This window comes from Serratia sp. JSRIV002 (assembly GCF_019968725.1).
In the GTDB taxonomy this organism is placed as follows: Bacteria; Pseudomonadota; Gammaproteobacteria; order Enterobacterales; family Enterobacteriaceae; genus Chania; species Chania fonticola_B.
This window is the reverse complement of sequence record NZ_CP074143.1, coordinates 5,116,386-5,231,728: the sequence shown is the minus strand read 5'-3', so window position 1 is coordinate 5,231,728 and position 115,343 is coordinate 5,116,386. Positions and strand designations below refer to the sequence as shown.

90 protein-coding genes and 1 riboswitch (2 of these 91 cut by a window edge) are annotated in these 115,343 nt (G+C 54.1%); of the genes, 54 read left to right on the top strand and 36 right to left on the bottom strand.

The window, feature by feature from the left end:
• From glnE to yjeH, 3 genes are all read left to right on the top strand, one after another.
• Positions 1 to 2,635 carry the 3' portion of a bifunctional [glutamate--ammonia ligase]-adenylyl-L-tyrosine phosphorylase/[glutamate--ammonia-ligase] adenylyltransferase gene (gene glnE, locus KGP26_RS24505; RefSeq protein ID WP_223664688.1) on the top strand. The gene continues 203 nt to the left of window position 1, outside the view, so only the last 2,635 of its 2,838 coding nucleotides appear in the window; its start codon lies beyond the left edge, outside the window; the stop codon is at positions 2,633 to 2,635.
• A gap of 114 nt (positions 2,636 to 2,749) precedes the next feature.
• Positions 2,750 to 4,180: a bifunctional D-glycero-beta-D-manno-heptose-7-phosphate kinase/D-glycero-beta-D-manno-heptose 1-phosphate adenylyltransferase HldE gene (hldE, locus tag KGP26_RS24500; RefSeq protein WP_021179499.1), complete on the top strand. Its 1,431-nt coding sequence runs from the start codon at positions 2,750 to 2,752 to the stop codon at positions 4,178 to 4,180.
• Between the two features lie 69 nt (positions 4,181 to 4,249).
• Positions 4,250 to 5,503, top strand: coding sequence for an L-methionine/branched-chain amino acid transporter (gene yjeH, locus KGP26_RS24495; RefSeq protein WP_059201850.1), 1,254 nt, complete (start codon positions 4,250 to 4,252; stop codon positions 5,501 to 5,503).
• A gap of 29 nt (positions 5,504 to 5,532) precedes the next feature.
• Here yjeH and KGP26_RS24490 read toward each other — a convergent pair whose 3' ends face one another.
• Positions 5,533 to 5,808, bottom strand: coding sequence for an accessory factor UbiK family protein (locus KGP26_RS24490; protein WP_021806869.1), 276 nt, complete (start codon positions 5,806 to 5,808; stop codon positions 5,533 to 5,535).
• A 415-nt stretch (positions 5,809 to 6,223) separates the two neighbouring features.
• Positions 6,224 to 6,385, top strand: a riboswitch (FMN riboswitch).
• Between the two features lie 111 nt (positions 6,386 to 6,496).
• Here KGP26_RS24490 and ribB point away from each other — a divergent pair.
• On the top strand, positions 6,497 to 7,150 hold the full coding sequence (ribB, locus tag KGP26_RS24485; protein WP_021179502.1) for a 3,4-dihydroxy-2-butanone-4-phosphate synthase: 654 nt from the start codon (positions 6,497 to 6,499) through the stop codon (positions 7,148 to 7,150).
• A 120-nt stretch (positions 7,151 to 7,270) separates the two neighbouring features.
• Here the strand turns inward: ribB and tnpA are convergent, their stop codons facing one another.
• Both tnpA and zupT read right to left on the bottom strand, forming a co-directional pair.
• On the bottom strand, positions 7,271 to 7,729 hold the full coding sequence (tnpA, locus tag KGP26_RS24480; RefSeq protein ID WP_032908551.1) for an IS200/IS605-like element IS1541C family transposase: 459 nt from the start codon (positions 7,727 to 7,729) through the stop codon (positions 7,271 to 7,273).
• A 189-nt stretch (positions 7,730 to 7,918) separates the two neighbouring features.
• The gene (zupT, locus tag KGP26_RS24475) at positions 7,919 to 8,686 is read right to left on the bottom strand and encodes a zinc transporter ZupT (RefSeq protein WP_218520276.1); all 768 of its coding nucleotides are present in this window, start codon (positions 8,684 to 8,686) and stop codon (positions 7,919 to 7,921) included.
• A 208-nt stretch (positions 8,687 to 8,894) separates the two neighbouring features.
• Here zupT and ygiD point away from each other — a divergent pair, with 208 nt between their 5' ends.
• On the top strand, positions 8,895 to 9,677 hold the full coding sequence (gene ygiD / locus KGP26_RS24470) for a 4,5-DOPA dioxygenase extradiol (RefSeq protein ID WP_059201847.1): 783 nt from the start codon (positions 8,895 to 8,897) through the stop codon (positions 9,675 to 9,677).
• A gap of 57 nt (positions 9,678 to 9,734) precedes the next feature.
• Here ygiD and KGP26_RS24465 read toward each other — a convergent pair whose 3' ends face one another.
• On the bottom strand, positions 9,735 to 10,895 hold the full coding sequence (locus KGP26_RS24465) for a glutathionylspermidine synthase family protein (protein WP_021806865.1): 1,161 nt from the start codon (positions 10,893 to 10,895) through the stop codon (positions 9,735 to 9,737).
• 3 nt (positions 10,896 to 10,898) lie between these two features.
• Positions 10,899 to 11,558: a DUF1190 family protein gene (locus KGP26_RS24460; RefSeq protein WP_021179506.1), complete on the bottom strand. Its 660-nt coding sequence runs from the start codon at positions 11,556 to 11,558 to the stop codon at positions 10,899 to 10,901.
• Between the two features lie 339 nt (positions 11,559 to 11,897).
• Here KGP26_RS24460 and KGP26_RS24455 point away from each other — a divergent pair, with 339 nt between their 5' ends.
• Genes KGP26_RS24455 through dhaM form a run of 4 tightly spaced genes read left to right on the top strand, consistent with a single transcriptional unit; the run spans position 11,898 to position 16,191 of the window.
• Positions 11,898 to 12,998 (top strand): glycerol dehydrogenase, encoded by a 1,101-nt coding sequence (locus KGP26_RS24455; RefSeq protein WP_059201837.1) that lies wholly within the window; start codon positions 11,898 to 11,900, stop codon positions 12,996 to 12,998.
• 50 nt (positions 12,999 to 13,048) lie between these two features.
• Entirely contained in the window at positions 13,049 to 14,116 is a 1,068-nt protein-coding gene (dhaK, locus tag KGP26_RS24450; protein ID WP_223664687.1) for a dihydroxyacetone kinase subunit DhaK, read from the top strand.
• A gap of 9 nt (positions 14,117 to 14,125) precedes the next feature.
• Positions 14,126 to 14,764 (top strand): dihydroxyacetone kinase subunit DhaL, encoded by a 639-nt coding sequence (gene dhaL / locus KGP26_RS24445; RefSeq protein WP_223664686.1) that lies wholly within the window; start codon positions 14,126 to 14,128, stop codon positions 14,762 to 14,764.
• Positions 14,761 to 16,191, top strand: a complete 1,431-nt coding sequence (dhaM, locus tag KGP26_RS24440) for a dihydroxyacetone kinase phosphoryl donor subunit DhaM (RefSeq protein WP_223664685.1) — start codon at positions 14,761 to 14,763, stop codon at positions 16,189 to 16,191. The genes dhaL and dhaM overlap by 4 nt, the downstream gene beginning before the upstream one ends.
• Here dhaM and dhaR read toward each other — a convergent pair.
• Positions 16,188 to 18,137 carry a dihydroxyacetone kinase operon transcriptional regulator DhaR gene (gene dhaR / locus KGP26_RS24435; RefSeq protein ID WP_223664684.1) on the bottom strand — a complete coding sequence of 650 codons (1,950 nt, stop codon included), beginning with the start codon at positions 18,135 to 18,137 and terminating at the stop codon, positions 16,188 to 16,190. The genes dhaM and dhaR overlap by 4 nt on opposite strands.
• A gap of 161 nt (positions 18,138 to 18,298) precedes the next feature.
• Positions 18,299 to 19,720 (bottom strand): outer membrane channel protein TolC, encoded by a 1,422-nt coding sequence (gene tolC, locus KGP26_RS24430; protein ID WP_037376203.1) that lies wholly within the window; start codon positions 19,718 to 19,720, stop codon positions 18,299 to 18,301.
• Positions 19,721 to 20,003: 283 nt separating this feature from the next.
• On the opposite strand from tolC, the gene nudF reads away from it, so the two are divergent.
• From nudF to KGP26_RS24400, 6 genes are all read left to right on the top strand, one after another.
• Positions 20,004 to 20,636, top strand: coding sequence for an ADP-ribose diphosphatase (gene nudF, locus KGP26_RS24425; protein WP_021806860.1), 633 nt, complete (start codon positions 20,004 to 20,006; stop codon positions 20,634 to 20,636).
• The gene (locus KGP26_RS24420) at positions 20,637 to 21,062 is read left to right on the top strand and encodes a DUF1249 family protein (protein WP_021179514.1); all 426 of its coding nucleotides are present in this window, start codon (positions 20,637 to 20,639) and stop codon (positions 21,060 to 21,062) included. It abuts the gene before it with no gap.
• A 27-nt stretch (positions 21,063 to 21,089) separates the two neighbouring features.
• Entirely contained in the window at positions 21,090 to 21,917 is an 828-nt protein-coding gene (cpdA, locus tag KGP26_RS24415; protein WP_021806859.1) for a 3',5'-cyclic-AMP phosphodiesterase, read from the top strand.
• A complete protein-coding gene (yqiA, locus tag KGP26_RS24410; protein ID WP_021806858.1) occupies positions 21,917 to 22,492 on the top strand; it encodes an esterase YqiA in 576 nt (191 codons plus the stop codon). The genes cpdA and yqiA overlap by 1 nt, the downstream gene beginning before the upstream one ends.
• A gap of 89 nt (positions 22,493 to 22,581) precedes the next feature.
• The gene (gene parE, locus KGP26_RS24405; RefSeq protein ID WP_021179517.1) at positions 22,582 to 24,477 is read left to right on the top strand and encodes a DNA topoisomerase IV subunit B; all 1,896 of its coding nucleotides are present in this window, start codon (positions 22,582 to 22,584) and stop codon (positions 24,475 to 24,477) included.
• Positions 24,478 to 24,569: 92 nt separating this feature from the next.
• Complete coding sequence (locus KGP26_RS24400; RefSeq protein ID WP_166733410.1) at positions 24,570 to 25,466, top strand: LysR family transcriptional regulator; 897 nt, start codon at positions 24,570 to 24,572, stop codon at positions 25,464 to 25,466.
• A 1-nt stretch (position 25,467) separates the two neighbouring features.
• Here the strand turns inward: KGP26_RS24400 and KGP26_RS24395 are convergent, their stop codons facing one another.
• Both KGP26_RS24395 and KGP26_RS24390 read right to left on the bottom strand, forming a co-directional pair.
• Positions 25,468 to 25,773 (bottom strand): putative quinol monooxygenase, encoded by a 306-nt coding sequence (locus KGP26_RS24395; RefSeq protein WP_218520278.1) that lies wholly within the window; start codon positions 25,771 to 25,773, stop codon positions 25,468 to 25,470.
• Positions 25,774 to 25,818: 45 nt separating this feature from the next.
• Positions 25,819 to 26,400 carry an NAD(P)H-dependent oxidoreductase gene (locus KGP26_RS24390; RefSeq protein WP_179250512.1) on the bottom strand — a complete coding sequence of 194 codons (582 nt, stop codon included), beginning with the start codon at positions 26,398 to 26,400 and terminating at the stop codon, positions 25,819 to 25,821.
• A 278-nt stretch (positions 26,401 to 26,678) separates the two neighbouring features.
• Here KGP26_RS24390 and parC point away from each other — a divergent pair, with 278 nt between their 5' ends.
• From parC to ftsP, 3 genes are all read left to right on the top strand, one after another.
• The gene (gene parC, locus KGP26_RS24385) at positions 26,679 to 28,952 is read left to right on the top strand and encodes a DNA topoisomerase IV subunit A (protein ID WP_059201832.1); all 2,274 of its coding nucleotides are present in this window, start codon (positions 26,679 to 26,681) and stop codon (positions 28,950 to 28,952) included.
• Positions 28,953 to 29,243: 291 nt separating this feature from the next.
• On the top strand, positions 29,244 to 29,975 hold the full coding sequence (locus KGP26_RS24380; RefSeq protein ID WP_021806853.1) for a 1-acylglycerol-3-phosphate O-acyltransferase: 732 nt from the start codon (positions 29,244 to 29,246) through the stop codon (positions 29,973 to 29,975).
• 98 nt (positions 29,976 to 30,073) lie between these two features.
• A complete protein-coding gene (ftsP, locus tag KGP26_RS24375; protein ID WP_021179523.1) occupies positions 30,074 to 31,489 on the top strand; it encodes a cell division protein FtsP in 1,416 nt (471 codons plus the stop codon).
• On the opposite strand, the gene KGP26_RS24370 is transcribed toward ftsP, so the two are convergent.
• On the bottom strand, positions 31,486 to 32,400 hold the full coding sequence (locus tag KGP26_RS24370) for a LysR family transcriptional regulator (RefSeq protein ID WP_021179524.1): 915 nt from the start codon (positions 32,398 to 32,400) through the stop codon (positions 31,486 to 31,488). The two genes, ftsP and KGP26_RS24370, sit on opposite strands and share 4 nt — an antisense overlap.
• A 133-nt stretch (positions 32,401 to 32,533) precedes the next feature.
• On the opposite strand from KGP26_RS24370, the gene xapA reads away from it, so the two are divergent.
• Both xapA and KGP26_RS24360 read left to right on the top strand, forming a co-directional pair.
• A complete protein-coding gene (gene xapA / locus KGP26_RS24365) occupies positions 32,534 to 33,355 on the top strand; it encodes a xanthosine phosphorylase (RefSeq protein WP_024529143.1) in 822 nt (273 codons plus the stop codon).
• Positions 33,356 to 33,427: 72 nt separating this feature from the next.
• A complete protein-coding gene (locus KGP26_RS24360; RefSeq protein WP_223664683.1) occupies positions 33,428 to 34,687 on the top strand; it encodes a nucleoside permease in 1,260 nt (419 codons plus the stop codon).
• A 36-nt stretch (positions 34,688 to 34,723) separates the two neighbouring features.
• Here the strand turns inward: KGP26_RS24360 and KGP26_RS24355 are convergent, their stop codons facing one another.
• Genes KGP26_RS24355 through KGP26_RS24345 form a run of 3 tightly spaced genes read right to left on the bottom strand, consistent with a single transcriptional unit; the run spans position 34,724 to position 38,072 of the window.
• On the bottom strand, positions 34,724 to 35,653 hold the full coding sequence (locus tag KGP26_RS24355) for a PfkB family carbohydrate kinase (RefSeq protein WP_021806849.1): 930 nt from the start codon (positions 35,651 to 35,653) through the stop codon (positions 34,724 to 34,726).
• Positions 35,650 to 37,047, bottom strand: coding sequence for a cytosine permease (locus KGP26_RS24350; protein WP_021806848.1), 1,398 nt, complete (start codon positions 37,045 to 37,047; stop codon positions 35,650 to 35,652). Before KGP26_RS24350 ends, KGP26_RS24355 begins: the two co-directional genes overlap by 4 nt.
• Before the next feature lie 8 nt (positions 37,048 to 37,055).
• Positions 37,056 to 38,072, bottom strand: coding sequence for an ADP-ribosylglycohydrolase family protein (locus tag KGP26_RS24345; protein ID WP_223664682.1), 1,017 nt, complete (start codon positions 38,070 to 38,072; stop codon positions 37,056 to 37,058).
• A gap of 215 nt (positions 38,073 to 38,287) precedes the next feature.
• Here KGP26_RS24345 and KGP26_RS24340 point away from each other — a divergent pair, with 215 nt between their 5' ends.
• A complete protein-coding gene (locus KGP26_RS24340; RefSeq protein ID WP_021179530.1) occupies positions 38,288 to 39,022 on the top strand; it encodes a GntR family transcriptional regulator in 735 nt (244 codons plus the stop codon).
• Between the two features lie 87 nt (positions 39,023 to 39,109).
• Positions 39,110 to 41,275, top strand: a complete 2,166-nt coding sequence (locus KGP26_RS24335; RefSeq protein ID WP_021179531.1) for a YgiQ family radical SAM protein — start codon at positions 39,110 to 39,112, stop codon at positions 41,273 to 41,275.
• A gap of 131 nt (positions 41,276 to 41,406) precedes the next feature.
• Here KGP26_RS24335 and KGP26_RS24330 read toward each other — a convergent pair whose 3' ends face one another.
• The 4 genes from KGP26_RS24330 to yqhD form a co-directional block, all read right to left on the bottom strand.
• Positions 41,407 to 42,012 carry a transglycosylase SLT domain-containing protein gene (locus KGP26_RS24330; protein WP_223664681.1) on the bottom strand — a complete coding sequence of 202 codons (606 nt, stop codon included), beginning with the start codon at positions 42,010 to 42,012 and terminating at the stop codon, positions 41,407 to 41,409.
• A 139-nt stretch (positions 42,013 to 42,151) separates the two neighbouring features.
• On the bottom strand, positions 42,152 to 42,967 hold the full coding sequence (dkgA, locus tag KGP26_RS24325; protein ID WP_021806845.1) for a 2,5-didehydrogluconate reductase DkgA: 816 nt from the start codon (positions 42,965 to 42,967) through the stop codon (positions 42,152 to 42,154).
• An 87-nt stretch (positions 42,968 to 43,054) separates the two neighbouring features.
• The gene (locus KGP26_RS24320) at positions 43,055 to 44,101 is read right to left on the bottom strand and encodes an NAD(P)-dependent alcohol dehydrogenase (protein WP_094983148.1); all 1,047 of its coding nucleotides are present in this window, start codon (positions 44,099 to 44,101) and stop codon (positions 43,055 to 43,057) included.
• 156 nt (positions 44,102 to 44,257) lie between these two features.
• Positions 44,258 to 45,421, bottom strand: a complete 1,164-nt coding sequence (yqhD, locus tag KGP26_RS24315) for an alcohol dehydrogenase (RefSeq protein ID WP_094983147.1) — start codon at positions 45,419 to 45,421, stop codon at positions 44,258 to 44,260.
• Between the two features lie 221 nt (positions 45,422 to 45,642).
• Here yqhD and KGP26_RS24310 point away from each other — a divergent pair, with 221 nt between their 5' ends.
• Positions 45,643 to 46,527, top strand: a complete 885-nt coding sequence (locus KGP26_RS24310; RefSeq protein WP_223501563.1) for an AraC family transcriptional regulator — start codon at positions 45,643 to 45,645, stop codon at positions 46,525 to 46,527.
• On the opposite strand, the gene KGP26_RS24305 is transcribed toward KGP26_RS24310, so the two are convergent.
• Entirely contained in the window at positions 46,524 to 47,546 is a 1,023-nt protein-coding gene (locus KGP26_RS24305; protein WP_094983146.1) for an NAD(P)-dependent alcohol dehydrogenase, read from the bottom strand. The genes KGP26_RS24310 and KGP26_RS24305 overlap by 4 nt on opposite strands.
• Before the next feature lie 105 nt (positions 47,547 to 47,651).
• Here KGP26_RS24305 and KGP26_RS24300 point away from each other — a divergent pair, with 105 nt between their 5' ends.
• The gene (locus KGP26_RS24300; protein ID WP_179248494.1) at positions 47,652 to 48,557 is read left to right on the top strand and encodes a LysR family transcriptional regulator; all 906 of its coding nucleotides are present in this window, start codon (positions 47,652 to 47,654) and stop codon (positions 48,555 to 48,557) included.
• 14 nt (positions 48,558 to 48,571) lie between these two features.
• On the opposite strand, the gene KGP26_RS24295 is transcribed toward KGP26_RS24300, so the two are convergent.
• Entirely contained in the window at positions 48,572 to 49,228 is a 657-nt protein-coding gene (locus KGP26_RS24295; protein ID WP_021806837.1) for a DedA family protein, read from the bottom strand.
• 569 nt (positions 49,229 to 49,797) lie between these two features.
• Between KGP26_RS24295 and exbB the strand changes: the two genes are divergently transcribed.
• From exbB to cui, 3 genes are all read left to right on the top strand, one after another.
• Complete coding sequence (exbB, locus tag KGP26_RS24290) at positions 49,798 to 50,790, top strand: tol-pal system-associated acyl-CoA thioesterase (protein ID WP_021806836.1); 993 nt, start codon at positions 49,798 to 49,800, stop codon at positions 50,788 to 50,790.
• 3 nt (positions 50,791 to 50,793) lie between these two features.
• Positions 50,794 to 51,216 carry a TonB system transport protein ExbD gene (gene exbD, locus KGP26_RS24285; protein WP_021179543.1) on the top strand — a complete coding sequence of 141 codons (423 nt, stop codon included), beginning with the start codon at positions 50,794 to 50,796 and terminating at the stop codon, positions 51,214 to 51,216.
• 144 nt (positions 51,217 to 51,360) lie between these two features.
• A complete protein-coding gene (gene cui / locus KGP26_RS24280) occupies positions 51,361 to 52,035 on the top strand; it encodes a colicin immunity protein Cui (RefSeq protein WP_223664680.1) in 675 nt (224 codons plus the stop codon).
• Between the two features lie 16 nt (positions 52,036 to 52,051).
• On the opposite strand, the gene KGP26_RS24275 is transcribed toward cui, so the two are convergent.
• A complete protein-coding gene (locus KGP26_RS24275; protein ID WP_223664679.1) occupies positions 52,052 to 52,999 on the bottom strand; it encodes a colicin-like pore-forming protein in 948 nt (315 codons plus the stop codon).
• A 409-nt stretch (positions 53,000 to 53,408) separates the two neighbouring features.
• Here KGP26_RS24275 and KGP26_RS24270 point away from each other — a divergent pair, with 409 nt between their 5' ends.
• Positions 53,409 to 55,598: a TonB-dependent siderophore receptor gene (locus tag KGP26_RS24270; protein ID WP_223664678.1), complete on the top strand. Its 2,190-nt coding sequence runs from the start codon at positions 53,409 to 53,411 to the stop codon at positions 55,596 to 55,598.
• A gap of 42 nt (positions 55,599 to 55,640) precedes the next feature.
• Here KGP26_RS24270 and KGP26_RS24265 read toward each other — a convergent pair whose 3' ends face one another.
• The 4 genes from KGP26_RS24265 to KGP26_RS24250 all read right to left on the bottom strand — a co-directional run bounded on the left by KGP26_RS24265 (position 55,641) and on the right by KGP26_RS24250 (position 60,961).
• Positions 55,641 to 56,459: a shikimate 5-dehydrogenase gene (locus KGP26_RS24265; protein WP_223664677.1), complete on the bottom strand. Its 819-nt coding sequence runs from the start codon at positions 56,457 to 56,459 to the stop codon at positions 55,641 to 55,643.
• A 119-nt stretch (positions 56,460 to 56,578) separates the two neighbouring features.
• Positions 56,579 to 58,105, bottom strand: a complete 1,527-nt coding sequence (abgT, locus tag KGP26_RS24260) for a p-aminobenzoyl-glutamate transporter (protein ID WP_021806831.1) — start codon at positions 58,103 to 58,105, stop codon at positions 56,579 to 56,581.
• Between the two features lie 91 nt (positions 58,106 to 58,196).
• The gene (locus KGP26_RS24255) at positions 58,197 to 59,648 is read right to left on the bottom strand and encodes a M20 family metallopeptidase (protein WP_209523699.1); all 1,452 of its coding nucleotides are present in this window, start codon (positions 59,646 to 59,648) and stop codon (positions 58,197 to 58,199) included.
• On the bottom strand, positions 59,645 to 60,961 hold the full coding sequence (locus tag KGP26_RS24250) for a M20 family metallo-hydrolase (protein WP_021179548.1): 1,317 nt from the start codon (positions 60,959 to 60,961) through the stop codon (positions 59,645 to 59,647). Before KGP26_RS24250 ends, KGP26_RS24255 begins: the two co-directional genes overlap by 4 nt.
• A gap of 272 nt (positions 60,962 to 61,233) precedes the next feature.
• Between KGP26_RS24250 and KGP26_RS24245 the strand changes: the two genes are divergently transcribed.
• Positions 61,234 to 62,130 (top strand): LysR family transcriptional regulator, encoded by an 897-nt coding sequence (locus KGP26_RS24245; RefSeq protein WP_021806828.1) that lies wholly within the window; start codon positions 61,234 to 61,236, stop codon positions 62,128 to 62,130.
• Between the two features lie 18 nt (positions 62,131 to 62,148).
• On the opposite strand, the gene KGP26_RS24240 is transcribed toward KGP26_RS24245, so the two are convergent.
• A complete protein-coding gene (locus KGP26_RS24240; protein WP_037376198.1) occupies positions 62,149 to 62,625 on the bottom strand; it encodes a hypothetical protein in 477 nt (158 codons plus the stop codon).
• Positions 62,626 to 62,629: 4 nt separating this feature from the next.
• Positions 62,630 to 63,445: a winged helix-turn-helix domain-containing protein gene (locus KGP26_RS24235; RefSeq protein WP_021806827.1), complete on the bottom strand. Its 816-nt coding sequence runs from the start codon at positions 63,443 to 63,445 to the stop codon at positions 62,630 to 62,632.
• A gap of 778 nt (positions 63,446 to 64,223) precedes the next feature.
• Here KGP26_RS24235 and KGP26_RS24230 point away from each other — a divergent pair.
• The 9 genes from KGP26_RS24230 (at position 64,224) to KGP26_RS24190 (ending at position 73,074) form a co-directional block, all read left to right on the top strand.
• A complete protein-coding gene (locus tag KGP26_RS24230; protein WP_021806826.1) occupies positions 64,224 to 64,823 on the top strand; it encodes a LuxR C-terminal-related transcriptional regulator in 600 nt (199 codons plus the stop codon).
• Positions 64,824 to 65,041: 218 nt separating this feature from the next.
• Complete coding sequence (locus tag KGP26_RS24225) at positions 65,042 to 67,216, top strand: hypothetical protein (RefSeq protein WP_223664676.1); 2,175 nt, start codon at positions 65,042 to 65,044, stop codon at positions 67,214 to 67,216.
• Positions 67,186 to 67,962, top strand: coding sequence for a DUF3142 domain-containing protein (locus KGP26_RS24220; protein ID WP_223500393.1), 777 nt, complete (start codon positions 67,186 to 67,188; stop codon positions 67,960 to 67,962). The genes KGP26_RS24225 and KGP26_RS24220 overlap by 31 nt, the downstream gene beginning before the upstream one ends.
• Positions 67,955 to 68,209: a type II toxin-antitoxin system Phd/YefM family antitoxin gene (locus KGP26_RS24215; RefSeq protein ID WP_071682075.1), complete on the top strand. Its 255-nt coding sequence runs from the start codon at positions 67,955 to 67,957 to the stop codon at positions 68,207 to 68,209. The genes KGP26_RS24220 and KGP26_RS24215 overlap by 8 nt, the downstream gene beginning before the upstream one ends.
• A gap of 367 nt (positions 68,210 to 68,576) precedes the next feature.
• Positions 68,577 to 69,623 carry a LacI family DNA-binding transcriptional regulator gene (locus KGP26_RS24210; protein ID WP_021806804.1) on the top strand — a complete coding sequence of 349 codons (1,047 nt, stop codon included), beginning with the start codon at positions 68,577 to 68,579 and terminating at the stop codon, positions 69,621 to 69,623.
• A 123-nt stretch (positions 69,624 to 69,746) separates the two neighbouring features.
• On the top strand, positions 69,747 to 71,054 hold the full coding sequence (locus KGP26_RS24205) for an MFS transporter (RefSeq protein WP_223664675.1): 1,308 nt from the start codon (positions 69,747 to 69,749) through the stop codon (positions 71,052 to 71,054).
• A 35-nt stretch (positions 71,055 to 71,089) separates the two neighbouring features.
• Entirely contained in the window at positions 71,090 to 71,854 is a 765-nt protein-coding gene (locus KGP26_RS24200; protein WP_223664674.1) for an SDR family NAD(P)-dependent oxidoreductase, read from the top strand.
• Between the two features lie 91 nt (positions 71,855 to 71,945).
• A complete protein-coding gene (locus KGP26_RS24195; protein ID WP_021806801.1) occupies positions 71,946 to 72,371 on the top strand; it encodes an RbsD/FucU domain-containing protein in 426 nt (141 codons plus the stop codon).
• A 130-nt stretch (positions 72,372 to 72,501) separates the two neighbouring features.
• Positions 72,502 to 73,074, top strand: a complete 573-nt coding sequence (locus tag KGP26_RS24190; RefSeq protein ID WP_098929790.1) for a type 1 glutamine amidotransferase family protein — start codon at positions 72,502 to 72,504, stop codon at positions 73,072 to 73,074.
• Between the two features lie 32 nt (positions 73,075 to 73,106).
• On the opposite strand, the gene KGP26_RS24185 is transcribed toward KGP26_RS24190, so the two are convergent.
• Both KGP26_RS24185 and KGP26_RS24180 read right to left on the bottom strand, forming a co-directional pair.
• Positions 73,107 to 73,886 carry a helix-turn-helix transcriptional regulator gene (locus KGP26_RS24185; RefSeq protein WP_223664673.1) on the bottom strand — a complete coding sequence of 260 codons (780 nt, stop codon included), beginning with the start codon at positions 73,884 to 73,886 and terminating at the stop codon, positions 73,107 to 73,109.
• Between the two features lie 115 nt (positions 73,887 to 74,001).
• A complete protein-coding gene (locus KGP26_RS24180) occupies positions 74,002 to 74,322 on the bottom strand; it encodes a FaeA/PapI family transcriptional regulator (protein WP_024529112.1) in 321 nt (106 codons plus the stop codon).
• Positions 74,323 to 75,084: 762 nt separating this feature from the next.
• On the opposite strand from KGP26_RS24180, the gene KGP26_RS24175 reads away from it, so the two are divergent.
• From KGP26_RS24175 to KGP26_RS24120, 12 genes are all read left to right on the top strand, one after another.
• The gene (locus KGP26_RS24175; protein ID WP_021179563.1) at positions 75,085 to 75,624 is read left to right on the top strand and encodes a fimbrial protein; all 540 of its coding nucleotides are present in this window, start codon (positions 75,085 to 75,087) and stop codon (positions 75,622 to 75,624) included.
• Between the two features lie 69 nt (positions 75,625 to 75,693).
• Positions 75,694 to 76,230, top strand: coding sequence for a fimbrial protein (locus tag KGP26_RS24170; protein WP_021179564.1), 537 nt, complete (start codon positions 75,694 to 75,696; stop codon positions 76,228 to 76,230).
• A gap of 122 nt (positions 76,231 to 76,352) precedes the next feature.
• Positions 76,353 to 78,929, top strand: a complete 2,577-nt coding sequence (locus KGP26_RS24165) for an outer membrane usher protein (RefSeq protein WP_371822647.1) — start codon at positions 76,353 to 76,355, stop codon at positions 78,927 to 78,929.
• An 8-nt stretch (positions 78,930 to 78,937) separates the two neighbouring features.
• Positions 78,938 to 79,687 (top strand): fimbria/pilus periplasmic chaperone, encoded by a 750-nt coding sequence (locus KGP26_RS24160; protein ID WP_021179566.1) that lies wholly within the window; start codon positions 78,938 to 78,940, stop codon positions 79,685 to 79,687.
• 64 nt (positions 79,688 to 79,751) lie between these two features.
• Positions 79,752 to 80,288, top strand: a complete 537-nt coding sequence (locus KGP26_RS24155) for a fimbrial protein (protein ID WP_223500389.1) — start codon at positions 79,752 to 79,754, stop codon at positions 80,286 to 80,288.
• Positions 80,289 to 80,301: 13 nt separating this feature from the next.
• Positions 80,302 to 80,790, top strand: coding sequence for a fimbrial protein (locus KGP26_RS24150; RefSeq protein WP_021806797.1), 489 nt, complete (start codon positions 80,302 to 80,304; stop codon positions 80,788 to 80,790).
• Positions 80,791 to 80,804: 14 nt separating this feature from the next.
• The gene (locus KGP26_RS24145) at positions 80,805 to 81,335 is read left to right on the top strand and encodes a fimbrial protein (RefSeq protein WP_209522841.1); all 531 of its coding nucleotides are present in this window, start codon (positions 80,805 to 80,807) and stop codon (positions 81,333 to 81,335) included.
• Positions 81,336 to 81,414: 79 nt separating this feature from the next.
• Positions 81,415 to 82,242, top strand: coding sequence for an adhesin (locus tag KGP26_RS24140; RefSeq protein ID WP_179248393.1), 828 nt, complete (start codon positions 81,415 to 81,417; stop codon positions 82,240 to 82,242).
• An 848-nt stretch (positions 82,243 to 83,090) separates the two neighbouring features.
• Complete coding sequence (gene macA / locus KGP26_RS24135) at positions 83,091 to 84,200, top strand: macrolide transporter subunit MacA (protein ID WP_223500384.1); 1,110 nt, start codon at positions 83,091 to 83,093, stop codon at positions 84,198 to 84,200.
• Entirely contained in the window at positions 84,200 to 86,146 is a 1,947-nt protein-coding gene (gene macB / locus KGP26_RS24130) for a macrolide ABC transporter ATP-binding protein/permease MacB (RefSeq protein WP_021806787.1), read from the top strand. The genes macA and macB overlap by 1 nt, the downstream gene beginning before the upstream one ends.
• A 169-nt stretch (positions 86,147 to 86,315) precedes the next feature.
• Positions 86,316 to 105,677, top strand: a complete 19,362-nt coding sequence (locus KGP26_RS24125) for a non-ribosomal peptide synthetase (protein WP_223664672.1) — start codon at positions 86,316 to 86,318, stop codon at positions 105,675 to 105,677.
• Between the two features lie 69 nt (positions 105,678 to 105,746).
• Positions 105,747 to 106,406, top strand: coding sequence for a 4'-phosphopantetheinyl transferase superfamily protein (locus KGP26_RS24120; RefSeq protein ID WP_223664671.1), 660 nt, complete (start codon positions 105,747 to 105,749; stop codon positions 106,404 to 106,406).
• A gap of 44 nt (positions 106,407 to 106,450) precedes the next feature.
• On the opposite strand, the gene KGP26_RS24115 is transcribed toward KGP26_RS24120, so the two are convergent.
• Positions 106,451 to 107,842, bottom strand: a complete 1,392-nt coding sequence (locus KGP26_RS24115; protein WP_223664670.1) for a Xaa-Pro peptidase family protein — start codon at positions 107,840 to 107,842, stop codon at positions 106,451 to 106,453.
• A 420-nt stretch (positions 107,843 to 108,262) separates the two neighbouring features.
• Between KGP26_RS24115 and KGP26_RS24110 the strand changes: the two genes are divergently transcribed.
• From KGP26_RS24110 to KGP26_RS24095, 4 genes are all read left to right on the top strand, one after another.
• Positions 108,263 to 109,066 carry a histidine phosphatase family protein gene (locus KGP26_RS24110; protein ID WP_223664669.1) on the top strand — a complete coding sequence of 268 codons (804 nt, stop codon included), beginning with the start codon at positions 108,263 to 108,265 and terminating at the stop codon, positions 109,064 to 109,066.
• Positions 109,067 to 109,597: 531 nt separating this feature from the next.
• Positions 109,598 to 110,332 (top strand): nucleoside recognition domain-containing protein, encoded by a 735-nt coding sequence (locus tag KGP26_RS24105; protein ID WP_094981419.1) that lies wholly within the window; start codon positions 109,598 to 109,600, stop codon positions 110,330 to 110,332.
• 16 nt (positions 110,333 to 110,348) lie between these two features.
• On the top strand, positions 110,349 to 110,810 hold the full coding sequence (locus tag KGP26_RS24100; RefSeq protein WP_037434993.1) for a YjiG family protein: 462 nt from the start codon (positions 110,349 to 110,351) through the stop codon (positions 110,808 to 110,810).
• A 96-nt stretch (positions 110,811 to 110,906) separates the two neighbouring features.
• Complete coding sequence (locus KGP26_RS24095) at positions 110,907 to 112,019, top strand: M20 family metallopeptidase (protein ID WP_094981420.1); 1,113 nt, start codon at positions 110,907 to 110,909, stop codon at positions 112,017 to 112,019.
• Between the two features lie 290 nt (positions 112,020 to 112,309).
• Here KGP26_RS24095 and KGP26_RS30275 read toward each other — a convergent pair whose 3' ends face one another.
• The 7 genes from KGP26_RS30275 to KGP26_RS24060 all read right to left on the bottom strand — a co-directional run.
• Positions 112,310 to 112,444, bottom strand: coding sequence for a type II toxin-antitoxin system RelE/ParE family toxin (locus KGP26_RS30275; protein WP_245398320.1), 135 nt, complete (start codon positions 112,442 to 112,444; stop codon positions 112,310 to 112,312).
• A 139-nt stretch (positions 112,445 to 112,583) separates the two neighbouring features.
• Positions 112,584 to 112,865 (bottom strand): CopG family ribbon-helix-helix protein, encoded by a 282-nt coding sequence (locus KGP26_RS24085; RefSeq protein WP_223498456.1) that lies wholly within the window; start codon positions 112,863 to 112,865, stop codon positions 112,584 to 112,586.
• Between the two features lie 116 nt (positions 112,866 to 112,981).
• Complete coding sequence (locus tag KGP26_RS24080) at positions 112,982 to 113,839, bottom strand: DUF4942 domain-containing protein (protein WP_223498455.1); 858 nt, start codon at positions 113,837 to 113,839, stop codon at positions 112,982 to 112,984.
• A 78-nt stretch (positions 113,840 to 113,917) separates the two neighbouring features.
• Positions 113,918 to 114,295, bottom strand: coding sequence for a type IV toxin-antitoxin system YeeU family antitoxin (locus KGP26_RS24075; RefSeq protein WP_223498454.1), 378 nt, complete (start codon positions 114,293 to 114,295; stop codon positions 113,918 to 113,920).
• A 77-nt stretch (positions 114,296 to 114,372) separates the two neighbouring features.
• Positions 114,373 to 114,708 carry a TA system toxin CbtA family protein gene (locus tag KGP26_RS24070; protein ID WP_223498453.1) on the bottom strand — a complete coding sequence of 112 codons (336 nt, stop codon included), beginning with the start codon at positions 114,706 to 114,708 and terminating at the stop codon, positions 114,373 to 114,375.
• A gap of 12 nt (positions 114,709 to 114,720) precedes the next feature.
• Complete coding sequence (locus KGP26_RS24065) at positions 114,721 to 115,203, bottom strand: hypothetical protein (RefSeq protein WP_223498452.1); 483 nt, start codon at positions 115,201 to 115,203, stop codon at positions 114,721 to 114,723.
• 63 nt (positions 115,204 to 115,266) lie between these two features.
• Positions 115,267 to 115,343, bottom strand: the end of a protein-coding gene (locus KGP26_RS24060; protein ID WP_223498451.1) for a DUF5983 family protein. It continues 244 nt past the right edge of the window; only the last 77 of its 321 coding nucleotides appear in the window; the start codon falls outside the window, past its right edge; the stop codon is at positions 115,267 to 115,269.

The following is a 115,343-nucleotide window of genomic DNA, read 5'->3' as shown; positions in this document are numbered from 1 at the left end:
GCACTATGCCGCCTGGTTGCAGGATGAGCTTGAAGAGGTGCAGGACGAAGCGCAGCTAATGCGCGTGCTGCGCCTGTTTCGCCGTGAGAGCCTGGTGCGTATTGCCTGGGCGCAGGCTCAGCAGCTATGTACCACGCAAGAAACGCTACAACAGCTGAGTGCTCTGGCAGAAACGCTGATCGTCAGCGCTCGTGACTGGCTCTATCAAACCTGTTGCCGCGAGTGGGGCACGCCTTGCAATGCCGATGGCGTGCCGCAGCCTTTGCTGATCCTGGGGATGGGCAAACTCGGCGGTGGTGAACTGAACTTCTCCTCTGATATCGATCTGATCTTTGCCTATCCGGAAAACGGCCACACCCAAGGCGGGCGGCGTGAGCTGGATAACGCCCAATTCTTTACCCGCCTGGGGCAACGGCTGATCAAAGCGTTGGATCAGCAAACCATCGACGGCTTTGTCTACCGCGTCGATATGCGTCTGCGGCCGTTTGGCGATAGCGGCCCGCTGGTGATGAGCTTTGCCGCGCTGGAAGATTATTATCAGGAGCAGGGGCGCGATTGGGAACGCTACGCGATGGTCAAGGCGCGCCTGATGGGGGGGCATGAAGATGCCTACAGCCAGGAGCTGCGTAAGACATTGCGGCCATTCGTGTTCCGTCGCTATATCGATTTCAGCGTGATCCAGTCGCTGCGTAATATGAAGGGCATGATTGCCCGCGAAGTGCGGCGGCGGGGGCTGAAGGACAACATCAAGCTGGGTGCCGGTGGCATCCGCGAAATCGAATTTATCACCCAGGTCTTCCAACTGATCCGTGGTGGGCGTGAGCCCAGTTTGCAGGGGCGATCACTGCTGCCGACGTTGCAGGCGGTGGGTGAACTGGGGTTGTTGACCGCGCAGCAGGTCGCAGAGCTGAGTGACGGCTATCTGTTCCTGCGGCGGCTGGAGAATCTGTTGCAGGCGATTGCCGACCAGCAGACCCAGACCCTGCCGCAGGACGAGCTGGATCAGGCGCGACTGGCCTGGGGAATGGACCAGCCGGACTGGCCGTCGTTGATGATGGTGCTGGACGAGCACATGCGCCAGGTCCGTACGGTATTTGATGACCTGATCGGCGACGATAGCCCAGACGTAGGCGAAGATCCCAACTACCAGCATTACCACAGCCTGTGGCAGGATGCGTTGGATGAGAGCGAGCTAGAGCCACTGACGCCCCATCTGGACGAAGAGGCGCGGCGGCAGATGCTGCGTTCCATCGCCGACTTCCGCCACGACGTGGACAAACGCACCATTGGCCCGCGTGGCCGTGACGTGCTGGATCAACTGATGCCACGCTTGCTGGCCGAAGTGTGTTCGCGCGTGGACGCGGCCACGGCTCTGACGCGCCTGACCCAGCTGTTGCTAAGCATCGTGACCCGCACCACCTACCTCGAGCTGCTGGTGGAATACCATGCCGCTCTCAGCCACCTGATCCGCCTTTGTGCCGCATCCCCGATGGTGGCCAGCCAACTGGCGCGTTACCCACTGTTGCTCGACGAGCTGTTGGATCCGGCCACGCTGTACCAACCGGTGGCTCCGGATGCCTATCGTAGCGAACTGCGCCAATACCGCCTGCGGGTGCCGGAAGACGATGAAGAACAGCAGTTGGAAGCGTTGCGGCAGTTCAAGCAGGCACAACACTTGCGCATTGCCGCTGCGGATATCGCCGAGGTGCTGCCGGTGATGAAAGTGAGCGATCACTTAACCTATCTGGCCGAGGCGATCATTGATGCGGTGGTGCAGCAGGCGTGGAAAGACATGGTCGCGCGCTACGGTCAGCCGACTCATCTACATGAGCGGGAGGGGTTAGGGTTCGCGGTGATCGGCTACGGTAAGCTGGGAGGCTGGGAGCTGGGCTATAGCTCGGATCTAGACCTGGTGTTCCTGCTGGATTGTCCACCAGACGTCATGACGGATGGCGATCGCTGCATCGATGGCCGTCAGTTCTATCTGCGCCTGGCGCAGCGGGTGATGCATTTGTTCAGCACCCGCACCTCTTCCGGCATTCTCTATGAGGTGGATGCCCGTCTGCGTCCTTCCGGAGCTGCCGGGATGCTGGTCAGCACCGTCGAAGCCTTTGCCGATTATCAGCGTAACGAAGCCTGGACCTGGGAGCATCAGGCCCTGGTGCGGGCGCGCATCGTGTATGGCGATTCGGCGCTGCATCAGCAGTTCGATGCGATCCGCCGCGAAATTTTGTGCAAACCGCGTGAAGTGAACAAGCTGCAGCAGGAGGTGCGTGAAATGCGCGAGAAAATGCGCAACCATCTGGGCAGCAAACAGCGCGATCTGTTTGATATCAAAGCGGACGAAGGCGGGATCACCGATATCGAATTTATTGCCCAATACCTGGTCTTAGGTTATGCCGCGGGCGAACCGCGCCTGACGCGTTGGTCGGATAACGTGCGTATCTTTGAGCTGATGGCTAATTACGACATCATGCCTGAAGACGAGGCCCAGGCGTTGACCCAGGCTTATGTCACCATGCGTGATGAGATCCACCATCTGGCGTTACAGGAACACTCCAGCAAAGTCAGCAGCGAGCTGTTTGCTGCCGAGCGTGAGCAGGTGCGCGCCAGTTGGAGCAAATGGCTGGGCTGAGGGAGACGTATTGTTTGCCTAAGCATTGAGCTGGTAGGCAGTTTTTACGGGTATTGCGGGCTATTATGCTAATATCTGCCGAATTTATTTTTATGACTTGTTTGGAGTTATCGGATGAAAGTTACACTACCTGATTTTCGCCGCGCCGGTGTGTTGGTGGTTGGTGACGTCATGTTGGATCGCTATTGGTATGGGCCGACCAGCCGTATTTCACCGGAAGCGCCGGTGCCGGTGGTCAAGGTTGAAACCATCGAAGAGCGTCCCGGTGGTGCGGCTAACGTCGCGATGAACATCGCCTCGTTGGGTGCCAATTCGCGCCTGGTGGGTCTGACGGGGATCGACGACGCGGCGCGTGCGCTGAGCGCCAAGCTCAACGAAGTTAACGTGCGCTGTGACTTTGTCTCGGTCCCTACGCACCCAACTATCACCAAGCTGCGCGTACTTTCCCGTAACCAACAGCTGATCCGCCTGGACTTCGAGGAGGGTTTCTCCAACGTCGATCCGCAGCCGATCATGGAGCGTATCCAGCAGGCATTGCCGCAGATTGGCGCACTGGTACTGTCGGATTACGCCAAGGGCGCGCTGAGCAAGGTGCAAGGCATGATCGCATTGGCGCGTGCGGCGAAGGTTCCGGTACTGATCGACCCGAAAGGCACCGATTTTGAACGTTACCGTGGCGCTACGCTGCTGACCCCAAACCTGTCCGAATTTGAAGCCGTGGTCGGTCATTGTCAAAGTGAAGAAGAGCTGGTGACGCGTGGGATGAAGCTGGTAGCGGACTTTGAACTGTCTGCACTGCTGATCACCCGTTCCGAGCAGGGGATGACGTTGCTGCAACCGGGCCGTGAGCCGTTGCATCTGCCAACCCAGGCGCAGGAAGTGTTCGACGTGACCGGTGCTGGTGATACGGTGATCGGTGTGCTGGCCACCGCCCTGGCGGCGGGTAATACTCTGGAAGAGTCCTGCTTCTTGGCTAACGCCGCCGCCGGTGTGGTGGTGGGTAAGTTGGGCACCTCGACCGTCTCGCCAGTCGAGCTGGAAAACGCCATTCGTGGCCGCGCCGAAACCGGCTTTGGTGTAATGACAGAAGCCGAGCTGAAAAAAGCGGTAGCGCAGGCGCGCCAACGCGGCGAGAAAGTGGTGATGACCAACGGCATCTTCGACATTCTGCACGCAGGCCATGTCTCGTACCTGGCGAATGCGCGCAAATTGGGCGATCGCCTGATCGTGGCGGTGAACAGCGATGCGTCAACCAAACGCCTGAAAGGGGAAACCCGCCCGGTTAACCTGTTGGAAAACCGTATGGTGGTGTTGGGCGCGCTGGGAGCCGTGGATTGGGTAGTGCCGTTTGAAGAAGATACGCCGCAACGCCTGATCGCCGAAGTTCTGCCAGATCTACTGGTGAAGGGCGGTGACTACCAGCCGCATGAGATTGCTGGCAGTGCTGAAGTCTGGGCCAACGGTGGCGATGTGCGGGTACTGAACTTTGAAGATGGGTTATCCACCACCAACATCATCAAGGCCATCAAGGATGGGCGCGGTTAATATTTTTTGACTGTAGGGGCGCTGAGCACTGCGCCCGAAAAAGACGACGGGTAAACAGGGTGGTTTGCAGTGAGTGGACTTAAGCAGGAGCTGAGTTTAGCGCAGGGCGTTGGGCTATTGTCCACTTCACTGCTGGGTACCGGGGTCTTTGCCGTTCCGGCATTGGCGGCGCAGGTGGCGGGTGGCGACAGCCTGTGGGCCTGGCCAATACTGATTGTGCTGGTATTCCCGATCGCCATCGCTTTTGCGGCGTTGGGCCGCCATTTCCCCAGTGCCGGTGGTGCCGCGCATTTTGTCGGTCTGGCTTTTGGGCCACGCATGGCAAAGGTAACCGCTTGGCTGTTCCTCTCTGTGATCCCCGTTGGCTTGCCTGCCGCATTACAAATCGCCGCAGGATTCTGGCAGGCCACCTTTGGTTGGGATGCCAACGGCCTGTTGCTGGTGCAAATTGTCACGCTAGTGGTGATTTGGCTGCTTGGCACACGCAGCGCCGGTTCCAGTGCCAATATTCAGACCTTGATTGCCCTTCTGGTGATAGCTCTGGTGGGGGCTATCTGGTGGCAAGGCGGCATTACCCCATCCCAAATCCCATGGCCTGCGGTCAGCGATATTTCTCCTCCTAATATGTTCCACGCGTTGGCGGTGATGTTCTGGTGCTTTGTCGGGCTGGAGGCTTTTGCTCATCTGGCGACCGAGTTTCGCCATCCAGAGCGGGACTTTCCGCGCGCGTTAATGCTCGGGCTGTTGGTGGCGGGGGCGGTCTATTGGGGCTGTACCGTAGCGGTGCTGCACTTCCATGCTTACGGCGAACATCAGGCGGCGGCCGCTTCGTTGCCGGGGATCGTGGTGCAACTGTTTGGCGAACATGCGCTGTGGATCGCCTGCATCATCGGCTATCTGGCCTGTTTTGCCAGCGTGAATATCTACACCCAGAGCTTTGCCCGCCTGGTCTGGTCACAGGCCCAGGAAAAGCCTGCTAGCGGCTTAGCCAAACTCTCTGCGGGTCAGGTGCCGGTCAATGCATTGAGCGCAGTGGTAGGTTGCTGCCTGCTGTTCACTTTGCTGATCTATACCCTGAAGCTGCCGCTGGATACGTTGCTGGTGTATGCCAATGGTATTTTTGTGCTGATTTATCTGCTGTGTATGTTGGCGGGTTGGCGGATCTTACAGGGGCGTTCGCGGCTGATGGCGATCGTCGGCTCCGCGCTGTGCTTATTACTGTTGGTGATTATCGGCTGGAAAAGTCTGTATGCGTTGGCGATGTTGGTGCTGATTTGGCTGGTGCTGCCGCGTAAAACGCCGGCGGTGGTCTCCAAGCAATAAGGGCGCATTGATGCGCCCCTTACAATAACTTATTCGTCTGCTGGCTTGGCTACCGGTGCGGTATCCAGCTTGCCTTCCAATTCAGTCAGGCGCTGTTCCAGCAATGCCAGCTTCTCGCGGGTGCGCAGCAGGACTTGAGTCTGCACGTCAAATTCTTCGCGGTTAACCAGATCCAGACGGGTCAACTGCGCTTGCAGTACCTGGCGGATTTTTTTCTCAACGTCTTCCCCGAATTCACGTACGCCTTTAGGCATCGACTCTTGGACCTGGCGTGCGATCTGTTCAATTTTTTTCGGGTCAATCATGGCGTTTCCCTTTCTGATATTTGGTGGCAGGATTTAGGCTGTGTCCCTCAATTGCACGTGAGCGCCGCTGGAGGTCATTTGGACGCGTAGCAAGGCACGAGCCGTGCAGTTTGGTGGGCCCAAATAAGCGGGGAGAAACGCAGATACGCGTTCAAATGGCCCCAGCCCGAAGGGTCGCGCCCCAAAAGCCCGTACTCTGCGTTGTCGGGTTTGAACTTAGACCCACTAGGCCCTGCACCCTTCGCCTTGATTACGGGCTTTTGTGTCTGCGACGGCGCCACGGTCAATTGAGGGACACAGCCTTAGTGTAATGCGAGTTGCTCGCCGGATAAACCATTACCGTGTTTGCTGCGCGATCCCTCATTACGCGACCGGATGGCTTGAAACGCTAAAGCGATGGGGTTATAGTCGAGATGCTTATTCTCAGGGCGGGGTGCAAGTCCCCACCGGCGGTAAATCACCATTCACGGTGAAAGCCCGCGAGCGCTCAGCCTATCTCTCAGGAGTGGGTTAGAGGTCAGCAGATCCGGTGTAATTCCGGGGCCGACGGTTATAGTCCGGATGGGAGAGAGTAACGACACCTGTCGGGCGTATGCCCCGCTTGCGTTATTTTTTTGGCTATTGGCATAGCCACTCCTCAAGATCGCCCTGGTTCTGGTAATCCATAATTTTAATGAGGTTTTTTACCATGAATCAGACTCTACTTTCAGATTTCGGCACGCCGGAAGAACGCGTTGAACGCGCTCTTGATGCACTGCGCAACGGGCGCGGTGTGATGGTGCTTGATGATGAAAACCGTGAAAACGAAGGTGACATGATCTTCGCCGCAGAAACCATGACCGTTGAACAGATGGCGCTGACCATTCGCCACGGTAGCGGCATTGTTTGCCTGTGTATCACTGAAGATCGTCGCCAGCAGCTTGAGCTGCCGATGATGGTCACCAACAACTCCAGCCAGTTCCAGACTGCCTTTACCGTGACGATTGAAGCGGCGCAGGGCGTGACCACTGGCGTATCGGCTAGCGATCGCCTGACGACCATCCGTGCGGCCATTGCAGACGGTGCCAAGCCGAGCGATTTGAACCGCCCAGGCCACGTGTTCCCGCTGCGTGCTCAGCCTGGTGGCGTATTGAACCGCCGTGGCCACACCGAAGCGACCATCGATCTGGTCTCAATGGCCGGTTTCAAACCCGCTGGCGTGCTGTGCGAGCTGACTAACGATGACGGCAGCATGGCGCATGCGCCAGAAGTGATCACCTTTGCCAAGCAGCATGACATGGTGGTGCTGACTATCGAAGATCTGGTGGCCTATCGCCAGTCGCACGAAAAGAAAGCCAGCTGAGTCGCTGACTGAAATAAATATCCTCCGGCATAGCCGGAGGTTTTTCATATGCGCCTATAAGGCTCTCTTGCCAGCCGCGCCCTAACAGGCGCATTGCGATCTGACATTTGCATTTATGGGTTACTTACGGCCCGTAAACGGGCTACCTGGATACGGGATCGACAACTGCTCACCCATCTTATCCTCTTCCAACTGGTGCTTTATGTATTCTTGTATCCTGGCTGTGTTTTTCCCCACCGTATCAACGTAATACCCTCGGCACCAGAACTCCCTGTTACGGTATTTGAACTTCAAATCGCCAAACTGCTCATAAAGCATCAGGCTGCTCTTTCCCTTCAAGTATCCCATAAAGCCCGATACACTCATTTTGGGCGGGATTTCCAGAAGCATATGGATGTGATCCACACAGCATTCTGCTTCCAGAATATTCACGTTTTTCCATTCGCACAGCTTTCTTAAGATACTCCCTATCGCTTTGCGCTTTTCCCCGTAGAACACCTTTCTTCGGTACTTCGGCGCAAAAACTATGTGATATTTACAGTTCCATCGCGTGTGCGCTAAGCTCTTTTCGTCCCCCATAGGGACCCCCTTTTGATTTCTTGTTGAACGTTTGCAGTTGCCAGACCGCAAACTGTTTTAACAAATCAAAAGGGGTTTTTATAACTGGCTCAAAGCTGAAAGCTTTACGGAACCTCCAGCCTAGCTGGAGGTTTTCTGTGTACAATGAAAAAGCCGCTGATGAAGCGGCTTTTTTGTGCTTAAAATTCTTTATCCGATGCCGCCGCTTTGCAACAGCGTCAGGCTAAATCCCATCACCGCCATGCCGCACAGCACGCCATAGCTTGGATTATTATGTGGATCGATCTCTTTGGCCAACGGCATTAATTCATCTACCGACAGCGCCACCATAATCCCGGCCACCGCAGCCATAATCGACGCCATCACCACCGGTGAAACCATCGGGCCGAGCATCAGGAAGGCCAGTACGCCCCCCAGAATTTCTGCCATGCCGGAAATACCAGACCACAGCAGCGCCTTGGTTTTGGAGCCGGTTGCCGCATACACCGGCCCGGCGACCGCCAATCCTTCTGGAATATTGTGGATGGCGACCGCGAGCGCAATGCCCATCCCCAGTTCCAGATCGGCGCTGGCGGTGACAAAGGTAGCAATCCCTTCCGGGAAGTTGTGCAGGCTGATGCCGAGCGTCAGCAGCATTGCGGTGCGTTTCAGGTTATGGGGCTTGATGGGCTTTTGCACCAGATCTTGCGGATGCTGGTGTGGCAGCATGCGATCCAGCGCAAAGTAACCTAACAGCCCGAGCATAAACATGCCGTAGCCAAGCATGGGCGACATGCCGACGGTGTGCAGCGCAGCGGGCAGCATTTCCATCAATGAAATTAACAGCATAATCCCTGCGGCAAAGCCGAGCGCAAACGCCAGCAGGCGGTTGGAGGGCTTCTGGCCAATAATGCCGAGCAGGGCACCGACAAAGGTTGCGCCCCCGGCTAACAAGGTCAGGATCAGCGGTACAGACATGCATTCTCCTTGTATGCTAATGAAAATATACCCATTTCCGATACTAACAGAGCCAAAGCATAAATCGAGTGGATTTGGCTGATGGTTTCAATCGCTCCAGCCATTCAAATTTCTTGAAGATCACCATCAGGGTTATCCGGCTGCCTTGGTAGGACAAACAGCGTAATGTAGTCAGCAGAACGATTTTCACGCTAACCAAGGATTTTTTATGACCACCTCTCGTATGCCTGCACTCTTTCTTGGCCACGGAAGCCCGATGAACGTGCTGGAAGATAACCGCTATACCCAGGCCTGGCGTGCGTTGGGTGAGCAATTGCCACGGCCAAAGGCGATCGTTGCTGTGTCTGCCCACTGGTACACTCGTGGGACGGCAGTGACGGCGATGGAACATCCAAAAACCATTCACGACTTTGGCGGCTTCCCGCAGGCGCTGTTTGATACGCAGTACCCGGCACCGGGTTCACCGGAGCTGGCGGCAGAGCTGCAAAGCCTGTTGGCCCCGGCGCAGGTGATGGCCGATACCAGTGAGTGGGGGTTGGATCACGGTAGCTGGGGCGTGCTGATCAAGATGTATCCGCAAGCCGATATCCCGGTGGTGCAGCTGAGCATCGATGGGACTCAGCCAGCGGAATACCATTTTGAGCTGGGCCGTAAGCTGGCGGCGCTGCGCGATCGGGGGATCATGATCGTGGCCAGCGGCAACGTAGTGCATAACCTGCGCATGGTGAAATGGCAGGGTGACACCAGCCCGTATCCTTGGGCGGAGTCATTCAACCAGTACGTACGTGATAACCTGGACTATCAGGGCGAACATCACCCGTTGGTGAATTTTATGCAGCATGAAGGCGCAGCGTTGTCGAACCCGACGCCAGAGCATTATCTGCCGTTGCTGTATGTATTGGGCGGCTGGGATGGTAAAGAGCCGATTTCGGTGCCAATCGATGGGATTGAAATGGCCGCGTTGAGTATGCTTTCGGTGCAGGTTGGTTGAATAAAAAAGGCGCGAAAAATTCGCGCCTCTACGATCGAATAGGTTCGATCCTACGGATTAACCAAGAATAATATGCGGATAGAAGCGCGACAGATCCTGGGTGATCAACTCGCGATCTTCACGCAGGCCAATACCGCAAGGCTGATCGTTGACCAGCCAGCTGCCGATCAGCGTATAGCTGCCTTCAAACTGTGGCAACGGATGGAACTGCTGCACAATCATGCCTTCTTCGCCATATGGCCCATCTACGCGCGCCACTTCCTGACCGTTCTGGACGATCTGGATGTTGGCACCCTCGCGTGAGAACAGCGGCTTGGTGACGTAATGATCCATCTGCGGGTGATCGTCCTCGGCAAAGTAGGCTGGCAGCAGGTTTGGATGATCCGGGAACATTTCCCACAACAGCGGCAGCAGAGCCTTGTTGGAGATAATGCTCTTCCAGGCTGGTTCCAGCCAGCGTACGCCAGCGTCTTCCAGCTTGGTGGAGAACATCTCGCGCAGCATAAATTCCCACGGATAGAGCTTGAACAGGTTACCGATCACCTGATTTTGCAGATCGGTGAACTGGCCTTTCTCGCCCAGCCCAATCTCTTCCATATACAGGAATTCGGTCGGCAGGCCCGCTTCCAGCGCGCAATCTTGCAGATATTGCACCGTACCGCGATCTTCCTCGCTGTCTTGGCAGCAGGCCAGATGCAGCAGGCCAAAGCCGTGGTTGGCTTGCAGATCGGCGAAACGCTCAATCAGTTTTTCTTGCAGGCTGTTGTACTGGTCCGCGGCGGGATCCAGCTTGCCGGCGTTGATCTGATCTTCCAGCCACAGCCATTGGAAGAACGCGGCCTCATACAGTGAGGTTGGCGTATCGGCGTTATTTTCCAACAGTTTGGGCGGGTTGATGCCGTCATAGGCCAGATCGAGGCGTGAATACAGCGAAGGCTGATTAGTGCGCCAGGAGCTGCGAACAAATTCCCAGGTGTGCTTGGGGATGCAGAATTTGGTCATCAGTTGATCGCTGTTGACCACCTTATCTACCACCTTCAGGCACATCTGGTGCAGCTCGGCGGTGGCATCTTCAATTTCTTCGATCTGCGCTAACGTGAATTGGTAATAGGCATCTTCGCACCAGTAGGGTTCGCCGTACATGGTGTGAAAGGCGAAACCAAATTCGGTGGCTTTTTCGCGCCAGTCTGGGCGCTCGCTAATCGCAACGCGTTTCATGTCTTAACCGCCCATGCTGCGTGAGCTGCTGGAGGTGGCGCTGCTGCGCTGCATGCTGGTCTGTTTGGCCACGGATTCACCGAAGCCACCACGGGTAACGGTATTGGTCACCGCTGGTTTAGGTGCCATGGCGGTTTTAGGTACCGTCATGGAGCGGCCGCCTGCGGTTGCCGGGCCATAGCTTTTACCACTTGCGTCAACAAACTTGCCGTTTGCCGGGCTGGCGGCGTTTTTAGAGGTAAACAGCGGCTGTTGAGCGTAGCCCCCGCCACCCATCATACGGCCCATCATGTAGCCCGCCATCAGCGGCATCCACATGCTGCCGCTGCTTTGTGATTCTGCGGCCATGCCAGCCTGTGCTGGAGCCTGAGTACATTGCGCTTCACCGAATTCGGCGACGCAGTCTTCACGAGTGGCGTATTTAGGCGCGGTTTTTTCCGCTTCCTTCAGCGCGTTGTTATACGCGGTGGTGCACTGCTCGCTCATCGACGGGTTGGAGGTTGAACAATCGTCGGCATTTTTATACAGGGAAACCGTCTCATCCGCCTGTTCGCAGCCGGCCAGCATAAACACTGCGCTGATCGCCAAAGCTACGGGAGCAACACGGTAGCTGCGCCAGGATTTGCGGAAGGTGTCTTTGTTGATGTTTTTGGTCCGTTTCATCGATATCTATCCCATCATGCGGGCTGTATTCGCCCTTGCCCAGTAGTGGTCGATAGGATAGGGGAAAGATGCTCAAAATTAAAGCTGAAACACCCGCAGGATCCACTCTTTACGCACTTATACGTTACGGTGTGCGCCAGTTCGCTTTACGGAGCATAACTGCAGCAAAAGCGTTACATAATGGAACGTTTTGTCCGAAGCTACGTTCCATTATGTAACGTTTTTTTCCTTACTCGCCAAGCAGTCGGCAGGTCGTATAGTCAGCAACAGAATAATACGTCGATATCATCCTCTGAAATCTGAACGTTACTGGGTTAACGTCCCTACAAGGAGTCAGTTATGTTGAGAATCATTCAATCCCCAAGCAAATACATCCAAGGTGCCAATGCGTCGGCCTCCGTGGGCGAATATGCCAAAGCCCTTGCCGATCATTACTTCGTGATCGCCGACGATTTCGTGATGAAACTGACAGGCGATACTGTGATGGGCAGCCTGCATCAGCACGGAGTGAAGTATCACGCTGGTACGTTTAATGGCGAATGCTGCCGCAAGGAAATTGACCGCCTTGGTCAGGAACTGAAAAGCCACGGCTGCAAAGGCGTGATCGGTATCGGTGGTGGTAAAACGCTGGATACCGCCAAGGCGATCGCCTATTACCAGCATGTGCCGGTGGTGTTGATGCCGACCATTGCTTCGACGGATGCGCCTACCAGCGCGTTGTCGGTGATCTACAGCGAAAGCGGTGAGTTCGAAGAATACCTGATCTATCCGGCCAACCCGAACATGGTGGTGATGGACAGCGCCATTATAGCCAAAGCACCGGTACGCCTGCTGGTGGCGGGCATGGGTGACGCGCTCTCCACCTATTTTGAAGCTCAGGCCTGTTTCGATGCCCAGGCCACCAGCATGGCGGGCGGCAAGTCTACGCTGGCGGCGCTCAATCTGGCACGTCTATGCTATGAAACGCTATTGGCTGAAGGGGTTAAGGCCAAGCTGGCGGCGGAGTCTGGTGTGGTTACCGAAGCGGTGGAGCGCATCATTGAAGCTAACACCTATTTGAGCGGTATCGGTTTTGAAAGCAGCGGCCTGGCGGCGGCGCACGCCATACACAACGGTTTTACCGTGCTGGAAGAGTGCCATCATCTGTATCACGGGGAAAAAGTGGCGTTCGGCACCCTGTCTCAACTGGTGCTGCAAAACAGCCCAATGGCGCAGATTGAAACGGTGTTGAACTTCTGCCAGCAGGTCGGGCTGCCGATTACCCTGGCCCAAATGGGCATCACCGGTGAACTGACAGAAAAAATCGGCAAGGTGGCAGAGGCCAGCTGTGCCAAGGGTGAAACCATCCACAACATGCCGTTTAGCGTGACGCCGGAAAGCGTACAGGCGGCCATCCTGACGGCGGATAAACTGGGCAGCGCCTGGTTGCAACGCGTATAAATCATCGGGCGCGGTTAACGCGCCCACTGTTCCCTACAGAGGAATTAACCGTGAAAAAGCTAATCAATCAGGTCGATTCGGTACTTAACGAACAGTTACTCGGCATGGCTGCCGCTCACCCGGAGCTGCGGGTGCATCAGGATCCGGTGTTTGTGACCCGCACGGCGGGGCCGATCCCAGACAAAGTGGCGATCCTGTCAGGCGGTGGTAGCGGCCATGAGCCGATGCACTGTGGTTTCGTGGGCGAGGGAATGCTGGATGGTGCCTGCCCAGGGGAGATTTTCACCTCGCCGACGCCGGATAAAATGTACGACTGCGGCCAGGCCATCGACGGCGGTGCCGGGGTATTGCTGATTATCAAGAACTACACCGGTGACATCCTCAACTTTGAAACGGCGACCGAATTGCTGCATGACAGCGGCGTGCCAGTGGCAACGGTGCTGGTGGATGATGACGTGGCGGTGAAAGACAGCCTGTTTACCGCGGGCCGACGTGGGGTTGCCAACACGGTGCTGATGGAAAAACTGCTCGGCGCGGCAGCAGTACGGGGCTTTGATCTGGACGCTCTGGTCACGCTGGGGCACAAAATCAACAACCAAGGCCACTCGCTAGGGATTGCTCTGGGCGCTTGCACCGTGCCTGCGGCAGGTAAACCGTCGTTTACTTTGGCGGATAACGAGATGGAGTTCGGCGTTGGCATCCACGGCGAACCGGGGATCGAACGGCGGACGTTTACCACCCTCGATCAAACGGTAGATGACATGTTCCATATCCTGATCGATAACGGCGATTACCAGCGATCGATCCGCGTTTGGGATCGTCAGCAGGGGGAATGGCGTGAGGAGATCCAGGGCAAGCGAGCTTTGGCGCAGGGCGATAGGGTGATTGCGCTGGTTAATAACCTTGGGGCGACGCCGCTTTCCGAACTGTATGGGGTTTACCACCGTTTGGCGCAGCGTTGCGCCGCAGCCGGGATCGTGATCGAGCGTAACCTGGTGGGATCATACTGCACCGCATTGGATATGCAGGGGGTTTCCATCACCTTGCTGCAAGTGGATGACGAGTTGTTATCGCTGTGGGATGCGCCGGTGAACACGCCAGCGCTGCGTTGGGGCTGAGGAGGGATCATGACATTAAGCAAACAGCAGGTCGTTGAGTGGTTGATGCGTTGTGGTGAGGTCTTTACCCGCGAACGCGATTTCTTGACTCAGTTGGATAGCGATATTGGCGATGGCGACCACGGCCTGAATATGAACCGTGGCTTTAGCAAGGTGGTAGAAAAGCTGCCCTCGGTAGCGGACAAGGACATCGGATTTATTCTCAAGAACACCGGTATGACGCTACTTTCCAGCGTTGGTGGTGCCAGTGGTCCGCTGTTTGGCACCTTCTTCATCCGTGCGGCTCAGGCGGCCAATGCCAAGCAAAGCCTGGATCTGGTGGAATTGAAGCAGGTGATCCAGGAAGGCGCGGAAGGCGTAGCGATGCGCGGCAAGGCAGAACTGGGCGATAAAACCATGTGTGATGTCTGGGGGCCGGTCGTTGCAAGCCTGGGCGAGTCGCTACATCAGCAGCTCAGCGTGACCCAAGCGCTACAACAGGCCGCCGTGCGGGCGGAGCAGGCCGCACAGGCCACCATCGTCATGCAGGCCCGTAAAGGGCGCGCCAGCTATTTGGGCGAACGCAGCATCGGCCACCAGGATCCGGGCGCAACCTCCGTCATGCTGATGATACAAACGCTGGCCCAAGTGGTCGAGGAGGCAGGATGATCAACATCGTTGTGGTTTCGCACAGTGCACAACTGGCGCAGGGTGTTGAGCAACTCGCCCGCCAGATGATGCGCGGCGAGGGGTGCAAACTGGTGCTGGCGGCGGGGGTCGATGATGAGCTCCACCCGATCGGCACCGATGCGGTGAAAGTGATGGAAGCGATCGAATCCGTGGCGGACGGAGCGGGGATCGTGGTGCTGATGGATCTCGGTAGCGCATTATTGAGTGCGGAAACCGCGCTTGAGCTGCTCGACCCAGAGGTGGCGGCCAAGGTGGTGCTGTGTGCGGCACCGTTGGTGGAAGGCACGCTGGCCGCGGTCGTAGCGGCTAACGCGGGCGGTAGCCTGGAGCAGGTACTGGCAGAGGCGCAAGGAGCCTTGCAGGTCAAGCAGGCACAGCTTGGTGAGGAGATACCCGCCAGCAAGCCACTGAATTTACCGCTGAGCCAGGGGAAAAGCCTGAGTTGGACGGTACAGAATCCGCACGGGTTGCACGCTCGCCCGGCGGCGCGTCTGGCAGAGGCTCTGGCTCCTTTTGCAGCGGAACTGGTGCTGGAAAAGCATGGCCAATGTGCCAATCCGCGCAGCCTGAATCAGCTTGCTTTGTTGCAGGTTCGCCACGGTGACACTATCCGCCTGATTGCCGATGGTGCGCAGGCCGATGAGGCCCTGGCAGCTTTCAAGGCGTTGGCAGAACAGCACTTTGGCGAAACCGTATCTGAGCAGCAATTGCCTTCACTGCACGGTATCCCCGTGGAGGAAAGCGTCAGCAGTGGTCCGATATTCCAGGTGTCGAGCTTCTGGCCGAAAACGGAAGAGCGCCAGCTAGGGGCCGATGACGTGCTCAATGAACAGCAGCGCCTGCGTATCGCATTGCAGCAGACGTTAGACGATCTGAACAAGCTGGCGGATCGCACAGGCAATCTGATCGGTAAACCGCAGGCGGCGATCTTCGGGGCGCACAGCATGTTGCTAGACGATCCCGACCTGCAACAGGCCGCCTTTACCCGTATCGCACAACAGCAATGCAGCGCGGAACAGGCGTGGCGGCAGGAACTGGAGCAGATTGCCGCCGATTATCGGGCGCTGGATGATGAGTATTTGCAGGCGCGGGAACTGGACGTACGTGACATGCTGCGCCGTACGCTGAGCCATCTGGCACGGCAGCCTATCCCGGCGATCGTGCTCAATGAGCCAGCGATCCTGGTGATGGATGAGCTGATGCCTTCCGACGTCGTGATGCTCGATCGGCGCATGGTACTCGGTATTTGCCTGAGCGGCGGCAATGCCTTGTCACACACCGCGATCCTGGCCAAAGCGATGGGGATCCCGATGGTGGTCGGCATGAGCGAATGTATGAGCAAGACCCGCAGCGGTCAGAAAGCGATGCTGGATGCGGCGCGCGGCACCTTACAACTCAGCCATTAACCCCGCAGCTTGAACTGGCTGATATCGATATTCATCTGTTTGACTTTACGCCACAGCGTGGTGCGGCTGATACCCAGCAGCTGCGCCATCTCGTTAAGCTGCCCGTGGCTGACGTTGGCCACGCGGATAATCGCCTGCACCTCCATTTCCGCCAGCGTCAGCAGCGGCATGGCTGGTTGAGTGTCGCTTTCCACTAGCGGCTGATGACTGAGCAAGTGAGAGGGCAGATCGGCCAGTTGAATATGATGGCCGTGGCAAATCATCGCGGCGCGCTCTATCACTCCTTTCAGTTCCAGATCGTTACCCGGCCACAGGTACAGGCCAAGCTGGGTCATTACCTCGTCGTCTACCCGGAAGCGGCACTGGAAGTGTTGCTCCAGAGCGCGCAGATGGTGCTGAACCAGCAAAGGGATGTCACTGAGGCGCTGGCGTAGCGGCGGAATTTGGATCTCGAAGGCCTGCAGGCTATAGAACAACTGGCGACGAAAACGATTCTGTTGCACCAGCAGTGCCAGGTTGGCGGCGCTGGTAGCGATCACCCGCACGTTCACCGGGATCACGCGGCTGGAATTCATACGCATTACCACGCCGGTTTTTAGCACCTGCAACAGGGCGGACTGCATGGCCAGCGGCAGGTATTCGACCTGTTCAAGATGCAGCGTACCGCCGTTGGCCAGTTCGAACTTGCTGAGCTGGCCCGCCTGTTCTTCGTTGGCATCACTGCCGAGTAACTCCTTCAACCCTTGTGCCTCGGGCAGCAACTGGCAGTTCAAGGCGATATAAGGCCCGGCGGCACGTTCGCTGGCATTGTGGATGGCCTGGCTGAGCAGCTCTTTCCCCACCCCTTCTTCACCGCACAGCAAAATCGGGTGATGGCCCTTCGCCGCCTGCTGGCCATAGCGGATCAGGCGACGCATTTCCTGGGTGCCTGAAGGCATCTGTTCGAAGGTGTGGCTGACCCGGCCGATCTGGCTACTGACGTATTGATGCAGCCTTTCCAAGGGATGCAGCAAGGCGATGAAGCTACAGTGCTCACCGTCCAATATCGGTTTGAGGGTGAGCAGCGCGGCGATAAACTGGCCCTGGCTTTCAAAGGTGACTTCCACATGCTGTAACGGCTGGCGTTGGCTGATGGCGCGGTTAAGCAAGGCCGGTAACGTCAGCAACTGTGCCAGTGGTTTGCCTTGGCTCTGCTGTTCATGAAGCTTGAGCATAGTGGCGGCGCGCGGGTTGATATATTGCAGATAACCCCGGTGATCCCAGGCCATAACGCCGTCGTCTACGCTGTCCAGTAGCCCGTTGAGCTGATTGAGATGGCGATTGGATTCGGCCAGCAAGCCGTCGGCGTTCAGGGCATTGCCGATCTCTCGGGCGATCGCCAGGATCAGGGAAAGATCGCCCGCATTGCAATCGGCCAACTGGCAACCCAAAGCCAACATACCACGCTGGCGGCCGCTATTGTCATGTACCGGTGCGGCGCAGAATGACCAGCCATGCAGCGCCTGGCGCACGTGTTCATCGCTATGGATCTGTACCGGATGGCCCTCGGATGCGGCCAGGGAAGGGGCATTGGTGCCGATATCGCCTTCTGCCCAATAAGCACCGGGCGCAAAACCCAGTTCGAGCAGCTGTTCGCCGGTCGCCTTGTCGCCGCATTGCCACAGCGTGCAGCCGCTTTCGTCGAGGATCAGCAACACGCATTGGCGCTGCTCCATATATTCCCAGGCATCTTCCAACGCCGCCTGGCCGAGCGTAATGAAATCATCCTTACGCCGGCAGATAGAGTCGAAGGTAGTGCCCAGGGCGCGATGTGGGGCTTTCCACACGGCGGGTTGCATCAGATGGCTGCAGCGTAGCCAGGAGGCATAAATGGCCGGGGAGGGGCGCAGCTGTGGCGGTAACGCGCCTTCGGTGATCAACCGTTGCCAGAGTGAAGCGTTGTCCATCAGATCCCGTTCAGCAGATAAACCCCAATAGGGAGCCAATCATAACATTAACCTGTTTAGAGAGGCTGTGAGGTGAGGGGCAGATGCGGGATTATTGGATAAAAAAACGGAGCGCGGCAAATGCCGGGCCCCGCTATTCGGTAGCTCAAAGCTGGAGCAGGTTATCTGCTAGCCGTTGGCCGAGTGGTGCTGGAACCGTCAACATAGGCATCTTGCGCCGCTGTTGGGGGGGCTACCACATCTGGCGCGGTGGAGATTGGCTTGCCTAGTGTTCCGTTAAGCATCATCAGATCGTTTTCGTTCAGCGTGCCGAGCGCCGATTTGATGTTCAGCTGGTTGATCAGGTAAGAATAACGCGCATTGGAAAGCTGTTGCTTGGCGTTATACAGCGTGGTTGTCGCATCCAACACGTCAACGATGGTACGGGTACCCACTTCGTAACCGGCTTCGGTCGCATCCAGAGAACTCTGGGCAGAAACCACCGCTTGTTTATAAGCGCTGATGCTGCTGATGGACGCAGAAACGTTGTTGAAGGAGGAACGCACGGTTTGCACCACGCTGCGGTGGGCGCTTTCCAACTGCTCACTGGCTCCGACGAAGTTGTACTGCGCCTGTTCTACCCGCGAGTTGGTTACGCCGCCGTTGTACAGCGGCACGCTAACGCTGATGCCGACCTGGTTCTGGCCATTAATCGAGTCGTTGCCACTGGTCCCTGTGTTAGCTCTGGAACCGCTGTATTTGGAATTGGTGATCCCGGTAGAAGCATTTAAATCAACCGTTGGCATATAGCCGGTTTGTGCCGATTTGATCTGCTCACGGGCCAGATCCTGGTTCAGGCGGGCAGACAGCAGGCTCAGGTTGCGGCTTTCCGCTTCTTTCAACAGGCTGTTGACGGCATCCGGGCGCTTGGTGCTGAACTTGTTGGTATCCAGCGAGGCCAGTTCCGGGTAGAAGGTGCCGGTAATTTGGCGTAACGATTCTACCGCGTTATCCAGGTTGTTACGGGCAGTCACTTCGTTGGCCAATACGGTATCGTAGTTGGCACGGGCGTTCTGCACGTCGGTAATGGCAACCAGGCCCACGTTAAAACGTTGGGTGGTCTGATCCAGGGTACGGTAGACCGCTTGTTTATTCGCCTGGGTATAGGACAGGGCGTCGATCGCCTGCAGTACGTTGAAATAGGCGGTGGCCGTATCCAGGATCAATTTCTGGGATGACGTCTGGAAAGTGACATCGGTAATACCGGCGGTCTTTTCCTGCAGCGTCAGCGCGCGCCATTTGGACATATCAAAGATAGTCTGGGTCAGCGCGAGCGAGCCTTGGGTGGTATTGCTGTTAAGCCCATTGGCATCGCGGAAGCCGTTGTTATAGGTATAACCAGCAGATAAGCCAAGCTGCGGCAGCAACGGGCTGCGTGCTTCGTTGATTTTTTCAAACGCCGCATCACGATCGGCAGCGGTTTTACGCAGATCCGGGTTACTTTCCCTGGCCTGTTTGTAAACCTGCAACAGGTTCTCTGCCTGGCTCATGGTGCTGAAGCCAGCGAGGCTCAGACCAATAAGAAGGGGGAGCAGTTTCTTCATTTGCATTCCTTGTTGTGCAGCAATATTGCTATGTTAGCGCTGACGATAGACGAATAGTTGCCAATTCTAGCAGAGTCTGCCGAGCGCTGAGGGTGGCTTAATGTGCCATCTCACAGAACTTTTACCTTGGTGTACGCTACGTTTACTGACACTGGGCTATTTGCATCGGCGCTACCTGATATCATGGTTCACAATCTAACACAAAGCGGGTGAAGATAATCCCGCCGTTTCTGTCATCAAATCCCTTTATTTTGCCGGCATAATCACACAGGAGAATTCGTAGATGAACCGCTCGCAACCTTCACCCGTTACTTTCGACAAAAATGATGTAGAAATTATTGCACGAGAGACGCGATACCGTGGTTTTTTTTCACTCGACTTATATCGCTTTCGCCATCGTCTGTTCAACGGTGAGATGAGCGGTGAGGTCACTCGCGAGGTTTTTGAGCGCGGTCATGCGGCGGTGTTGCTACCCTATGATCCCATCAGGGACGAAGTGGTGCTGGTTGAACAACTGCGGATCCCGGCCATCGATAGCTCAGCTTCCCCTTGGCTGCTGGAAATGGTTGCGGGTATGATCGAAACGGGAGAAAGCGTTGAGGACGTGTGCCGCCGCGAAGCATTGGAAGAGGCTGGCGTGGTGGTCGGGCGCTGCAAGCCGGTGCTGAGCTATCTGGCCAGCCCTGGTGGCACCAGCGAACGTCTGTCTATTATGGTCGGTGAGGTTGACGCCCTGACGGCCGAAGGGATCCACGGATTGCCCGAAGAGCATGAAGATATCCGTGTCCACGTGGTCAGCCGCGAACAGGCTTACCGCTGGGTTGAAGAAGGCGCGATTGATAATGCCGCATCAGTGATTGCATTGCAGTGGCTGGCGTTGCACCATGAATCGCTTAAAGCAGAATGGGCCAACTAAATGCAAAAGCGCTATACCCCTGACTTCCCCGAAATGATGAGATTGTGTGAAACCAACTTCGCGCAATTGCGGCGTTTGATGCCGCGCAACGACGAAGTTGATGAAACCGTCACTTATCAGGTGAATGGCGCCCATTATCGTCTGACTATTGTTGAATCTACCCGTTACACCACGCTGGTGCAGATTGAGCAGACTGCGCCTGCGGTCAGCTACTGGAGCCTGCCTGCGATGACGGTACGGCTGTACCACGACGCGATGGTTGCGGAAGTGTGTTCCAGTCAGCAGATCTATCGGTTTAAAGCGCGTTATGATTATCCGAACAAAAAGTTGCATCAACGCGACGAAAAGCATCAAATTAACCAGTTTCTTGCTGATTGGTTGCGCTACTGTTTAGCGCATGGAGCAATGGCGGTTCCGGCTTGTTAGGTCGACGGAGATAACAAAGGACACCATTTGGAAAGCCTGTTTAGACTGCCCGTGGCGAGTGGGGCCAAGGTCAGGATCTTACAAATAACAGATACCCACCTGTTTGCTGGCAAGAGTGAGACCTTGCTCGGCATCAATACCTATGCCAGCTATCACGCGGTGCTGGATGCGGTGATCGCGCAGCAGCGTGAGTGCGACCTGATCGTGGCAACTGGCGATCTGGCGCAGGATCACTCCCAGGCGGCATACCGGCACTTTGCCGATGGCATCACCCGTTTACCCGCGCCCTGTGTCTGGCTGCCGGGGAACCACGATTTTCAGCCTGCGATGGTAGATGCGCTGGCCGCAGCCGGTATCTCACCTTCCAAGCAGGTGCTGCTGGGGGACAACTGGCAGGTGTTATTGCTGGATAGCCAGGTGTTTGGCGTGCCGCACGGCGAGCTGAGTGAATACCAGCTGGAGTGGATGGAACGTTGTCTGGAAGCTCATCCAGAGCGCTACACGCTGCTGTTACTGCATCACCATCCGTTGCCTTCCGGCTGCACCTGGCTGGATCAACACAGTCTGCGTAACCCGCATACGCTGGCGGCCGTGCTGTGGCGCTATCCGAAAGTGAATACCCTGCTGTGCGGGCATATCCACCAGGAATTGGATCTGGGCTGGCACGGGCGTCGGCTGTTGGCTACGCCGTCCACCTGCGTACAATTCAAGCCGCACTGCACCAATTTTACCATCGACGACGTTTCCCCAGGTTGGCGCTATCTTGACCTGTTGCCGGATGGCCGGGTGGAAACCCAGGTATTCCGGCTGGAAAACGATGACTTCCGCCCCGACATGGATTCGGACGGCTACTGATGCCTTCAACCTTACTTTACCTGCACGGTTTCAACAGCTCGCCGCTTTCGGCCAAGGCCACGGCTTTCAAAGCCTGGCTGGCGGAACATCATCCCCATATCGACATGCTGGTACCGCAGTTGCCGCCTTACCCGGCGGAGGCGGCGGAAATGCTGGAAGATTTGGTGATGGCGCGGGCAGGCCAGACGATGGGCGTGGTAGGCTCCTCGTTGGGCGGTTATTATGCCACCTGGTTATCGCAGTGTTTTGCGTTGCCAGCGGTAGTGGTAAACCCTGCGGTGAAGCCGTATGAGCTGCTGATCGACTATCTGGGAAGCAACGAGAACCCCTACACCGGGCAGCAATATGTGTTAGAGTCACGCCACGTTTATGATCTGAAAGTGATGCAGGTCGATCCCTTGGAGTCGCCGGATTTAATCTGGTTGCTACAGCAAACGGGCGATGAAATTCTCGATTACGGTCAGGCAGTGGCTTATTACACCGCCTGCCGGCAAACGGTGGAGTCGGGCGGAAACCACGCTTTCGTCGGTTTCGAGCACTACTTCCCCCAGATTGTGGATTTTTTAGGGCTATGACGCCGCAGCAACTTCAGCTATCACAGATATACTGAACAGGCAGCGGGCGATTTCGGCACCTTCCCTCAACCACGAAAAAATAATCAACGATGACTCAATCCAGCTATAACGCTGATGCCATTGAAGTACTCAGCGGTCTAGAACCAGTGCGCCGTCGTCCCGGTATGTATACCGACACGACGCGTCCGAACCACCTCGGTCAAGAGGTGATAGATAACAGCGTCGATGAAGCGTTGGCGGGCCATGCCAAGCGTATCGACGTGATCCTGCACGCCGATCAGTCGCTGGAAGTGATCGACGACGGCCGCGGTATGCCAGTGGATATCCACCCTGAAGAAGGCGTACCGGCGGTTGAGTTGATCATGTGTCGTCTGCACGCGGGCGGTAAATTCTCCAACAAGAACTACCAGTTCTCCGGCGGCCTGCACGGCGTGGGGATTTCGGTGGTTAACGCCCTGTCCAAACGGGTGGAAGTCAACGTCAAGCGCGACGGTAACGTCTATAGCATCGCTTTTGAGAACGGCGACAAGGTGCAGGATTTGGCGGTGACCGGTAGCTGCGGCAAACGCAACACCGGCACCAGCATTCATTTCTGGCCTGACGAGCAGTTCTTCGACAGCCCGCGCTTCTCGGTTTCCCGCCTGTCGCACCTGCTGAAAGCCAAAGCGGTGCTGTGCCCCGGCGTTGAAATCTACTTTATTGACAAGCTGAACAATACCGAGCAGCGCTGGTGCTATCAGGACGGCCTGACCGACTACCTGATGGAAGCGGTGAACGGCCTGATCACTCTGCCGGAAAAGGCGTTTGTCGGCAATTTTGCCGGTGATACCGAAGCGGTGGACTGGGCGCTGCTGTGGCTGCCGGAGGGCGGGGAACTGCTGACGGAGAGCTACGTCAACCTGATCCCCACCATGCAGGGCGGCACGCACGTCAACGGCCTGCGCCAAGGGCTGCTGGATGCGATGCGCGAGTTCTGTGAATTCCGCAATATCCTGCCGCGCGGCGTGAAGCTGTCTGCGGAAGATATCTGGGATCGCTGTGCCTACGTGCTGTCGGTGAAAATGCAGGATCCGCAATTCGCGGGCCAGACCAAAGAGCGGCTCTCTTCTCGCCAGTGCGCGGCGTTTGTTTCCGGCGTGGTGAAAGATGCCTTCAGCCTGTGGCTGAATCAGAACGTCCAGGCGGCCGAGCAACTGGCCGAACTGGCGATCTCCAGCGCTCAACGTCGCCTGCGTGCGGCGAAGAAGGTGGTACGTAAGAAGCTGACCAGCGGGCCTGCGTTACCGGGTAAGCTGGCGGACTGCACCTCGCAGGATCTGAGCATGACCGAGCTGTTCCTGGTGGAAGGGGACTCGGCGGGCGGCTCGGCCAAGCAGGCGCGCGATCGCGAATATCAGGCGATCATGCCGCTGAAGGGCAAGATCCTCAACACCTGGGAAGTTTCCTCAGACGAAGTGTTGGCTTCGCAGGAAGTGCATGATATCTCGGTAGCGATCGGCATCGATCCCGACAGCGAAGATCTCAGCCAACTGCGCTACGGCAAAATCTGTATCCTGGCGGATGCGGACTCCGACGGCCTGCACATCGCCACGCTGCTGTGTGCGCTGTTTGTTCGCCACTTCCGTTCGTTGGTGAAAGGCGGCCATGTGCACGTTGCGATGCCACCGCTATACCGTATCGACCTGGGTAAAGAAGTCTATTACGCCCTCGACGAGGAAGAGAAAGCCGGCGTGCTGGAGCAGTTGAAGCGTAAGAAGGGCAAGCCGAACGTACAGCGCTTTAAAGGGCTGGGTGAGATGAACCCGCTGCAACTGCGTGAAACGACGCTCGATCCAAACACTCGCCGTCTGGTGCAATTGACCATCGATGACGAGAATACCGATCAGACCATGGCCATTATGGACATGCTGTTGGCGAAGAAGCGTTCGGAAGACCGCCGCAACTGGCTGCAAGACAAGGGCGATACCGCCGAGCTTTCCGTCTGATGCCTGTGGGGCCGCAACTGCGGCCCCACGTTTTTACATTGTGCCATCCCTGGCGCACTGCGTGCTGCGCCCGATAACCCAGGGCGGAATGCATGAAAATCACCCTCGAAGAACTCTTGGCTTATACCTCCGTGATCGACAGCGGTTCGATTACCGCCGCCGCCGAGCAGCTTGGCCAAACCACCTCTGGCATCAGCCGGGCGCTGAGCCGTCTGGAAAAAAAACTCGATACCACGTTACTGCGCCGCACCACACGTCGTCTGGAATTGACCGAAGAGGGGCAGAGCTTTTTGGCCCATGCGCGGGAAATTATCAACTCTGTGGAACATGCCGAAGAGCAGATGGCGCTGCGTCGTCTGAACCCGGCGGGCAGGCTGCGGGTTAACGCTGCCGCGCCCTTTATGGAGCATGTGATCGTGCCGCTGGTCGCCGGTTTCCGCCAACGTTTCCCACAGATTGAGCTGGAGCTGAACACTGATAACCTGATTATCGATCTGTTGGAGAAGCGCACCGATATCGCCATTCGTATTGGTGCATTGCGAGACTCCACTATCCACGCGCGCCTGCTGGGGGCCAGCCGGTTACGTATTCTTGCCAGCCCGGACTATATTGCCCGCTTTGGAGCACCGCAGAGTGTCGAAGAGCTTAACCACCATAGCCTGCTGGGCTTTACGCAGCCCGAGTCGCTCAATCTGTGGCCGCTGCGCCATCGGCAGGCGGAGCGCTTTGCCATTACCCCGACGCTATCGGCCTCCAGCGGCGAAACGCTGCGGCAACTGGCGCTACGCGGGGAAGGGATTGCCCAATTGGCCGATTTTATGACGCGGGAAGATCAGCGGGAAGGGCGTCTGGTTCAGCTGCTGGCGGTCGAAACGTTGGATGTCCGCCAGCCGATTAACGCGGTGTATTATCGCAATGCCCAGTTGGCCGCACGGATCACCTGTTTTCTGGACTATGTCAGCGCGCATATCACCGATGCACAGATGTGAGTCAGGCGTTATCCAGCACGTAAATGGTTGTGTCCAGCACGCTGTCCTTGATGGTTTCACGGTGCTTGAGCATGTGATCCATCTGCAGGTGCTGTTCCAGATGCGCCTGGCTCTGCCACTTCTCAAGCATAAAGATGGAATCCGGCGAAAGCTTCTGCCACGGTGCCTGGGTGTCGGCGTCGATCATTGGCTGATAGCCGCCACAGCCTTCTTCCGCCAACACCGCTGGCAACAGCTTTTCAATCGCTTGTAATACGCTTTCACGATGACCCGGTCTGGTTCTGATTTCTGCAATTACGGTGATCATAATGGCCTCACTGGCTAACGGTATGATTTATAAAACCCATCACAGTTAAGCAAACACTTCGCCCAGATGTGCGCGCAAACGTGCGATATCGCTGGCGATATCCGGTTGTTTAATCACATCGTTACAGATAAAGGTCGGCAGTGCTTCCATTCCAAGGAATTGGTTGGCTTTGTGGAAGTGTAGATAAACGCCGTCTACGCCTACGCCGTGGAAGAACTGCTCGGGATCGGTAAAGGCTTCGAGCGGGGCATTCCAGGTCAGGCTCAGCATGTAGGTCTTGCCTTGGATCAGCCCGCCGGAACCGTATTTTTTGCTGGCATCGGAACGGGTGCGGCCATCGCTGGCATACAGGCTGCCGTGGCCAGCGGTGAACACTTCGTCGAGGTATTTTTTCAGGATCCAGGGCTCGCCCATCCACCAGCCTGGCATCTGGTAAATCACCGTATCGGCCCACAGGTATTTCTGCACTTCGGCTTCGATATCATAGCCGTCATCGACTACGGTGACCTGCACATCGTGCTTGGCATCGCGCAGGAAACTTTCCGCTACGTCGCTCAGGGTCTGGTTCAGCTCACCGTTGGAGTGGCCGAATTGCTTCTTGGCGTTAATAATCAGGATATTGCTCATGGGTGCTGGGTTCCTGTCAGAATGTAGAATGTAATGGCCGTAAGGCATATCGTTGAAACGGAGTGTAATCCTTCTTGCAGCAGGGAAAAATGCGATCTAGCGCACAACAGTGTTGACTGTGAGTCAAGAAAGGCGGCCACTGATGGCAAAATTTCGCATAAACCGGGGAGATCGCTAGCATCAATGGCCGATCCACGCAGCATCTGTGACAGCCACCCCGCAGATGAGTTACTATCGCGGGCAGAATCGACCCTTTGTCGTCTGAGGATATCTGAGTAATGAGCGAACTGACTCATGACGGTGTTGAGCGTCTACCGCTGCACACATTCACTGAAAACGCCTATCTGAACTATTCCATGTACGTCATCATGGATCGGGCGCTGCCGTATATCGGCGATGGTTTAAAGCCGGTACAGCGCCGCATTATCTATGCCATGTCGGAGCTGGGGCTTAGCAACAACGCCAAATTCAAAAAATCTGCCCGTACCGTCGGTGACGTATTGGGTAAATATCATCCGCATGGCGATAGCGCCTGTTATGAAGCTATGGTGCTGATGGCGCAACCCTTCTCTTACCGCTACCCGCTGGTAGATGGCCAAGGGAACTGGGGGGCACCGGATGACCCTAAATCTTTCGCCGCGATGCGTTATACCGAATCGCGCCTGTCGAAATACGCCGAAGTGCTGCTGGGCGAGCTGGGCCAGGGCACCACGGATTGGGTGCCCAACTTCGACGGCACCATGCAAGAACCGAAGATGCTGCCTGCACGCCTGCCGAACATCCTGCTCAACGGGACAACCGGTATCGCGGTAGGGATGGCAACGGATATTCCACCGCATAACGTGCGTGAAATTGCCGCCGCGGCAGTAGCCCTGATCGACAAACCAGGCTCATCGCTCGACGATTTGCTGGAGTTTGTGCAGGGGCCGGACTTCCCGACGGAAGCGGAAATTATTACCCCGCGTGAAGAGATCCGCAAAATTTACCAGAATGGCCGTGGCTCGGTACGCATGCGTGCCATCTGGAAGAAAGAAGACGGCAGCGCGGTGATCACCGCCTTGCCGCACCAGGTTTCCGGTGCCAAAGTGCTGGAGCAAATCGCCAGTCAGATGCGTGCTAAAAAGCTGCCGATGGTGGAAGACCTGCGCGATGAGTCCGACCACGAGAACCCGACCCGTCTGGTGATCGTACCGCGCTCGAACCGTATCGATCTGGAACAGGTGATGAACCATCTGTTTGCGACCACCGATCTGGAACGCAGCTACCGCATCAACATGAACATGATCGGTCTGGACAACCGCCCGCAGGTCAAAGGGCTGGTGGAGATCCTTGCCGAATGGCTGGTTTTCCGCCGGGATACGGTGCGCCGCCGCCTGAATTATCGCCTGGAAAAAGTGCTCAAACGGCTGCACATTCTGGAAGGTTTGCTGGTTGCGTTCCTCAATATCGACGAAGTGATCCACATCATTCGCAGCGAAGATGAGCCGAAGCCGGTGTTGATGCAGCGGTTTGGCCTCTCCGATACCCAGGCCGAAGCGATCCTCGAGCTGAAGCTGCGCCATTTGGCCAAGCTGGAAGAAGTGAAGATCCGTGGCGAGCAGGATGAGCTGGCAAAAGAGCGCGATCATCTGCAGGCGCTGCTGGCTTCCGAGCGCAAGCTGAACAACCTGATCAAGAAAGAGATCCAGGCCGATGCGCAGGCTTATGGCGACGATCGTCGTTCGCCGTTGACCGAACGTGAAGAAGCCAAGGCCATGAGCGAGCACGATTTTGTGCCTTCCGAGCCGGTGACGATTGTGCTGTCGCAAATGGGCTGGGTGCGTAGCGCCAAGGGCCACGATATCGATCCGAGCGGCCTGAGCTACAAGGCCGGAGATAGCTTCCTTGCCGCCGCGCGCGGTAAGACTAACCAGCCGGTGGTGTTCATCGACTCAACTGGCCGCAGCTATGCGCTCGATCCGCTGACGTTGCCTTCGGCACGTGGCCAGGGTGAACCGTTAACCGGTAAGCTGACGCCACCGCCAGGTGCCACCATCGAGCAGGTGCTGATGGCTGCGGACGATCAGAAACTGCTGATGGCTTCCGATGCTGGCTACGGCTTCGTGTGTACCTTTAACGATCTGGTTGCACGTAACCGCGCCGGTAAGGTGATGATCACCCTGCCGGACAACGCCAAGGCACTGCCGCCGATGGAAATTCACGGCAGCGACGATATGCTGCTGTCTATCAGCACCGCTGGCCGCATGCTGATGTTCCCGGTCGCCGATCTGCCACAGCTGTCGAAGGGCAAGGGCAACAAGATTATCTCGATACCGTCGGCGCAGGCTGCCAGTGGGGAAGATAAACTGGCCTGGCTGTTCGTACTGCCGCCGCAGACCTCGATCACCCTGCACGTAGGCAAGCGCAAGCTGAAACTGCGCCCGGAAGATCTGCAGAAATTCCGCGCCGAGCGTGGCCGTAAGGGCACGTTGTTGCCACGTGGCCTGCAGCGTATCGATCGGGTTGAGGTGGATATGCCAGAGCGCGAATCGTTGGGTGATAGCGAAGAGTAAAGCGGTGATATACCCTGCTTGGGCGCAATAAACTGCGCCCAAGCGATCGCAGGTATTCTTACGTAGGGGCGCTGCATGCTGCGCCCGTACCCGTTCAGGGCTTTTTTATCCTGATCTTTTTTTTTAAGTGAGTTAATTTTTCCGGCTATAAATTTATTGTGCCGATCGCTGGCTGGCGGGAAAATAGAGAACTTAGAAGCGCCGCGCGTTCTTCAGCCTGCGCTCCTCATACAAAAAGAAATCTTCCCTGCCGTTCGGCGGCCGGGTTGGCAGTGTGCTAATGAGGTTGTTATGTTATTGATATTACGTGCGATCATTGTCACGGTCTATTGCCTGTTGGTGAGTTTTTTCGGTTCGCTTTACTGCTTGTTCAGCCCGCGTAACCCCCGCCATGTAGCGACCTTTGGCCATCTGTTCGGCCGCCTGTCGACAGTGTTCGGCATCAAGGTTGAACTCCGTAAGCCTACTGGCGCGGACAACAACGGCAAATGTATTTACATTGCCAACCATCAGAACAACTACGACATGGTGACGGTTTCTAATGCGGTACAGCCACGCACCGTGACCGTGGGCAAAAAAAGCCTGGTGTGGATCCCGTTTTTCGGCCAGCTTTACTGGTTGACCGGTAACCTGCTGATCGACCGGGATAACCGCGCTAAAGCCCATGGCACCATTGCTCAGGTAGTAGATGCCTTCAAGAAACAGGACATCTCGATCTGGATGTTCCCGGAAGGAACCCGCAGCCGTGGCCGTGGTTTACTGCCGTTTAAAACCGGTGCGTTCCACGCGGCGATCGCTGCCGGTGTGCCGATTGTGCCGATCTGTGTTTCTTCTACCGACAAGATCAAGCTGAACCGTTGGAACAACGGCCATGTGATTGTGGAGATGCTGGAACCTGTCGATACCAGTCATTACAGTAAAGAACAGGTGCGTGAGCTGGCGGCCCATTGCCGCGAGCTGATGAAGGCGAAGATTGACCAGTTGGATGCGGAAGTCGCCAAGCTAGACGCCGCCAAAAAATAATAGAACGCAGTTAGCTATTTTCATACGGCCTCATGCCGTTTATGCCCCGCTTTAGCGGGGCTTTGCACACGGTTCAGCTTTGTTTTCATGGAGAAGATATGTCACTCAGTCGACGTCAGTTTATTCAGGCATCGGGCTTGGCGCTATGCGCAGGAACCGTGCCGCTGAGGGCCGAAGCGAGCGGGATGCCAACTCCGTTACCGATCCCGCCACTGCTGGAATCCCGCCGTGGCCAGCCGCTGTTTTTAACCCTGCAACGTGCCCATTGGGCCTTTATGGACAACCGTAAAGCATCCGTCTGGGGCGTCAACGGCATGTATCTGGGGCCGACGGTGCGGGTCTACAACGGCGACGATGTCAAACTGATCTACAGCAACCGCCTGCCCGAGCCGGTATCGATGACCATCAGCGGGTTGCAGGTGCCAGGTACCCTGATGGGCGGTGCGCCGCGCATGATGTCGCCCAACGTTGACTGGTCGCCGGTGATCCCTATTCGTCAGGCGGCGGCCACCTGCTGGTATCACGCCAACACGCCGAACCGTATGGCACCACACGTTTACAACGGCCTGGCTGGCCTATGGCTGGTCGAGGATGAAATCAGTAAGAACCTGCCGCTGCCGAACCATTACGGCGTCGATGATTTCCCGCTGATCATTCAGGACAAGCGCCTGGATAACTTCGGTACGCCGGAATACGATCCTCCGGCGCAGGGGGGCTTTATTGGCGATACGCTGTTGGTCAACGGCGTGCAGAACCCGTTTATCGAAGTCTCACGTGGCTGGGTTCGCCTGCGCCTGCTGAACGCCTCGAACTCACGGCGCTATTCGTTGCAGTTGAGCGACGGGCGGCCGATCAACGTGATCGCCAGCGATCAGGGATTCTTGCCTGCACCGGTTGCGGTACAACAACTTTCTCTGGCTCCAGGTGAGCGCCGCGAAGTGCTGATCGACATGTCGCAGGGGGCCGAAGTGACCCTCACCGCCGGTGAAGCAGCAGGGATCATGGATCGTTTGCGCGGTCTGTTTGAACCTTCCAGCATGCTGGTTTCCACCCAGGTACTGACGTTGAAACCGACGGGCCTGTTGCCGTTGGTCACCGACAATCTGCCAATGCGCCTGCTGGCGGATCAACTGCTGGATGGTAACGTCAGCCGCTCGCGTGAATTCCGTCTGGGAGACAAGATGGCTGGCATCAACGGGGCCATCTGGGATATGAACCGCATCGACGTACAAACGATGCAGGGCACCTGGGAGCGTTGGACCATTCATGCCGATACGCCGCAGGCGTTCCACATTCAGGGCGTGCAGTTCCTGGTGAAACGCGTCAATGGCGCGCAGCCGATGGCGGAAGATCGCGGCTGGAAGGATACCGTCTGGGTCGACGGTGACGTGGAGCTGCTGGTGTACTTCAACCAGGTTTCCTCGGAGCACTTCCCGTTCCTGTTCTACAGCCAGACGTTGGAAATGGCCGATCGCGGTTCGACCGGCCAGTTTGTGGTCCAGGCTTCCGCTTAAACAGCCCCGGGCGTTCGCAGCATTTTCAGGAACGCCTTCACCACCGGTGTGGCACTTTCGGCGTGGTAGATCGCATACAGATCCGCCGAAGGGGCCGCCTGCAACGGGCAGAAACGCACGCCGGGCCACGGTATGCGCCCGTAGCTATCCGGCAGTAACGTAATGCCAAAGCCTTCCGCCACCAGCGCCATCAAGGTTTGCGGTTCATTGACCTGATGGACGATGTCTGGCGCAAAGCCATGTTGCAGACACAGGTTGTGCAGATACAGCCCCAGGCTGGCCTCGTTGGGCGGCAGCACGATAAATTTGTCATGCTTCAGGGCGGGGAGTTGGATTTCCTCCCCCGTTGCCAGTGGATGCCCCTCCGGCAGCACCACCGAGATCTTCTCCCGCGCCAATAATTGACAGGCCAGCCCCGGCAGGGCCTGTTGTTTTGCCTCACGCCAGACCCCGATATCGATATGTCGCTTCTGCAATGAGACGATCTGCTGGCTAGGCGTTTGCTCATTTAACGTCCAGGTGACCTTCTCTTCCTGCCCGGTAAAGCGTTTCAGTGCCGGGATCAAACCGCCCCAGACCGAAGTGCCTACCATGCCAATCACCATATGGCCGGCCTCGCCACGGCCCAGTTGCTGTACCTGATTGAGTGCATTGCCCGCCTGATCCAGCAACGTTTCGACGTTATGGAACAGCGTGCGTCCAGCCTGCGTCAGCGCCATGGAGCGGGTGGTGCGTTTGAACAGTTCCACCCCCAACTGGTTTTCCAGCTCTTTGATATGTTTGCTGAGCGGCGGTTGGGACATGTTCAGCCGCTGTGCGGCCTGGGTAAAGTTCATCTCCTCTGCCACTACGCGGAAATAGTGCAGCAGGCGAAAGTTGATCCGGCTAGGGTCGGGTAGTGGCTTTTTCATGGTTGTTCGGGCCTCCCGATGCGGGGTATTTATAGGTAAACGGAATAAATCAGCGGGCAACAATGTATTGGTCGTCACCCGCTGTCGCTCTCTACTATGGGAATTAAATTATCCCCCTACAGAAGAGAATACTATGTTTAATCAAGACGATGCTTTTTCTTGTGCCGATGTGCTGCGGACCAGACTACCAGGCTTTCAACCCCGCGCCGCACTGATTCTGGGATCGGGACTGGGGGCGCTGGCAGACGTAATGACCGACGCCGTAACCATCGACTATACCGAATTACCAGGTTTCCCGGTGAGCGGCGTAGTGGGCCACGCAGGGCAATTGGTGGCGGGCTGGCTGGAAGGCGTGCCGGTACTGTGCATGAAAGGGCGCGGGCATTTCTATGAGGGCCGTGGCATGCAGGTGATGACCACTGCCGTGCGCACCTTCAAACTGCTGGGCTGCGAATTCCTGTTGGCGACCAATGCTGCTGGCTCACTGCGTAAATCGGTCGCCCCGGGTAGCCTGGTGGCGCTGACCGACCACATCAACTTTATGCCGGAATCCCCGCTGGTGGGGGCCAACGACGAGCGTTTTGGCCCACGCTTCTTCAGCCTGGCTAACGCCTACGATCGTGACCTGCGTGCGCAGCTGGCGGCGGTAGCGGCCAAGGCCGGTATCCCACTGGCTGAAGGGGTGTTTGCCGCCTACACCGGCCCGAACTTTGAAACCCCGGCCGAGATCCGCATGATGCAGACGCTGGGCTGCGACGTGGTGGGGATGTCGATCGTGCCAGAAGTGCTTTCGGCCCGGCACTGCGGCCTGAAGGTGCTGGTGGTCTCGGCGATGACCAACTATGCCGAAGGGTTATCCGATACGCCGCTTTCCCATGAGCAGACGCTGAGCTGCGCTGCGCTGGCGGCAGACGACTTTATGCGCCTGATCCGTGAGTTCTTCAAAACGCTGTAATTCTTATTTCCATCCGACTACCCCGCGGCAAGCCCTACCTTGCCGCGTAAATCACAACAATAGGTGATGGTAATGGCAATAAAAACACGATTGAAGGTGATGATTTTTCTCCAGTTCTTTATCTGGGGCGCCTGGTTGGTGACGTTGGGATCCTACATGATCAACACCCTGCACTTCAGCGGGGCGCAGGTAGGCATGGTGTACAGTTCGAAAGGGATCGCTGCGCTGATCATGCCAAGCCTGGCAGGGATCATTGCCGATCGCTGGATCAAGGCCAACCGTCTGTATGGCCTTTGTCATCTGCTGGGGGCGGTGGCGTTGTACTACGCCGCACAGGTCGATCAGCCGATGGTGATGTTCTGGGTCATGCTGTTCAACGCGATGGTCTATATGCCCACCATGGCGCTTTCCAACGCCATTTCTTACTTCTGTCTGGAAAAGCACGGTTTTGATACGGTCAAGGATTTCCCGCCGGTGCGGGTTTATGGCACCGTGGGCTTTATTCTGGCGATGTGGTTGATCAGCTTTAGCCGCATTGAATTGAGCAATATGCAACTGTATCTGGCTTCCGCGGTGTCGCTGCTATTGGCCGTCTACTCCCTGACGCTGCCAAATTGCCCGACCAACAAGGTGAAACGCTCGCAAAGTTGGGTCAGTATGTTGGGGCTGGATGCGTTCGTGCTGTTCAAGCAAAAGCGCATGGCGGTGTTCTTCCTGTTTGCCATGTTGCTGGGGGCGGCGCTGCAAATCACCAATACCTTCGGCAACCCGTTCCTGCACGATTTCTCTCTTAACCCGCTGTATCAGGACAGCCTCAGCGTGCGCTATCCTTCGGTGCTGCTCTCCCTGTCGCAAATCTCTGAGGTGTTTTTCATCCTCACCATCCCGTTCTTCCTGCGTAGATACGGCATCAAGCAGGTGATGCTGATCAGCATGGCGGCCTGGACGCTGCGTTTCCTGTTCCTGGCCTATGGTACGCCTGCCGGGTTCGGCTTCCTGCTGCTCCTGCTTTCAATGATCGTTTACGGCTGCGCGTTTGATTTCTTCAATATTTCCGGTGCCATCTTTGTGGAGAAAGAGACCGACCACCGCATTCGTGCCAGCGCTCAGGGGCTGTTTATGACCATGGTTAACGGTGCAGGGGCTTACGCTGGTGCCATTGCCAGCGGCGAGGTCGTGGACTTCTTCACCCATAACGGGGTGAAAGATTGGCAGAGTATCTGGCTGGTGTTTGCCGCCTATACGTTGGTGCTGGGGGTGATTTTTGCCCTGTCTTTCAACTACCAGCATCGGCCGGAAGAGATGAGCGGCGAGCTGCAGAAGGCACATTAAGGTAAAACACAGGGGCTGAGTTCAGCCCCTGTGATATCAGGCAGGAAAACGCTGTTGCAGCTGTTGCCAGTCTGGTGCTCCGGCGGCACCACGGCTGGCCACCACGCAGGCGGCCACGCGGTTGGCAAGATCGACCGCTTGCACCAGCGGCAGGCCAGCGGAAAGCCCGGCTAGCACACCCGCGCAGTGGGCATCCCCCGCACCGATGGTATCGACGACGTCAACCGGGTAAACGGGCACATGCTGCGGCTCATTGCGGCCATCACAGACCCAGGCACCGTCACGATCCAACCGGCAAATCAGGGTAATGTTATGCGCTGTGGCATAACGTTGCGCAGCGCTGACAGCATCACCTTCCCCACACAAGATCGCAACTTCGTCGCGGTTGAGGGTGAGCAAGGTGTGGCTGTCGCTAAGCATGGCGAAAAACTCTTCACCCAGTTGGCCGACACGCGGGCCGGGATCCAGTAACCGCCATTGATCGAACGGCAAGCGGGTAAGCCAGTCGCGCAGTGCTTCACCAGGTTCCCCCACCAGTTCATAGCCGTTGGCATAGACCACCGTTTCCGGCGTTAGCGGCAGGGTAGCCAGCTGCGCCTTATTCCAATGGGCTTCACAACCGGTCACGGTAACAAAAGTACGTTCACCGTTGGGTTCCACCAATGCCAGACACCACCCATTATCCAACTGGCCATGGCGTAACAGCACCGGCAAATCCAGCTCCTGCATGGCGGCTTCGATGGCCGCTCCCCAGTCTCCGTTGCCCACCGGCATACCGTTAATCACGGGGACATCCAGGCGGCGTAGTGCCCGCGCTACGTTGAAGGCACAACCGCCAATCTGACGCTCTTGCGGCTGCGCTTCGATATCTTCACCGCTGACCGGCAGCTTTGGCAGCGTGAGGACCACGTCTCCCACGGCTCCGCCTACCACCAGAATAGGTTTTACTGCGACAAATTCACTCATTGATGTCCTTTGTTGCTTGCCAGATAGAGGCCATAGGCAACCAGGCTGACCAGGAAGGAAACGAACAGCCCCAGGCTGGAATCAGCGAACAGGCCTTTTGCCAATGGGCCATCGATAAAGCCGGTTTTGGTCACCAGCAGCCCGCACAAGGCGCCGAGGAACCAGCAGAATAGTGGCACCTTACGCACGCCGCGGTTCTGGCCGTTCAGGCCGTACAGGGCATTACCGTCGTAACCATGATGACGGCGCACTTTAGCATAATCGAGAATGAAAATGGCTTCCCAGGCGGCAAGGAATACCCCGCAGAACACCAGGAAAGAGATAAATGGCCCCATAAAGTCGCCAGAGATAAACAGCACATAGATGGCGATGCCAAGGATGACCACGGCGTCAATGGAGACGGCCAGAGACTGTTTCACCTTCACGCCTAGCGTTAGCAGGTTAAGGCTGGCGGAGTAGAGACTGAGCACGGCAATAGTGACGATACCGGCGGTCGCAGCCAGCAGATAAGGGATAGCCATCCACTTTGGCAGCACCGAACCGATTAACGCAATCGGGTTGGCGGCGCTGGCCAGATCCGGCAGCTGTACCGAAAGCAGAATGCCGGTGAACATTAGCAGGATCAGGGGCAGGCAGGCACCGCCCACCACGGCGGCAAAGATGCTTTTATCTGAAGATTCTGGGCTTTGATAACGGCTGTAATCGGCCCCGGCAATGGCCCAACTGATCCCGGTACCGGCGGCGATCACCGAAACGGCGGGCAGGAAGCCGGTCAACCAACTGCCGGAAGGCAGTGACAGCACTTTGCCCCATTCGGTGGTGAAGACGATATATAGCACCACAATCAGCGTCATGGTGCCGAATATCCGGCTGAACCAGCTCTGCATCCAGACTACCGTGTTCTGGCCCAGCAGGCTGACTACGATGGTCAAGCCACCAAACAGCAACAGGCTGAAAGCGGTAAGGGAGTGGCTTTCACTCAGGCCTATGGCCTGGAACAGCGCGGCCAGGGTGAGCGTGCCGGTGATGACGTTCACCGCTTCCCAACCCATCAGGTTGATCCAACTGAAGGTGGTGGGCGCGATGTTGCCCTTCAGACCAAAAATCACCCGCGATAAGGTCAAAGTAGAGGTGCGGCCACGTTTCCCGGCGAAGCTGGTGTAGCCTACCAAAGCAAAACTGGCTACGCCGACCAATGCGGCCAGGATTGACTGGATAAAGGACAGGCCGAACGCGACAATAATTGCCCCGTACACCACGCCGAGAATACCGATGTTGGCGGCAGACCATATCCAGAACAGCTCGAGCGGTTTACCGGTCTGCTCTGCATCCGGCACGCGATCGATCCCCGTGCTTTCTACTTTCCATGTCTCACTGCGGTTGATTTCACTCATGGTGCGATTTATTCCTGTTTGCGCAGCCTGAGGAGAGCGGCCGCGTAGGGCTCAAAATCTATTTGATTGGCGCTATTGATCGTGGCAATCCACTCCGCCGGGAAGGCGGCTATGCCGCGTAAGGCTCCGCAGATCGCCGTTGCCATGGCGCCAATGGTATCGGTATCTCCACCCAGATTGGCGGCCAGGATCGCACAACGTTGCGGATCGGTGTCTGCCAGTTCAACCAGCGCCAATGCCATTGGGATCGACTCGATAGTGTCCATCCCGGCACCGACGGTATGGTAAAGCTCCGCCAATGCTTCGCTATCCGGCAGATGGCCCAGGTTAGCGGTGAACTCCAGCGCCCAAACCAGACGGCGACTGAGCGAAGGGCTGAAGGTGGTGATATGTTGCTGTTGCACCTGCTCCACATGTGCAGGCAGTTCTTGCTTGATGGTGGCCCAATCCGCGCCTTCGACAGCCCGGCTAACGGCCCAGGCAATGGCAAAAGCGCCAGCCACGGCGATATCCGACTTGTGGGTCGGGCTGCAAGACAGCCTTACCGCTGTGATAAAGGCTGGCAAATCGCTACTTGGCAGCAGGCAACCTAACGGAGCGACACGCATGGCTGCTCCATTGGTCACGCCGTTAGCGGCGATCTCTGCCACCGGTGTACCGGCGCGGAACGCCAACAGCGCGGCTTTGGAGCTGGGGCCGAGGATATTTTTCTCAAAGGCTCCGATCCGTTCTGCCCACAGCATGATGTGGTGAGCAATACGTTCCGGCTCGACCCGGCCCTCGGCGGCCAAGAGCGCATCCATCAAGGCCACGGCCTGCTGGGTGTCGTCCGTGTATTCCCCGGCGATAAAGCCGTTTGCTGCAATATTTTCTGCCGGGCCAGGCAGGAAGCTGGCGATCCAACCAAAATAATCACTAACCTGTTGTAAAGGCCACAGTTCTGACGGCATCCCCATCGCATCGCCTACGGCTTGCCCATAGAGCGCCCCGAGTATGGCGTGGTGAGGATTTTTTATATTTTTCATTTATATGGGTGTTCCCTGGTGTTGGTGCTAACCGATGTAAAACATCAGTGTTGCTAATGTTAGTCGTAAAATGGATCCAATTAAAGTCCAATAGTCGAAAAATGTGACTCCAATCTAAGTCCAATGCAAGTGCGCATGGTGTAATTACCCTGAATGTGACAAATATGGTAAAAACGAGGCGGTTGAGGAATGCGAACAAATCAGAGGTGGGTCCGATGAATGATTTTATTGCCTGGCTGCGTCAGCAGCTTTCACAGGCAGCGGCGGCACCACGTTACATCCAACTGGCGAATTCCCTGGAAATTGCCATCAAGCAGCGTGTGCTGGGCGTCGGCGATTTTTTACCGCCGGAACGCGTGTTGGCTGAAGCATTGGATTTGTCACGCGTTACGGTCAGTAAGGCGATGAGGTTGCTGGAGGAACAAGCGCTGGTCTCACGCCAACAGGGCATTGGTACTCGAGTGGCCATGCACATCGGTTATTCCCTCAATCAGGATAGCGGCTTTACCGCGCAGGTTTTGCGCAGTGGCAGCAGCGTCAGCAACCAATGGCTGTTGCGTTCCTGCATAAAGGCACCCAGTGAGGTAGCCAAGGCGCTGGAGTTGGCAAGCGACAGTATCGTGGTCAAGTTACGCCGCCTGCGGTTGATGGATGGCAATCCGGTATCGTTGGAGACCACCTATATCCCGACCCGTTTTTTGCCCGATCCCGAAGAGCTGGAACACTCGCTGTATGCACTATGGAAGTCGCGAGGGATTGTGCCAGAGGGCAGGCATTTTTTATTGAAAGCGGTTGCCAGCAATGATGAAAACGCCAGCTTGCTCAATGTGCAAAGCGGCACGCCGCTGTTACGCATTGTCCAGATCAGCCGCAACGTTCAGGGCGAAGTGCTGGAGTTCAGCGAAACGCTGTGCCGCAGCGATGTGTACGAGTTTGAGGTCAAAAGCTGAGTAATCTGAGAAATAACCATGCTCTTTTGGCGGCGAGTGCGTATAATCGCCGCCCGGCGATAAATTAACCTGCACAAGAGCACCCGAATGAGCACTACCAGCCTGATCCAACCCGAACGTGAATTGTTCTCCTATGAGCCTTATTGGGCCGAATGTTTTGGCCCCGCGCCGTTTTTACCGATGTCGCGTGAGGAGATGGACCAATTAGGCTGGGATAGCTGCGATGTGATTGTGATCAGCGGGGATGCTTACGTCGATCACCCAAGCTTTGGCATGGCGATTGTGGGCCGCATGCTGGAGGCTCAGGGCTTCCGCGTGGGGATCATTGCCCAGCCGGACTGGAGCAACAAAGAAGACTTTATGCGTTTGGGCAAACCGAACCTGTTCTTTGGTGTGACCGCCGGCAATATGGATTCGATGATCAACCGCTATACCGCCGATCGTAAACTGCGTCATGACGATGCCTACACCGCCGGTAACGTGGGTGGCAAACGCCCGGATCGCGCGACGCTGGTCTATAGCCAACGCTGTAGAGAAGCCTATAAAGATGTTCCGGTCATCCTGGGCGGTATCGAAGCCAGCCTGCGCCGTATTGCCCATTATGATTACTGGTCGGATACCGTGCGCCGTTCGGTGCTGGTGGATTCCAAGGCCGATATGCTGATCTACGGCAACGGCGAACGCCCGCTGGTGGAGTTGGCGCATCGCCTGGCGGCGGGTGAAAAAATTCAGGACATCCACGATATCCGTAACACCGCCGTGATGCGTAAAGGGGCCATGCCGGGCTGGAGCGGGGTGGATTCTACTCGCCTGGACAAACCGGGCCGCATCGAGCCAATCCCTAATCCTTACGGTGAAGATTTGCCCTGTGCCGATGGCAGCACGCCAGAGCCAGAGGCCAAACCCGTCACCGTGCGTGCCGCCAAACCCAAACCGTGGGAAAAAACCTATGTGTTGCTGCCTTCCTTTGAGAAGGTAAAGGCGGACAAGGTGCTGTATGCCCATACTTCGCGCATCCTGCACCATGAAACCAACCCGGGCTGCGCGCGTGCGTTGATGCAAAAACATGGCGACCGCTACGTGTGGATCAACCCACCGGCGATCCCGCTCACCACGCCGGAAATGGACAGCGTGTTTGCCCTGCCGTACCAACGTGTGCCGCACCCATCCTATGGCGAAGAGCGTATCCCGGCCTACGATATGATCCGCTTCTCGGTGAACATTATGCGTGGCTGCTACGGCGGCTGTTCGTTCTGTTCAATCACCGAGCATGAAGGGCGCATTATCCAGAGCCGTTCGGAAGACTCGATCGTGCGTGAAATCGAAGAGATCCGCGACAAGGTGCCGGGCTTTACCGGGGTGATCTCCGATCTGGGTGGTCCAACGGCCAACATGTATATGTTGCGCTGTACCAACCCGCGTGCCGAGCAAACCTGCCGTCGCGCCTCCTGTGTGTATCCGGAAATCTGTACCTATATGGATACCAACCATGAGCCGACCATCAAACTTTACCGCCGCGCCCGTGAGCTGGAAGGGATCAAGAAGATCCTGATCGCCTCCGGGGTGCGTTACGATCTGGCGGTTGAAGATCCGCGCTATATCAAGGAACTGGCGACCCATCACGTGGGCGGCTATCTGAAGATCGCGCCGGAGCATACCGAAACCGGGCCATTGTCCAAGATGATGAAGCCGGGGATGGGCAGCTACGATCGCTTCAAGCAGCTGTTCGACCAGTATTCCAAACAGGCAGGTAAAGAGCAGTATCTGATCCCTTATTTCATCTCCTCGCATCCGGGTACCCGCGATGAGGACATGGTGAATCTGGCCCTGTGGCTGAAGAAAAACCGTTTCCGTCTCGATCAGGTACAGAACTTCTACCCGTCGCCAATGGCGAACTCCACCACCATGTATTACAGCGGCAAGAACCCGTTGGGTAAGGTGGGGTATAAGAGCGAAGACGTGTTTATTCCGAAGGGCGATCGCCAGCGCCGCCTGCATAAGGCATTGTTGCGCTATCACGATCCGCTCAACTGGCCGCTGATCCGCACCGCGTTGGAAGAGATGGGGATGAAGCACCTGATTGGTGGCCGTCGCGAATGCCTGGTGCCAGCACCGAGCATTGACGAGCAGCGCGAGGCCAAGCGCTTACAGCGGCATACCCGCCCGGCGTTGACCAAGCACACGGACATTACCCGCCAGCGCACGCCGTCCAACAAGCCACCGCGCAAGCCTATCCGCAACGGTAAGGCCTGATAGAGCAGGGAGCCCAAGTGGCTCCCTTTCTTTTATCCCCTAGAGGGGATATTCCATAAATTATCCCTTGGTGAGGATATTATTTTGTTATCCCTTTCAGGAAAGACGCTATGGAGCTAGCTATTGCCAGGCTAGAAACTGTTATACGCCGCCTCGACCTTCAGCATATAGCGCGGTGCCTGCGGTGAGGGATGGTACTGGCGCACATGCCAGTGAAAGGCCTCGGGTGACAGGTTGTTGATCATTCTGATGGCTTTTTTGCGATCGCTGGAGAAGGTACGTAGCAAGGCTCCTGCGCCGTTGGCATAGGCCACTTCAGTGGCATAGCGGCGGGTCACCGGATCGTCAATCCACTTCAATTGCTGCTGTTGCAGCGCACCGATATAGGCTGCCCCCAGATCGATATTGGTTTCTGGATCCAACAGATCGTCATCATCCGGGCAGCCGCGTTTGCCTTTAAAGCGGTAGGCATCACAACCGGCGGTATTCGCCTTGAGCTGCATCAGGCCGATGGCGTTGGAAGGGCTGACAGCCTTGGGGTTAAAGCCGGACTCTACCTGAATAATGGCGGCGATCAGCTTTTCATCGACATCATATTCGTCGGCCGCGTCTTCGATTTCATCGTCATAGGCGTGAGGATCGTGGCTAGTACGCTGGTGCTTACTGGAACAGCCCGCCAGCACCAACAGCATTAACACCATGGTCAGGCGCGGCAAAGATGAGAAAGAGAAGGTCATGAAACTCCAAGCTGCTGTGATCGGATCGCTGCGCCATATCATAGCGCCAGTGACCGATAAGATCTTGGGTTAAAAGCCAATTAACGCGAGAGGCTGCCAACAATAAAGCAACGGGGCCGACAGTGCGACCCCGTGATGTTTACAGAGAGTCTGGATCCGGCCCCAGGCGGTTACCGATATCCAGCTTGGTGATTTCGCCCAGTTCGTCCTTATCCAGTTTGAAATCAAACACCTCAAAGTTTTCACGAATGCGCGCGGGCGTCACCGATTTCGGGATCACGATCAGGCCGCTGTCCAGATGCCAGCGCACGACGATCTGTGCTGGCGTCTTGTTGTACTTCTCCGCCAGCTTCTTGATCAGCGGTTGATCGAAGACGCCTTCACCCCCTTGCGCCAATGGGCTCCAGGATTCGGTGGCGATGTGATGAGTCGCGTTCCAGGCGCGCAGCTGGCGCTGTTGCAGCAGCGGGTGCAGTTCGATCTGGTTGATCACCGGCGCGACGCTGGTTTCATCCAACAGGCGTTGCAGATGTGGCGTGTGGAAGTTACAGACGCCGATGCTTTTCACCAGCCCTTGCTCACGCAGTTTGATCAAGCCGCGCCAGGCTTCGACATAGCGATCCTGTGCCGGTTTCGGCCAGTGGATCAGGTAGAGATCGACGTAATCCAGCTTCAGCTTTTTCAGGCTGGTTTCCAGTGCTGCCTGCGGATCGCCCTGATCGTCGTTCCACAGCTTGGTGGTGATAAACAGCTCTTCACGTGGGATCGCGGTGGCTTGCAGCGCGGCACCCACCCCTTCCTCGTTTTTGTAAATCGCGGCGGTGTCGATGGAGCGATAGCCGACTTCCAGCGCCTTGGTGACGGCCTGCGTAGTTTCTTCAATGCTGGCTTGCCATACGCCGAGTCCCAACTGCGGCATCAGATTACCATCGTGGAGTTTGATGATGGGTTGCATGCGCTATCTCCTTATGACTGCTTTCAGGCCAAAGCCTGCTTACATGAATTTTAGTTCGCCACCTCAGCGCTTGCCGAGTTTGCGAGCTCAAGCGTGCATATCCAGTACGATACGATAACGGGCCTTGCCCGCTTCAAGATGCGCGATGGCATCGTTGACCTTGCTCAATGGGAAATGCTCCACCTGCGGCTCAATGCCATGCCGGGCGCAGAACGCCAGCATATCGGCCAGGCGTGAAGGGGCACCGGTAGGTGAAGCGGAAAGTTCAGCCTGTTTGCTGATAAACGAGAATACCTGAACCGGCACCGGGTCGGGGATCGCCCCAACGAAGTGCAGGCGGCCTTTCGGGGCCAAGGTGCCGATAAAGGCATCCCAATCTAAAGAGGCGCTGGCGGTGACCAGAATAAAGTCGAGCTGATTGGCGATGGCCTGTAATGCGGCGCCGTCATTGCTGGCCACCACGCGGTGTGCACCCAACGAAAGCGCTTCGTCACGTTTGCTGTTGGACGAGGTGAAGGCGGTGACTTCACAGCCCCAGGCATGCATAAAGCGGATCGCCATGTGGCCCAGGCCGCCGATACCGACCACGCCAACGCGCTGTGTCGGGCGGACATCGTACTGCAATAGCGGGTTGAACACCGTGATCCCGCCGCAGAACAGCGGCCCGGCGCTGGTCACGTCAACGCCTTCCGGCAGTGGGATCGCCCAGGCCCAGTGGCTGCGGATGCGATCGGCAAAACCGCCGTGGCGACCAATGATGGTAGGTTGTACCTCGTTGCACAGATGCTGATCGCCAGACATACAGGGGTGGCAGTGCATACAACTGCCGCGGTTCCAGCCAACGCCCACCACCTGGCCAATCTTCAGCCCTTTGTTCTGCGCATGGGCACCGAGCTTGGTGACTTTGCCCACCACCTCATGGCCGGGCACGAACGGATAGTGGGTCATGCCCCATTCATTATTGAGCATGGAGAGGTCGGAGTGGCAGACGCCACAGTAGTCGATAGCAACTTCAATTTCTTCGTCGCCTAATGCACCGGCGTCGAAGGTAAAGGGTTCAAGCGGCTGTCCCTGGCCGGGCGCGGCCCAGGCACGAATGCTATTGTCAGATACGGAGCTGGATTGGTTCGCCATAAAATTCTCCCATGAGTTAACGAGACGATGTTATGCGATGCGATCGAAAGCGCGGACAAGGCGCACAACCGTGCCCGATGATCGGTCGGGCACGGTAAGTAGAAACTAAAGCCTAGCAGGAAACTGTGATGTTGCGATGAAATCGTGCGCCAGCAATTAGCGTGCCGCTTGATAAATGCGTTGGCTGACTTCCAGCGTAATGTCCCCATGCTCGCCCAGAGCGGTCATGCCGTGCTGGTGCAACTTGTCGAGCAGCGCAGGGATGGAGCTACCGTCGAGTTGATAATCAGACAAGCGGGTTGGCACGCCCATTTGCTCAAAGAAGGCACGGGTGGCGGCAATCGCGCCGTCGATACGGCTTTCTTCGGAACCCTCACGCAGACCCCAGACGCGATCGGCGTACTGCAGCAGTTTTTCGCGCTTCTGGGCTTTTTTCTCTACCAGCAAGGCAGGCAGGACGACGGCCAGGGTTTGCGCATGATCCAGACCGTGCATGGCGGTCAGCTCATGGCCGAGCATATGCGTTGCCCAGTCTTGCGGCACACCGGCACCGATCAGGCCGTTCAGCGCCATGGTGGCACTCCACATCACGTTGGCACGTACCGCATAGTTTTCCGGTTCGGCCAGCGCACGTGGGCCATCTTCCAGCAGCGTTAACAGCAGGCCTTCGGCAAAGCGATCCTGCACCTTGGCATCGACCGGGTAAGTCAGGTATTGCTCAATGGTGTGGACAAAGGCGTCCACTACGCCGTTGGCGATCTGGCGCGGTGGTAACGAATAAGTCACCACCGGATCGAGCACGGCGAACAGAGGCTGCACCAGCGGGGAGAAGAAGTGCTGTTTGTCGCCGCTGCTCTTACGGGTGATCACCGCGCCGCTGTTGGACTCGGAGCCGGTCGCTGGCAAGGTCAGTACGCAACCCATCGGTACTGCGCTGACGATCTCGCTGCCCACGGTTTTCAGGATATGCCAAGGATCGCGATCGGCCTGGTAGTCGGCCGCTGCCGCGATGAATTTGGTGCCATCAACCACTGAACCGCCGCCGACCGCCAGCAGGAAGTCGATCTTTTCTGCCCGCACGACTTCCACCGCTTTCATCAGGGTTTCATAGGTCGGGTTAGGCTCGATACCGGAGAACTCCTGCACGTTGCGGCCAGCCAGCGCGGCATAGACCTGATCCAGCACGCCGTTGTTCTTCACGCTGCCACCGCCGTAGGTGATCAGGATGCGGGCGTCTGCCGGGATTTGTTTGCCTAATTCGGCAATCTGGTTTTTACCGAACAGGATTTTGGTTGGGGTATGGAGGATGAAGTTTTGCATTATCGTATTCTCTTTTCGGGTCAGGGAAGCGCCAACGGCGCAAAATAACTGGGGTCTATTGTCGGCAACCTGGCACGATCGCACAATGCACATTCCTGTCGGTGTCTTGCCTATTCCTACACTACACTGTAGAAAATGCATGTTTATGGTTATTATCCGTGTCGAATTATTCAGACGACCAGAGGGGCTTGCTGATGGAGAACGTTGAACTACGTAGCCGTATGGCGCGCCAGGCGATGCGCTTTGCCACTGCCAAAGGCTATAGCCCAACGCCCGTACCCATGGTGAAGGTGCTGTATTCCGACGAATATTACCCGCGTCAGCCGGTGATGTATGAGCCAGGCATTGTCATCATCTTTCAGGGTCATAAGGTGGGCTACTGTGGCAGCAAGGTGTTTCAGTACGATCCGCGCAATTACCTGCTGATGACGGTGTCGCTGCCGTTTGAGTGTGAAACCTTTGCCAGCCCGGAACAGCCGCTGGTGGGGCTGGCGGTCAATATCGACACCCAGATGCTTCAGGATCTGCTGATCGATATCGGTGATGACGATTACCTGATGCAGCCTAGGGGTGAAAGCTGCGGCGTTAACCTCTCGGTGCTTAGCGATGAAATGCTGTGCGCCACCGAACGTCTGTTGGACGTGATGGAGAAACCGTTGGATGCGCGGGTGCTGGGGCCACAAATCGTGCGTGAGCTGCTTTATTACGTGCTGCGTGGCAGCTGCGGTGCTTCGTTGCAGGAGCTGGTTAACCGGCATACCCATTTCAGCCAGATCGCCAAGGCGTTACGGCGGATTGAGAACCAGTATGCCGAGAACCTCAACGTCGAACAGTTGGCGTATGAAGTGAACATGAGCGTGTCGGCGTTTCACCATAACTTTAAGGCGGTGACCAACACCTCGCCGCTGCAATATGTGAAGTCGTATCGTCTGCACAAGGCGCGTTTGCTGATGCTGCATGACGGTCTTAAGGCCAGCACGGCGGCGATCCGCGTGGGCTACGAGAGCGCTTCGCAGTTCAGCCGCGAGTTTAAGCGGCTGTTTGGCATTACGCCGAGCGATGAAATCGCCCGGCTGCGGGACAATAGCGCCATCATGCAGGGTTAGCGCGTCAGGACGATTTTGCCGAACGGACCGCGATCTAGGTGATCGAGCGCCGCGTGTAGCTGATCGAAACGGTAACGCTGGTCGATGACGGGCTTGATGCCGTTGGCGTCGACGGCGCGAACCAGATCTTCCAATGCGCGGCGATGGCCGACGGCAATCCCCTGGATCTGTGGCGACTTCAGCAACAGCAGGCCTGCGGGGATGGCGATCTCCGCGCCTTCCAGCATGCCGATCACGGAAATACGCCCGTGGATCGCCACCGCACGTAGGGAGTTGAGCAGATTGCTGCCACCCACGGTTTCGACAATATGATCGATACCGCGATCCTGCGTCAGTTGATAGATCGACTCCACCCAATCCCCTTGCAGGCGATGAATGCCGTGATCGGCCCCTAACGCCTTGGCACGTAGCAGTTTCTCTTCGCTGCCGGAGGTGATAAAGACCTGCGCTCCGTGGGCTTTGGCAATCTGTAGCGCGAACAGGGCAACACCACCGGTGCCTTGCACCAATACCGATTCACCAGCACGCAAATGGCCGCGTTCTACCAAGGCGAACCAGGCCGTCAGCCCGGCGCAGGGCAGGGTACTGGCTTGGGCATCGTCTAATGTAGTAGGTGACGCACTCAGCCAGCTCTCATCAACCACCACGTATTCCGCCAGCATCCCTTGATAAGTACCGCCTGATGCACGATAAGGCGGAGTGCGGGCATCACCGTCAGGTTTTCCGTCGATCCAGTCTGGGCTAAAGGTAGAGATCACCCGATCGCCAGGGCGAAAACGCGTGCTGCCGCTTCCCACCGCGTCTACCACGCCAGCCATATCCGAGGCAGGGGTAAACGGCAGCGGCAGATCCAACGGCATGGTGCCTTCTATCACCATCTTATCGCGGTAGTTCAGCGCCACGGCGTTCACTTTTACCCGTACCTGATGTGGGCCCGGCTGTGGAATAGCGCTTTCGGTTAATTGCAGATGCTCACGCCCTACGGCGTTCATCGTCCAACGTTGCATGGTATCGGCCATGTGGTGCTCCTGATGGGTTGAGGATATTCACAGATAATAACGTTGATTTAAAATCACCAGTGGCGATAATTTTTCCCAAGATTGTTTCCTAAAAGGCTACAAAAAATGAGCGACCGATTAAGCGGTATCTCGGTATTGGTCAGCGTGGTGGAGGCGGGCAGCTTTGCGCTGGCGGCCAACAGGCTGCATCTTTCCCGTTCGGCGGTGGGTAAAACTATCGCCCGGCTGGAACAACGGCTGGGCGTGCGGTTGTTTCACCGCACCACCCGCAGCCTGAATCTGACTGACGATGGCGCGCTGTTCTATGAGCGTTGTTTACGGGCGTTGGAGGAGATCCGCGTCGCAGAGAACCTGCTGGAAAGCGGTAAGCGGCAGGTCAGTGGTCGGTTGCGGGTCTCGATGCCAGTGCTGATTGGCCGCCTGTGTATCGCGCCGGTGCTTACCGCATTGGCGCGTGAGCATCCAGGATTGGAACTAGATCTGTCATTCAGCGATCGGGTGGTGGATGTGGCCGAGGAAGGATTCGATCTGGCGGTGCGTAACGGCCCATTGCCAGACAGTGCCGGGCTGGTGGCTAGAAGGCTAGGGGATAACCGTATGACCCTATGCGCCTCGCCGGATTATCTGGCTCGCTGTGGTGCCCCAGACAGCATTGAGGAACTGCCCCAGCACGATGCCATCGCTTATCGCTACGCCGCAATGATACGTAGCTGGTTGATCCCGCAGGCAGACGGAACAATGCGAGAAGTGATGCCTAAACCCCGTTTGTTGATGGACGATCTGCAGGCGATTGCCGACGCGGCGGTGGCCGGGTTTGGCATTGCCTGGCTGCCATGCTGGCTAATCCGTGATGCCTTGCTGGAAGGCCGATTGCAGCAGGTATTGGGGGAGGTACCAGGGAAAGACTTTGAGGTGCATGCCGTCTGGCCGCTTACGCCGCATTTACCCTTGAAAGTGCGGCTGGCGGTGGATGCGCTGGTCAGCCACCTGCCCGCGAGGATGGCGCTATAGCCGCGCCACCCGATTCAGGAAGCGCGTTTTTTACGCCAAACGACCAGCATCACGCCCAGCAGCCCAACGACCAACAGCACCATCGGCAGGATCATCAGCCCGGCCATCACCTGATCTTCGTGGCGTTTCACCAGTGGGATTTGGCTAAAGGCATAGCCTAGCGTGACTACCGAGCCTACCCACAGCAAGCCGCTGAGCCAGTTAAAGATTTGAAAACGGGCGCTATTGAGGCCCGAGATACCGGCCATGGTAGGCAACAGGGTGCGTACAAACGCCAGGAAACGGCCAATCAGCAAAGCGACCAGGCCGTGGCGGTTAAACAGCATGTGCGCGCGCTGGTGGTATTGCGCTGGTAGCTGTAGCAACCAGCCTTTCACCACCGAGGTATGGCCAAGCCATCGCCCTTGCAGATAGCTGAGCCAACAGCCAAGGCTGGCGGCGACCGTCAGAATAATCAGCGTGGGGATAAAGTTCATCACGCCTTTGGCGATCAAGGCACCGGCCAACAGCAGTAAGCTATCTCCGGGCAGGAAGGAAGCGGGCAACAAACCGTTTTCCAAAAACAAGGTGGTAAAAAGGACGGCATAAACCACCCAAATCACGCTGGGATCGGCAAGTGCAGTAAAGTCTTGCGTCCACAGTGCGTGAACAATTTCTCTTAATACATCCATTCTTTATCCTGGGGTGCCTGGGCTGACTTTCTATAGGCTACCGTGCTGTTATAGCCATGCTCACCGGTAAATATAGGCCACACACGGCGGTGAGGCCCTTGAGCACCATATAGTGTACCGCTATTAGCTTAAGCGGACATTAAACAGAGCATAGAAAATGTGGTAAAGGCCGTAAAACTCGGAAAAAGTACAGGCGACCGTCGGTATGGCCAAGTAAAAACGCCGTAAAACCTTGTACCTTGCTGTGTGATTTTATCTAGCCCTTATGTAGGGGGATGCATGCCTCGCTTGCAGACGTTTTCCCGCAGTGATGGCTGAGCTATTCACACCGTTTGTGGCCTGTTGGGGTAAAAAGCAGCATTTTGAGTGATGATTTTGTTAGCATTATGGGGGGGCAATGTTATGCCAAACGACGCGCAAACCCTGATAGTGACTGGGGTTGTATCATTTTTTGCTCGTCGATGCGTAATTCTTCAAATAATAATGATAACTACTATCAATCCCTGATTGGTTTGATATGATCGCACGCTGAATTCTTCCTTCAATGTTGAAATGGGTGGAGGCACAGCGTGAAAACGGCTGGCAAAATGACAAATCAAAGTGCTCAGGGCGCAGGCCGTGGGCAATGGGGCGCATTGGGGCGCAGTGTGATCGCCTCACTGGTATTGGTGGTGGGGTTGGCGGGCAACGCTCAGGCGGCACCGGCCACTGCACCAGCAGTCGCTGAAAGCGTTGCCGCGGCAACGACACCGGCCACACCAACAGCGGTAACCCCAGTGGCGGGTACCCCGGAAAATATCACCCCGGTTAATCCTGAACCGACCATCCAACCGCCTGAAACGCGCGGCATGGACCTTTCCGTCTGGGGCATGTATCAGCACGCCGACATCGTGGTGAAAATCGTGATGATTGGCCTGGTGCTGGCGTCTATTGTCACCTGGACCATTCTGTTTGCCAAAGGCAGCGAGCTGTTTCGTTCCAAGCGCCGTCTGCGCCGTGAGCAGTTGGCGCTGGCCGACGTGCGTTCGCTGGACGATGCCTCCGAACTGGCGCAAGATTTCTCACAAGAGAGCATCACTGCGGTGCTGCTGCAAGACGCGCAGAACGAACTGGAACTGTCGGCGGCCTCTAACGACAATAACGGTATTAAAGAGCGTACCGGTTTCCGTCTGGAACGCCGTGTAGCGGCCTACGGGCGTCAGTTGGGGCGCGGCAATGGCTTCCTGGCCACCATCGGCGCCATTTCACCGTTTGTCGGCCTGTTTGGTACCGTATGGGGCATCATGAACAGCTTTATCGGCATTGCCCATTCGCAAACCACTAACCTGGCGGTCGTTGCCCCGGGGATTGCGGAAGCCTTGCTGGCCACTGCGCTCGGTCTGGTTGCAGCAATCCCTGCGGTAGTGATCTACAACATCTTTGCTCGTGTCATCGGCGGCCACCGTGCTCAGGTGGGCGATGTGGCGGCACAGGTGCTGCTGCTGTTGGGCCGCGATCTGGATCTGGCGGCCTCGGCCGATGCCAAACGTTCGCAGCATGCGCACCAACTGCGGGTGGGGTGAGTTATGGCGATGCGCTTAAATGAAGATCTGGACGACAGCGGCGAACTGCATGAAATCAACGTGACGCCGTTTATCGACGTCATGCTGGTGCTGTTGATCATCTTTATGGTGGCTGCGCCGCTGGCAACGGTAGATATTCGTGTCGATCTGCCCGCTTCTTCCGCCAAACCGCAGCCGCGCCCGGAAAAACCGGTGTTCCTGTCGGTGAAGGCAGACAAGCAGCTATACGTGGGCGATGAGCCGGTGACGGCGGAACAGCTGACGGCGGTGCTGGATCAACGTACGCAGGCGAATAAAGAAACCACCATCTTTTTCCAGGCGGACAAGACCGTAGATTATGAAACGCTGATGAGCGTGATGGATACGCTACGCAAAGCCGGCTACCTGAAAGTGGGGCTGGTGGGAATGGAAGGTGTGGCCAAGTAACGCTTAACACCGCGGTTAAAAACATTCGAAGGGGCTAATTATCAGCCCCTTCGTCTTATCTAAGTTTCAACCTTAAAATCCTCACGACTTGTGTTGTCGTAATCACAGTACCTGCTTTTATTCAACGCCAGTAGTGGTTATAAAATGCACTGCAGGCTGAGAGGTTCTGGGTGTCGCGTTTTTTTGCTGAAAGACTGGCATACATCAATTGATAATGATAATCTTTATCAATTGATGTCGTTCTTTGACGAGATAGAGACGACAAAGTATTTACAGCAAGGTGCAGGAGGAATGATGCAAGAGGAAGAAGGAAGTTTTGCTTCGAGAAAGCTGTTTAAGGTATTAGCTGTTGGGCTATGTCCCTTGTTTTTACTTTTTTGTTACTTTAAATTAAACCCAACTTCCCAACTATTTGAACTGGGCGTTGAAATAGCCAAAATTCACCCGGTAAATATATCCTCTGATAATATGTTATTAAGTCCAGCCTTAGGGTTGTATTGCAAGCTAGCACTATTATTTGCTGTTTACTTTGTCATTAAATACAAAAACCATCTAAAGCTTAAGCTTAGTGGTGTCGGTTTGTATTCGATAATAGTCAGGTTTGTTCTCTTCTCTATCGTTTATGCTATATATATTTATATGTTTATTTTCTGCTCTCTTGATGTATCTCATGGGAATCGGTTGCTTAAATTTTTATCCTCTAATGATTATTTACTTTTTATCTATTACGTAATGATTTTCACCCTGTTGTATTTTTTTACTTCACTTTTTCTATGGTTTTTAGTGAGGTTTCCATCAGAGTATAAAACCCGACGATAAGTTCGTCGGGTTTATGTTAATTCAACAGATTAATGAGTTTGTTGTTCAATGCTTCAGCAAGTGAAGCATCAATATAAGATGAGACAATGCTAATTCCTATGGTTACGCTTATGATTAACGCGGTTGATAGCAATGCGGGTATTGTAAAAATAGAAAATAATCCAGCAACTATTGCCAAGGCAACACTAGACGCAACTCCACTCAACACCATAGCTTCCACCTCTAACATCAGTGGCTTCCAATTCCCAGATTCGTAGCCCTCTATACTTTTTTCGCGTATTTTCTCAGCCTTAATCACCAGATCTGCGACTTTAAATAATCGGCCAAAATTACTGAGCTTGTTTGCCATGTCGTTAACATTCGTATACCTCCAGGCATGAATAATAGCATCTCTGTCTCCTTTGTTGATTTTCATACCAGGGGTTGACATAATTTTATTTAAAGATGCCATTGCATCATTAAAGTTTCTTATTCTCTTTCCTTGGAAATTTTTAATGTTATTGGCAATTTCATCAGCAGCAAGTTGGTAATTTTTACCCAAACGTTTACTGATCCCTTCTGCTGAGCTGGAAACAATGGTAGAAATGTTTAGCAAAAACGCTTTTTCTGCTTTGGCCTTTGCCTCCTTTTGTTTTTTAAGTGCCTCTTTAAATGTGCCCTTATTCATTCCACCAAATTGAGCAAATCGAGTCATGTATACTTTTTTGGCTAAAGGCATATTACCTTTGCTCAATGCACTTCTGAGCTCTTTATAATCTTTTCCATTCTTTATATAGGGACAGTTTTTCTGTCCGCAGCGCAGGCAAATATTATTGTCTAATAACTCCTTGGTTTGGTCAGATACTGAGTTATCTCCTGCAGGCCAAACAATCATTAGATCGCCAGAGTCAATACCTGTTGTAGGCCAACCCCAAGCGCCACCGTCCCATGCTAGCCCCGGTTCTGGAGCTACTCCATTATCCAACTGTAGGGATCGTAGCCAACAATTTCATCAATCATATGAGTTCCTCTTCTTGTTCACAATTAGGTTGAGCTCTGTATATGTGTTTATATACAGTATTGAGAATGATATTCGTTTCCAGTGAGCAACTTAGTGAATGATAATGATTCTCAGTTGTGCCGTAACTGACACAAAACTGACAAGTGTTGGCTTTGCAAGCTATCCTCGCTGCTCCCTGATGTGCCGCCTGTTGCATAACCCTCGATAGCCATATTCGCCATTCTTCCGCTTAAAAAATAACCCGCCAGAAGTATGGAGAAATTGTGAATTTACGCTTTTCTGCGTTTAAGTGGTAATAATTATCATTACAATTCGCAATTACAAAAATGGTTACAATTATTATTATCTACTTTAAATAAAAGGGATTATTACGATGGTTATACCTAACAACAGCAGACTGCGACCTTGTGCGATCTTGTTGGCGGGGCTTTTCAGTAGCGGTGGGATGGCGGCAGAGGAGGTACCAGCAGAAGACAGCGAGACCATGGTGGTGCGTGCCACTGCGGCGGAAGAACTGAAACAACAGCCCGGGGTTTCGATTATCACCGCCGAGGATATACGCAAAACGCCACCGGTCAACGACCTCTCCGACATTATCCGCAGAATGCCAGGCGTCAACCTTACCGGCAACAGCGCTAGCGGTAGCCGAGGTAATAATCGGCAGATTGATATAAGGGGAATGGGGCCGGAAAACACCTTGATCCTGATCGACGGTGTCCCGGCAACCTCACGTGATTCAGTGCGTTATAGTTGGCGTGGCGAAAGGGATACTCGTGGCGATACCAACTGGGTACCCGCAGAAATGGTTGAACGCATTGAGGTGTTACGTGGCCCGGCTGCAGCCCGCTATGGTTCGGGTGCAGCTGGCGGGGTAGTTAATATCATTACCAAACGCCCAACCAAAGATTGGCATGGCACGCTTTCGCTGTTTACCAACCAGCCCGAAAACAGCAAGGAAGGGGCGACCAACCGCGCCAACTTCAGTTTAAGCGGCCCGCTGGTCAGTGACGTGCTGACCATGCGCCTGTTCGGTAACCTCAATAAAACCGATGCCGATGCCTATGACATCAACACCCAGCAGAACGGTTCCTATGCCGCAGGGCGTGAAGGCGTCAGAAACAAAGATATCAATGCCTCACTCTCCTGGAGAATAGACCCGCAGCAGATCCTCGACTTTGACTATGCCTACAGCCGCCAAGGCAATATCTACGCGGGCGATACCCAATACAGCAATGGCAATCTCAGCCCAGGCGGTCTGGTGGCTTCGCTGTACGGCCAGGAAACTAACCGCCTGTATCGCCAGAGCTACGGCATTACCCATAATGGCATCTGGGATTGGGGCCAATCCCGGCTGAACTTTAACTATGAGAAAACCAACAATACCCGTCTGGCGGAGGGCACAACTGGCCGCATCGAGGGGATGATCAACGACGATACTTACAACACCAGCCGGCTGGAGAATTATCGCACCGGCGGTGAGCTGAATATCCCGCTGGATCTGCTGTTTGAGCAGAACGTCACGCTGGGTGCCGAGTGGAACCGTGAAAAGCTCAACGATCCGGCATCCATGCAGATGACCGACTCCAGTGGCATCATCATCGGCGGCGTCTCTGGCGATCCCTCCGAGCGCAGCGCTAAAAATAGCGCCGACACCAGTTCACTTTATTTTGAGGATAACATCGAGCCGCTGGCGGGAACCTTTGTGATCCCTGGGTTGCGCTTCGACTATCACAATAAATATGGCGCTAACTGGAGCCCAAGCCTGAACATTTCGCAGGAGCTTGGCGAGTATTTCAAACTGAAGGCCGGTATTGCCCGAGCCTTTAAAGCGCCAAACCTATACCAGTCCAGCGAAGGCTATCTGTTATCCACCCGTGGTAACGGGTGCCCGAAGGACATAGTTTCAGGCAGCTGCTATCTGCTGGGGAATAACGATCTGGATCCGGAAACCAGCGTTAACAAAGAGATCGGCCTGGAATTTACCTGGGCAGGTTACGATGCAGGCATCACCTATTTCCGCAACGACTATAAAAACAAGATCGTGGCGGGCACCGAGATTGTTGGCTATGCCTCTAACGGTTACAACATCTTGCGTTGGGAAAACGGCGGTAAAGCGCTGGTCGAAGGGTTGGAGGGTAACCTGGTGGTGCCATTGGTTGAGGATATGCTCACCTGGCGCACCAACGCGACCTATATGATCACCTCCGAAAACAAGGATACCGGTAATCCTCTGTCGGTGATCCCCAAGTATACGGTGAATACCCTGCTGGATTATCAGGTCACCGATAAGCTCTCCACCAACCTGAATTGGACGATGTATGGTCGGCAAAAGCCGCGCGAATATGCGGAGATCCGTAACGAAGCCGGCACGCTTGCCACTCAGGAAGTTGGGGCTTATTCGGTGGTGGGCATTGGCGTCAATTACGATCTGATGAAGGATCTGAGCCTGAAAACCGGCGTCACCAACCTGTTCGACAAGCAGATCTACCGTGAAAATGAAGGGGCTTCGACCTACAATGAACCGGGCCGGGCCTATTACGCGGGCCTGACCCTGTCGTTCTAATCGCTGCTGGTATGACGTATCCCCTCTGGTGAGGGGATACCATTAGCCACGAGCATGTGCCGCAGCGCGAGAGATTTGCTCATCGGAAGGACGCACGCCGGTGTACAACACAAACTGCTCCAAAGCCTGTAAAGCGATCACTTCTGCACCGGTCACCACCTGCAAACCCTGCTCCCGTGCATAGCGGATCAGCGGGGTTTCTGCTGGCAGTGCAACCACGTCGAAAGCGATCTTGGCAGCCTTGATGGTGGCTGGTTCAAAGGCCAACTGCTCGGCTTCGCTACCGCCCGCCATGCCGATCGGCGTGACGTTAATCACCATCTCAACCTGTAAATCGCCCACTTCTGGCTGCCACTGATAACCATACTGCGCTGCCAGCGCCTGGCCCGCCTGTGGGTTGCGCGCAATGATATGGCCGTTCTTGAACCCTGCATCGCGCAGGGCGGCGGTCACCGCTTTGGCCATACCGCCGCTACCACGCAGGGCAAACGAGGTGGCCGGGGGGATCTGGTATTTCGCCAGCAGTTTGGCGATGGCGATATAGTCGGTGTTATAGGCCCGCAGGAAGCCGTCGTCGTTGACGATGGTATTGACTGACTCAATGGCTGTGGCCGACGCATCCAGCTCATCAAGGAACGGAATACAGCTCTCCTTGAACGGCATGGAAACCGCACAGCCGCGAATACCCAAAGCGCGCACGCCGCCGACCGCTGCCTGAATATCTTTGGTGGTGAACGCCTTGTAGATGAAGTTCAGATCCAGTTCCTGATACAGATAGTTGTGGAAACGGGTGCCGAAATTGCCTGGCCGACCGGCCAGTGACATACACAGCTGCGTATCTTTGTTGATTTCACGACTCATAGCAGGCCCTTAGCGCATTGAAATAAGTGTCCCCACCGGCTGGCAAGCATCCGGCGGGGATAATCGGTTCAGCTTACGCCAAAAGACGGGGTATTGAGCACAATTTTTTCGGCATTGGTTTACCCCATTTTCGGGTAGACCCCAGGCCCGATAGGCAGCCCCAGCATGTACCACACCACCAGCAGCAGGGTCCAGACGGCGAAGAACACCAGCGGATAGGGCATGATCAGCACGTAGTAGGTGCCGAGTTTGGCGTCTTTCAGGTAGCGTTGCAGAAAGCCAAGGAATAGCGGCAGGAATGGCGACATCGGTGCCAGTGGCAGCACGGATGAGTCTGCGATGCGGAAAATCATCTGGGCGAAGGCCGGGTGAAAGCCCAACAGCATAAACATCGGCACGAAGATCGGGGCCAGGATCGACCAGATGGCGGAGCCGCTGGCAATAAACATGCACAGGAAGGCAGACAGGAACATCAGGCCGAGGAACGCAGGAGCACCGCTCATTCCGGCCGCCTCCAGCAGATCCGTCAGGCCGATGGCCATAAACTTGCCCATGTTGCTCCAGTTGAAGAACGCTACAAACTGCGACAGTGGAAACACCATGACGATAAAGCCCGCCATGTTCTTCATCGGCTCCACCAGCTGGTTGGGGATATCGTCCGGGCGGCGGATGGTCTTGGTGACGACGCCGTAAGTGATGGCGACGGTGAAGAAGAACAGGATGATGATCGGCACAATGCCTTTAATAAAGGGCGAGGGGATCACCGAGCCGGTTTGCGGATCGCGCAGCGGGGCACCCTCCGGCACCACCAGCGCTGCCATCACGGCGATAAATACCAGCGCGGCGATCCCGCTCATCATCAGGCCACGGTTTTGTAATGGAGTGAGCACCTCTAGCTTGTCTTCGGCGGTGCCTTGCCATTTTGGTAGCCGTGGCTCGATAAACTTATCCGTTAGCAACGCGCCGGTAATGGTCAGGACGATCACCGAGGTGGCCATAAAGTACCAGTTGTCGATCACGCTGACGTGGATTGCGCCGTCAACCGCTTTGGCCGCTTCGGTACTGATGCCGGAAAGCAGCACATCGGTGGTGACAATCAGCAGGTTGGCGGTAAAACCCGAGCCGACACCGGCGATCGCCGCCAGTAGCCCGGCAATGGGATTACGCCCGACGGCCAGGAAGATCAACGCCCCCAGCGGCGGCATTACCACCAGTGCGGCATCGGAGGAAATATGGCTGAAGAAGGCGATAAACAGCACCATATAGCTGGCGTAGCCGGCGCTGACGTGTGAGGCCATTTTGTACATCAGCGCCTGCAACAGGCCGACCTTTTCCGCCAGACCGGCACCGATCACCAGCGCCAGGATCGCCCCCAATGGCGCAAATCCGCTGAAGTTGTGGATGATGTTGGGGAGGATCCATTGTATTCCCTCCACGCTCAGCAGATTTTTTACCTGGATCATCTCCCCGGTAGCCGGGTTTTTCACCACCAGACCCAACCAGGAAATGAGCGCGGTGGCGAGCATTAACACCACGATTAAATAAACGAATAACAGGAAGGGATTGGGGATTTTATTACCGATACGTTCTACCCAGTAAAAAATACGCCCGGGGCTTTTATTGGCGGATGATGCTATCTCACTCATGATATTACCCTCTTGTCCGTCATCAGATTTTTATAGTTTTATGGGTCGCTATGGTGGTCTGGCTCGGAACGGGAGCCAGAACGGTCGGGATTTACTTCAGTGGGGAAGGTTTCACCCCCGCAGGGATGGGGCATTGATAAGGCTGTTCGGCACGTTGCTGGCGGAACTCCTCGCGGCAGGCGTTCAGCAAAGCGTTATCGCTCAGTAAGGCGACGGCGGTAGCGGCCATCACTTTACCTGCCAGACACATGCCCTTATGGGCTATTGAAGTGCGGCCCTGGGCGACCAACTGCCAGGTATGCAGCGGCGTGCCCAGAGCAAAGCAGGGGCTGAAGCACTGAGCCGTTGGCGTGACCCAACTAACGTCGCCGACGTCGGTAGAGCCGTACAGGATTTCTTGTGACTCCACGTAGGGGGCGACCTCGTCCATCAACACCTTATCGCCCAACTGCTTTACCCATTCCTGCCCAGCGACCCCACCGGTGCGTGAAATATTCAGTTTGGCATTGCGCAGGTCGTCCTTGCTGAGCGTTTGGCGGATCTCCGTGGCAAACCGCCGCTCTTCGTCGCTGTAATCCGGTAAGCCGAAATCGCACACGTATTGATACATCGCCTTTTCCAAGCGGCGATTGGGGATGTAGTTGGAGCAGGCTTTTTCAAAGTGCACCGTCATCTGTGTGTCGGTCATCAGCGCTGCACCTTTGGCAACGTTGACCAGGCGCTGGTAAATATCCTGCACCTGATCGAGTTGTGGAGCTCGCACCAGGTAAAGCACTTCGGCATCGGCCTGCACCACGTTGGGGGAGCTGCCGCCGGTATTGGTGACCGCATAATGCAGCCGGGCTTCCTGCACGATATGTTCACGCAAGAAGTTGGCTCCGGTGTTCATCAGCGTCACGGCATCCAGCGCGCTGCGGCCGAGATGCGGCGAGTTGGCCGCGTGAGCGGCGACGCCCTTGAAGCGGAACGCGGCCTGAATATTGGCCAGGCTGCTGGTATTGAACATGCCGCTGAAGCCTTCCGGGTGCCAGGTGAGGGCGGCATCCACATCGGCGAACAGCCCTTCACGCACCATAAAGGTTTTACCAGAGCCGCCTTCTTCTCCTGGACAGCCGTAAAAGCGTATCGTGCCGGTTAACTGTTGTTGTTCCATCCAGGCTTTAACCGCAAAGGCCCCGGCCAGTGCTGCGGTGCCGAGCAGGTTATGCCCACAGCCGTGACCATTGCCGTTTTCCACCAGCGGAGACGGGGTGGCACAGCCCGCCTGCTGGCTCAGACCGGCCAATGCATCGTATTCACCCAATAAGGCGATCACCGGATGGCCGCTACCGAAGCTGGCGATAAACGCCGTTTCAATGCCGCCAACGCCGCGTTCAACTGCAAAACCCTCTTGTTCCAAGGCGTTTGCCAGTAGTTCGGCGGAGTGGGTTTCGGTAAAGCGAGTTTCTGGGTGATCCCAGATCTCATCGCTTAAGGCACTGAAGTGGGCCTGATGGCTATCGATGTAATGATGAATAAAAGAGACCAGTTCCGGCTGTTTCATACTGCGCTCCCAAAAGTCGGTAGGTTCAGTGCCAGGGTAGCCAGCGTTTTTACCGCCACGGTGAGTACTTGCTCGTCAAAATCGAATTTCTCGTTGTGATGCCCGGCGCTGAGTTCGCAACCGAAAATCACATAGGATGCTTGCCCACCGTGAGATTTCACCCGTTCCATCATGTAGGTGGCATCCTCTGAGCCCGCAGCCTGCTCGCGGCGATCGACTACTGAAGCAAGCTCGCCGATGCTGAGTGCCTGGCGGTGGATGTAATCCACCCAAGGTTGCGTCGGCTGGCTGCTTTGCGCCGCGCCCATCAGGGCGATGTCGTATTCCACCCCCTGCATGGTGGCGGCTCCTTGGATGACGTTGAGCGCCTGTTGATAGACAAACTCGTTGATCTCATTGGTGGCACCGCGTGTCTCTACCTTCATAAAGGCGCTGTCTGCGATCACGTTACGGCCGGTGCCTGCTTGCAACACGCCAACGTTTATACGTGAGCTGCCTTCGCTGTGACGAGGGATGGCATACAGCCCAATGCTGGCTTGCGCCGCTGCCAGCAGGGCATTGCGGCCATCCTCCGGTTTGGCACCGGCATGGGATGCCACGCCACGGAAAGTGACGTCCAGCTTGGTGGTAGCCATAAAACTGTCGCTGCCGCACACCAGTTCCCCGGCCGGTACGCCGGTGCCGATATGCACGGCGGTAAAGAAATCGACGTCATCGACCACGCCAGCTGCCACCATCGATTTGGCCCCGCGGGTACCTTCCTCGGCCGGTTGGAATATCAGCTTGATGCGGCCATGCAGTTGTGGCTCCAGGCTCTTGAATACCCGCGCCAACCCCAGGCCGATGGTGGTATGCCCATCGTGCCCGCAGGCGTGCATCATGCCGCTATTGCAGGAGGCGAAACCTTCACGGAACGGCAGATGGTCGGGATGCAGTAGTTCATTGAGATCGAGTGCGTCCATATCGACGCGAAAGGCGATGGTGGGGCCAGGGCGGCCGGTATCCAGCGTGGCGACAATGCCGGTAAAACCACCGGAAAAGAAGGGGAGCCACTTCGCCAGGGCACCTTGTTCGATGGCTCGTTGTTCTTGCGCCGCCAGGATTTGTGCCGAGGGTAGCCCCATGCGGGCTTCGGCGTTAATCACCTCGCGGCCGAGTTGCAACTGATAACCTAATCGATCCAACTCTTCCGCCACCAGCGAAGCGGTACGGAATTCAAGCCAGCCAGATTCGGCATGGTGGTGGAAGTCACGGCGCCAGGCTTGCAGCTGCGGATACAGTTCGGTCACTAACGTTGAAAGCGGAGTGTTCATAGCAGTTTTCCATTAGTTATCACGCCTTGAATAAAATTCAGGCAGATGTGGTGCACTGACGAGGATCAGGCAATTAAATTAAAATTGAATATTTATGTAATTAGTTGCTAAGAAGCCGTGAAAGGCGCCTATTGAGCGCAATACTGCGTGTAAATAAGCGAAATGATGATTGGGTTATTTATTTTGTTTTTTTCGAATGTACACAATGGTATCGGGTTAAATAAGATGCCAATATCTTGCTACTGATAAACAACGGTTATCGCAAATCGCCTATGCCAGCCTCGATAAAATTGCACCAGTTACGCGCCTTTGTGGAAGTCAGCCGCCAGGGCAGTATCCGCGCCGCCAGTCGTACCTGTAACCTTTCCCAGCCTGCGTTGACCAAGTCGATTCAGGAGTTGGAAGAGGTGCTCGGCGCCAAGCTGTTTGTCCGCCGCAGCAAAGGGGTGGTATTAACCGACTGCGGCGATAACTTTTTTCAGCATGCCAGCCTGATCCTCGAAGAGCTGCGGGTAGCGCAGGAAGATATTCAGCAGCGGTTGGGGCTAGCGGGCGGCTCGGTCAATATCGGCGTTGGTGGCAGCGTTGCTCGCACGGTAATGCCGAAAGTGATCACCCAGTTTCACCGCGAATATCCCAATGTGAAGGTGCGCATCGTGGAGGGGCAACTGGTCTCGATGATCCCGGAGCTACGCCAGGGGGAGTTGGATTTTACCATTAATACCTACTACCCCAGCAGCATGGACAATGAGTTGAGCTTTGAGCGGCTGATGGAAAGAGAATACAAGGTGGTGGTACGCAAAGGGCACCCTTGTGAGAACGCCCGCACGCTCAAAGAGCTGCAACATTGCGATTGGACTATGCCAACCCCTAATGGCAGCTACTACCGCCTGCTACATGAACTGTTTGGTGATATGGGGATGGCACCGGCGATCAGCGTCACCTGCGAAACCTTTATGGCCTGTACCAGCCTGGTGGCGCAGAGTGACTTTGTCAGCATTCTGTCGGTTGATGTGATTTCCGATCCTATCCTGGGCCGCCATCTGGTCGCGTTGGAATTGGACGAAGCCTTACCAAAAGCGACCTTTTACCTGATCCAACGCAAGGATACGACGCTCACGCCGATGGGCGCCTACCTGGCCCGCCTGTTCAGGCAGCATTGCCGGTAGCAGCTTCTCCGGGGGGCGTTAGCGGCGAATGCAGACGATCAGAGGATTAGTAAACCCTTTGATAATAATGGCATCTCTATCTAAATCCCTGATCTTTGAGTAAAACCCGATGCCAGGGGTTTGCGGTAACACTCTGTTTTGCCAAAGGTCTGCTGGCGTATTATCCGTAGGGTGGCTCTCTGTACGGGTAAAGACGATTTCGTTCACGTTTTCCAGCTCCGACGGGGCGACGGTAAAGTAGACGGTCCTTCTCAGGATATAGTCATGGCCCTTATTCTTGATTGAGCCGGAAAATTTCAAAATCCCGTCATAGGCCGACCTAAAAATGACGTCGACATGGGTGTTGACCTCAACTGCGTCAGCTTCATTGATTCTGAGGTGCGCGAACAGCTGAGCATCACAATGGAACGGCTTGCGGGACTGCACCTGATAAATATAAAAAAGGGTTGAACATAAACTAATAATCAACAGCAGGGCTACGACGATTTTTTTCATGTTATTACTCTACTGTTTTGTAATTTAGACAATTTTTATAGCTGGTTGCGTCAATTTTACTGCAGGCAGCGAGCAGCCGGACTCTGAAACGGTCGTTATTAGGGTGTGCTTCTGCATAAAAAACATCCAGATCTTCCCGCGAACAGTCTATGCCTTCCGCTGCTATCTCCTGGACGATTTTAGCCGTAAACTCTTTATTTGGCTTGTCGTCATTTAAGTTATAGATACTGCATTTTTCATGAGTCACCACGAAGTTCACGCTCTCTTTTTTGCTGTGTCTCAGCATGGTCGTGCCCGTTACCGTGGTCAGTAACAGTAAAAGAGCAAGTATGTAGATTATCATCTTGTGTTTTTTTAACGATAAATAGATAGATTGATGCTCTCCTTCCTCGGTCATTGTCGGTGGTAGGGTTTCTGAAGAGGTATTGGACTCCTCAGTGACAGGAACCCCGGTTACCGGTGCTTCTTCTGTTATTCCCTGCTCCGATTTTTGTATCGGATGGATTTCTGCATCCATTCTAAAACCGACGCGGGGAACGGTGGAAATGATATCCTTACTCACGCCGAGATTAGTGAAAGCTTTGCGTAACTCACTAATATGGTTGTTCAGGCTGGCATTCGACGGTGAAAAGCCATAGTCCGCCCAGACGTTTTTTAGCAGATCATCGCGAGCAAGGTTGACCCTATTGTTGTTAATCAACTCACTGAGTAATCGGGTTGCTGGCTTTGATAATTCAACAGATTGCTGAATGTCATTTTTAACCGTCAATATTCTATTGTCAGGATCAAAGATAATATTAAGGTTTATTATATATTTCATGGCGATAACCGAGCATCCTTGGTGTTAGTGTTGAACTGCGTCCAGTAATAAGAATAGTCTTAATGGCTTGACTGTGCGTAGGAATTTAGTGGTAACCCGCTACCGTAGTCAACCCTGATTTGAACTATTTTTTCAGCAATAATAACTAGTTGAATTCAAGACAGTATTACCTACTCGCTTATCGGTTTTTTTTTGCCCCAAACAGCATTAAATATATTAAAATCGATAATTTTAAGTCATTAAATCTAATTTTTATGTATTAAGTAGGTTATTTTGCTTGTTCGTTATCTGTTCATTAAGATTTATCGCAACGCCAAACCACTGGCAAAAGCGTTTAAAGAGTGTACGTAACGGTGAAATCGGTAACGAGCCAAATGCCACGAGTAAAGTGACGGTATCCTTCAATGGTAACGTAGCTGCCGTCGCAGGCCCTTGGATATTGCGGGCTAGCCTCGTCATTGAGGGTGCTAGCGGTCCCATTAAGCTGACTGAGCCAACCACCATCCAAAAGCTGCCAAAAGGCATAATCCCCTGAACTTCAGTGTCTATCTGCAGGGTGATGGTGCGTTTGTCACTGTTACCAAAGGTTAATTCAAGGCGGTTGCCAGCTTCACTTTAGCTGGCCAGTAATTAGCTACGTCATTATAGGAATAACCTATTTTAGGCATGCGGAGGTATCCGCACCCCTTGTTGGAGGGCAATAGCGTCAAGGATTATTTGCCATATAAACGAAACCCATATTATCGCGTGTTTTCTTGCCGATTCATAAGGAACTAAAATGACACCACATATTGTTATCACTATTCAGGATAGCAACCGTTATTTTGCTCTGGGCATTCAACATATTTTGCAGGACTATTTTCTAGCTAAAGGCTGTACATGGAGTTTTGTGCCGGTTGCGTCTGGGATCACGATCGACCTGATGGTTTGTGTCAACCCCTTTGGCTGGTCATCGCGGTTCAATGCTCGCCGGGAAAATCCGGTGAATCGACGGCTTGGGACGATTATCATAAATGATACGGCCGCTGAGAATGTAATACGTCAGCATGAGCCCGCACGATTAGGTCGCAAGGAACGGCCTGATGCCGTGGTGCGTTTGGTCGAGGAGATGTTTGAGCAGGCAAGTCAGTCGTCTTTGACAGACAATACGGTAAGTGTGTGTCGGCATTTGCATTTGACCCCGCGCGAGCGCGACGTTCTGCAAGGGATCTCACAGGAATTAACACCTGACGAGATCGCGAGTAAACTTTCGCTTAGCGTCAAGACCGTCAGCACCCATAAACTCACGGCGATGCGCAAGCTCGGTTTCAAGCGTAATGGCGAATTATATTACTGGCTGCGGCAAGGTGGCCTGTGGCAGGGAAATAGCCTGCAATAAACCAAATACAGGCGCTGGTATGGCAACCTCCGTAGCCAGCGGTTGGAGAGCGGAGCCTTTTGTTGAGCCCTATGGCACCAAGGTGATTATCGGGTTCGATAATTCCTAATTATGCCGACTTGTTTGCGCCGTATTGTTTTTTCTCAATGCTTACGACACTATCTCAGGCAAAATTCTCTCGGGATGAGAGTGACCACTGGAGATAAGTAAGAATAACGATGAAAAAACTTATAATAGCCGCGGTGGTCTCAACCATCGCTGGTACCAGCCAGTTCGCACTGGCCTCTTCCGATGAAACTGGCTGCCGCTGGAGCGATTATTGCGCAATGAGTGGTGTGCCCTACCTGGCCGCCGATAATGACACCCGCGTCAATCTGCTGATGCTGGCAGCGGGAATGCGCAATCTACCCGTAGCACTATCGTCGTTGCCGCAGGATATTAGCCGCAGCAGAGGATACACGTTTGGCGTGTTCCCTGGGGAAACCGCGCCTGCAACCGATCAGCCCACCGCTCCAGGCCAAACGGCACCACAGGACGATCCTCTTGATGCGCTAGCATTAAGCCTGGGCATTAAACCGTCGGGGTTAACCGGTTTTTCAGCCGAATATGAAGGCCGCTGGATCTCTAATAATCCGCTGTCACTCAGCCAATTTTTCCAGACCCTGCTGGCAGACCAACAGCTAGATCATGCCGAACGCGATTTACTGGCGTTGCGCCGGGCCAAAATTTATCGGGGTGAAGCGCAGCCGGAGCAATTTTTACCGTTGATGGCAAACTATGCCGCAGGTTCCCATGCGGCGGCGTTCAGAGATTATCTCACCAGTGCGGAACAATTTTATCAGGGGCAGTTTACCGATGCGGATACCGGTTTCCAACGGCTTAAAGAGTCAGATCAGCCATGGGTAGCAGAAACCGCCGCTTATATGCTGTTCCGCGTGGCCTTGAACCAGATCACTGAAAATGCCACGGATCAGTACGGCATGTTCGATCCGCAGCGGGCCGATAAAGAGGCGGGCGCCCTGGCATTGCAACGTGCGCAGGCCTATCTGGCCGCTTATCCCAAAGGCGAATATGTGGCTTCCGTGCAGGGACTGCAGCGCCGGGTGAATTGGTATCTGTCCGACTGGCCGCGTTTGGCACAGCTGTATGAAAGCGAGATCACCGCCGCCACCGATATCAATACGCTTGGCGCGATGATTGATGAAGGGGACCAAATTCTGCTGAGCCGCAACATTCCTTATGACAGTGCAGAGCCACCTTTTGTCAGCAGTGCCGATGCCCCGTTGTTGACCTTCACCCAAACCATGAAGTGGCTGCGCAAATACAATCTCGATAACCCGTCGATGCCGAAAGTGACCGATGAGATGCTGCAGGGGTACAAACCGATGTTTGTTGCCGCCAATCAGTTGCCGCTCTGGGAATATATGCATAATGCCTGGCTGTTCTATCAGCAAAAGGATTATGCCGCGGTCACCAAGGCGATCCAGCCAGCGGCACAGCTGGCAGCAAACGATCTCATCGCGTTCAGCCAGCAACTCCTTTACGGCGATGCCCTGGTGATGCAGGAAAACTGGCAGGGTGCAGAAGCCCATTGGCGTCATCTGCTTGGTATGAAACTTGCCCCTTATCAGCAACAGTATCTGCAACTGATGTTGGCCACCGCCTTGGTGCAGGAAAATAAAACCGCGGCTATTTTTGCCCCAGACAGCCCAATCAATAACCTGCGTTACCGCTCAGTGGTGCTCAAAAGCCTGGCCAATAAAGCGTTGCTGCAACAGCAGGCCGCTGGCGCGCCTAACGATGAAGAAAAGACCATCGCACTGCATACGCTGTTGTTCAAGGATTTGATGGTGGGCGACTATCAGGGGTTTATTGACGACAGCCAACTGAAAAAACACATCAAACAGACGCCTGAGCCGCAGGTATTTGGTGATGTCGCACTCAGCGTTTTCGATTGGGATGGCAGCCGGACCGAACCTGGCTATTTCTGTTCATCTTTAGACGCTAACGTTGCCGTGTTGGCGAAGAACAAGAGCGATCCACATGCCATGAACTGCGTGGCTGAGTTCTTGCGTACCACCTTTGCCGATATCAGCACCGAAGCGGAAATGGGGGGCAATGAACAGTTGGATGACTTGGCTGGGGCCGAACTGAGTAAAGATAAAGCGCATGGCAGATTAAAATATTATCAGCAAGTGATCGCCGATCCCAAGGCCGAACCGGAAGATAAAACCTATGCGCTGTACCGGGCGGTGATGTGTTTCTCTCCTTCCGGCTACAACAGCTGCGATCGGCAGGAGATCTCGCAAAAAACTCGCCAACGCTGGTTTAACCTGTTGAAGAGCCAGTATAAAGGTAACCAATGGGAACAAAAGCTCAAATACTATTGGTGATGCGTTTTTTGCTGCTGCTGTGGTTGCCGATCTTTGCAACCGCCGCAGCGGCGGATAACGCAGCTGGCCGATATGTGAATGCGCATGATTACCGCGCATTCTGGCTTTGGTCCGGCGTTTGGCCGCAGCCTGCGTTGCAGCAGGCCGATCTGCTCTATCTCCATCAGGGTGAAATCGTGAACGGCCGCCAGGGCGCTCGTTTTCTGAAGTTGGGGTTGCCGTTGAGCAAGCTCCAGGCACCCGCCATCTGGATCACCGTACGTGTCGCAACCCTGGATATGTCTGACGAGGTATTGGCCTCGGCGGTGCGCATGCCTGCCCGTTGGGCTGCGGCAGGCAATCGGGTGGTAGGGCTACAGATCGACTTTGATGCGGCAACCTATCAACTGGATAAGTACTCGGAGTTTCTCGACAAGCTGCGCGGTCGGTTACCCAAAGAATATGCTTTGGGAGTGACTGGCCTGCTCGATTGGGCAAAGACCGGCAACGTCAGCCAGTTGAATGCGTTGCCAATCGATGAGTTAGTGATCCAAACCTATCAGGGGCGGCGCACGGTCACGGAATATGAACGCTATCTCCCCGCGCTGCTTAAGCTGCAAATTCCCTTCAAAATCGGTCTGGTGCAGCAGGGTGACTGGAACTCCGAGTGGCAACGGCGGCTGGCCACATCGCCTTATTATCGCGGTGAGGTGGTTTTTTTGTTGAATACCATTAGGAAAACGTCCTTAGGAGATAACAATGATTAACTTTACGGCCAGTCAGGCCAAAACCCAGTTTAAACAAATGATGGCTACAGCCCAGCGTGAACCAGTTTGTATCACCCAAAACGGTAAACCCTCCGTAGTGGTCATGCCTGTTGAGGACTACAATGCGTTTGCAGAGTTTAAGCTACAAAACCTGTGCGCCAAGCTTGAGCACTCTATTAATCAAGCCAAACTAGGACGGTTACATGATGGGGAGTTGGTATTTGACGAACTGATAAACGATATATGATGGGTTAGTAGCCTACTTCAATCGACCATTATATGTGAGGCGCTGCATGCCGTACCCATCCAAATCCCGTTCCAGCCTTTAACCCCACCACTAAACACTGACTAAACAGCCGGGGATTTTACCCGTGTTTAGTAATGCCATGGCGCTGGGCTTGATAGCTTTCACAAAAGCATCACGCAACTGCGGCACGGCCAGTAAAGTCGCTTGATTGAGTGATATCTCCGCTATAAATTGATCTGCATCGTTTCACTAAAACGATACAGATAATGCCAGGTCACATATTTAATATGTTGATTATACAGTTATTTAATGGCATTCCGTGCGTAAGTTAACCAATTAACGTTAGCACCGGAGGGGGAGCGAAAACATGGCCAACATTCGTGATGTCGCGCATCTCGCCGGTGTTTCCGTGAGCAGCGTTTCCAACGTGTTAAATGGGCGCAGCAATCAAATGCGCCCGGAAACCCGACTGCGTATCGAACAGGTGATGCGCGAATTGAACTATCAGCCCAACAGAGTGGCGCAGCAGTTGAAAACCGGGCATGCCCGGATGATCGGTCTGCTGGTTCCCTCGATCGTCAATCCCAGCTTTTCTGCCCTGGCTCGCGAGGTTGACCTGGCGGCTAAAGAACACCGCTATCGGGTGTTGTTGGGCAACACCTATCGGCAAGAAGATGAAGAGCGCACCTTTATCGAAGATATGTTCGCCCATGGGGTGCGCGGCATTATCGTTGCGGCGAGTGATATTCGTAAGACCCATTTTGCGCAGGCTGCCGAAATGGGAATGATGATCGTCAACTACGATAACCGCATGGCGGGGAGCTTCACCGCTGATGCCCGGTTATTCGACAGCGTCTCAATGGACAACGTAGAGGCCGGGCGATTGGCTGCTCAACACCTGATCGAACGCGGTTGCCGCAATATCGTCTTTGCCACCGAGGCCAGCCTGACCATGAGCCGCAGCCATAAGATTGAAGGATTTCTCACCGTGGTGCGTAATCATCGGCTGCCCGCTCAGCAACGGGTAATAGAAGGCAAAGCTAGCGGAGAGTATGGCGATACCGAGATGGCCGAACTGGGTTTTACCCTGGCCGCTCAGGTACTTGCTCTTTCTCCGCGCCCAGATGGCGTAGTGGCTATCAACGATGCTCTGGGGATCGGCCTGCTGGCAGGGCTGCGGGAGGCTGGAGTGGCGGTGCCTGGTGAGATATCGGTAGTGGGTATCGACAATATTCCGCTCTCGGGGCTGGTGTGGCCAGCGCTGACCTCCGTCATGCCACCGCTTGCCGAGATGGCTCAGGTGATGGTCGAGCGCTTATTGCAACGCGTAGGGGATCCTACATTAGTCCCTGAAGAGTTTATTTTCCCGCCGACGTTAGTCAGCCGCCAGTCGGTAATAACCATTACGCCATAACGCGAATAGCGTAACGAGAACGATTAAATAGCATTACTTATTATCAGGTAAATATACCTGTATCCATCAGGCATGCCTGTAGCAGATTATTATTCCGATTAACAACATTGGAAGTATTCTATTATGCAAAAAAGAACGTCTCAGGAAATTGAACGCAGTGCCATCAGGAAAATGACGCTGAATATTGTCCCATTAATGATCTTATTATACTTTCTGGCTTTTTTGGATCGTAATAATATGGCCTATGCGGCAATTGCTCTGGAAGATAGCCTGGGGTTAACCGCCTCGGCCTTTGGCTTTGCCTCTGGGATATTCTTTATCGGCTATTTTATGTTTGAGATCCCCAGTAATGCGGGAACCATCAAGTTCGGCCCACGTATCTGGTTTGCCAGGATCCTTATCACCTGGGGGATATTTGCCGTGCTGATGGGGTTTGTCCGCACGCCGATGGAGCTGTATATCTGTAGGTTTATGCTGGGAGTCTGTGAGGCGGGATTTTTCCCCTCGGTCGTCTATTACTTCACGGTATTTTTCCCGGAGAAGTACCGTACCAAGATCCTCGGCATGTTTATCATCGTACAGCCGTTGTCGAACGCTATTGGCTCACCGATTTCCGGGCTGATCCTTAACATCGAACATGGCTGGTTTGGCCTGGAACCCTGGCAGTGGCTGTTTATCCTCGAAGGTGTTCCGCCGGTGATTATTGGCCTGCTTATTCCTTTTATTATCAATAACTCACCGAAGGATGTGGGCTATCTCGATGTGGAAGAGAAAGCCTGGCTAATGGACAATGCCACCCGCAGCAAATCGGGTTCCAAGGTCAAGCTGTCTGATTTCGTGCAGGGGATAAAAAATAAAAAGTATCTGTTATACGCCATGTTGAATTTTGGCATGGTGTGTGGGATCTACGGCTTCGGGATGTGGCTGCCCTCCATCATCACAGCTATCTCCGGGGATGATATTTTCCACGTGAGCCTGATTGCCTTTATTCCCTACGGATTGGCCGCCTTGCTGGTTTATCCGTGGAGCCTGTGGGCCAGTAAAAGCAAAAAAATCGGCGTGTTTGCCGGCATCAGCATGATTGTCGCCGCCTTTGGCCTGATAGGTGCCGTGGTATTCTTTAACTACAACGTATTTGTCGCGCTGATGTTCCTGAGCGTTGCTGCGATAGGTATCTATACCTCGGTTCCTTCATTCCTTTCCATGCCCGCCAATATTTCAACCGGGGCGGCGGCAGCGGCCGGACTTGCGGTGGTGAGCTGTATCGGCAATATCGGAGGTTTTGTCGCGCCTTACGTGGTCGGGTTATTAAAGGACGTCACTAACAGTAATACTCCGGGGCTGGTTTTCCTGTCGCTGTGTTTGTTGGTTACCGGATTGATCTGCATTTTTTACTGCGCCAAACAGCGTGAAGGCGTTATTCGCTCATAACTGGTTTTATCTACAAATAATCGAGAGGCAATAAAATGGGAAATCTAACGGGTAAGAAAGTGTTTATTACCGGGGCCGAGCAGGGGATTGGCAAAGCTACCGCAGAGCAGTTGATTAACGCCGGGTGCGACATCTACATCCACTATTTCAGCGGTGAAGAGGGGCCAAAGGAACTGGCTGACTTAGCCCATTCGCGCGGTCAACGCGCCGCCTATGGTTATGCAGATTTAACCGATACCGCAGATACCCAGCGATGCGTCTCTGCCGCCTCCGAGTTTTTGGGGGGGATAGACATACTGATCAATAACGTGGGCGGCATTATCGCCCGTAAATGGTTAGGCGAGATCGACCGTCAATTCTGGCAGACGGTGATTGATGTCAATATGACGACCATGCTGAACGTCACGCAAAGCGCGCTACCTTACTTAAAAAGCGCCAAGGACGGAGCCAGCATCGTCAATCTGGCCTCACTGGCTGGTCGTTCCGGCGGGCATTCTGGTTCACTGGTTTACTCCATGGCCAAAGGGGCGGTATTAACCTGGACCCGCTCCCTGGCGGCGGAACTGGGAGAACATGGAATCAGGGTCAACGCCGTAGCGCCGGGGCTTATTCTTGGCACTCGCTTCCATAACCTGCATACCAGTAAAGAATCTGCCGATGAAACCATCCACGGCATTCCCCTTGGCCGCGCGGGGAGCCCGGAGGACGTTGCTCGGGTGATTAAATTCCTCGCCTCGGAATATGACGGCTTCGTCTCTGGCGCCACCATTGATATTAACGGCGGCATTTACCGTATGTGAGCCTACCCAGCCGCTGATAAACCGCATCAGATTCATTACATAGGGGCGCTGCACATGCTGCGCCCACCTGTCTTCCCTACTGGAAAGCACTATGATCAAGGCCGACATTATTCATCCGCAACTGTTGTGCGCCCTGGCGCTGTGCGGGCATAAAACCCAGATCCTCATCGCCGATGGTAACTATTCGTTCGTCACCAACTCGTCGAAAGAGGCCACCATTGTCTATCTGAACCTGGCCCCAGGAATGATCGCCAGCAGCGTGATATTAGATAAAGTGCTCAAGCACATTAACGTGGAACACGCCTCAATGATGGCCTGGCCGCAGGACTTCACTAACACCATCGCTACCGAATATCAGCAACTGCTGCCTGACGGTTGCCCCATCGATTACCTCAACCGCGAGGCTTTCTATCATGCGGCAAAATCACAGGAGACATTACTGGTGATCGCTAGCGGTGAGATGCGGCGCTTTGCCAACCTGCTGCTGACGGTGGCACCGGTTTCTCTGGCTGATTGAATGCGGGTTATCTTTGCGGGAGGGGCCTCTGTTGGCTACTGACAGAAACTGTCAACAGTGCAGGTTACTCTTGGTTTTTGTGGGTAGGAAAATCCTGAAAATTGCCCCTGATACTGACAAGGACACTCCGATGATACGTGCTATTACCCTCCTGACTGAAAACTTTTCCGATTGGGAAACCGCGTTGATCAATTCGACGGGGCGTGGGTACTACGGTTTTGACTGCCGTTTTGCCACTCCTGGCGCAGCCCAGGTCATCTCTTCAGGTGGCATGCTGGTTACCCCCCATCTGGCAATAGAAGCCATTCAGCCTGATGAAGTCGATCTGCTGATTGTCTGCGGGGGCACTATCTGGCAAACCGCACAGGCACCGGATATCACCGCCTTGGTTGCTGCGGCTTATCAAAGTCACGCTATCGTCGCGGGGATTTGCGATGGCACTCGCGTTTTAGCGCAGGCGGGCGTGCTTGATGAGGTACGCCATACTTCCAATTCGGCAGAAAACCTGTTGAGCCTGAACTATGGCGGTGCGCAACACTATCAGGATGTGCCTTATGCCATCGCCGATCGCCGCGTTATCACGGCACCAGGTACCGCACCGGTCAGCTTTATGGCCGCAATCTTGCGTACTCTGGGTTTGGGGGATGAAAACCTCAATGCCTATCTTGCGATGCATGCTGCGGAGCACCGCAAGCCAGGCTAGTCCACTGTTATAAATAGCCTCCGAGACCCCCCTCACGTTGAGACCGGCTCTCTCTGGACGAGGGGGTCTGGTTGTTTGCGCGTAGACAAGGCTGCATAAGGGCGGTCTTTTCTCTGCCGTACCACTAACTGTGCCGGAGAAATGAGACTGGTTTCTGCGGGCACCTTTGGTTGCAGTGGCAAACGTGGCAGATTGATTGACGACCGTTCGTTCAGATAGTGTCCTCCCCCCTGCAGCAGCCATTGATACAGCTCCTGATTGCATCTGAAATTGAGCTTGCGCATGGCGTTCTGCTTATGGGCATTGGCGGTTTTATTGCTGATTTGCAAATAGTTGCCGGTATCCTGCCCGTTCATTCCCATGTGTATACAGCGCAATACCTCCTCTTCCCGCGATGTCAACGGAGACATACAGGTGCAATCGTGGCTTGATGCTGTTGGCGAGGCGAAGGGCGAAAACAGCACGCTATCCAATCGCTCGTATAATGAGGATAACGGCTGGTGGCGGTACAGCGCCCTGGTATGGCATTGTTCGCAATGCACTCTTGGCTTGAGCTGGTTTTTGTTGCGCCCCTGCTCAGTGATAAAGAATACCATCGGATGATTTTTCCGCTGATGCAAGCGGTAATGCCATGGGTAACTAGTGACCAGATCGCCCAGGAAAATGATGTCGATATCGCTGCCAACCTGTGTTTCCTCAAGCAGACGGATGTCCTGCTGATGGGCCTGAAAATAGGCTTGCAGCCCCAAGCCCAGACCATAGGTAAAATAACGGTCAGCATCGATTATCATGATGGACAGAGGTTGTTTCATGGCATGAGTTCCTTTCAACCGGCGTGTCTGCCTTACGTGAAACACCATGGCAGACACGGGATAGATAAATGTCAGTAGAAAAAAATCAAACACAAGTCAGAAGGGGGAGGCGTATTTAGCCTTCCGCCGCAACGGGCTGCGCTTCCCTTTTTTCATGATGTTTAGGTGATGGCGAGGGTTCAGCAATATACCAGCGTAAACTGTTATTGACAGCGCCAGAGGTAACATAAGCTTTTTTGTTTTCAACTAATCGCAGCAGATAGTAACGAGCAAGGTATATTGTTGTCTCGGAGTATTCTGCGATTTCCCGTGTCTTGGGCCATTGAACCTGCGGGGGAACGCCTGTGTGATGAATGTCGCGCTTGCAAAGGGTTTGTAGGGCAATAAAAACATTATTTAGCTGCTTTTCCCTTTCTTTATTGGTGCGATAAGACATGTCACTACCTCCTTTTAATGCGTCTTGATGGGTGCTATTCGGAATGGAATAATCCTATGCTGCTGTCTTTTGTTGCTAACTTTTCTAGGTGATCACAGGGGAATACTGTCAGAATCATAACCCCCATTTCTTCCTTATGAGGCGTCAGTTTACCATTCTAAGCTATCATGGACTATTGTTTCGTGAAAACCAAATTTACGATCAATGAGTTCGCAAATATCGCGTTTTGCAGCATAAAATACTAAGTAATTCGTTTTTGCGACCGTAGTCGTCGCAATAAGAATATTCTTGCATATAAATAAGGTTTTTATGGCGAAATTGCTCTGTTTGGAAAACAACACTTTCAAAAATTATAGGTATTTGCAATAATTTTTTGGCGACAGGAGATGAGGTTGTCCGATGGAGAAGGTGTGAGAATTGTCTTATCATAAATACCTGGATCAATGAAAAAATTGGTGCGTGGCTGCTTTATGGTTGAAGTTCTATCTATTCAGGGCTGTCGCATAAAGTTGTATTTTAATAATTCGCTTTATTCATCGGATGAAGCGCCGGGAGAGCCTTGTCTTTTCTGGTGATATGCCCCTTCGCAAATAAAGGGGAAGGAAAGGGATGCCTTCTTTTATACCAAATGAAAGGATGCTGCCGGGTATATCCATTACCGCCAAATAAAACAGCGTTGTTCTGATAGGCACCGTTTTAATTGTGTCGGGGTAGGTATGTCTGGATTTCTCGTTAAATTAACGTTTTAAGGATAAAGAAAACATGAAACTGACTAACATTGCGCTGGCTACGGTTCTGTCTCTGGGTATGGTCTCTCTGGCAAATGCTGATGCGGGTTCGGGCAAGGTAAATTTCGAAGGTAAAATCATTGATGCACCTTGCTCTATCGCTCCAGAAAGTATTGACCAGACCAAGAGCTTTGGCCAGGTGGCTAATGTGGAGCTGGTGAATGGTGGTAAATCTACTAACGTGGTGAACTTTGATATCAAACTGCAAGGTTGCGATATCTCTAGCAAGAACAAAGTACAGGTCACCTTCGCTGGTCCAAATGGCGGCGCAACTGGCACCACCAACACTCTGCTGGCCATCACTGGCGCGGCAAAAGGTGCAAGCATCGCGATGTTTGATGGTTCTAACCAACCGATCACCCTGGGTACTGCAACTACCGTGCAGAACCTGATTGCGGGTAACAACACTCTGAGCTTCACCGCCTTCCTACAGGGGCATGCCGGTACTACGTTGACCGATATCGTAGAAGGTGACTTCACCTCTACCACCAACTTTACCATGGCATACAACTAATAGTGGATGTTACTGCATGCGGTTTCCGCATGCAGTTTTTGCTGTCCTTGCTGATTACGGGAGCCAGGGATGTCGGTGAATAGTTTTACGGCTACCTCGTTGTTTTTACTGGTGGGAGCTGTCACGGCGCTGCCGGTTTGGGGGGAAGGAAGCCAACTCAGCATGAACGGGGCGATAGTGGCTACCGCCTGCGATATTGACACCACCAGCCGAGACCAGACCGTTGATATGGGCACGCTGCCCTTTGATCGGATTATTAATGACAGTCAGGCATTGTCGCGGCCATTCAGTATCCGGCTGGTGAACTGCACGCTTAAGCACAGCAACAATAATATTCTGGGCAAGCAGCACTTTCGCGTCACGTTTGACGGTCGCAATGAAGATGGGCGTTTCGGCGTAGAGGGGCAGGCACGCGGCGTAGCGCTGGTGCTGAACGATGCGTTGGGGAATGAGGCCGTTCCAGGTAAGGCGTTGCCGCCGCAGACGCCGGTGTTGCAGGGCAAAGAAATGCTGCTGCATTACACCGCACGTATGGTCGCCAACAACCAGCCGTTGCAGACGGGCACCTATAGCGCTCAGGTGCGCTACCAGCTGGAATATCACTGAGCTGCAGGCTGACATGATAACGGATAGTCAGCACGCCTAGACAGATTTACTTCTCCGGCAGGGCATTCCCTTTAATAACAACCATAACGCCCGGGAAAGTTTTAACGCATAAAGGTCAATGGATGATGAGCACCCCACTTGTAGGAGTACAGGTTCCGCGCACCCGCTTGTTGCCGCTGTTGATTGCGCTGGCACTGGTGAATGGCCAGGTTTCTGCCGCTAAACCCATCGAATTCAATACCGACGTGCTCGACGTTCAGGAGCGCGGCAATATCGATTTGGGACGTTTTTCCCGCAGTGGTTACGTGATGCCGGGTGAATACAGCCTGCTGATTAACGTCAACCAGCAAGAACTGCCTGAACAGACGATCCCATTTTATCCCACGGACAAAGATCCAAACGTGACCGAAGCCTGTTTGTCTGCCGCTCTGGTGGAACAAATGGGGCTGAAAGAGGAATTTACCCGCGATCTGGCCTGGTGGCACAACGGGCAATGCTTGGTGATCGGTAGCCTCGAGGGGATGACGGCGCGCCCCGAGCTGGGCAGCAACACACTCTATCTCAGCGTTCCGCAGGCTTACCTGGAATACAGCTCTCCCGATTGGGATCCTCCCGCACGTTGGGATAACGGTATTCCCGGGCTGCTGCTGGATTACAACCTCAATGCTCAGAGTCAACGTCAGGATCAAAACGACGGTGTCGAGAAAGGCTATAACCTGAGCGGCAACGGGGTGGTGGGCGCCAATGCGGGAAGCTGGCGGCTGCGTGCCAGTTGGCAGACGCAAATTGACCATCAAACCGGCTCTGGGCAGTCCAGCCAGCGCAACTTTGAGTGGACACAGTATACCGCCTATCGGGCGATCGCGCGGCTCCGTGCCAAATTGACGGTGGGTGAAGACTTCCTCAACTCCGACATTTTCGACAGCTTCCGCTACACCGGGCTAAGCCTGGTAAGCGACGACGCGATGCTGCCACCGAACCTGCGCGGCTATGCGCCAGAGGTGAGTGGCGTGGCACGCACCAACGCCCGTGTGGTGGTCAGCCAGCAGGGGCGAGTGTTGTATGAATCTCTGGTGCCCGCTGGCCCGTTCCGTATTCAGGATCTGAGCAACGCGGTATCGGGACTGATGGACGTGCGGATCGAAGAGCAGGACGGAAGCGTCCAGGCGTTCACTATCAGCACGGCGAGCATCCCTTATCTGACCCGCCCGGGAATGGTGCGCTACAAGCTGGCGAGCGGGCGGCCAACAGACTGGCGGCACCGTACGCAAGGGCCGCTATTCGGTAGCGGTGAATTCTCTTGGGGCGTCAGCAATGGTTGGTCACTGTTCGGCGGTGGCGTGGTGGCCGGTGACGAGTACAACGCGTTGGCGGTGGGGATTGGCCGCGACCTGATGGCGTTTGGTGCACTGTCGTTTGACGTGACTCAGTCGCGGGCGAGTTTGCCGCAGGGGGACACGCTAAGCGGGGGATCCTATCGTCTGCGCTATTCGAAGAACTTTGACCAGATTGGTGGCCAGGTGACCTTTGCCGGCTATCGTTTCTCGGAACGTAACTTTATGTCGATGGGGGAATTCCTGGAGGTACGTAACCTCGGAACCCGCAGCCAGAGCGGCAAAGAGATGTACACGGTGTCCTACAGCCAGCAATTCCGCGAGATAGGGCTGACGGCCAACCTGAACTATGACCATCAGACCTATTGGGATCGGGACGCCAACGATCGCTACAGCCTGTCGCTGATGCGCTACATGGATATTGGCCGCTTCAAGAACCTCAGCCTGTCGATGACTGGCTACCGTAACCAGTACAACGGGCAGAATGACGACGGGGTGTTCCTGTCACTGTCGCTGCCTTGGGGTAACAGCGGTTCGATGAGCTACAGCGGCACGCTGGATCGCAATGACAACACCCACCGGGTCAGCTATTCAGACCGGGTCGGGGATCGTGGCAGCTATCAGGTGAGCACCGGCTTTACTCGCAAAGGGCCATTGGCCAGTGGTTTCTATAGTCACGAGGCGGATTGGGCGCAGATTAACGCCACCGCCAGTGCTCAATCCGGGAGCTACAGCACGGTGGGGTTGGCATTGCAGGGCGGGGTAACGGCAACTGCAGAAGGTGCAGCAATGCATAGGGTCGCTATTCCGGGCGGCACCCGTTTGCTGGTCGACACCGATGGTGTAGCCAATATCCCGATCCGTAACTACGGTGCCCCAGTGCGCACCAACCGCTACGGCAAAGCCGTGGTGGCTGACATGAACAGCTATTACCGCAACCGGGTGAATATAGATTTGGATAAGTTGCCGGATAACGCCGAAGCGATGAAGTCGGTGGTGCAGGCCACGCTGACGGAAGGCGCGATAGGCTATCGCCGGTTTGACGTGATAGCGGGTGAGAAGGCCATGGCGGTGATCCGTCTGGCAGATGGCACGATGCCGCCGTTTGGGGCAACGGTGCAGAACCTGAAAAAACGCGATGTGGGGATCGTCAGCGACGCCGGCAGCGTATACCTGAGTGGTATTGAGCGCGGTGAAACGATGACGGTTCACTGGGATGAACAGGCGCAGTGTGAACTGACATTACCGGCGGTATTGCCAGCGAACGGCATGGCTGAGCTCTTGCTGCCTTGCCGGGCGATAACCGCGAAAAAAGACACCACAGACCTGGCCGCAATACAGAAAAAGGCTGAGACAATACAATGAGATACGAAATGACGAAAACCAATACGGGGATGGCGCTGGTCGCCGCAACCTTACTGTGCGCGCTGACCACGCAGGCCCAGGCGGCGATCGCGCTAGATCGTACCCGGATCATCTTTCCTGGCGGCGATAAGTCGGTGAGCCTGAACGTCAACAATGACAACCCGCAATTGCCCTATCTGGCTCAGGGCTGGATAGAGGATACCAAGGGCAACAAGGTGACCAGCCCGTTAACGGTACTGCCGCCGGTACAGCGCATCGAACCGGGTGCCAAGAGCCAGGTGAAGGTACAGGCGTTACCGGTGTTGAGCCAACTGCCACAGGATCGGGAAACGCTGTTCTACTTCAACCTGCGTGAAATCCCGCCGAAGAGTGACAAGGCTAACACCTTGCAACTGGCGTTGCAGACGCGCATCAAACTGTTCTATCGGCCAAAAGCGCTGGTGAAAACGGTCACCGAGATGGCGACGCCGTGGCAGGACCAACTGACGTTGACCAAGCAGGGCGACAAGTATGTGGTGAACAACCCGACGCCGTACTACGTGACGCTGGTGGATGCGGGCAGCAGAAAGGGCGTCAGCGCAACGGGTTTTGAGCCGCTGATGCTGGAGCCGAAAAGTAGTGCTCCTTTAGGTATTAGCGCGTCGGTATTAGGGGGATCGCCAGTGCTGACCTACGTCAATGATTATGGCGGCCGCCCAGTGCTGACGTTCCGTTGCGGCGGATCGGACTGTCAGGTGGAACCGGCGAAGAAGAGTTAATTGAAACCGGTCGTGCCAGGTTACAGGGAGAGGGCGCGGGGTCAGGTCTGCAAGGAGAGAACGTATGCAACAATATTATCCTGTTCCTGGCAAACATCGCCGGGGGAGCATGAGATCGAGGGCCTCAGGCTATTGCCTTGCCGGGGTGCTATTCAGTGCCTTGCTGACCACTGTTCCGGTCAGCGCAATGCCGGTGAATATCAGGGGAACCGTTATACTGCCACCGCCCTGTACGATTAATAATAATCAAACCATTTGGGTGGACTTTGGCGATGAGGTGATGACCACCCGGATTGATGGCGTCAACTATAAGCAGACTATTGCCTATAGCCTGAGTTGTGACATCCAGAAATCCAACGATCTCAAAATGAGGATTCAAGGCGGCACGGCGGGCTTTGGGACCGGATTATTGAGCACCAATAAAGGTGATTTGGGTATCGCTTTGTACTATGGGACGCAACGGTTGAATATCAATACCTGGTTTAACTACACCTATCCCAATCAACCGGTGCTGTATGCGGTGCCGGTCAAGCGTAGCGGGGCCACCTTGACGGGGGGCGAGTTTACCGCCTCCGCCACGTTATTAATTGATTACCAGTAAGGGAGCACAAGACATGCGAATTCTACTGTTATCCCTACTGACCGCGGGTATAAGTGGTTTGTTATCTACCGCATTTGCCGCAGGGGGCGATATGAGGTTTCGAGGAACGCTGCTCGAACCACCGCCTTGTAGCATTAATAGCGGTAATAATATCATCGTTGATTTTGGCCTTAAGGTGGGTGTCAAAAAAGTGGATGGCGTTAACTATATGCAGAACATTAATTATGATCTGGTTTGTGAGCCAAATACCCATGGTTGGGCGTTAAAATTGAAGCTTACGGGGAACCCCGTTTCTTTTGATAACGCCGCGGTGCGAACCAATATTAACGGGCTGGGGATTAAAATCCTGCGTGACGGTCAACCCTTTGTTATTGGCAGTGAAATAACCATCACGCCGACCAGTAAACCCCAGCTTAAAGCCGTACCGGTGCAGCAGGTGGGCATAACCCTAACGGAAGGCGCGTTTGAAGCAATGGCAACGCTGCAGGCTGATTATCAATAACAGGGAGATATATCATGCGATTTTCGGCACTGTTACTATCCCTGACTGTAGGGTTTGGCGGTTTATCCAGCGTATCACTGGCGGTTGATAACGTACGCTTTAGAGGCGCTTTGGTGGCTGACCCTTGCACATTGCGAGTCACGGATGAGAATATCAATATCGATTTTGGTTCCATCGTTGAGAAATACCTTTATATCAACACCCGTACGCTAGGGGTGCCGTTGGTATTACATCTCGATGATTGCGATCTTAGCCTGGGAAATATGGTGAAGCTGACCTTTTCCGGTACGGAAAATAGCAGATTGAACGGTCTGTTGGCGATATCCGGGGCGAGCCAGACCAGCGGTATTGGCATAGGTATTGAAACGCAGCAGGGAAATAAGGTCGCGATCAATACCGGTCGCTATAATCAAGGGCTGATCGCGGGCAATAATACCATTAGCCTGCGGACCTATGTGCAGGGTGAACCCGATGCGATTAGCCAAAAAACCATTAACCCTGGCGACTTTACCGCCAGCGCGACGTTTTTATTGGAATACGAGTAGCCCGTAATACGGCTTACCCTGAAATCGATGGCGCGACTAATGAGTCCGCGGTAGATAAGGGATGATCACAGGGGTAGTTATGCAAGCCATTAAAGCGATACTTTTTGCTGTCACGTTGCTGACAACATATAGCGCCAATAGCGCGATTTATTCTTATATTACCCGTAGTGAGGGGACACCCGAGAACGCCAAATATTGGTGGACTATTGAATACTGGGATACCGTTGATGCCACACCAAATCCGTGTTACGGGTGGGGGCAATGTACGGTATTTATTGGCCACCGGCACAGTGATGCTGGAGAGGCCGGTCCTGGTGTTTCAGATGGTGGCGAATACCTTGACGGTATCCAGAATTTGCGCACGGTAGGCGACGTAGGGGCGGCTTTTCAGCGTAAGTATTCGCTACCACGCAGTGGAACTCAGAATCACGTTGGCCCAGCGGTGACGCAGGAATGTGTAGGGATGTACTATAAAACGACAGCTGGAACCTCCAGTGCCGGTGGCAGCACCATGATGCCCAGCAGCCTATGCGGGATTGTACCGCCGCCGGTGGGTAAATGTGAATTTACTGAAACCAGCGTTGAACTGACCCACGGCCAGGTTCAATTGAGGGACATTGAAGGACATCAAGCCCGGCAGACTGGTTATGTCCGTTGCACGCAAGAAATGGACGTGATGGTTTACCTTGCAGGGTCGGCCGGAAACGGTATGGTCAATCTCAGAAGCGACGGTAGCCTGCAAACCCGCTTGACGATTGATGGAGTGAGTGGCTCAACCGGGGTCAGGATACATGCTTTGGCGTCGACCAAGATGCCGCTGGAGTTCGTCTCTACGCTGACTAAGGTGGGAGCCGTGGAAGCCGGTGATTTCTTCGGATCGGCCACCGCAATACTGACTATGCCTTAGTGACTGATATCGGGCGCGGCATGCGGCTGCTTCAACCGCATGCTGCGCCTGTTTAATCCGATCATCAGGTTTTTCTCACCGTAAGCTCCAGCGCCACGTCAATTGGCGTCATATTTTTAACCGACTGTGCTTCTATGACCTGGATCTTCTGCAGGTCAAAAATCTCCTTTTTTGTCTCTCAATCAAGAGCGGGTGCCGGATAATTTGAAAAACGGGATTCAGCTCACTCTTATTCACCCTGTAAAGGGGCTTTCATCTCAACTCAAATGCTTGGTTGAGGTCTGCATCGCGTTGGCATCAATGGTGCCAATAGATAACCCTATTAATAATTATCCTGAATACATCAATTGATAACCAATCATATTGTCTTATGTTTAAGTAAGATGCTTCTTGTTTTGTTTTAAGTAATAACTTAGATATTAAGAATATACGACTGTGAATACAGGATTATTTGCCTGTTTGAGAGAAAATTCCATTTGAACTATCAGAAAGATTAATCAATAATGGTTGCCATTCAAAATTTCAATCAGTTCTATTATCACTCATGTCAATTTAAACGTATCGGCCCACTACCGGTTCGGCACACGATAGGGGGATCAGCGGCTTTGCTATCGGTCCTGCGCCATTGTGTTTTGATAAAAGCCATTCCCGAAGGGGGGGTAAATGGTTTTATTTATAGCTTAAGCATTATAAAACAGAGGTAAGTTATAAGTAATATCAATAATAGGCTCGCTGCACATATTGGCCTTGCTGGAGGGGTATGTATTCACGTGATGGTTTATTTCGATGGCGGCTTTGCGGCTAGAAATTGGCAGGAATAGACGAAATAGTTAGGGAAAAATATCCATATGTTAAAAGGACGAACAAAACGTAAGCTGCTAGGGGGAGGCGCTTTAGTGGCGATTGCCATAGTGGCTTATTGGCATTTCAGCCAACCGCTACCTGCGGAGTTTAAAACGGTTAAGGTTACCCAGCGTGATTTTCAACAGAACGTTTTGGCGACCGGCCAACTGGATGCGGTACGCAAGGTTGATGTGGGAGCTCAGGTCAGCGGACAGCTAGAGAGCCTGAAGGTCGAGATTGGCGATAAGGTGCAAAAAGGCCAACTGCTCGGCGTGATCGATCCCCAACAGGCACGAAACAGCATTCGTGAAGGCGAGGCCACGCTACAGCAACTGCAAGCCCAACTGCAACAGGCACAGGCGGAGCAGCAACTGGCAGAGGTCACCTTGCAGCGTAACCGCGAACTGGCCAAGGTGCAGGCGGTATCGCGCCAGGATCTGGATAAATTGACCACCGAGCTGGCGGTGAAAAAGGCGCAGGTGGCAAACACCCGGGCGCAGATCGCCAAGAATCAGGCCAGCCTGGATACCGCCAAGATCAATCTGGCCTATACCCGCATTGAAGCGCCGATGGACGGTGATGTGGTGCAGATCACCACCTTTCAGGGCCAAACGGTGATTGCCGCGCAGCAGGCACCCAATATTCTGACGCTGGCAGATATGAGCACCATGCTGGTGAAGGCCCAGGTTTCCGAGGCGGACGTCATCCACCTCAAGCCGGGGCTGAAAGCCTGGTTTACCGTGCTGGGCGATCCGAACAAACGCTTTGAGGGCGTGCTGAAAGACATCCAACCTACCCCAGAGAAGGTCAATAACGCTATTTTCTATTACGCGCGTTTCGAAGTGCCAAATCCGCAGGGATTGCTGCGCCTGCAAATGACCGCGCAGGTGCATATCCAACTGGCTGGCGCCAGCGATGCGCTGGTTATTCCGCTGGTAGCGTTAGGGGAGCAGATCGCCGATAACCGTTACCAAGTGGCGGTGCTGCAACAGGGCCAGAAACAGCTGCGGGAGGTAACGATCGGCATGCGTAACAACCTGGATGTGCAAATTGTCAGTGGATTGACAGCCGGTGAAGAGGTGATTGTCAGCCTCGGCGGCGTGGAGGACAGCTGATGGCCGCACTGTTGGAACTGAGTGATATCCGGCGTAGTTATCAATCCGGCGATCAGACCCTGGAGGTATTGAAAAGCGTCAGCCTGCGGATAGAGGCCGGTGAGATGGTGGCGATCATCGGGGCTTCAGGCTCCGGTAAATCGACGCTGATGAACATTCTCGGCTGTCTGGACAAACCCAACAGCGGCATTTACCGCGTGGCCGGGCAGGACGTGGCCACGCTAAATGGCGATGCATTAGCCCAACTGCGGCGCGAGCATTTCGGCTTTATCTTCCAGCGTTATCATCTGCTGCCACATCTGAGTGCGGCGCATAACGTGGAGGTGCCTGCCGTTTACGCTGGGATGAATAACTCGGCACGGCATGCCAGGGCGGCGGCCTTGCTGCAACGCCTTGGGTTAGGGGAACGAATTGCCTATCGGCCAAGCCAGCTGTCCGGTGGGCAGCAGCAGCGTGTCAGCATTGCGCGGGCATTAATGAACGGTGGCCAGGTGATCCTGGCGGATGAGCCAACCGGTGCGCTCGATAGCCACTCGGGTAAAGAGGTAATGACGATCCTCAAGCAGCTATGCGAGCAGGGGCATACCGTGATCATCGTTACCCACGATCCGGCGGTAGCGCAGCAGGCCGAGCGGATTATCGAAATCCACGATGGCGAAATCATTGGTGATTCTCGGCCACAGGGGCAGGGCAAGGCACAGGCCAAATCGTTGGAACTGGCCACGCCAGCCCCGTCCTGGCAGCAGATGGCCGACCGTTTCCGGGAGGCGTTGTCGATGGCCTGGTGGGCGATGGCGGCCAACAAGATGCGCACCTTGTTGACCATGCTGGGGATCGTCATCGGCATTGCCTCGGTGATCTCGATCCTGGTGATAGGCGATGCAGTCCAACAGCAGGTATTGGCCGAGATCAAATCCATCGGTACCAACACCGTGGACGTCTATCCCGGTAAGGATTTTGGTGACGATGATCCAACCCTCCGCCAGGCGTTGAAATATGACGATCTGAGCGCATTGCATGCACAACCTTATATCAGCGCGCTTTCTCCCATGACTCGCAGCAGCATGCGTCTGCGCTTTGGCAATATCGATGTGGCGGCTAATGTGGCGGGCGTCAGCGAGCAGTTTTTCCGGGTGTACGGTATGGAGTTTTCTCAGGGGGCGGCAATTGATGTCCGGCAGGTAGAGTCCCAGACGCAGACGGTGGTGATCGATACCAACACCCAGCGCCGTCTGTTCCCGCAACAAAAAAACGTGCTGGGTGAGGTGATCCTGATAGGCAATATGCCTGCGACCGTGGTGGGGGTGGCGAAGGAAAAGCAAACCATGTTTGGCAGCAGCAAGATGCTCAGCGTCTGGGTGCCTTATACCACGATGGCCAATCGCCTGATGGGCAACGACTACTTCGATTCGATCACCGTGCGTATCCGCGATGGCTATAACAGCCAGGAGGCGGAACAGCAACTGACGCGTCTGTTGACGCTGCGCCACGGCAAGAAAGACTTCTTTACCTACAACATGGATAGCCTGGTGCAAACGGCGGAGAAAACCACCCGTACGCTGCAACTGTTCCTGATCCTGGTGGCGGTGATTTCGTTGGTGGTGGGTGGGATTGGCGTGATGAATATCATGCTGGTCTCGGTCACCGAAAGAACGCGTGAAATCGGCATCCGCATGGCCGTAGGCGCTCGTTCCGGCGACGTCCTGCAACAGTTCCTGATTGAGTCGGTGCTGGTCTGCCTGGTGGGGGGGATTTTAGGGATCGCGCTGTCGTTCACCATCGGCTTACTGGTGCAGTTGGCGATGCCGGGCTGGCAGATCAACTTCCCGCCGGTGGCTCTGCTGAGTGCGTTCCTGTGTTCCACCGGTATTGGTGTCGTGTTCGGTTATCTGCCTGCGCGCAGCGCTGCGCGGCTCGATCCCATTGACGCATTGGCACGGGAATAATCAGCCAAACCCTAATTTCACCCTGATCCGCGAGCACTGCCGAACCCTCGGCACAATAACGTTCAGGTGATACCTATTGCTGTGAGTCGATACTCACGGTGTTGGCCGTGCTATGACTCAAACCAGCCAAAATATTTATAAATAGAATATCTCAAGGAGTAAAATAATTATGGCGAATAATATGGAAATAACGCTCACCCCTTATCAGACAATTTTTTATTATGAGTGGCTACAAGATCCCGATCGCAGTGATTACAATATTGTGATCGACAATACTATTGTCGGCGAAATAGACAAAAAAAAGTATAACGATAGTTTTGAACAACTGCTTAACGAGCATTTTATTACCCGTCATAACATTGAAGACGGACCTGATGGAGCCTTTTGGGTACCGAGAGAGCCCGTTTTCAATTTAGTCACCTATCACGACACCGCGTTAACTGATGAAGAAATTTATGCGTTAGTCTCTGCCCCCTTTGACTTAAGAAATGGCCCGCTGGTACGGATACATTTGATTTCTCTTGGGGCAGAACGCTACCGTACCTTGTTTATTTTTCACCATATTGTTGTCGATGGCATCAGTACCGAAGAGGTCTGGGACAAGTGGCGTAAACGCTATAATGGCATCGACTATCAGGTGCCATCGCTGCAGGATCAAGGGGTTATGCACCAGCAGCTTTGCCATAATTTCGCCACGCTGCTGCAAGAAAAAGGCGAACAAATGCGTGAGTTCTGGCGCGAGCGTCTGTGCGATCTTGAAGGCGTTGATTTACGCTTTTTACAAACGGGCCGCCAGCTTGCAACCGCGACAACCCGGCGTCAGATCGACGAGTTACTGTTTGGTTTTGATGAAGATATCAGCCGACGTGTAAAGCTGTTACTGCGCAAGTATAAGTTGACCACCTACCTGTTCGGGCAAATGGTCATGGCCCTGCTGTTGCACAAAATGTCAGGGCAAAAAGCCGTTGCGCTCGCTTTCCCGGTAGCGATCTCTGAAGGTAAGGAGCTGTTGTATGGCGCACATATCAATACCTTGGCTATCGATTATCGCTTTGCGGATGATGCGTCGATCCGTAGCGTTATTGCCAGTGTTCATCGTTATTACAAATCATTAAAACAGACAAAAGCCAAATATTTACCTGTCCATGAGATCCTGGCTTGCGGTGATGCCACCGGCGTACTGGATGTTGCTTTTGCCCAAACGTTCCTGCGTGATCATCAGACCCATTTTAGTGGCATCGTCGATGAGTCGGCCAATCACGACTTTCATATTGACCTGGTGAATCAACTGCTGTTTGAACAGGAGACGTTAGCGAATGGTATCAACTATCGCGTCAGGTTTGATCGCAACGTCCTTGATGTCGCATTGGTTGAGAATTTTATTGAGCTCTATAAAGATCTGTTTATTAACATACTTGATAAGCTGCTTGCGGGTGAAGTAGACACACCAATAAATACCATCACGCTTATTGCGCAGCCGCCACACCACACCCAGCACGTATGCGCTGGCGCTAAAGTCCCTCAACATTCGATTGTCGAACAATTTGAGCGTATGGCCGCGACTTACCCAGCCCGCAACGCCGTTGTCTATGGCAATCAAACACTGTCCTATCAACAGCTTAATCAACAGGCCAACCGTCTGGCTGATTACCTGAGGTGCGAACTGCGGATCAAGAGCGGCGATTTCGTCGCCCTGTGCCTTGAAAAGTCGGCAGCAATGCCCGTATGTATTCTTGCCGTACTCAAAACGGGGGCTGCCTATGTTCCGCTTAACCCTGGCGAGGCCGGGAACAGATTAAGTTTTATTCTGCAGGACACACAAGCTAAAGCCATCTTGGGCGATAGCGCCAGCGTGAACTATCTCAATGAGATTGCAGAGCTGCCGCAGGTGCCAATTATTGCCGTTGATAACCCGCAGTTTCAGCGCGATCTGGTTGCTAAGCAGCAGCCAGAGAACCTTGATATCGCCATATATTTGGACCAGTTAGCCTATATTATTTATACCAGCGGCACGACAGGTAAGCCAAAAGGCGTCATGATTGAACACGCGGGATTAATCAATCTGGCGCTGGTTCAGGGCGAAGCGTTTGGTTTGGCACCTGGCGAGGAGTCGGTAAAGCAATGTCTTTGGTATGCCGCCTATGTTTTTGATGCCCATGTCTCTGAGCTCTTTACGGCGATTGCCAATGGCCATGTGATACATATTTTGCCGGAAAACAAGCGCAAGGATTTTGACGCGTTAGCGGAATATATTGCCGATGCTCGCATTGATATTGCCACTATTCCCCCGGCATTATTGGATAAACACTCCCTTTTAGGGCTCTCTACTCTGGTTGTTGCTGGCGAACCTTGTAATCGTGAGATCATGCAACGTTATCGTGCGCAGGGAACAACGGTTATCAATGCCTATGGCCCGACGGAAAGCAGCGTCTGTGCGACGTTGCACTATTACGAAAATGGCGATAGCAACCTCAATATCGGTCTGCCGCTACTGAATCTTGATGTGCATGTTTTAGATCAACACCTGACACCAGTCCCCGTCGGTGTGATCGGCGAGCTTTATATCAGTGGTGTTGGCCTGGCTCGGGGGTATCTGAATGATACGCAGCAGACCGAGCGCGCCTTTATCACCAATCCCTTCCAGAGCGACGAGCAAAAGCAGCGCAATGAAGCGGCACGGCTGTATAAAACCGGCGATCTTGTCCGCCGCTTGGCCGACGGTCACATTGAGTATGTCGGCAGGCGAGACTCCCAGCTGAAGATCCGCGGTTTCAGAATTGAATTAAGCGAAATTGAAATGCAACTGGTGCAAATTCCGCAGATTATCCAATCGGCGGTCATTGCACATAAGCTCCCGACGGGAGCGCTGTCGTTAGTTGCCTACTATGTTGCGGATGTTGCCGTGGGCAAAGAGCAGATCATTGGGCACCTGGCGGATGCTTTGCCTGACTATATGATCCCGATGGCTTATGTTCACTTAACGGCGTTCCCGATGACGGTTAACGGTAAATTAAACCGTAAGGCATTACCGCTGCCCGATCTGAGCGGGCAGGATGACTATGTCGCTCCTGCCGATGAGATGGAAAGGGCGCTATGCCAGATCTATGGTGAGATATTAGGTCAGGAGCCGGGTCATGTCGGAGTAAATGACGATTTCTTTAGGCTGGGCGGCGACAGTATCAGCGCCATTCAGATGGTGAGAATGATCCGTCAAAGGCTAAAGGGGACGGCCAGCGTCAAAGATATTTTCGACTGCAAAACCGTTCGTTTACTCGCCCGGACTATTGTGATGGACGGCGATGAATGTCATATCAAACATCTCTCCGAACCGGGGATGTTGAGCGGCCCTGCACAGTTGCTGCCGATCCAGCAGTGGTTCTTCGATCGGGTCAAACTGGGCACTTTTTCTGCTTATCAGCACTGGAACCAATCCTTTGTCCTGGATGTCCCCCAGCTGGATATTGGCATACTCAACAAGAGCCTGGCGCTGTTATTTGCCTATCATGATGCCCTGAGACTGGTCTTTACGCATGACGGTAACGGGGGGTACAGCCAGCACTATCAATCAGAAGTCGGCGAAATACCGCTGTCGGTTATTGATGAACCCATGGGTGCCGAGCAACAAATCGCGCTATTTGATCGGTGGCAAAGTGAGTTTGATATCTTTGGCGGCAAGCTGTGCCATATTGGCTATATCACAAGCGAAAATGCGCCACGGGCGAAGCTGCACTTTGCTTTCCATCACCTGATTATGGATGCGGTAAGTTGGCATATCATCAAACAGGATCTGGAAAGGATTTATCGCGCGCTGGAAGGAAACGCGGCGGGTATTAGCGATCCCGTTGAGATTTTGGGTGATAAACCCACCAGTTATCGTCAGTGGGCTGCTCAGGTACAGGATTATGCCAACCATCAGGGAGCCAATGAGGAAACGCTTTATTGGCGTACTGTTATTGGCGGCCTGGGTGACTATCGCCAACGGATAGCGCCGCTTTTCACCTCGCCATCGTTGAGCCAACGTGAGTTATCGTTAAACAAAACCTTAACGCAGCATCTGCTGGGTGGGGTACATCATGTGTTCAATACCCAGGTTAACGATCTTCTGTTAGCCAGCTTCGTTGAGATCCTCAATGAGTTTACCGGGCTGCATACCCAGTACCTGACGTTGGAAGGCCATGGCCGAGAAGCGCTCGATACCAGCGTTGATATCAACCGTACGGTAGGCTGGCTGACCACTATGTACCCGGTCCGCTTGACCAGCGAGGGGGACTGGCGTCAACGGATCGTGACCGTCAAAGAGACCGTTGGCGGGATCCCGCGCCGGGGCGTTGGATTTGCGCCGTTGATGGGGTATGACGCCGACAAGCTGCCACCGGTTAGCTTTAACTATTTAGGGCGCTTTGATGAGGTGCAGCAGGAGGGATGGTGCTTCAGCCCGACAAACAGCGGACAAACCGTTGCGCATGAGAATGGCGAAGCGCATCTGCTCAGCGTCAACTGTGGTGTAGTTGGGGGGGAACTGAGAATACGCCTCTCCGGTTACCTGGCAGACGAAGAATTGCAACACCTGGCGAGCCGTTACCAGGGGGCGATTGCAGGCGTTATTGAGCGCTTGCTGGCGGAAAGCCGCACTTATCTGACTGCACGAGATATCGACGGGGTAATACCTCAAGCAGCACTTGACGCTCTGCAGCGTGATACCGAGCTGGAGTCGGTCTATCTGGCCAATAGTTTGCAGGAAGGCTTTATTTACCACGCGCTATCGCAGGGTGAAGTCGACGATGCCTACCATACCCAGATGTTCTGGGACTATGACAATGCGCTGGATATCGCCTGTCTGAAGCAGGCATGGTTGCAGGCGCAGCAGCATTATCCAACGCTCCGCCTGCGGTTTAATTGGGATGAAGAGTTGGTACAGATTGTTGATGCCCATGCTGCACTGAACTGGCATTTCTTTGATCTCAGTGAAAAAAGCGAGCACCAACAGCAAGCCTTCTTCTCTGATTTGTCTGCTCAGGATCGAGCTCGGCCTTACGATTTGTCGATCAGCGGGATCTTCCGTGTCTATGTGGTCAAAAATGCGCATGAACGTTACCGCTGCATTTTCAGCTGCCACCACGCCATCATGGATGGCTGGAGTAACCCGCTGCTGATTGAAGCGGTGCATAAATTCTATCTGGCGTTGTTGCGTGGTGACACATTGCCGCAGGCATGTGACCGCGGTTTCCACCAGGTTCAGCGCTATATACAGTCGCACAAAAGCGAGCATTTACCGTACTGGCGGGACTATCTGGCAGCACAGGATGAACCCGAAGATTTAAATATCTTGCTGTGCGGGCAGGCGAAGCACGTTCAGTTAAATGACTATAAGCACATTAAAACGTCGAAAACACAGCAGTTGATGTTTGATGAGCCGTGTTACCAACAGCTGAAATCGTTCACGGCCGAGAACGCGATAACCCTTAATGCGCTATTGCAATATTGCTGGCACAAAGTGCTCAGTATTTATTCTGGCAATGCGGCCAGCATCGTTGGCACGGTGGTTTCAGGCCGTAACCTGCCCGTGGATGGCGTGGATCAAACGGTAGGATTATTGATCAACACACTGCCGCTGATCGTCGATCATCAGGCTTCTGTGTCGGTTCTCACGGCGATTCAAAACCTGCAGGACGCGATCAACGAGGCGAATACCCGCAGCCATGTCAATCTGGCACAGCTGCAATCGGCAGGAAAACGCCTGTTTAACTCTTTGTTTGTCTATGAAAACTACCCGATGCCCAGTGGGGACATCGATAGCGATTTACGGCTACGTTTCGCCAGTGCTAACGAGAAACAAGATTATCCGTTGGTGGTGACCGTGCTGGAACAGCAGCACCTGGCGCTGAGCCTGCATTATGCCGGTGAACTGTTTGACGACGTGCTGATCGAACAGCTACTGAACACCATGAGGACGCTGGTAGAAAATATTGTTCAGGGTGCCTCCCAGTCTCAAGCCGAGTTGCGTTATCTGCAGGCGGCGCAGTATCAAACGATGATCCACCAGTGGAATGATACCCGCAGGCCCTACGAGCAGGATAAAACTCTCGCCGCGCTGTTTGAAGCACGCGTGGCCGCCTCACCAGACAGCGTCGCCGTAGAATTTAACGACGTGGTGTTAACGTACGCCCAGTTAAATCAACAGGCGAACCAGCTAGCGCATTATTTGCAGCAATGTTGCCAGTTGCGCGCCAACGATCTCGTGGGTCTCTATCTTGAGCGCAGTGAGCAGTTGGTCATTGCTATTCTGGCCATACTGAAAGCGGGTGCGGCCTATGTGCCGATGGATCCGGATTCCCCCGATGAGCGCAATGGCTATATTATCGCGGATGCCAAGGTAAAGGCGGTGCTTTGCCAGCGGCAGGCTTTACAAAGGGTAGACTTGATGGCACCTGGCGCCATGCTTATCCCTCTTGACGCACCAGAAACCACCGCGCGTTTGGCGCGCTGTGCAACAGATAACCCATGCAGCAATACAGGTCCCCACGATCTGGCGTATGTCATTTATACCAGTGGCACGACGGGATATCCTAAAGGGACTCTGATAGAGCAACGCTGTGTGAACCGGCTGGTGATTAATCCCAATTATGTTGAGTTCGGTGAACAGGATCGCATTCTTGGTATTTCAGGCTATCAGTTTGATGCCTCCATTTATGACATCTTTGGCGCGTTGTTAAATGGCGCCGCGTTGGTGATTGCCGACAAGCCAAATATCCTGGATTTAGACCGTCTCTCTCAGCTGATTGTCGATCGTCAGATCAGCAATTTCTTTGCCACGACCGCCTTCTTTAATACGCTGGTGGATGCTGAACTGCCTGGGTTGCAGCAGTTGAACTACCTGCTGTTCGGCGGTGAGCAGGTGTCCGTTAACCATGTTAATCGTTTCAGAACGCTTTACCCTCAGGTCAAGTTGGTACATGTATACGGGCCGACGGAAACGACAACCTACGCTACGGCCTATTTGACCAACACGGCGACGCAGGCGTTTGATTACACTGTTCCCATTGGTCGGCCAATTAGTAATACCCAACTGTATATACTCGACGAACAGCTGCGCCCCGTCCCCCAAGGTGCGATTGGTGAGTTGTATATCGGTGGCGCTGGCGTTGGGCGCGGCTATCTGAATAACCCGCAGGCGACAGCGGACGCGTTTATTGCCAATCCGTTCCGCAGTGACGCCGAACGCAGCCGTGGTGAAAACGCCCGCCTTTATAAAACCGGGGATCAAGGCCGTTACCTGCCGGACGGTAACATCGAATACCTGGGCCGCAATGACTTCCAGGTTAAGATCCGTGGCTTCCGTATTGAGCTGGGGGAAATCGAAGCCCGGCTGATCGACCATCCAGCCATCCAGCAGGCACTGGTTTTGGCGAGCACTAACCCGGCGGGGCATACCCATCTGACGGCGTACTACGTCGCGCAGGAGCCCTTGCAGCAAGATGTGTTGCGCGCCCATCTGCAGCAGGTGCTGCCGGACTACATGGTACCGTCGGCCTTGGTTCACCTGCTATCGCTCCCGATGACCGTCAACGGCAAGGTCGATCGTGCCGCCTTGCCGGTCCCGACGTTTGAGGCGCAGGCAGACCGGGTGGCACCAGAGACGGCGACCGAGCAGCAACTGGCCGAGGTCTTCGCCGAGCTGCTCGCCATCCCGCAGGACAGCCTCAGCGTGCTGGACGACTTCTATCGCCTGGGGGGCAACAGTATCCTGGCGATCAAGCTGGTGGGCCGTTTGACCCGCGCGTTAGAAAAAAGCGTGCACGTCTCTGACCTGTTCCGCCTGAGATCCATCCGGGCGCTGGCGGCATTTATTGACGGCGAAGCGCAAGGCTGCCAGGTCATCCAGGCACCGTCGATCTCCCGACCTGAGGAACAAAGGCTGTCGTTTGCCCAGGAGCGCCTGTGGTTTATCGACCGTTATGAAGAAGGCAGCAACGCCTACAACGTCCCGCTTACGCTCAAGCTGCAGGCCGGAACCGATCCGCAGAAAGTGGCCCAGGCCCTGATGAAGGTGATAGCGCGTCATGAAGCGCTGCGTACCCTAATCCTGTGCGACGACGACGGGCAGGGGTATCAACATATTCTGCCCGCCGAGACATTCTCACTGAGCATACCGCACGAAACATGCGACAGCGTGCAAGCGCTGCATGCACGACTGCACGAGCATCAGCACCGGGTGTTTGACCTGGCGCAGGAATGCCCGATTGCGGCCAGCAGTTATACGCTGGCGGGAGCCCACTACTTCAGCATCGTTATTCACCACATCGCGTTTGACGGCTGGTCGGTAGATCTGCTGTTAAAAGAGTTACTGCACTATTACCGCGTGTTCACCGGAGAGGCCAGCAATGAACTCCCGGCACCGCCGGTGCAGTACCGGGAATTTGCGTTGTGGCAGCGCCAACACCTGCAAGGAGCCACGCTGGACAAGCAACTGGCCTACTGGCATGGGCAACTGGCGGACCATGAACCGCTCAACCTGCCGACGGACCATGTGCGTCCGCTGCAGTTGGATTACCGCGGCGACGATATCACCTTCCAGCTGGATGCGGCGACCAGTGCCGAACTGCGGGCGTTGGCCGCCTCGTTGAACGTCAGCCTGTACACGGTACTGCTGAGCGGCTATTACCTGCTGCTGGGGGTTTACAGTAACCAGCAGGATATCGTGCTGGGGACGCCGATAGCGGGCAGGCATTACCCGGGGGTGGAAGACACCATGGGCCTGTTCGTCAATACGCTGGTCCTGAGGCGGCAGATAGACGTCAGCCAAACGGTCAGAGAATTTATTGGCGAAACGGGCCAACAGGTCAGTGAAGCGCATACCCACCAGGATCTGCCTTTCGAAAAGCTGGTGGAAGTGTTGAAAACGGAAAAGGACAGTTCAAGGCACCCGATCTTCCAGGTGATGTTCAGTCTCCAATCGTTTGGCGCCACAGGACGTACCGAAGGAGAAAGCCTGTTTGAGCAGTATGATGCGCAGGAAGGGGCGTATCGGGCGGCGAAGTTCGATTTGACCGTGATGATGGACGACAGTGAAGAGGCGATCGGTGGCGTCTTCAACTATGCGACGGCCCTGTTCAACGGGCAAACGATGCGGAACTACATCGCCACCTACCAGCATATCCTGCGCCAACTGGGTACGCTGTGCAGTCAGGGGCGTTCCCTTGCGGAGCTTCAGTACCTGGATACGGCACAATACGAGCAAATCATCTGCCAGGGGAACCGCACCGAATGCGACTACCCACGGGAGATGACGATCCACGAAATGTTCGAGGCGCAGGTAGCGAGGACCCCAGAGAATATCGCACTGGTGTTTGAGGGGGTGAGCCTGACCTATCGGCAGTTGAATGAACGCGCCAACCGGTTGGCGGCTTACTTGAGAGCGCAGTTTGTTTTACAACCGGACGATCTGATCGGGCTTTGCCTGGAAAGATCGGAGCGCATGATCGTGAGTATCCTGGCGGTGTTGAAGGCTGGTGCTGCCTATGTACCGCTTAGCCCCGATATGCCCGCGGAGAGAATGCTCTGGACGATAGAAAATATCCACTCCCGCGTTATGCTGACGGAGTTGGGAGCGCAAGAGACGCTGGCCACACTGATTGATCCACAAAAGACGGCGCTGCTGTGCGTGGACGATCCTGAGTTGTTAGCGCAGGTTGCCAGCCACCAGGTGGTTAATGTGGCAACCCGAACCAGACCTGACAATCTGATTTATGTCATCTATACCAGCGGGACGACGGGAATCCCTAAAGGAGTGATGATTGAGCATCATTGTGTCGCCAATCTGGTTGAGGCGCAGCGGAGTATCTTTGGCACGGAGATCTGTCAGGTCGGAGAGCCGACAAAAAGTTACCTCTTCTATTCAAATTATACCTTTGATGCGCATGTCCTGGATGTGTTCAGCCCGCTGCTGACCGGCCATTGCTTGCATGTCCTGTCTAAAGAGATACGTTTGAATTTCGCTGCGCTTGCCGCATACATCAAACAACATGCCATTGATATCGGCTTTGTGCCTCCTGCGCTGCTAAATAACAATGAAACATTGGCGCTTTCCACGCTAATCCTGGGTGGAGAGGTAGCCAGTAGCAGCGTGATAGAACGCTATAGCGCTCAGGGGGTCAAAATAGTTAACTGCTATGGCCCAACGGAAACCACGGTCTTTGTCACCAGGAACGTTTACCAAGCGGGCGATAGCAATACCCTCATTGGCCAGCCGATAGGCAATGCTGGCGCTTATATTCTGGACAGTTGTCTACGGCCGCTCCCTGCGGGTGCCGTGGGTGAGCTCTATATCAGTGGAGACTGCGTAGGCCGTGGCTATTTAAATAACCCAGAGGCGACTCATCAGGCGTTTATCGTCAATCCATTGCAAAGCGAAGAAGATAAAGCGCGAGGACGTCACGATCGGCTGTATAAAACGGGGGATTTAGTCCGTTACCTGAACGACGGTAAGATTGACTATATTGGGCGTAATGATGCACAGGTGAAGATCCGTGGCTTCAGGATCGAATTGGCCGAAATCGAAAGCTGTCTGACCCAATATCCACAGATTGAACAGGTTGTGGTCCTGGCGCTGGAGCATGACTCGGGGCAAAAGTACCTGGTGGCCTATTATGTTGCGCCAGACGCATTGCCAGCAGATGTGCTGTCTGAGCATCTGCAACAGCGTTTACCTGCCTACATGATCCCCACAGCGTTTGTTCATCTAACGGCATTGCCCATGAACATGAACAATAAGTTGGATCGCAAAGCCTTACCTCTGCCGATATTAACGGATGAGGTGAACTACGTGGCCCCAGCCAACGAGAGTGAAATGCTGATCTGCCGCGTATTTGCGGAGGTATTACAGCTGAAGGATTATGCGGTGGGGGTCACCGATGATTTCTTCCGTTTAGGCGGGGACAGTATCAGCAGTATCCAACTGGCGAACAAACTCAAAAAGTTATCTGGCCACCATCTCACGGTGAAAGACATCTTTGCCCACAGAACGCCCAAGGCATTGAGCACTTACCTGCTGCAACGTCAGGGTGACAGTTTGCCGGTTATCCAGTCAGAGGCGGGTATGCTGGCGGATGAGCTCCCCTTGGCGCCGATCCAGCGCTGGTTCTTCCAGGCCGTAGAGTCAGGGAAGTTGCCTGATGCTGGGCATTGGAACCAGGCATTTATGGTTAAAGTGCCAACGTTAAACGTTGAGTTACTGCGTTTGAGCGTGGCTAAACTGGTTGAATACCATGATATTTTGCGGGCCGTTTACCCGAAAGATGCCGCTGTCGGTCACTATCGTCAAGCGATAGAGACGCTGCCATTTGATGCGATCAATCAACAGGATTTCACAGCCGATCAGCTCGATGCGCAGTTGACGGCCTGGCAGAACCGTTTTTGCCTGGCAGAAGGGCCACTGTTCCATATCGGTTATATTGCAGGCTACGCTGATGAGACTGCGCGTATCCATGTGGCGGTACACCATCTCAATATTGATGCGGTCAGCTGGCGGATTATCAACCAAGACTTACGCACGCTTTACCAGTTCTTTGCTGCACAAGGCGATAACCTGGATGTGACGGTTGATGCGCAAACTATCCTGGGCCAGAAAGGCACCAGTTACCGCCAATGGGTCAACTCACTGCAAAACTACCCAGCCGTTGTCGTGAACAACCATAGGGATGAGAAGCATTACTGGGATAACCTGACCACGGAGTTGGACGGCTGGCACCAGCGTTTGGACTCTCATCGCGTGGGGACGCTCAATCGTACGATGATAAGCCTGTCGCAAGAGCACACCGGTTGTCTGCTGCGAGACCTTCATCATGTTTATCACACCGAGATGAACGATGTTCTGCTGACCGTACTGGCGGATGCGTTGTCGCAGGTGGTTGGTGGTGACAACCAGTATGTCCTGCTGGAAGGACATGGCAGAGAGGCGATGTTTGACGATGTGGATATCAACAATACCGTCGGTTGGTTTACCTGCATGTATCCGGTCAATCTGCGCGTTGAGCATCGGGACCTTGTACGCAATTTACCGCTGATAAAAGACAGGCTGCGAACTCCTCCTCACCATGGCTTAGGCTATGGCGTGCTGGTTGGCTATGATGCGCAGGCATTGCCTGCAGTGACCTTCAACTACCTTGGCCAGTTCGATGGTGATGAACGGGATGGCGAGTGGGCATTTGTTCAGGAATCTACGGGGCTGGCATTATCAGCGAATAACCGCACAACGGACTTCTTAGCGCTGAACGGCGGTGTGCTCAATGGCCAATTACAGTTCCTGGTCGAGGGTGATCTCAGCCCGGAACAGCTCGAACTGTTTGCCACGACTTATCAACAACGGTTAATCCAGTTGATCGACGAGCTTAAGCGGTCACCTCGCTCTTATCTCACCGAGTCTGATGTTAAGGGTGTGGTCTCCGGTGAATTGTTGGCGCGCCTCCAGCAGGATGAAGAGGTGGCGGCGATTTATCCGGCTAACAGCCTGCAACAAGGATTTATTTATCATTACGTCCTGCAAGGCGATATCGACAACGCCTATCGTACGCAAATGGTCTGGCACTATCGCAATGCGTTGGATGTCGAGCTGTTAAAACGGGCGTGGCAATGCAGCCAGGCGAAATATCCGGCGCTGCGGCTAAGATTCTCCTGGCAGGAAGAGTTTGTGCAGATCGTCGATAAGCAAGGCACCTTTGGTTGGCAGTTTATCGATATCAGTAAGCAGGACGAACGTGCGCAAGCAAGCATCGTGGCTGAACTCATCAAGCAGGATCAGCAGACCCATTTCGATTTGTCTGCTAAAGGGCTATTCCGTCTCTATATCGTTAAGTGCGCGGCCGATCACTACATTTGTCTGTTTAATAACCACCACGCGATTCTGGACGGCTGGAGTCTGCCGATCTTGCTCAATGACGTGCACCAAAATTATCTGGCTCTGCAACAGGGAAGCGCGCCGGAGCAAGCCGAAGATCAAAGCTATCTGGAGGCTCAGGCATTGCTACAGACGGTTAGCCAGGAAACCGAGCAGTTCTGGCAAAACTATCTGGGTGGCTTAGAGGTGCAAGAGAATCTCACCGGTCTGCTAAAGCCGGAGATGAAACACGTCAATTTAAGTGAATATAAACACCTGCAAGATCCCCAGACGGTATCGACCGCATTGGCTGGTGAGCTTTACCACGGGCTGAAGGCGCTCTCGCGGCAGCATGGCGTGACGCTGAATGCGCTGATGCAGTATTGCTGGCACCAGCAGCTCAGTCTTTATAGCCATGCGGACGTGACGATTGTGGGCATGACGGTGTCTGGCCGTAACCTGCCGGTGGAGGAGATTGAACGCTCTGTTGGTTTATATATCAATACGTTGCCTGTAGTTCTGGCGCATACCGATGAGGCGATCATCGAGAATGTCAAACGCCTGCAGGCCCATATAAATGACATCAATAGCTACAGCAATATCAGCCTGATCACACTGCAAAAGGCGGGGGTACGGCTGTTCAACTCGCTCTTCGTGTTTGAAAACTATCCGGTGCCAGCCGATAACGGCGAGAGCCTGTTCAAACTCGAGTTTGAGGACAGTGATGAAAAACTGGATTACCCACTGGGCATCATGGTGTATGAACAGGATGGGCGCATTGAGTTCAAGATCAACTATGCGGGCGAGTTGTTCAGCCGTTCGGCGATTGAAGGCGTGCTGCAAGGAATACGACTCACCGTACAGCAGTTGATCGCGGACCCGGCCATTGTTCCCCAGGCGTTATCGTTGCTGACGCAGGACAACTATACGCAGCTGGTAGCAAACCAGCCGCGGGTACAGGTTGCCGTGGAGCGAAATAAACTGGTCGGTCAGATGTTTGAAGAGCAGGCCGCCAGAACGCCGGATGCTTTGGCATTGGTATATCAGGATACGCGGTTGACGTATTGCGAGTTAAATCAGCGGGTGAACCAGTTGGCGGCTTATCTGCAGGCGAACTTTGCGATACAGCCTGACAGCGCGATTGCCCTCTATTTTGATAAGTCGACCCATATGGTCATTGCCATGCTGGCCGTGCTCAAGGCCGGGGCGGCCTATGTTCCGATTAGCCCTCAGGCACCGTTGGAGCGCTTGAGCCTGCTGGTTGACGACGTTAAACCGGTGCTGATCCTGACGCAGCAGCATCATGGCTCACGCATCGCTGGCTGTGGTTTCCCTCTGCTGGATATAGATAACCCGCAACTGGCCAACAGGCTGGCGCAGTTCGACGACAGCAATGTACCGTCACGTACGCAGCCAGACGATTTGGCGTATATCATCTATACCAGCGGAACCACTGGCCGGCCAAAAGGGGTGATGATTGAGCATCACTCGTTAATCAACCTGGCGCAAGGGCAGTCGGACCTGCTAGGTATGCCTACGGGCTATGAGCAGGCTGCCAGGCTAAACACGCTGTGGTATTCGGAATATGTTTTCGATGCCCATGCGCTGGATGTCTTCTGTGCCTTGTTGAATGGCCATTGCCTGCATATTCTGCCAGAACAGCAACGTCTCGACTTTATCGCGCTTTCTGCCTATATCAGGGATCACGCCATCGAGTTCGCCTTTATTCCTCCGGCGTTACTGGCGCAAAATGAACTGCTGGAACTGTCCACGCTGGTCGTTGGCGGGGAGTGTATCGACGGGGCGATGATTGACCGCTACTGTGAGGCCGGAGTCCGTTTGATCAACGGTTACGGGCCTAGCGAAACCACCGTTTGGGCGACGGCGCGGCTCTATCAACCTGGCGATGCCAATACCAATATCGGCAAGGCGATCAACAACGTTTGCGTTTATCTGCTGGATCGCCACCTGCGCCCCGTCCCACAAGGTGCGATTGGCGAGCTGTATATCGGTGGCGCTGGCGTTGGGCGCGGCTATCTGAATAATCCGCAGGCGACAGCGGACGCGTTTATTGCCAATCCGTTCCGCAGTGATGCCGAACGTAGCCGTGGTGAAAACGCCCGCCTTTATAAAACCGGGGACCGGGGTCGTTACCTGCCGGACGGGAACATCGAATACCTGGGCCGCAATGACTTCCAGGTTAAAATCCGTGGCTTCCGTATTGAACCGGGGGAGATCGAAGCCCGGCTGATCGACCATCCTGCCATCCAGCAGGCGCTGGTCCTGGCGAGCACTAACCCGGCGGGGCATACCCATCTGACGGCGTACTACGTCGCGCAGGAGCCCTTGGAACGGGAGACATTGTGCGACCATCTGCAACAGGTTCTGCCGGACTACATGGTGCCGTCGGCCTTTGTTCACCTGCTATCGCTACCGATGACCGTCAACGGCAAGGTCGATCGCGCGGCCTTGCCTGTCCCCACGTTTGAGGCGCAGGCAGACCGGGTGGCACCAGAGACGGCGACCGAGCAGCAACTGGCCGAGGTCTTCGCCGAGCTGCTCGCCATCCCGCAGGACAGCCTCAGCGTGCTGGACGACTTCTATCGCCTGGGGGGCAACAGCATTCTGGCGATCAAGCTGGTGGGCCGTTTGACCCGCGCGTTAGAAAAAAGCGTGCATGTCTCTGACCTGTTCCGCCTGAGATCCATTCGGGCGCTGGCGGCATTCATTGATAATACCGCGCAGGGCTGCCAGGTCATCCAGGCACCGTCGATCGCCCGGCCTGAGGAGCAGCGGCTGTCGTTTGCCCAGGAGCGCCTGTGGTTTATCGACCGTTATGAAGAAGGCAGCAACGCCTACAACATCCCGCTGACGCTCAAGCTGCAGGCCGGAACCGATCCGCAGAAAGTGGCCCAGGCCCTGATGAAGGTGGTTGAGCGTCACGAAGTGCTGCGCACCCTGATCCTGTGTGACGACGACGGACAGGGGTATCAACAAATCCTGCCAGCCGAGACATTCTCACTGAGCATACCGCACGAAACATGCGACAGCGTGCAAGCGCTGCATGCACGACTGCACGAGCATCAACACCGGGTGTTTGACCTGGCGCAGGAATGCCCGATTGCGGCCAGCAGTTATACGCTGGCGGGAGCCCACTACTTCAGCATCGTTATTCACCACATCGCGTTTGACGGCTGGTCGGTAGATCTGCTGTTAAAAGAGTTACTGCACTATTACCGCGTGTTCACCGGAGAGGCCAGCAATGAACTCCCGGCACCGCCGGTGCAGTACCGGGAATTTGCGTTGTGGCAGCGCCAACACCTGCAAGGAGCCACGCTGGACAGGCAACTGGCTTACTGGCATGGGCAACTGGCGGACCATGAACCGCTCAACCTGCCGACGGACCATGTGCGTCCACTGCAGTTGGATTATCGCGGCGACGATATCACCTTCCAACTGGATGCGGCGACCAGTGCCGAACTGCGGGCGTTGGCCGCTTCGTTGAACGTCAGCCTGTACACGGTCTTGCTGAGCGGCTATTACCTGCTGCTGGGGGTTTACAGTAACCAGCAGGATATCGTGCTGGGTACGCCGATAGCGGGCAGGCATTACCCGGGGGTGGAAGACACCATGGGGCTGTTCGTTAATACGCTGGTCCTGAGAAGGCAGATAGACGTCAGCCAAACGGTCAGAGAATTTATTGGCGAAACGGGGCAGCAGGTCAGTGAAGCGCATACCCATCAGGACCTGCCTTTTGAAAAACTGGTGGAAGTGCTGAAAACGGAAAAGGACAGTTCAAGGCACCCGATATTCCAGGTGATGTTCAGTCTCCAATCGTTTGGCGCCACAGGACGTACCGAAGGAGAAAGCCTGTTTGAGCAGTATGACGCGCAAGAAGGGGCGTATCGGGCGGCGAAGTTCGATTTGACCGTGATGATGGACGACAGTGAAGAGGCGATCGGCGGCGTCTTCAACTATGCGACGGCCCTGTTCGACGGGCAAACGATGCGGAACTACATTGCGACCTATCGGCATATCCTGCGCCAACTGGGAACGCTGTGCAGTCAGGGGCGTTCCCTTGCGGAGCTTCAGTACCTGGATACGGCGCAATATGAGCAAATCATCTACCAGGGGAACCGCACCGAATGCGACTACCCACGGGATATGACGATCCACGAAATGTTCGAGGCGCAGGTAGCGAGAACCCCAGAGAATATCGCACTGGTATTTGAGGACGTGAGCCTGACCTATCGGCAGTTGAATGAACGGGCTAACCGCTTGTCGGTTTACTTGAGAGAACGCTTTGCTGTCCGCACTGGCGATTTGGTGGCGCTGTGTCTAAACCGCTCTGAGCATATGCAGGTCGCGATACTGGCCATTCTCAAGGCGGGGGCCGCTTACGTACCACTGGATCCGCTGGCACCGGATGACCGGGTGAGCTACATGCTGGACAACGCCGGTATCGATATCATCTTGACGGCAAACCCTGGCGACGAGAAAGCCACAGCGCTAGCGGCAACCGGCAGAACCGTTATTGATGTCGCCGATCGGGAAACGTCAGCTGATATTGCCCGCTACCCAGGTGAAAACCAGCCTTCATCGGTGCGGTCTAGTGATTTGGCTTACATCATCTATACCAGCGGCACCACGGGCAATCCTAAAGGCGTCATGCTAGAGCATCACAGTGTGATCAACCGTATTGTCTGGATGCACAAACAATATCCGATCACGGCGCAGGATCGTATCTTGCAAAAGACCAACTACACCTTCGATGTTTCAGTGTGGGAGTTGTTCTGGGCTAACTGGTTCGGGGCCTGTACCGTTTTTGCCTCGCAGGAGGCCTATAAAGATAATGTTTATCTGGCAGAACTGATTGAACAGCAGCAGGTAACGACGCTCCATTTCGTCCCTTCAATGCTGTCGGCATTCCTTGAAACCCTGGAAGGGCAGAGTGCGTTGCAGGCAAAACTGGGCAGCCTTAACTACCTGTTTTGCAGCGGAGAGGCGTTAAACGTGGGGGAAGTCAGAAAATGCCAGCGTTTACTGCCGCATTGCCAGATCCACAATCTCTATGGCCCAACGGAAGCGACGGTGGATGTGCTGTTCTACGACTGTAACGCACGCACCATCAAGGATGTGTTAATCGGTAAGCCGATCGACAATACTTCCGCCTATGTGCTGAATGCACAACTGCAACCCATTCCACCGGGGGCAATTGGCGAGTTATTCATTGGTGGCGTCGGTGTCGCTAGAGGATACGTGAATAATAAGCTATTGACGGATAAGGCTTTCCTGGGCAATCCATTCCAGAGCAGTGAGGAGAAGCTACGGGGTTACAATGGCCGGATGTATAAAACTGGCGACGTGGTGCGTTATTTAGCCGATGGCAACATCCAATATCTGGGCCGCAATGATTTCCAGGTTAAAGTGCGCGGTTACCGTATTGAGCTGGGCGAAATCGAAACGCGCCTGGCCAGTTATCCGGACGTTAATCATGCGGTGGTGATCGCCAGTGAGCGTGGTAGCAATGATAAATATCTGGTGGCCTATTATGTTGCCGCGCAGGAAATTTCCACCGAAAAACTATGCGCTCATCTGCGGGAAACCCTGCCAGATTATATGGTGCCTAGCGTATTCGTTCATTTGACGGCGCTGCCGGTGACCTCAAACGGTAAATTGAACAGAAGATTGTTACCTCAACCGCAAATAACCCATTCCGTGTCCTACGTTGCGCCGGAAAACAAGGTTGAAAAAACATTGTGCGAGTTGCTTGCTGATACGTTGCAAGTGTCATTTGAGGCAATCAGCATGGAGGATAACTTCTTTGCACTGGGCGGCAACAGCATCCTGGCGATGAGGCTGAACAACCGGATTAATCAGGTGCTGAGGGTGAAAATTCGTCTGCTTGATATTATCAATGCACGCACCTTAGGCGAGTTATCGCAAGTAATTACACAGGCTCAAGGGAAGTCCTTTGAGGTGATCGTGCCATTTAATACGGTAACGCAAAAGCCGCAGATGTTTATGGTTCACCCTGGGATGGGGAACTGTTCTGTCTATCAATCCTTGGCCAATAGGTTGAGTGAGCGCTACTGCTGTTATGGGGTTGACTCATACAACTTCTATCATGAGCAGAAGATCGAGCGGCTCGATGAGTTGGCACGTTATTATCTGGAGCATATCGATCGCATTCTTGATGTCAGCCAACCGGTCACTTTATTAGGCTGGTCGTTGGGCGGGAAGATTGCACTGGAGATCGCGGCCTATTTAGAAGCGCGTGGGGTTAAGGCGATCACTGTCTATCTGCTGGATACCTGGTTGTTAAGTGAAGATCATTATCAGCGCAATGAATCATCCTTTAACCTGGACTCTATGATGGCGCGGTTACAAATCCCACATTATTTAAGACATAATGTCGAATCGGTCGTCGTCAGCGATAAGCTGTTGAATATACAGCCACTCTCTGCCGTATTAAAACATACGCAGATCGTGTTGTTTAAGGCGACAGAGGAGATAGATAATGAGGGGTATCAACAATACCGGTTTAACAACGTTGATACTGGTGTTGAAAACATCGCCCAGCTACAGCTGTTTGAAATAGCAGCCTGTCACTTTACCTTGCTGGAAAAGGAGGATGAGTTGATTAGCCACATCCGCTAATTGCTTTCTTGGCGCTGGGCAGGGGTTTTATTACCTGCCCAGCATGCTATTGGTGAAGGGCTAAACAACATGACCAATTATATCTACTGCTCTCGTATTGACGAGCTAAGCAGCGAACTGCTTTATTCGCAGCGGGATTATCTTGATAAAGACCAACGGATCCTATTCGATCGGTTTAGGTTTGATGACGACAAACGGCGGTCATTATTAGGGAGAATGCTGCTACGTTATGCATTAAAAAAACATGAAGGGTATCAGGGAAGTCATTTTCCTAAACTGCACTATAACCGCTATGGCAAACCTGCTGTGATGGGGATGAAAGGGGGATTTAATCTTTCCCATGCGGGGTCCTGGGCCGTATGTGCCTATACCACGCAGGGGGAGATTGGCGTTGATGTGGAAAAGAGAGTCCCGATTGACATACATGACTACCAGGATGTGCTCACTCCTGAGGAGTTTACACAACTCGCTCAGGGAGAAAACGTTGATTTCTTTCGTCTGTGGTCGTTGAAAGAAGCCATCATAAAAGCGGATGGCCGGGGTTTTGCTTTATCTCCGACCACGTTTACCTTACCTCACCCTTTTGCCAATGGCTTAACCGTCGACGTGGCTGAAAAACGTTGGTACTTGTACTCACAGGACATTGGGGAGGAATACGTCTTATCCAGCGCCTCAACATCCTATGAAACCGCACTGTTTTCGTTAGCCTTTGACACTTTGTTGGCCTGATTGGGTCGTTGCCGTTCTTTACCAAAGCCATACGGGCTGCACGCTCAGCTCTGGCAGACAAAGGCGTTGTCTTTGTCCAGCAAATAAGGGCGCAAATAGGCAACCGTGCTGCACATCGGCAAGATATCTGCTGACAGCGTTATCCCCAACGTTTCGACCAGGTATTTTCTACGCTGCTGCATCCGCTGCCATAGCTGGGGATACTGGCGTTGGAGCTCCAGCTTCAGCTGTTCATCCGCCAGTAGCACGGTGCTTTCGGCAGAAACGCCACCAAAGTTGGGCACTGAAGGGATAATATCAATCTGCAGGATCATGCCGCTCAACAGCTTTTGCTGAGAGCCTTGATAAATGGGCGAAGACATCCACTCTTCTTCAGCGGTCAGGTGCCCTGGGCACAGCGACCAACCGTACTTTGAGCGCGGTAAGACCGCTTCCACGTGATCAAACAACTCGCCGCCACGCATGCCAACGCTAATCACTTCAAGCCAGTGGGCATAGGCAGAGAAGTAGGGCTTGGCGATCGCATCCAGATAGTTTTTCGCCTCTGTTGATAACTCACCATTGGCATTGACCGCATAACCCGCCCGGCTGGAGGCCCCGCCGCGGTAGCCTACGGTTAGCGAGATCGTATCACCGTACTTCACGGTGTTGTCGGTTGGGAACAGGTTACCCTTGATAAAGCGTGGGCCGCTGGCAGCAATGGTCACGATACTCGGGTGCTGGCCAAAGCGCACCAGGCAATCCCCTAACTGCTGCTCTGTGACGCCTGGCGCCAGCTTATTCATGGCATCCAGAATGCAATCGGAGGCTAATGCAGCACCATACTCGTAGTGGGCCACCTCGTTGGCATTATTGACCGTTCTTACCCCGTGCTCGCCGATAAACAAGTCGGTCTCATTGGATAAACAGGCTTCATCACCGACAATGTTGCGGAGGGTATCGACAATAAATGAGGGGAGATCATAGATTTTCTTGTCGATCTCTGGCCCGTTGGTAAACATCTTCCAGCCAACCAGGCCGGTGCGGGCATTTTCCCGAATGCCGGCTTCAACCAGCAGTTCCTTAATCGACTTATCGCTTCTACCGGGTTGATTCGGCAGTGAAAATTGAGAAAGATGCACCGCCTTAGCCTGAATTCGCGCTTTGCTGACCTTATTGAGATTTTCGTTTCCCAGCACCAGCGTCATTTCGCCATCGGCGTTGATAATCAATAAGGCCTCTTCAAAACGGGTGAAAAAGCCGACCAGATATTCAAAATTGCCACCGTGCTCGACATCACAGTAAATCACCAGTTGATCAAGCCCACGCTGCTTCATCCTGCTAAGGATGTTGCTCTTTCTTTGTTGGATGGTTTCATCCGTTAGTGCAACGGGCACGCCAGAACAGTCCTTTTGCGGCTCTGGGATGGTTTTTAAGCTTACTTGCTGGTTTTTCATCTGATCCTCTTTTGCCGAGTGGGAGTTCGTACAGCCTGTTGATCAGGCCATAACATTGAAAATATAGTTGAGACTTATCTCGCAGTGTTAAACAGCTAAAAATCAGCTTAACGTTAATTTGATCACAGTTTCTACTTTTAACGATTTGATTTCTTGCATTCATTTATCAAACTGATAGCGTATTGGACTGTAAATTAGGATTGTTACTGTTTAACAGGCAAAACCTAAACCTCTGGTGGTGTTGGCTATTAGCTAGCACGCCACCAGAGGTTTAGGTTTTTTTTTGCCTGAAAATCAGTTGATACAACAAGCAGGTAGCAGAGGGCATTCCGGTAACGGATAAAGAAGGCAATGATGAAATATGAATAACTAACGAAAGAGTTATGGATGGAGATAGGGGACATCTACGGAAGGCTAACAATGATACAAACCAACACCATTGAGGAAATAACCATGAAACGGTTTTCACTATTACTTGCTCTATTGTCTTCACTTATTTTTAGTCCGCTGTTGGCTTACGCTGAAACAGCAGGTGATAATACAGTCACCATTTATGTCACCCGCCATGGGAAAACCATGTTTAATACCGTACATCGGGTTCAGGGGTGGGCAGATACCCCATTGACTACCGCAGGCGTGACGGTTGCTGAACAACTTGGCAAGGGGCTGAAAGAGGTTGAATTCAAAAAGGTGTATGCCAGCGATCTGGGGCGCGCACGTCAAACTGCACGCATTATATTAGCCGCAAAAGGGCAGCCGTTGGACATCGTCGAAAGTGAGAAACTGCGTGAGTTCTGCTTCGGTATTTACGAAGGCGATCTCGATGCCAATATGTGGGGAGCCATCGCCACCAAGCTTGGCTATCAGTCGGAAAAAGCGCTATTCGGTGATTTTGCCAATGGAAAGTTGCCATTTGACAAGATGTTCGGCGGTGTTGCTCTGGTCGATACCAGCGGTGAAGCTGAAACGTTTGCCACCGTCAAAGCACGTATGCAATCAGAGCTAAAAACTATTGCTGAAGAAACGGCAGCTCAAGGGGGCGGCAACATACTCCTGGTTTCACATGGAGCCGCTATTCTGGCAATGGTAGCGGATATGAGTTCTACACCCATTGTTGCGCCACTCTCTAATGCTAGTGTTACGCAGATTACTTATAAAAACGGTGAGTTTACCGTGGGTAAACTGGGCGATATGAGCTATGTAGAAAAAGGTGCAAAGCTCTGATTGGGCGATGAGCTAAAGGAAATTAAATAGAATGCTCTGTATCCATAGACAATCATGCCGCCTGTTTTTATCAAGGCAGGGTCTATGGATATACACGACGGTACCTAGATTAGCAGTGAAAACGCTCTGTCACGTAGTGGCAACCTAATTTGAGGCGTGTGTCTCAAAGTAAATATAATTCTGCTAATTTAATTAAATATTAAAATTCAAGTGACAAAAAAGCACAACCCTGTTGGGCAGAATAATGCATCAGTTGGCAATGTTATGAGCATACTAAATCAGACTATGGTGTGAACACACTTGGTAATACATGAACATATTTTGTCATAACTTCATTAATAAATCGTTATTTTGAACAGAATAAAATGCCAACAACGTCATGCTTTATAAGTTAAATTTATCTTTGCACCGGATTTATTGATCGCCATCAGGATACTCATGTACAAAAAATACGCACAGTAGACCATTCATAAGCCGATGCTGTTATGACTAGCACTGGGTTATTTTGTGACACTCTGATAAGGAAATAGCATGAGCGGACAGCAACAAAATATCACCTCATCTGCAACAGAAACGGCTCCCGTTCGCTGGGGAGCCTACGTGGCGCTACTTTTTGCCATGGTATTCTTTTCCGGGCTTCTCGGCGGTAAAGAATGGTATGGCGTGTTTGATTTCACGACATTGAACGGGTCTTTCGGACGGGTCGTCAGTGGTGTGACTCAAAGCAACGAGGCATTAAACGTCTCCAACAGTACCTTTCGTGGTACCGGCGGTAACGGTGCCATGGACGGTTTTCTCTTCGCCTTCGGCTTGATACCTGCTGTCATGTTTGCCCTTGGCATGATCAATGTACTGGAGCACTACGGTGCGCTGAATGCAGCACGTAAACTGTTAACCCCACTGTTGCGCCCGTTGCTGGGGCTGCGTGGTAATACCGGTTTGGCACTGATTGGCAGCCTGCAGAGCACGGATGTTGGCGCCTCACTAACGCGCAAACTGGCTGATGAGGCACAGATTACAGAGAATGAAAAAGACGTTTTCACCATGTTTCAGTTCTCTGCAGGTGCCATGATCACCAATTTTTTCTCCTCTGGTGCCATTCTGTTCACTTTGGTTGCCGCTGACGGCACCCTGGCTGTTCCCGCCTCAATCGGCCTTTGCATCCTCGTGATGTTTTTTATGAAAATCGTTGGCGCGAATATTTTTCGTTTGTTGCTGAAAATGCGTCGTCAAGATAACGCATCTTCTGAAATCCATAAGGCATAGGGAGAGCACCATGAGCATGACGACTGAATCCAAACCCATGATCACCGATGTTTTTGTTGCTGGCGCGCGCAAAGGCTGGACCATTGCCACAACCAGTACCTTGCCCAATGTTCTGATGGCCTTTGTGGTGATCAAGGCGCTGACCATCACTGGCGCACTGGACGGACTGGCTTTCATTTTTGCTCCCCTGATGCAGCTGTTCGGCTTGCCCGGCGAGGCGGCAGCGGTCCTGATCGGAGGCTGGATGTCAATGGGCGGTGGGATCGGCGTAGCCGTTAGCCTGTTCGATAGCGGGATCCTGACGGGAGAACATCTGGCTATCCTGGCACCGGCCATCTATCTGATGGGGTCCCAGATCCAGTATGCCGGACGTATCCTTGGGGTCATTGGCACCAACGCCAAACTGATCCCGTTGATGATAGCCATCTCGGTACTGAATGCATTCGGAGCCATGCTGCTGATGCACATTTTTATCTAGTAGCAGTGCGACCTGAAGGGCGAGTGCGAGATCGTACTCTCCTGCGATTTAATTTCAGTGCACGCACAGCCTGCACAAAAGAACAGGGGAAACACCATGCAATTAGACGACTATCTGGCAGAATTGGCCTCCTTGGTTAATGTGGACTGCGGTACCAATACGTTGGAAGGCGTTGCCACCGTTGCTGCCAATATGCATGAGAAATATCAGCAGCTCGGCTGGCACAGCGAAATTGTCGATCTTGGCGATAAAGTGGGGCCCGGCGTTTTTGCTGCCAACAAACCCAATAGTCCACACTTTGATGTGCTACTGGTAGGTCACCTGGATACGGTTTTCCCAGTAGGTACCGTAGCGATGCGCCCCATGAGCATCAAGGAGGATCGCGCCTATGGCCCCGGTGTGGCGGATATGAAGAGTGGGCTCCTTAATATTCTTTGGGCAATGAGGGAACTGTCTGCAGAGGCGAAAGAGCGTCTCTCTATCGCGATTGCCATGAACCCTGATGAGGAGACGGGTTCGGTTTATTCACATGAATGGATTGGCGCACTGGCGAAACGCAGCCGCTGCGTGTTGGTGTGCGAGGCCGCCCGTGCGGATGGCTCACTGGTCAAGGCCCGCAAGGGAATGGCTCGCTACGAGCTGGAATTTCACGGTGTCGCCACCCACGCTGGTAACGATCCTGAGAATGGGCGTTCCGCAATCAATGAAATGGCCCACTGGATACTTCATCTTAACCAGTTAGCCAATGCGCAACTGGGGACGACCCTGAACGTTGGAGTGGTGAGTGGAGGTTCTGCGGCCAATGTAGTTGCGGACTACGCGCAAGCGATAATTGATGTCCGCTTCTGGCAGAACGACGAATTTGAGCGTGTTGACCGGCTAATGCGAACCACGACGCCTCACTGCTTTACTGCCGATGTTCGCCTCAATGTGACATTACAGGCTCATGTGCCCGCCATGTCACCCTCAGAAAAAACCGAACAACTGATGGCGAAGGTGGAGTCTGCGGGGAGGTTGGAGAATATTGACGTTCGCTGGCAGGCCGTCGGTGGTGGTTCTGATGCCAACCATACCGCCGCGCTTGGTATCCCCTCACTGGATGGCTTTGGTCCAATTGGCGCTGGCTTCCATAGCCCGGCAGAATATCTGGAGTTGTCCAGCATCGAACCCCGAGTGCGTCTCTTGCGTCGGGTGATTGAAACGCTGTAACCTCTGTCAGAAAGCAAAAAACCCGCCATAGGCGGGTTCTTCTAAATCATGGTGCCGGACTCGGAATCGATATTTCAATGTAACTTATTAATATTTAAATTTATTTTTTGATTTGATTATTTATGTACCCTCAATTGTACCCGCAGTCCCTGTGAGTGTTTTTTGGGAACCACATCGGGGTTTTGCTGTGATAGAAGACGTCAAGTGAAGTGAAAAAAACCGCGTAGGCATCGTGTTCGATTCTTTATTTCTTTACCTGTTTGGTAGCGAGTCTAATGCAGAGTGCTATCTTACCGATTTTCTCGCGTATGCCAAACACGTAAGATGTAGAGCGCGTTAACTCTGAGTTCGTAGTGAATTTCATAGTTACCGATGTTCAAGCGACGTACTTCCCGTGGTTCATATCTTGCCAGTGCGGGTCTCATACGTGAATGCGTCAGCAGGTTTACGGGGCAAGCACCAACGATTGAAGCACCTGCGCAGATGCTTCTGGATTTACGTTGGCAATCAAGAAGCGCAACAGCTCTAAATCTTGCAACGCATGATCTGACCAAACCACCTGCATTACTTTTGCCCTGACTGTGGTACAGGAAGTGGCGTGTCAATGTTCAGACTATTTATCCATTTCAATACATCTGTTTGTTCCACCACTCTGCTCTCATCCACATCAGCCAGCCCCCGCAAGATCATTTGATGATGGTTCTCTTCCTGCTCAATGTTCGCAGCCAAGACTTGTTTGACTATCCAGCCACGGGAACGATCATAATTTGCAGCCAGTTCGTCGAACTTCTCTACCATTTCAGCAGGAACATGGGCAGTGATAACGCGTGTTGGTGATTGTCCCATAAGTTTCTCTTTGTGATTAAAATGTAATCATAGTTAATAAGAGAGCAACAGACAATGTTGAGGTTAGGAAACCGTTGCCTATTGTCTCAACTCTGCTTACTACTGTGCTGGCAGGGTTATAGCCGTTCTGGCAGTACGCCTGGGTAATGTTTGGCGATGATATCGTTCATCTTGTCTATCAACGCAGGCTTTCCGAACGTAAGGTGTGCTGTGCCCTTCATGAAGTATCTGATTGTAAAATACTCATCTTCATAAACCTCAGCTTTCTGCGGTGTAGCGCGGATATGTTCATACAGCCGAGCGGTGACGTCCTGACGATTATCAGGGATCGCTTTGCCATCCAGTAAATGTAACATCCTCTCCAGATCGGCCAACTGATCCCGCCGATAACTGTGGTTCAGCGTAAATCCCCATTGGTTGTGACTCACCAAACTGTTGACGATCACTTTCTTGCCAAATTTACACGGGTGATTCGACTTGTAGTCCCAGGAGAGCGACTTGAACACGTTGATCACTCCCCGCTCAAATACCTCTCCCTTGTCCCGGTGCAACTGATTGAATGTGCTGTAGATACTCTCGTCGCTAATAGCCGGAATATTGTCGCCCTCCAGGTTTCTGTACCATTGATCACGCGCCTGCGCATCCATGATCGCAAGCATTCCGGAGCGTTTCATCAGAACTCGCCATATACTACGGTCGAGATTACGGGTGATCACGGGCATGGCCGTTTCGGCTTTTTCCATCAGCCAGCAACCGCAGCGGAAGTCTTGTTTCATTGCCCAGTCCCTTGCTACTCCACCGCCAATGCTGTTGGTGATGGTTGAGATATCCTCAAGCTGGTGAACAAGGGCTTCAATTTGCGTCAGCGCGGCGTTACGTCCGGTGACGATACGTTCAATACTGGTGGAGCAGATAATCTCTGTGTGGTCGGTTAACACATCGGGTTCAATCACGGTATTCAATGCTGTTGACATTGTTAGGGTTCCTTAAAAACAAAATGCCTGCGTCATGGCAAGCAGGTATAAAGATTGGAAGATGAGTTCGTTACGGCTTTATGTCGGTGTCTGATAGACCGCCAGATAGACGTGGCCAAAGCTACCCAAGGTATCGGCTTCGCAGGTAAAACCAGCGTGCTGCACCGTAACGCAGTGCTGGCGGCGCTGGTCGAGCTCACCCGAGCGCAGACAGGCTTCCAACAGTTTAATCAGCACTGGGAAGGCGCGATCCAGCGTTTTAAGCGCATCAGGGGAGAACATACCGACAAAGCCGGCGCGGTCGGGTAGAAAATGCAGGCGGTTACCTTTTTGTACCAGCCTTGCTCCCAGACGGGGAGTAATGGCACAGTGCAAGCCCCAGACGGGTGACGGTATGTTGTCTTCGTCGGTGAGTGGGGCTGCGTTATTATCGGTATTGAGAACGGGTTCTTTCATCGCTGAATATCCTTGAAAAAGTAAAACGCCAGCGGTCGAGGCTGGCGTAGGGGGAAAGTGGGGTTAGTGGGGAATAATCAAGCCAGGCGGCGAATCACCGGGCTGCGTAATCCCCGTGCGCTGCGGGCGCAGAGCATGTCACCGGCGCTCAAAGTCGGATCTTGTGCCATAAGGCTGAATCCAGGTCGGTCAATACGTACTAGGTCAAATTTCTCCACCAGTTCGTTGACGGTTTCGCGTACCGTGACGCCATACTCAATCTGTTGGGTAATCGCCTGATCGTCGTGATACGGCGTGTCATTGAGCTCCAGGCCGTAACAGTGAGCCAGCAACCAGGCAAGCAGTTGCTGGTATTCGAGAAAGGCGGGACTGGCATTGGACGGGGTGTGGGGGAGTTTGTTCATGGTCTTCATAAACGGGGTTCCTTAACAGAGCGGAGAAACTGGTAACTTGCAGTGATAGCTCAGCCAGTGGGCGACTTTCCGCCGTTGTTTTAACGGTACGTCAGATTCAATCGTCCAGGTGTTGGGGCATTGCGTATTGGCCAGCAACAGTGCAGCCATCACCAGCCAGTGGTAGGGATAGCCTCGCGTATCGCAGCGGATCAAGGCATGGGGTGTCTGACGTCGGTAGAGCATAAAGGGATCACCGGCCAGTTGGCTGGCCCTTTCCCCGTTAAAACCGATCAGGTCCAATCCCATCAGGCTGTCGTCGAGTTGGTATGGTTTTTTACCCGTGTATTCACAGATAACGGGTGCTGTGGCTAGCCCCAACGTATCAGGGCGTTGACACAGTTGCTGGTAAGCGGTGGTGATGGCCTGGCCTATCCTTTGCCAGTCGTGTGATGATACGTTGCTGTGTTGCAGAAAATGGAATACGCCAGGCACGGGCGATGTGCTTTTATTCATCAGAGGATTTCCTTTGAAAATAGAGGAGTAAAGCGAGAGTAGGACGTTGAGTGTGGGGCTGTATTACCAGCCGAAGGTGACAAAGTCAGGCAACACATCACCCAGAGCATCAATATGCAGGTAAGTCAGTTGATGGCGTT

Coding starts and splice junctions, on each gene's coding strand:
- KGP26_RS24065 (WP_223498452.1), bottom strand. CDS start 115,203: ATGAATAAAAGCACATCGCCCGTGCCTGGCGTATTCCATTTTCTGCAA.
- KGP26_RS24245 (WP_021806828.1), top strand. CDS start 61,234: ATGCCAGCCTCGATAAAATTGCACCAGTTACGCGCCTTTGTGGAAGTC.
- KGP26_RS24145 (WP_209522841.1), top strand. CDS start 80,805: ATGCGATTTTCGGCACTGTTACTATCCCTGACTGTAGGGTTTGGCGGT.
- KGP26_RS24155 (WP_223500389.1), top strand. CDS start 79,752: ATGCAACAATATTATCCTGTTCCTGGCAAACATCGCCGGGGGAGCATG.
- tnpA (WP_032908551.1), bottom strand. CDS start 7,729: ATGGGGGACGAAAAGAGCTTAGCGCACACGCGATGGAACTGTAAATAT.
- KGP26_RS24330 (WP_223664681.1), bottom strand. CDS start 42,012: ATGACCTTCTCTTTCTCATCTTTGCCGCGCCTGACCATGGTGTTAATG.
- yqhD (WP_094983147.1), bottom strand. CDS start 45,421: ATGCAAAACTTCATCCTCCATACCCCAACCAAAATCCTGTTCGGTAAA.
- KGP26_RS24300 (WP_179248494.1), top strand. CDS start 47,652: ATGAGCGACCGATTAAGCGGTATCTCGGTATTGGTCAGCGTGGTGGAG.
- KGP26_RS24345 (WP_223664682.1), bottom strand. CDS start 38,072: ATGAAAAATATAAAAAATCCTCACCACGCCATACTCGGGGCGCTCTAT.
- KGP26_RS24190 (WP_098929790.1), top strand. CDS start 72,502: ATGATACGTGCTATTACCCTCCTGACTGAAAACTTTTCCGATTGGGAA.
- KGP26_RS24350 (WP_021806848.1), bottom strand. CDS start 37,047: ATGAGTGAAATCAACCGCAGTGAGACATGGAAAGTAGAAAGCACGGGG.
- KGP26_RS24125 (WP_223664672.1), top strand. CDS start 86,316: ATGGCGAATAATATGGAAATAACGCTCACCCCTTATCAGACAATTTTT.
- dhaR (WP_223664684.1), bottom strand. CDS start 18,137: ATGGACAACGCTTCACTCTGGCAACGGTTGATCACCGAAGGCGCGTTA.
- KGP26_RS24185 (WP_223664673.1), bottom strand. CDS start 73,886: ATGAAACAACCTCTGTCCATCATGATAATCGATGCTGACCGTTATTTT.
- KGP26_RS24195 (WP_021806801.1), top strand. CDS start 71,946: ATGATCAAGGCCGACATTATTCATCCGCAACTGTTGTGCGCCCTGGCG.
- parC (WP_059201832.1), top strand. CDS start 26,679: ATGAGCGAACTGACTCATGACGGTGTTGAGCGTCTACCGCTGCACACA.
- KGP26_RS24380 (WP_021806853.1), top strand. CDS start 29,244: ATGTTATTGATATTACGTGCGATCATTGTCACGGTCTATTGCCTGTTG.
- KGP26_RS24335 (WP_021179531.1), top strand. CDS start 39,110: ATGAGCACTACCAGCCTGATCCAACCCGAACGTGAATTGTTCTCCTAT.
- KGP26_RS24120 (WP_223664671.1), top strand. CDS start 105,747: ATGACCAATTATATCTACTGCTCTCGTATTGACGAGCTAAGCAGCGAA.
- parE (WP_021179517.1), top strand. CDS start 22,582: ATGACTCAATCCAGCTATAACGCTGATGCCATTGAAGTACTCAGCGGT.
- ygiD (WP_059201847.1), top strand. CDS start 8,895: ATGACCACCTCTCGTATGCCTGCACTCTTTCTTGGCCACGGAAGCCCG.
- KGP26_RS24230 (WP_021806826.1), top strand. CDS start 64,224: ATGACACCACATATTGTTATCACTATTCAGGATAGCAACCGTTATTTT.
- KGP26_RS24390 (WP_179250512.1), bottom strand. CDS start 26,400: ATGAGCAATATCCTGATTATTAACGCCAAGAAGCAATTCGGCCACTCC.
- macB (WP_021806787.1), top strand. CDS start 84,200: ATGGCCGCACTGTTGGAACTGAGTGATATCCGGCGTAGTTATCAATCC.
- KGP26_RS24075 (WP_223498454.1), bottom strand. CDS start 114,295: ATGAAAGAACCCGTTCTCAATACCGATAATAACGCAGCCCCACTCACC.
- KGP26_RS24170 (WP_021179564.1), top strand. CDS start 75,694: ATGTCGGTGAATAGTTTTACGGCTACCTCGTTGTTTTTACTGGTGGGA.
- KGP26_RS24105 (WP_094981419.1), top strand. CDS start 109,598: ATGAGCGGACAGCAACAAAATATCACCTCATCTGCAACAGAAACGGCT.
- KGP26_RS24175 (WP_021179563.1), top strand. CDS start 75,085: ATGAAACTGACTAACATTGCGCTGGCTACGGTTCTGTCTCTGGGTATG.
- ribB (WP_021179502.1), top strand. CDS start 6,497: ATGAATCAGACTCTACTTTCAGATTTCGGCACGCCGGAAGAACGCGTT.
- KGP26_RS24400 (WP_166733410.1), top strand. CDS start 24,570: ATGAAAATCACCCTCGAAGAACTCTTGGCTTATACCTCCGTGATCGAC.
- KGP26_RS24255 (WP_209523699.1), bottom strand. CDS start 59,648: ATGAAACAGCCGGAACTGGTCTCTTTTATTCATCATTACATCGATAGC.
- KGP26_RS24150 (WP_021806797.1), top strand. CDS start 80,302: ATGCGAATTCTACTGTTATCCCTACTGACCGCGGGTATAAGTGGTTTG.
- KGP26_RS24295 (WP_021806837.1), bottom strand. CDS start 49,228: ATGGATGTATTAAGAGAAATTGTTCACGCACTGTGGACGCAAGACTTT.
- KGP26_RS24250 (WP_021179548.1), bottom strand. CDS start 60,961: ATGAACACTCCGCTTTCAACGTTAGTGACCGAACTGTATCCGCAGCTG.
- KGP26_RS24320 (WP_094983148.1), bottom strand. CDS start 44,101: ATGGCGAACCAATCCAGCTCCGTATCTGACAATAGCATTCGTGCCTGG.
- KGP26_RS24095 (WP_094981420.1), top strand. CDS start 110,907: ATGCAATTAGACGACTATCTGGCAGAATTGGCCTCCTTGGTTAATGTG.
- zupT (WP_218520276.1), bottom strand. CDS start 8,686: ATGTCTGTACCGCTGATCCTGACCTTGTTAGCCGGGGGCGCAACCTTT.
- KGP26_RS24270 (WP_223664678.1), top strand. CDS start 53,409: ATGGTTATACCTAACAACAGCAGACTGCGACCTTGTGCGATCTTGTTG.
- KGP26_RS24160 (WP_021179566.1), top strand. CDS start 78,938: ATGACGAAAACCAATACGGGGATGGCGCTGGTCGCCGCAACCTTACTG.
- ftsP (WP_021179523.1), top strand. CDS start 30,074: ATGTCACTCAGTCGACGTCAGTTTATTCAGGCATCGGGCTTGGCGCTA.
- KGP26_RS24210 (WP_021806804.1), top strand. CDS start 68,577: ATGGCCAACATTCGTGATGTCGCGCATCTCGCCGGTGTTTCCGTGAGC.
- dkgA (WP_021806845.1), bottom strand. CDS start 42,967: ATGCAACCCATCATCAAACTCCACGATGGTAATCTGATGCCGCAGTTG.
- KGP26_RS24200 (WP_223664674.1), top strand. CDS start 71,090: ATGGGAAATCTAACGGGTAAGAAAGTGTTTATTACCGGGGCCGAGCAG.
- KGP26_RS24360 (WP_223664683.1), top strand. CDS start 33,428: ATGGCAATAAAAACACGATTGAAGGTGATGATTTTTCTCCAGTTCTTT.
- KGP26_RS24115 (WP_223664670.1), bottom strand. CDS start 107,842: ATGAAAAACCAGCAAGTAAGCTTAAAAACCATCCCAGAGCCGCAAAAG.
- KGP26_RS24395 (WP_218520278.1), bottom strand. CDS start 25,773: ATGATCACCGTAATTGCAGAAATCAGAACCAGACCGGGTCATCGTGAA.
- KGP26_RS24490 (WP_021806869.1), bottom strand. CDS start 5,808: ATGATTGACCCGAAAAAAATTGAACAGATCGCACGCCAGGTCCAAGAG.
- KGP26_RS24225 (WP_223664676.1), top strand. CDS start 65,042: ATGAAAAAACTTATAATAGCCGCGGTGGTCTCAACCATCGCTGGTACC.
- nudF (WP_021806860.1), top strand. CDS start 20,004: ATGAACCGCTCGCAACCTTCACCCGTTACTTTCGACAAAAATGATGTA.
- KGP26_RS24140 (WP_179248393.1), top strand. CDS start 81,415: ATGCAAGCCATTAAAGCGATACTTTTTGCTGTCACGTTGCTGACAACA.
- KGP26_RS24240 (WP_037376198.1), bottom strand. CDS start 62,625: ATGAAAAAAATCGTCGTAGCCCTGCTGTTGATTATTAGTTTATGTTCA.
- KGP26_RS24465 (WP_021806865.1), bottom strand. CDS start 10,895: ATGAAACGCGTTGCGATTAGCGAGCGCCCAGACTGGCGCGAAAAAGCC.
- KGP26_RS24080 (WP_223498455.1), bottom strand. CDS start 113,839: ATGTCAACAGCATTGAATACCGTGATTGAACCCGATGTGTTAACCGAC.
- abgT (WP_021806831.1), bottom strand. CDS start 58,105: ATGAGTGAGATAGCATCATCCGCCAATAAAAGCCCCGGGCGTATTTTT.
- dhaM (WP_223664685.1), top strand. CDS start 14,761: ATGATCAACATCGTTGTGGTTTCGCACAGTGCACAACTGGCGCAGGGT.
- KGP26_RS24070 (WP_223498453.1), bottom strand. CDS start 114,708: ATGAAGACCATGAACAAACTCCCCCACACCCCGTCCAATGCCAGTCCC.
- KGP26_RS24220 (WP_223500393.1), top strand. CDS start 67,186: ATGGGAACAAAAGCTCAAATACTATTGGTGATGCGTTTTTTGCTGCTG.
- cui (WP_223664680.1), top strand. CDS start 51,361: ATGCACTGCAGGCTGAGAGGTTCTGGGTGTCGCGTTTTTTTGCTGAAA.
- hldE (WP_021179499.1), top strand. CDS start 2,750: ATGAAAGTTACACTACCTGATTTTCGCCGCGCCGGTGTGTTGGTGGTT.
- KGP26_RS24085 (WP_223498456.1), bottom strand. CDS start 112,865: ATGGGACAATCACCAACACGCGTTATCACTGCCCATGTTCCTGCTGAA.
- KGP26_RS24110 (WP_223664669.1), top strand. CDS start 108,263: ATGATACAAACCAACACCATTGAGGAAATAACCATGAAACGGTTTTCA.
- KGP26_RS30275 (WP_245398320.1), bottom strand. CDS start 112,444: ATGAGACCCGCACTGGCAAGATATGAACCACGGGAAGTACGTCGCTTG.
- KGP26_RS24205 (WP_223664675.1), top strand. CDS start 69,747: ATGCAAAAAAGAACGTCTCAGGAAATTGAACGCAGTGCCATCAGGAAA.
- KGP26_RS24265 (WP_223664677.1), bottom strand. CDS start 56,459: ATGAGTCGTGAAATCAACAAAGATACGCAGCTGTGTATGTCACTGGCC.
- KGP26_RS24355 (WP_021806849.1), bottom strand. CDS start 35,653: ATGAGTGAATTTGTCGCAGTAAAACCTATTCTGGTGGTAGGCGGAGCC.
- KGP26_RS24180 (WP_024529112.1), bottom strand. CDS start 74,322: ATGTCTTATCGCACCAATAAAGAAAGGGAAAAGCAGCTAAATAATGTT.
- KGP26_RS24215 (WP_071682075.1), top strand. CDS start 67,955: ATGATTAACTTTACGGCCAGTCAGGCCAAAACCCAGTTTAAACAAATG.
- xapA (WP_024529143.1), top strand. CDS start 32,534: ATGTTTAATCAAGACGATGCTTTTTCTTGTGCCGATGTGCTGCGGACC.
- KGP26_RS24340 (WP_021179530.1), top strand. CDS start 38,288: ATGAATGATTTTATTGCCTGGCTGCGTCAGCAGCTTTCACAGGCAGCG.
- KGP26_RS24100 (WP_037434993.1), top strand. CDS start 110,349: ATGACGACTGAATCCAAACCCATGATCACCGATGTTTTTGTTGCTGGC.
- exbD (WP_021179543.1), top strand. CDS start 50,794: ATGGCGATGCGCTTAAATGAAGATCTGGACGACAGCGGCGAACTGCAT.
- KGP26_RS24310 (WP_223501563.1), top strand. CDS start 45,643: ATGGCGCGCCAGGCGATGCGCTTTGCCACTGCCAAAGGCTATAGCCCA.
- KGP26_RS24420 (WP_021179514.1), top strand. CDS start 20,637: ATGCAAAAGCGCTATACCCCTGACTTCCCCGAAATGATGAGATTGTGT.
- dhaL (WP_223664686.1), top strand. CDS start 14,126: ATGACATTAAGCAAACAGCAGGTCGTTGAGTGGTTGATGCGTTGTGGT.
- KGP26_RS24235 (WP_021806827.1), bottom strand. CDS start 63,445: ATGAAATATATAATAAACCTTAATATTATCTTTGATCCTGACAATAGA.
- tolC (WP_037376203.1), bottom strand. CDS start 19,720: ATGAAGAAACTGCTCCCCCTTCTTATTGGTCTGAGCCTCGCTGGCTTC.
- KGP26_RS24460 (WP_021179506.1), bottom strand. CDS start 11,558: ATGAAACGGACCAAAAACATCAACAAAGACACCTTCCGCAAATCCTGG.
- macA (WP_223500384.1), top strand. CDS start 83,091: ATGTTAAAAGGACGAACAAAACGTAAGCTGCTAGGGGGAGGCGCTTTA.
- yqiA (WP_021806858.1), top strand. CDS start 21,917: ATGCCTTCAACCTTACTTTACCTGCACGGTTTCAACAGCTCGCCGCTT.
- KGP26_RS24165 (WP_371822647.1), top strand. CDS start 76,353: ATGATGAGCACCCCACTTGTAGGAGTACAGGTTCCGCGCACCCGCTTG.
- KGP26_RS24370 (WP_021179524.1), bottom strand. CDS start 32,400: ATGAAAAAGCCACTACCCGACCCTAGCCGGATCAACTTTCGCCTGCTG.
- KGP26_RS24455 (WP_059201837.1), top strand. CDS start 11,898: ATGTTGAGAATCATTCAATCCCCAAGCAAATACATCCAAGGTGCCAAT.
- KGP26_RS24305 (WP_094983146.1), bottom strand. CDS start 47,546: ATGGCCGATACCATGCAACGTTGGACGATGAACGCCGTAGGGCGTGAG.